This is a genomic window from Lysinibacillus sp. FSL K6-1151, assembly GCF_038630755.1.
Lineage (GTDB): Bacteria > Bacillota > Bacilli > Bacillales_A > Planococcaceae > Lysinibacillus > Lysinibacillus fusiformis_D.
In genome coordinates, this window is record NZ_CP152040.1 from 2,945,903 (window position 1) to 3,061,245 (window position 115,343).

The window sequence follows — 115,343 nt, forward strand, 5'->3', positions numbered from 1 at the left end:
AACTATTTCTGCTCATTCATCAGCAGAAATAGATATAAAAACTGTTATGTCATCTTTTTCATGACAAAAATATTATCTGGAAGGTTACAAGCGTTATGTATAGCAAGCGTTTTATTCGACACTCCTCTATGTTCGAAGCAAAAAAACCATTCCTACTCGTGGTTCAAGAGAGAATGATCTTTTGAAAATTTATTAAATATTCGAAGCATTTAGTAATTGACTTGTTCGTTGTATTGAACAGTCTTATTATCACTTTGCAAACCTACCACTTTTCATGTATTTTCGAAAGAAGGTTTACTTAAATCAATGTGAAATTTTCACAAATATAAAACAGCCTTTATCTTGTCCTGAACTGAACCCCGAATAGTGGACACTTTAAAAAAAGTGGACCTTATTCGGGGTTTTTCTATTTTCAACGTTTGAAAACCCCGTTATACTAACCATACCATTTATGAACGGGAGAACATCATGAGTAAAATAATTTTTAACGAACACCAACGCAGACAAATTGAAGCGAATCCAAATGTCGCCTCAGTATCCGACCGCTCAATTCAATATACAGCCGACTTTAAATTAAAAGCTGTCCAGGCAAATTTACAAGGAAAAGGTCCAGTCCAAATCTTCAGAGAAGCGGGATTTGACTTAGAGCTGATAGGAATTAAGAAAGCTAAAAGCGCAATTAGCCGTTGGAAGAAAACATATCAAACACATGGTAAGGAAGGTTTTTTAGAGGAACGTCGTGGAAAAGAGAGTACTGGTCGTCCACGCCTTGAAAACTTATCCGCAGAAAAGAAACTTGAGAAAGCGGAAGCGCGTATTCAACTGTTAGAGGCAGAGCTTCATCTGCTAAAAAAGCTCGACGAAATGGAAAGGCAGGCGAAAAAGAATCGTTTTTAACACCGAAAGAGAAATACCAAGCCATCAATGAAACAATTCGTTTCTATCAATTAAAAAAGATGACTCGTCACCTTTGTCAGGTAGCGAATGTCAGTCCAAGCGGCTATTATAAGTGGCTTCAAAATAAGGAGAAACACGCTTTACGTGAAGAAGCTGATTATCAAGATTACATCTTATTAAAATCAATTTATGATCAAGCGAAAGGCAAAATGGGTTATCGTGGATTTTATATGGCACTGGTAGATGTGCTGGACACACCGATGAACCATAAAAAGATTCTTCGTCTGATGCGTAAGTTCAATTTATATGCGAAAGTACGTCGTGCGAATCCGTATCGTCTGTTAGAAAAAGCAACAGAGGCGCATCGCCGTATACCGAACCATTTAAACCGAGCATTTAAGCAAGAAGAGCCAGGAAAAGTATTCTTAACAGATATTACGTATCTGCAATATAGAGGTGGTCAAAGGGCGTATTTATTATGCGTGAAAGATGTCGCAACACGAGAAATTGTAGCATACGAATTATCTACTACGTTAAAGATGTCCCTTGTCTATAAGACGCTTGAAAAGTTAAAAACACATCTAGAGGGCAATCTTCATCCAGAAGCGCTGATTCACTCGGACCAAGGTATTCATTATACACACCCAGAATATCAGCAGCGTGTAAAAGAAATGGGACTTTTTCAATCAATGTCCCGCAGAGGAAATTGTCTTGATAATGCGCCAATGGAATCGTTTTTCGGTCATTTCAAAGATGAAGTAGACTATAAACAAGCAGAAAGTTTGGCAGAATTACACACAATAGTGATGGACTATATGAACCATTATAATCACACACGAAAGCAATGGACATTAAAAAAGATGGCTCCGGCAACTTACCGAAGCCATCTCATTGCGGCTTAACCTAAAACTACATCCCTTTTTATTAAACTTTCTACCAAATAGGGTTCAGTTCACTAGTGTTGCTATTGACTCTTTTTATTTTATAAATTTGCTACTTTCAAATAATTTATTTTTAATAAAATAAATTCCATAGGTATATAATCAAAAAGTCACACATTTTCATTTCCAAAATACAATTTAATGCTTATCTCCAAAATCGTATTATCTAAGAGCTTTATACTCTCACAGTACCATATAAAACAAAATCTCTCATTTTATATTATCTACTGAAATATTAAGCTGTTAGGTTTTTAATATGTACTGCATATATATCCCCTCAATTATTATTTTCAAATTCCTTCATTTTATCAATTTTAATTCTGTCCCCTTCATCTTGTGGTATATTATTCAGATATTTACTTTCCCAATATTCCAACCTATCGGAAGGGCCAAAACTTGATTCTTTCCATTTAGTATAATCATATTCAATTTTTAACTTTCCTTCAGATGTAAGTTTCATGGTAATTGAAAACCAAGGATCTTGTCCATTATCTAAAAATACATTCTTCAAACTATTTGTTGTTTCTAATAATTTCCTCATTAAACCATTATATATCTGTAAATTGATATTGTACTTTTTTAAAATATCTCGGCAATAAACATAATATTCCTTATTTGTTGGTTTGTAAAAAAAGAAAACTCCTCCTTCTCCATTTTCCACCTCACCATTAAAATAAAATTCTTCCCAGTCTTCTGGTATTAATTCATTTATTGTTTCTGCTATTTTTCTATATAATACATTCATCTGTTCTTCCATTTTACTAACCTCCCGGTTGATTTAGTATTGTTCTAGTAACTTCTCTTTTATTTCCTATTTGGTAAGTTACTTCAAAAGAATCTGGTCGCATTGAATTCCCCGAGTATGTCGGATTAATTTGAACAGTAACTTTTTTCGGAGGTGTTTCTTTCAATGCATTTGCCCATTCTGTCTCCATATTGAACCATTCACCACCAGAACGGTTAATCTGGCTATTTTGTGGAACTAGGTTATCGATATCCTTTGGCCCTTTAAACTGTGCTCCTATTAAGTGTCCACCGTCGTCATCAGGTAATCGATCTTTTCCTCCCACTGTTCTCTGTGCGTATGCATTTCGTTCAGCTGTACCTAGTACAAGCGTTCCTTCACAATCGGTAATACGTCCATTGCTATCTGTACGATAAGTATAACCTTCTGGTGTTTTGTATTCTACATTTGGTTTTAAAACTTTTTTTCTACCATTCTTCGTGAAATGTTCACCGTAATTCACCGCTTTGGGAGAAGGCGTAGGTTGGGAATTAGACGGCTTCGGACTTGGAGTTGTTGTGTTTCTTCCTACTGTTCCTGTATCCTCCACGCGTCTAATGTCTCCACCTGCTCCTGCTAACTCCCACTGTTGTGGTGGTCGCAGCATCTGACGCAGTTGCTGTTTGACTTCGGCTACTTTGGTTTGTATCTGGGTTTTCACGTTCGCTACTTGCTTTTTGGCTTTTTCTACCACACGTCCTACTGGACCTTTCAGCACGTTTTGAACACCTTGACTGATACCCTTAACTACCCCGGCACCTTTTTTTACAAATTTTCCGCCTGTCGCCGCCCAGCCCACAATCGGAATCATCGCGCCAAAGGAGAGGGCTGCATTGACCTTATCACCTCTGGCCAGATAAATAAGACCATTCACGCCATCCGCTACTTCGCCGACACCTGGGATTAACCCTATTAAATCTAATCCTACTTGTAGCGTATCTAACAGATTTTTAGGTTTTACAGCATTTTTCACTACTTTGGTCGTCGCTTGAGCGGCTTTTTTTACAGCCGGTAGTACTTTTTCTTTGACTACCTGCTTCGTCTGTTTGACAGCGGCCTTTACCTGTTGCTTGGCCTTTGTCACAGTCGCCTTTGTTTTCTGTACCACCTTTTTCGTAGTCAAGACCGCTTTTTTAATGGCCTTCTTCGCCCGTTTGACCAATTTACTCTTGGATAAACTATTTTTCAGCTTCCGGGCCTTGGTAAAGAATTTCCCCCACTTCTTCTTTTTCTTCCTGCGCTTTTTCTTTTTCTTCTTTTTATTGGACTTTCGTTGTTTCTTCTTTGTCGAGCCCTTCTTTTTGGAAGATTTCTTGGAGCTTTTTCCTTTCGATCCTCCGCTCTTTCCTTTTTTCTTTCCACCTGGAGAGCCTACTTTTGGAATCATCCCCAGTAAGCTTCCCGCTAGTCCTAATAGACCCATTAGGGATCATCCCCATCATGTCTAGGGCGGAATCGAGGTCTGCTTCCTCTTGCGCAGAGACGGATACAGGGGCTTTAATTGAGCCATCCATCGTCACTACCTGTCCCTGGATATCGGTATTGCCATCAAATACAAGACTGCTGGAGCCGCAAGTAAAACGCATGAAGTCCGTTGCACTGAGGGCAATTTTCTTGCCAGGAAAGGTGAATGTGTCATTGGCTTTGATGAGTAATGGTGGCTTACTATGTACCGTGATACCACTGTCCTGCTGTAGTGGGATATACTGTCTATTATATATTATGATTTTGACCCAAGAATCTTATTATTTTAACCATAAAAAAACCTTGAAAGGTGTTAGCCAATCAAGGTTTGTTTGGTAATCAAAATAAATCTCTCTTGATACAAAATATCATTATTTGTTTCTTCGAAAGAAATAATGAGTTTAAATTAAATATTTTTTCGCATCAACTTTTAGTTTCAAAAACTTTGATACCCTAAATTTAATCCATGTGTTCCTCAGTAATCTGTATACTTCTCTTTAAATTTAAGTTTGGGTATCTTCCATCTAATCAATATAGTAATTCAGTATACTTTTTAGTTTGCAAATTAGATGCCACTTTTTCAAAAACCTCACTTAAAAATGAAAGTTCTATTTTTATACAAACCTGCAAAAAATTCAGAGTCAAATTTTCATCTCCGCTTAATAATATAATTAACTCTTCCCATCTTTGTTCAATTCTTGGATCATTATCATCTAGTAATGCTCGTGCACCTAAGATTGCTCTGACTTTGTCTTCAAACATTCTTTATACCTCCCTTTATAATTGAGGAGGGATTTAACATTATACATGAACTCACTATTACCATTAGTTCAATTATTCATGTTATTAACTATTCTTATCACAATTTCTTTGTCCCACTCATCAAGATTAGTCATTAATTCTTCATATTTCAATTTCGATTCAGGTGTATTTATAGTCCCAAGTGCCGCAATGCTATAATGGCCTATTGTATCAATACCGAAAAGTTTATTTACTTTCGGGTCTCTAAATTCACTAATCTCTACTAACCTCGATATAATTTTCTCATTACATAATTTTCTACTGACAATCTGATCTATAGCACTAACCAATACTTGATTATGATGAATATCCAAACATTTAATAATCTCTAGGTCGTTTAGTTTTCCCTCTCTAATTTCCCTTGATAAACTTAAAGGTTTCATTTCTCATTGCCTCCCTTTATTCATTTATAGGACCAAATGCATCTATCAAATACTGTCTTTCTTCCCTATAGTTGTTCCACAGTTGTTCAGCAAGAGCCTTGTTACCAATCCTTTCAGCCTCTTTGATTTCAACCATATACGCTCTTAGCTCCATAATAATTCTATTCTTGAACTCATAAGTAACTTCCAATTTTGGATACCCTTTTGACATATCATCTAAAAAATGTTGATACTCATGTCTCAAAGCACTTATTGATGCATTTTCATAAATATTTAATTGCCCCGGACCATTTCCTTTTGGTGCATACGCCATGATATCACGATCTAATATTCTTACTTCTACCCCCGCTTCCTTTGTTTTCTTAATAATACTTTCCCATTCTTCAGGATGTGAGAGACGTCCTGGACCATATATATCTCTAAATGGGTCAGCATCATTTTTCCCTAACATATGATCTGGTAACCTACTATTACCCGTACCCTTACTACTACTCGAACTGGTAGTAGACTTAACACTTGTTACTCCAGTCGAAGTCTTCCCTACTTTTGTTAGTGTTCCAACACCTTTTGTCCCAACGACAGCTGTAGCTGTATTTAGGGTTACTTTTGTTCCCCAGTATGCTCGTGAATAGTTATTACCATGAATAACATCTTTTTCAATAGAGTCTTCTATTGAACCAGCTATTGTTTTCACAGCTAGCAGTGGATCTGAAGCAAAATTTTTCAAACTGTTCAAACTGTCTGTTGTTTCTTTCACTACGCCTATCGGATCAGTTACTAATTTTTTTACATCATTGTAGGTGTTTTTAGCAACATCTACGGTTGCATCAAACTTTCCTTTAGATTTTTGGGTTTGTTGGAGGCCCATGTTAAACCCTGTCCGTAAGAATTTTTCTTTTTTAGACATATCCTTACTTATATTGAGTGGCTCCATTTTATCTAAAGACTTATAGACTTTGACAGCTTCTTTTGCGGCAGTTTTTACTTCCTTTACCGCTTGCTTTGTCTGGTTATAAACGGCTTTCGTTTTGTTTACTACTTGTTTATAGGTTTTCTTACCCGCTAGTACAGCACTTTTTACTACTTTCTTAAATTGCTTCGCTATTTTACTTTTACTTACTTTATTATAGAGCTTCCGGGCCTTGGTAAAGAATTTCCCCCACTTTTTCTTCTTTTTACTCGATTTCTTTTGTTTCTTCTTTGTCGAGCCCTTCTTTTTGGAGGATTTCTTGGAGCTTTTTCCTTTCGATCCTCCGCTCTTTCCTTTTTTCTTTCCACCTGGAGAGCCTACTTTTGGAATCATCCCCAGTAAGCTTCCCGCTAGTCCTAATAGACCCATTAGGCATCACCCCCACCAACAGGGATCATCCCCATCATGTCTAGGGCTGACTCAAGGTCTGCTTCTTCCTGCGAAGCGACTGATACAGGGGCTTTGATGGACCCTTCCATCGTGACAACCTGTCCCTGGATATCCGTATTGCCATCAAACACAAGACTACTGGAGCCACATGTGAAACGCATCGATTCAGCTGCACTCATAGATACACGTTTTCCAGCAAAGGTGATTGTGCCATTCGCTTTGACTAGTAGGGATGGCTTACTATGCACGGTGATACCGCTAAACTGACTATCCGCTATTTACCTAAAACTACTATCTATCCATTATAAATCTTTTTTTCACTTTATATTTCTTCACTCCAACATATAATTGTATGCCTGTACTTGTATAAAAATTAACACTTAGTACACTAATTAAATAATCGTAATCTTTTCAATTTACGTATTTAAACATGAAAAAGCACTTGTCGCCTGTTATAGACAATCAAGTGCTTTAAGTTTATAAATTTTCTAAGTTTATTAATATATTTGAAAGTTTTATAAGTTATTTTTATATCGACAGTATGACATCTTTTATACTACTTGGCAAGTGTAACGTTTAAACCCTTTAGCTTGTTTAATCTCGTGTGTTTGTTGCTTATGCCATCCATAAGGGGTCCTTGTAAATAAATTTCATCTCGCCTATTCTCGCTCTTATTGCTTAATTGTTAAAATAGCACTCCTTGATGGTCTAGCCTTCATGAGTTATTAATTCAAATTCAAGGATATCTTTAACTGTATACAATTAAAAAACTATTATTTCCTTGTTTATCACCACGAGCTTTGTCATTCTCGTTAGTTTGTTAGTTATTCCATATTTATACTACCCTTTCCATTAAAAGGTCTCGCCCAAATTTCGTTCTTTTCTCGCTATCCCTGTTCTTATTGCTCAATAAATCTTCCAGATTAAACTTGATATGTTATTTTAACTCATTAGTCTGCTTATCAAGTAATAGACAGGAGATTTTTTTCGCTCCAACAAAGTAATATTTTTCACTATCGAAACCCTCAGCAATGAACTTAAAAATATAATTACCTTTATCCACTTCAAATTTATCTGTTAAATTCTCTATTTCTTCCTCAGTAGCTAATCTAATTACGGGATATGATGTATCTGTTTTCCAGCCAAAAGGCAGAGAAACAAAGTGGACTTGCTCAAAATTAATCTCAATATTAACCTTCTTTGTGGTATTATCCAACCGGCCTATAATTGTTAAATCCCATCCATTTGATAAAGCAACATCAAAATCCATCCATAGCTCTTGAGAAGCATATTCATTGATTCGCGTTATTACTTGAAGTACTTCATTTTCATTCATAAAAAATCTTTGTTCACTCAATATTATCACTTCCTTATCTATTTAACTGAATATGCGTATCTCTTGCAGCCTCTTCATTAAATAAAGGGTTCGGCCGCCCATCTTTATGCGTTTCCTTTAATGTACTTTCATGGTGCCATTTCCTATTAGAATCCATATATTCTGTTCCGTTACCAGGCTTCTGTCTCCCCACTCTATAAATACTTCCCGATTTTCCATACTGAGTTTCAGCTTCGTGAGCTCTTATCTCGTATTTATAATCACCATCAACCCACTTTTCTTTGAATCTTCCCGGTAATTCATCTAGCCCTTGTCGCTTCATTACTTCATCTAAGAAATCTTCAGGGTTAGTTGTTTTAGTCAAATCGACTTTACCCGTACCCTATGTTGTAATCTTAAAATCCGCTAATAAAAAAACAACCTATCTAAAAGCCGATTAAACTACTTCTTTCTCTTTTACTTCGGGTAATTCGTAGGCTGTTTTATACTTCATCATGCCGTAAATAATGTTCACAAGCCTTCTCATAATGCAAACCAACGCTTGTCCTTTTGTCTTGCCTTCTTTAAGTTTACGTTGATAGTAAGCATGAAACACTGGGTTCCTAGGCAGTTTACTTCCTTTCGCTACTTGTACTTGTTGGACTGCTAGGTTATAAAATAAAGCGTGTAGTGCCCGATTTCCCTGTTTACTTTTATGTTCCTTGCCTTTCCCACCAGAGCCAAAGTAGACTGGTGCAATGCCCGCAAATCGTGCTAATTTGTTGGCATTTGGAAAACGTCTTACGTCACCAATCTCCGCAATTAAAGCAGATGCTGTTACAAGTTCAATGCCTGGCATGGATTCTAATTGAAAGTCTAGTAAGCCCATTAACGTTTTTAATTCTCTTTCCACCTTGCCCATTTCCTGCTTTCCAAATAAAATGTGGCGCACGATACTTTCTACCAAAAAATTTCGTGTTTCTTGATGCTCTTTTGTTGTGTTCCCGTCCTCCTTTACTAGCTTCAATATTTCATTTGCTTTTTTCACCGAACAAGTATTGTTGCTTACTTCTAATAAAAAAGTAGTCAACTGTTTTATACTCACACCTTCTAAACAAGATGGAGACGGGTATCGTTCCCAAAATGCCAATGCTGTTTTTCCATCTACTTCTGAAAAAAACTTTTTATAGCTTGGATAGTGGTGACTTAATTGAATATGTAGTTGGTTCTTTAAAGCACTTTGTGCCTTTACTAATGCATTTCTTCTACTGACCAGCTGTTGTATCGACCAATATAAATCATGTGGTTTAGCGTCTGGTAACTGCTCTAGTTTGTTCACCAAAATTCTGGCTACACATTCTGCATCCCAGCTATCACTTTTTTGTGTGGTCATGTGACTTTTGCGTTCGGCATATGAAAGAGCTGGGTTCACTTCTTTTACAATTTGTTCATGGTCTGCTAAATATTTAGCTAACGCTCTCCCATAACCCCCAACATCTTCTAAACCAAAAATGGGTGTCAAACCATCGTCCATATGTTTATAAATATCCCGTAAAAACGTTGAAAAAGCAGACGGTTTATTTTCAAACTTTATTTCATCTAGTTTCTCTTGCCAACAATTAATAATCACCGCCACATGGTGTTGCTTATGTAAGTCTACTCCCACATAAAAATGTTTCTGTCGTTCGTGCATTAACTTATCCTCCTATTCAATGGAATGAAAATGCCGGCAACCTTAGTTCGAGCGTTCACCAACTGGTGCGCATTGGTACGAAAGCCTATCCATTTTCACCGTTATATGAGGTTATATAAGTAAATGAGCCCCTTTTTTAAGTAACTTTTTAAATTATAGCCTCATGTTTGCCATTTGCTTGTATTTGTCCATATGTATAAATTCCCCGATAAAAGCTCTCACGATCTAAAATGCGCTTCACTTGCACTTTTGTAAATCGTTTCCCTTTCTCTGTTCGATGGCCTTCCATGTTGAGCTGTTCTGCCAATTTAGATAGTGACCAATGTTTAAAAAAATGTCTTAATTCAAATAGCCTCCGTACAACGATTGCTTTCTCCGTATCCACTTCTAATACTTTTCGCCCTTTCTGTACTGTATAACCAAACATGACACCGCCACCTGCATAGCCACCTTGTTCAGCTTTTTTCTTTCTGCCCCTACTTAGTTTCAATGCAATCTCTAATCGTTGATATTGGTCTAATAGCTCCAACATCCCATTCACTAAAAAATCATTTGGTTCATGTGTGTATATGCTGTAATTTGGCTGCTCAATCGCTTTCACATCTGCGTTATATTTTTCAACTCTCTTTGTATCAATACTTTTGCCATATCAGAGCGCCACAAACGAGACGTATTTAATACAATTACTTGGCTCACTTGGTGATATTCTATATCTGCCAATAGCTCTTGCAAGCCTTCTCGCTCAATAGTTAATCCATCTTCATCAACTGTCGCTCCACTGAGTCCTCTATCTTCGTATATGTGTAGCAGTTGTAGCTTATTTTCGTCACAATACCTTTCAATTTCTTCTACTTGATATGCTAAACTATATCCTTCACGTACTTGCCCTTCTGTTGAAACTCGTACATAACCAACTACTTTTTCTTTCATAATGCCCCTCCCGTTACAGCAATTAAAGTCCCTGTAACGCTTACCCGTTTTTTGCGGATAACTTGTGTGTAACGTCTATCCGTTACAACATACTGTACGACCTTACCCAAATTATGCACAACCCTTTATTTTACAGTCGTTTTTTCTCTAGTAGGGTCGTACACTATAAGTAACCGTTACAATCCAAAAAAGAGGTGGTGTTTTTATTATGTCTTCTACTATTCGTTTACGTCTCAATGAAATTTTAATTGAAAAACAAATGAGCCGTCGGCAACTTGCCAAGCAAACCTCATTGCGTCCTAATACCGTCAATGATTTATGTACACAACCCATACAACGTCTGCATATAAGTACCCTTTCAGCTTTGTGTGACACATTACATGTCTCTATCCAAGATCTACTTGTATTGGAGATGAACAATTAACTCACTCGAAGTACAGTTGAACTTGGTTCCTCTATTAATCTTTTCCATTCCCCCCTTACTAATTCGTCGAAGTCCAATCGATACTGATTCGTAAGGGTCTCTTTTATTTCTCTCCGTATATACTGCGTATACATATCTCTTCCATCTCGCATGCTAGCTACCCGTTCTCGATGCTTGTTTTTAAGTATTTGCCAATCTATCACTACAGCCGCAAAATAATGTTCATTCTGTTTTGGTGGATGTTTCATGAGGTCTTTAAGCATTACTTGCCCATTTACCTTGTACACCACTTCTATTCGGCTTAATTCATGTGCTAAATAAATTCCTTTATTCCTTGCTAGTTCTAGCCGTTTATCATAAATCCTACAGAAACCATTCCGTTTACGTTGGTCGCTTCTACCAAAATACCGTGTTGTATCAAAGTGTGTCATATTCCTCCGTGCATCTGTCGGTATCACCACTATATTTTCTAAACCAGTTTGTATATCATACGCTACATCACAGCTCACAAATTCTACTCGGCTTGCCCGCTTCCCTATCATCTCTAGTATTTCTCTGAAATGTGAGTAATGCTCTGGCCTTGTTTCAATCCTTAGGGTATGTAAGTGACCTTCTGTTTCTCTAAAGTTTTTAAAATATAGATGAATGTATACATCGTCACTTTTCCGCATGTGCAGTTCATAGCTATATGTTCCACTATAAATCTTCATTTTCACTTTATATTTCTGCACTCCCACCATATAAACACGTAAAAATGCCGAATGTGGTACATCCTTATAATCTATAACAAACTTATCTATCGAAACCTCTATTTCCATTGCCTGTTCTTCCCCTTGTATGCTAGTACTTGTATAAAATTTAACACTTAGTACACTAATTAAATAATCGTAATCTTTTTAATTTACGTATTTAAACATGAAAAAGCACTTGTCGCCTGTTATAGACAATCAAGTGCTTTAAGTTTATAAATTTTCTAAGTTTATTAATATATTTGCAAGTTTTATAAGTTATTTTAGTATTGACAGTATGACATCTTTTATACTACTTGGCAAGTGTAACGTTTAAACCCTTTAGCTTGTTTAATCTCGTGTGTTTCGCGATTATAACATCCATAAGTAATCCTTTTAAGTAAAATGTCATCTCGCCTATTCTCGCTCTTATTACATTAGCGCTACAATAGCACTTCTTGATGGCTCTGCCTTCATGAAGTCTCGATTCTCAAACAATTATTGTTCATTGGGTCCATTCTTTAATCTTTATTTCATTGTTCCTTCTTCTTCTCGATGGTGACAATATAGCCAAGTCAAGGTCTTATACTTTATCAATAAAAATTCTAGTACATACAATTTCCACATTTAATGGTGGCATTAAAATATTAGTGTAATCAGATGCTTACTATGTAATTCTACTCCGCTTCCCTGATTCAGCTTAGGAAAACGGTTGCCTCCTCCCTATCGCTTGTGATATTTTTTGCCATGTTTTATTTTCCCCTTTGATTTCTTTATGCAAAAAAAGTTTATTCCTAACTCATAGTTCAAGTTGGAATAAACCTTTTGAAAGTTTATGAAGCGTAGTTGTGAATAGAGTTTGCTTATAGCTTAGTGCATTCCTTAAATTCTACTCATTGTTCAAACTTTTATTTTGTAACCATTTCCATACTTCTTTACCGAGAAAAAGATTATAAATTATTATTTTTCCGCATTAGAACCTCTATATTCAATTTCAATAATTGCTTCTTTAGCAGTTTCTTTTATTTCTTCGCTCGAATGATTTAAAAACGACTCTAGGATAGTAACATATTTTTGTTTTCCTGAAAAACCTAGGAACGTCAAAACATATGTTAAATGTTCTTCATTAAAAGTTGATAGATATGGCAATAACAGATCCAATGAAATTTCAGAAGCAATGTCTTGATAAACTATACCGTTATGAATTGTATGAAGAATACTTTCTTTCAGTGCATTATCCTTTTCCAATGCAATATACGATAGTAGTAAATTAATACCTTCTATTATCTCAGGACTATCAAAACATCCGTATTCTAAAATATCTCCTATATCTTCAATATTTTTTTCTTTCTCAACTTTATCATCAAATAATAATATACTTTTTATTTTTTCAACTAATTTCATGTTCCTTCCTCTTCTCTCTTTTTTAATCAGGAGATTTTATAGGGATATGAGTTCGATTAGCAAGATCCTCATTATAAAAAGGACTATCAGATTTTGAAATTCCAGGAGGCTGGTATTCACCCGTTACAGGATCTAAGTATTTTTTTCCTTCTTGAACTCTTACAATCCAACCTTTAGCAGCATTACTTCCTGGTGGTGCTGAAGGATCAGGACCATGAACTCGCACCCTCATAGTTTTCCCATCTTGGGTCCATTTGTACTCAAAACCTTCAGTCACCTTCCCCTCTACAGGCTTCAATTCTCTTCTACTAGCATCACTTGGAATTCTAGAAATAATTTCATCAATAGAAGTCCCTTCCAAATTTCTGAAATCTCCAACCTTACTCGTACCCTTATCAAGCTTTTTCACATACTCGCCTAGTTGATCGATTTCTTTTTGGGTTGTCTGTGCATCCTTTGCCTTTTTGCTATTATTGGCAAGACCATAGGTTTCTTCTATTACCTTTTCCATATTTTTTATGGATTCTAATGCCTCTTCTCCCTTTTTTACTTTCCTTACAGGGTTAATTAATGAGAGTCCTGCTTCAAAATTTTCTTTTATTGGCGCATTTGCATCAGACAATTTGAGATAATCCTCAATAAACAGGGCGTATGACATTTTGGAGCCTAGCACGACATAAGGGGCTAAGCCGTCTGGAGTGGCAGTTGATTCTGCACTTAAAACCTTGCGTTTATCAATAAGCGTTGTGATTGGTTCACCATCACTGCCGATGACTCTCGTTTTTCTGTGCTCATCTAATAGAGCTTTTAGTTCGGCTTCACTTGTTATCCTGTTTTTATCCACTGACGAAGCTTTTGCTTTTGCACTTGAATTATTCGTTGGTTTTTTCGTTGCTGGCGTCGGTAGTACCTTTTCCTTGACTACCTGCTTCGTCTGTTGGACAGCGGTCTTCACCTGTTGCTTGGCTTTCGTTACAGCCGCCTTTGTTTTCTGTACCACCTTTTTCGTGGTCAGGACCGCTTTTTTAATGGCCTTCTTCGCCCATTTGACCAATTTACTCTTGGATAGACTATTTTTCAGCTTCCGGGCCTTGGTAAAGAATTTACCCCACTTCTTCTTTTTCTTCCTGCGTTTTTTCTTTTTCTTCTTTTTATTGGACTTTCGTTGTTTCTTCTTTGTCGAGCCCTTCTTTTTGGAGGATTTCTTGGAGCTTTTTCCTTTTGATCCTCCGCTCTTTCCTTTTTTCTTGCCACCTGGAGAGCCTACTTTTGGAATCATCCCCAGTAAGCTTCCCGCTAGTCCTAATAGACCCATTAGGCATCACCCCCACCAACAGGGATCATCCCCATCATGTCTAGGGCTGACTCAAGGTCTGCTTCTTCCTGCGAAGCGACTGATACAGGGGCTTTGATGGACCCTTCCATCGTGACAACCTGTCCCTGGATATCCGTATTGCCATCAAACACAAGACTACTGGAGCCGCATGTGAAACGCATCGATTCAGCTGCACTCATGGACACACGTTTTCCAGCAAAGGTGATTGTGCCATTCGCTTTGACTAGTAGGGATGGCTTACTATGCACGGTAATGCCGCTGTCCTGATGGAGCTGAAGAAAAACGGCTCCCTCCTGGGCGGTGAATGTCACGGACTGTGGGTCTAGCTTCATTTCCTTCCCTTTTGGCGTACCCCAGTATGACGTTTTCGGATCAGCCGTTTTTGGGTTGGCATCGCCGCCTTTTCGTACACTGTGGCGAACAATCGCTGCTTCCTCTCGATGTGTTGGGAAGACAAGGTGGACACTGTCCCCCACCTCTGGCGGACTGTAAAATCCGCTATGGCCTTCTGCTGTATAAGGCGTAGCCAGTGGGAACCAGGTAGCTTCTTCCTTCTTTTGCACCTCATCAATGGTAAGATGTACTCTTACTTGATCTTTTTTGACCTCTAAAACCTTACCTTCAATTGCTGTGCCAGGCAGGAACGGAATACTTCGTCTGTCTTGACGTATGCCTTTTTCAAACAACAAATGATATTCATAAGTAAGGATACCTTGCTTCATCTGGGCGATGGACTTGGCTACTACAAGCTTCTTACCTTGGAGCTGAACACGGTCACCGAGCTTCAATATTTTTCTAGAATCTATCACATAGGCGACTGTATCTCGTTCCTCCATTGGCCGCTCGATGTCATTATGCTTACTATGTAAAAACTTAGAGCGATCCTTTAAGATCGTATAATTTGCCGCCGACAGCTTTTCCATTCGCCCTTCAGGTAGTCCAAACCAAAACTTTGGTTTATCAGCATCCACTGCTGCAACTAACACGGTACGAAAATGGGAAGCCATACGTTGTAAAAATTGCCAATCCGTCTCCTTATATTGTAATATAAATTGCTTGAGAGGAGTAGCCTTCAACACAGTATCAATAACATCTGCACCAGAATAATCTTCTAGTACCTTTTTTAACATAGCCTGATAAGTCATCTGATTATGTTGGAAGGAGCGATATTTTTGTTTACAATCCATGGTGAATGTAGATGAAACAGCCTCTAGTTCAATTTGATATACTCCCCTTTCCATTCGAACAGCCATTTCTGTTACCTGTCCTTTAAAAAGTGCATGCAGTCGTTGTCCTTTACGTTTTTGATAGAGCTCTATCTTATCTGTTGTACTGGCAAGCTGCATACAACTATCTTTCTTTTCAGCAGGGATAAATCCTGTTATGGATAACCTTGCATGATCATTCACTGTTTGGGTCAACGTGAGATTATGCAACGTCTGGATTTCATAGGGGGATACGAGTTCAAGCTCGCCGTATCCGATTACTTCCTCGTATGTGTTCACATGAATTCCCTTCTTTCCTCAAGGGACAATGGCTTATTCTTGCCCATCATCTTCTACTTTTATCGTTCCACAATACATACACATATTAATCGATTGACTACTTAACGCTGGGTGATTTTCAATTAATTGATCATCCTTCCCATTAATCCAGGGCATCGTGATGACAGGTGTACAGGGCATTGGCTTTAAGACACCGTTATTGGCGGCTGTGGCAGCTGCAACGATAGGATTAGCTAATGTTTGACATAAGCCAAATGGTTGAATATTGATATTAGGCTTATAATCCATCGTATTCATTTGGGCTTTATTTTTCGTATATACGCCATGACTAACGGGCATTTTTAAGATACTCGTTTGATCTCCCTGCGAGCAGGATAATTTAGCACCAGCTACAACATAGCTGCGTTGATCGCCGCCCTTTGTCTGCATTTCTTCTGACATAGAAAAACCATCCTTTCCATACATAAGATTTGTGCGATATGTTTAGATAAACAGAGTCAGCTACAAGCATGTAAAATCGACGCCTTATTTGAAAATCCTCATTTTCTTTTGCACTTCTTGACCTTTTTCAAATAGCTCTATCTAAAAAATCCTTTTCTCACTATGTTCACCTTTATCTGACCCATAATCTACCACTAATAATGTCATGAATAAGTCCCCGCCGATTCTATTTATTTAATAGGAAGTATCTCATGCCATCTTCCGGAGGTTTGTACCTTGTGTAATCGTATCCCCTGAAAGGCTCTGCGAAGAATGCTCTCTGCTAATTCAATATTGATCACGATATAATTTTCTTTAATGCCCTCTATTTGAAAGCAGGAATAAGGGGCCGCCATTGCTTCGTCTATAATAAGCTTCTTCAACGTTCCATCTAGATGAAATTCTGACTGGGATGAAAGACAAGGAACTTTTGGTGGAATCACTAGCCAGTACAACGTTTGCATTGATTTAGGCATATCCGTGAGCACGACAGCTTTAAATAACATATTTGGCACATATTTTTCCACTAACTGTTTAACAGCATCCGAAAAGAGCGCTATTGGCTTTTCTATAAAATCGATATACAGCATATCGTTCTTTTCCAGTACTGGAAATTGGCGTTCTAGTCCCTCTAATTCTTCCATTCTATCCAATGTTAATAACTCTTTTTTAATCACTTGAGCTATACCAACTGGTTCAACAGCATTTGAAATTCGCTCATCCTGAGATAAAATAAAATAGTTCATCTTTGAGTCTCCTTTTCACACATCTACTTCCAAATAATACTTGCTGTTTGAAATGGGTCTAGCTTTAAATATTCCTTTGCCTCAATAGAGAAAATAGTCTTTTCTAGATTGGCTCCTGCAAAATTCGTATTTTTTACATTTGCTCCAATAAAGCAGGCTCCTCGTAAATTTGCTAGCTCAAAATTAGCACCTTCTAAATTCGCATTTTTAAAGCTGACTGGCAAATAACCGGGTACTTCCCACTTTTGAGGATCTAGAAGGCCACACGCTCCTTGAACCTGTTGGAAATTTGCATCCTGCAATTGACTATTACTAAAATCTGCCTCATGGATTGAACTAAAACTCAAATCAGTACCAATCAGCCGACTTTCCCGAAAATTAGCACCAATCAGCAGACAATCACGCAGACGACAGTTTGTTAAATTCGTTTTCTGGAAAAAGGCATAGCGAATATCTAAATCACTATAATTGCCATCAGCTAAATTCAAATGGCTAAATACCTCATATGGATATTCACCCTCTACTTTTTCTTCTAGCCATGCTTTTATCTCTTCACTATCCTTCGATGCGAAATCCTCGCTATACACTACCTCATTTATATCCATAAACTCACCTACACGTATTTCAACAGCCACATCCCGCTCCAAAGCTAAATATTCTGGACATCTTATAATGTCAGGTAGCGCATATCTAGCAAGGCTCAAGACATATTGATGAAAATGGTGGGCATCCTGAAGCTTTATACGCTCCATATCTGCTTGGGTAATAGCACCCATGAAAGTTTTACTATATAAACTTAATTCTTGGATATACTGCTCTAAAAAATGGTGAGCCCAGCCAGCATCATACGTAGTTAAAAGTGGATGAAGATCAAAAAACCATTCCTCATCCGTAGCTTCTACTAAATAATGGGGATTCTTCTCCAATAGCTCTGTTCGTAGCATCGAAAATGTGATGTGTGCAATCGGTCCTTTTTGTTGTAGCGATTGCTGTTCTCCTAGTTGCTGACATATTTTTTGAAAAGACGTCTTAAAATCCTCGGCAAGCTTATCCTTGGAGGCTTGGAAAAAATCCTCAAGCATCAAGAGATATTTTAACCTTCTTTTTTCTACTTCTACTTCATAAAAATGCTGTAAAACTCCCTGTGTCTGCATATAAGACTCCTTCCTTTTCTTTCGAGAGAAACATGCTAATTTGCCTTTACTTCTTTCCCAAAAATTTGCACACTACCATTCATTGCGATTTTACTTTCTTTGCATTGTAAAGAAATTTCTTCTTCTGCAGACAAAAGGATTTTCTTACTGGCGTTAACAGTAATATCTGCCTCTGAGATGAGTTTAATCTCTTTTTTACTAAATATTTCAATACCATTTGCTTCATTTAATCGAATAAAAATATCGCCATCTTGTGCGGTAATAACAATTTCAGTTGGGCTCATTTTAATTTCTTTACCAAAGGCTGTACGATAATATTTCGTTGAAGGATCATCGAGCTTGTTAGTTGCCGATGTATCTAAATTTTTTCTTATAGAGCTACTAGATATTCCTTCTTCCTCACGATGTGAAGGGAAATAAACGTGAACAAAGTCATTAATTTCAGGCATACAATACCATCCACTATGTCCCTCAGCTGTATAGCCTGTAGCATAAAGAAACCAATGCGCCTTTCCTTTATCCTGCTTATCATCAATAGCTAAATGCACCTTAATATGATCTTTTGCGACTTCTAACACTTTTCCTTCAAGTGACAATCCTGAGATTGCATTGTTAAATATTTCACTTTTATTCATGCCATTTTTCGTTGAAAGTGTATAGCAATGTTTCAGCAATCCATCCTTCATGGTTGTAAATGCTTCATAAACAAATAGGGTTTGTTTATGAAATGTGACATGATCTCCTATCTCCAGTACTTTATCGGTTTCAACCTCATAGTAGAGGAAATCATGCTCTCCCATGCCTTCATTACCATTCTCTGTATATACTAGGTAATCTGCTAGTTTTTTTCGGGTCGTATAATGATAATCTTCTAGCTTGCCTTTAGCTCTACCAGTGGGCACACCAAAATAAAACTTTGGCTTATCGAAGGTTACAGCAGGAACTAGCCCAGTATGAAAGCGTGAAGCAAGCCTCTTTAAGAATTGCCAATCCGTTTCAAAATATTGGAGGGTAAATTTCCCTAATTTTCCTCCCTTTGTAGCTTCATCTATAATATCTAGGCCAGGATAAGAGGGTTTCATCAGTTTAAAAAGAGACGAGTAGGTCATTTCCTTATCCTGATAGGAGCGATTTTTCTTTTTAATGTCTAGCTGATAGGTGTTAGAGGCAGCCTCTACCTCAATATAATAAATGCCGCGAACGGAACTTACCTTGACATCTAAAATAACACCTTTAAAAAGTGGAGTAGGTGTACCAAGATGACTAAGCTGATTTACCTCAATGGCAGATCGTACCTCAGTCATTTCTACATATGTATCTCTAGCCTCTTCAGGTACAATACCAGTAAAATGTAATGTAGCATGTTCGTTCATTTTTTTTACAAGGGTAAGATCTTGGATACTAATAAGCTCAAAAGGTTTAATTTGTATATTATGATAGGCTGTCACTACCCCACTCATAGCACTGCACCTCCATTCCTGCTATTTGAAGCAAATTGTAAGGATTCCATCATGGCCCTCGCAATCGGACGCCAAGTTTCAAGGTCATCCTCCATACAATTAAAGGTTCCAATAAGAGCTTGTCCTTCGATAGAGACAAAGAACATTAAATTAAAAATATCGCCATCAATAGCTGGTGTAATGATCTCTAAAAAGCCAACTGACTTTTCGTCAATCGTTAGGACATCCGTGTCTAGCCAATCTGCTGAAGGCTGTGCTTGTTCAAGGATGTCAATCATATTTTCTTGAAAAGCAGCAACTCCCTCCTCCGTTAATCGATGTGGAGTTAAGTTGAAGGCAAGATTAATCGTGGAGGACTCATCTGTATAAATAAGATTAGGTCTACGCTCTGATGGGTACTTTAATGATGCTAATTCAGTAGACATCTCGGAAAATAGATTTGGCATACGAATCGACATTTTGCCATCCAAAAATGATTGCCCCATCACCTCCACCTTTTCATCATCAATTAATATGTAAGCTTGATAGATATTTACTTTTGGTAGTTCTTGTTCCTCCTGCTCAGAGGCTTGCTCTGGCTCCTGCTCTCTTTTTAATGCTGCTTCTTGCTGAGCTAACTCATGTTGCTCCTGCTCTCTCATTTCATTTCTAAGTGCAATAATCTTTTCATCTAAAAATTTCATCCCACTCACCTTCCGTTTCTTAAACGTTGTTCACCAACTGAATTTTAGTTAATCGACTATCATACGCTTTGGTCGGTCTGGACTATGTCCTACTCGACGACCACCGTTCTTTGATTCAGATAATATACGGTACAAATATTTATGAATTTGACTATTGGAAAACGCTTGAAATTCTAACTCTAATCGATTGCAAATATACATTTCAATGACATCCCGCTGTACCCGCTCCTGATTCAAACACTCAAAAGCAAAGGTAATATCATATACATTGGTTGGGCGATTTTTTAATAATTCCTTTGCGTAAAACTGTAAAACTTTAGGGTGGTATGTGCTTTCTTGTATACCTGCATACTGACAGTGCAGATAATTCACTGTATTGTATTCCGTGGCAAAATCTAAAAAATTATTTGGCTCGGATCGCAGCCTTGCTCCAGCCTTTAATTTAAAGCGAGCTATTTCTAATTCGTTTAGGGCAATATCCAGAGACTCATCGAGAAAAATAGTGGCTGTAAAATCCGTGAAATCTAATGTATTCACTGCTTCAGCAAACTTTATTTTTATAACGGTTTCTTGCCCTGTTGCCTCATATGGAACTTCATAGCTATTAGGCAGTAGATAAAGCCTATTATTATGTTTAACGATCCCTTTTGTAATATGGATAATAGTATCTGCAATCGTAATATTGACACCTGCTATAATGCCATTTGAATAATCCTGGAAATATAAATCTAAAAATTCCCTTGGATAATCGCGCAAGTTCTCCAGCATTTCTCTTTTTAAAATTCTGCCTTTTTGAAAATGTGGATATTGATTGGTAAACATCTGTCACTCACCTCTTTTATTTTTTGGCAGATGCCTACTTACTTTAATCCATCAAAGAAATCTAGCTCTGATAAATCTGTTTCAAAGGCAAAGAATTCCTTGTTCCCGATCAATAGCTGCTCCTCTTTCCTAGCCACTGGCACGACATGGAAGCCCCAATGATCCTCTCCTGCAAAGACAAAGAATTTAACCTCGCCATTGACGATTGAATCTGTTTCGTCCTGTGGAATTTTATCAAAATAATTCGATGCAATACTTTCATATAGCACAGGGACAAAATCCTCTTGACGATTAATATAAGTATACTTATGTGCTGCTTGAGGATCGCTTCCAGTTAGGAAAAATTCAACCTCTGTGACGCCCCATGGACGGGAGATAGTTCCATGAATTTGATTCAGTCTCTCTAGACTACTAATCAGAAGCTTTTCCTGACGATTATGAGTAAATGCACTAACCGTATACGGTACAATAGGTGCAGCATTTGTTACTTCCGTTTCGATCATGCCAATTTTTTTCGCATTTAAGTAGCGCAATGCGCCTCTTAAACAAGCGAGCTTTAATTCTGGCACTTTTCCAACGTTTTCAGCCTTTTGTCTAAATTCAATGCTACGACCTGGTACAAATTCCTTTAAAGCCTCTCGAAAAGCGTCAATTCTACAGGATTGTCCTGTCAGCTTAATAATGGAATATTCCCCAAGCATGCCACTTTCATAAAAACCTTCTAAAAACTCTCGTACAATATCATAAATATCCGCCTTGATTAGGTGGTTAATTTCTTTAATATTGAAATAAACGTTTGGATAGTCATAAACATCTTTAAATTGGTGGTTTTCTAATAGGGATAAACACCAGCGATCTACCGTTGTGATATTCAAATCACTATCTTGCTGTATATCGCTTTCTGAGTAAAAGCGACTCCTAAGAATACCGGTTTTTCGGAAAAATTCTTTCTTCATTTCCTCGGCCATTTCCCATAAGAAATAATGATTATTACGAACCCTTAAATACTCATCACGCGTATGATTTTCATATTCTTTAAAACGTGTAGGGATAATAGACTCAGCATCCTCAAATGCCTTTTCAAATTGCTTGTAAACCGCCTCGACGCCATAATCATCCACATACCGATAAATATCCTTCCCTGGAATATCAATTAACGCATCGATGTCATAGGCATTTTTCCCACGACTATAATAATTCGCAAAGACAATTTTCATAAATTGAAAAATTCGATACGTAATATTATTACCACCAAAATTGGTATCCCCATTTTCATAGGTTGTATGAATATCAATTTTGTAGGAAATATGTCCGTCCTCTATTCGAAACTTACAGGATGAGAGGTCTGTTGTTCCCCCTCCACAATCAATTACTAGAGCCTTGTATTCCTTGCCATCCATAAAGCTCTGATTCTCTATTTGATTGGCTATCGTATTATAGAGCACTGCCATTCCTTCATCGAGAGCATGCTCAATTTCAATTTGATATTCAGGTAAAATGGCATGAAACATATCTAAAAATTGAGTTTTCAGCTTAACAGGGCTTGAAATATGCAAATGTTTAAAGCGACATTTAAATTGATGCTCAGCCATTTGAATGATATAGAGTAAAAATTCTCTTAGGATTTGACTGCGTGGGATAACCGCTGTATTCCCATTCGCATCCATTATTTCCTCCAATTTTGCATAATTACTAACCCAACGTTTGATGCCCTGAAATTTAGTCGCTAATGATGTATAGCTATTTTTTTTCATAACCTTCAAGGCTTCATAGCCGAAATGATAGTTTATGTGATCAGCGTTTGAGCAATCTGCAACCGCAACCACTGTAGGTACAACTTCAATCCATTCATTTTGGTGTAGTGGGTCTGGGAATTGTACAAAATTGATGCTATTGAGTGTAATTCTCTTATTTAAAAGATCATGGCTACAAGGTGATGAGACATAATCGCTATCCAAAAATACACCAGCTGTTGTATTAGTTGTGCCAAAATCAATGGCAAGAATGGCATTGGTTGTCTCTAATTGTTTCATCTCTAAATCTGGTATTGGCACTTTGTAGTAATGTAGATTTGTTGGTGGGAGTGGCGTCTCCTGATAATATGTTTTATAAATGTACTCTGAGTCTTGCTTTCGCAAAAAAATAAAGCTATAGTTCTTATTCTTTGTCTCGCGTATTCCTAGCGCTTGATCTGCCACTAAGTAATAGCAATTCGCTTTTTCATCGTCTTTTACGATATTTAGAATGCCACATAACTCAAAATGCTCATTTACTAGTAGCACATTGGATTCTACAAGAAAGCCACCTGTTTCAATGAGGTATTGATCTGGCTTATCTATTTTCATGCCTTTATAGAGATTCATTTTGGCAGGTATTTTAATATCACCATTATCTGAAAGTGGTGTTTTTAAATACTTTTGCAGTGCCTCCTCGACTCTTTCAAAGCCCCCATCTTGATTTTCTTTAATCAATAGATGTTCTTCAGCTCCACGGTATCTTAAAATCTTCTCGATTAATTCGTCCCTAGTTAGCGTATTAATTAAACCTGTTATGAGCTTTTCTTTATAACAAATATTTCTAAGCTGAAAAGTGGTCATCTCCATCAACTCTACACGTGTATAGGTCATATATTTCTTTTCTGTATAACGCTTATTCGCATAAAGCTTATATGAATATTTAGTCGTCAATTTATACCCCTCCCCACTTTTTAATAAAGAGCTATTCGATCTAGCATCATCGTCTCTTCTACGTCAATGATGCCAAAATGGTATTGCCAGTAAACCTCCATCTGAAAGCCAATAGGTAAAAAGATTTCTTGGATTAGCTGAACTTTATTGATATTTTCTATTGTCTTTTTTTGATGAATGTAAAGCAGTAATTCATCATTTTCCTCTGATTTCACATAAATAAAACAATTTCTAAATATATTTTTCAGCGTGTCCTTTATCAGATATAATGCTTCTCCTGTTTGATAGAGTCTGAGCATATTAAGCGCAATAATCTCTTGCTCTTTCTTTGAAAAAGATTTGATTTTATCGCGAACCAGTTTTCCAAATACATTTGCTTCAATGTCTCTCAGCATAAAGCGAATATAATATTCCTTTTTATTCAAGCCTTGCATTCGATCAATTTCAGCTAAAAAATGCAATGTAATATCTAATAAAGCGTCTCTAAATGCTTCATCAGTCGTATGATCAGGATGAAAGAGATCTTTAAAAATATCGAAGTACCGATAATAGGGGTTTACTTCCACATGTTGCTCTATTGCCTGTGAATTTAATAGTTGTGGACTAAGCTCCATATAAGGTGAATAGATTTTGGCAAGATGAAAGTAAATATCCTTTGTTAAAAAGCCCTCTTCTTCAGCTTGTATAAGTAAATCCCAAATATAGTTCATAACCATTTACCTACACATTTATATTCAGTGAAATGCCTTTGGACTTCAGCAAGGAGAAAGCTTAAGACATCATTCGTCATAAAATCTCGCTCTTGTTTTGATAGGAATTGTAATAGCATCGTCTTTTTATGACTGGCATCTTCTGTTGCGTCTTTTAAAAATGGATGCACGAAGTGACGATTCTCTAAATGCCCTTCCAAAATATCTATTCTCAAAAGTTCAAGATTGTCTGCTGCCTGAAAGGAGTTTATCAGTCTAATTATTTCTCCTTTTGTTGAAACATTGACATTATATTTACTAGAAAGCTTGTGCATAAAGTGTTCATTTCGCCGATTCGAGACTAGTTCATAAGTCAATTTACCTACTTGTTCTTTTTCTACTTTAGCAACTTTAAGTAGCTGCCATACTCCTGATTGATCCTGAGGTGAAACAATGGTTAATTCGCTATCTGAACGTTTTATATATCTAATATTGTCTTCTTCCGCATCAATGAGATAACCATGTTGAGTACCTGTTTTTCGTAACGATAAGACATGCTCATAATTTATTCGATCAATGGCCGGAAATGGAAAACCGCTATTCTTAACCTCGTGACGCTGAACATTCCAAAGCGGAACCATATTCCATCGTTTTTGTTGCTCATATTCCTCTAAATCAATCGTAACCTCGAAAATTTCTACATCCTCATTTAATGGTGGACAGCCTATCAGTATGACATCAATGAACTTACTCACAAAAGGATGATTGATTGTTTTCCAAGGTAGGCCATTTCTTTGGAAGATTGAATAAAGGTCTTTAATTTTTTGCAAATAGCGATTATTTTTGGTAAGACTCAGCTTTATTTCGACCAATCCCTGCGATGTAGCAAGATGACCATTGAAAATTCGTTGCTGTGCAAGTAAATGCTGTATTTCGATAGAATCACACTCTAAAAATAATGTCTTGAGTATGGCAGGTTCATTATTTTTAATGGATTCAAGAAGCTTCTCTATGTCTATTTTTGTCTCTTCCAAATCTGTTGGACATATCGGAAACAAACAATCATGAATGGGGTCGACATCTTCTCGGGCACTAAGCGTTGTGTAAATGTCATATCTATTCTCGTAATCATCGATTTCATTAAAAATACGTTCTTCAAGCTTTTTGTTCATATCTTCTTGATAATCAATTAGATTTACAAAAACGCCACTTACAATATCCTTTAGTAATTGACGTTGCTCTAGATTTTCTATTTTTCGTAAACGTTCAAACATGAGCTCTTTTAACAATTTACTTTCCTTCTTTCATGACTCAGGATTTGAATGCTAACTGGCATCAGTTACTTCATCTACTGGAGGTTCTGCTTCATTAGGAAGTGCATTATCTGCTGGTTGAACCTGTGGAACAGGGTTTAATTTATCATTCGCATTCATAATCTTTCTCTCTAATCCAAGAACTTTTGCCAGTAATTCTGTTTCTTGATAAATCTCCTGCGCAAGCGTATAGGACTCTATCGCTTGAACATATTCCTGACGGGCATAGCTCTGATCCCCACTTTTTTCTAACCCTTCTGCCTTTAATTCTTTTTGAGCCTTCTTCAATTCATTTATTTTTTCTTGTGTATCTTCAATTTTTGTTTTAATTTGTGTCTCTCCAGTAAATGAAATGGCGAGTGCTTTTTTTCTAGCTTTCTCATAAATGGCTAAAGCCCCACTGTAGTCCTCTGCCTCAAAACGAAAATCTGCATCTTTTATAGCATCAACAATCTCCACAACGGAATCCATGTTGGCAATTCTTTGCTCTACTTCTTCCTTACCAAATCCATTAATGAGTTTGCCCTCTTTTTTAGCTTTTTCATAATGTTCTAATGCCTCTGTAAATTTTCCAGTTTCCGCTGATTTATCACCATTGATAATTAGTTGTGTCACTCTTAATTTTCTAGCTAGTAAATTTCTATGTATAGGATCTTTTAATTTTTTTGCTGCATTTCTTCCCTCACTATATGCAAGTAAAGCTTCATCATAATTTCCGTCTTGAAAGTAAACATTTCCACTCTTTTCATGGTCCTTCATCTCGACTGTTAACTCTGCTAATTTTTTTGCTTGTTTTACTTGATAAAAAATCGTGCCGCCACCTACAACCAAGGCTAAAACTAATGCAGCAGCAATCATTTTTATATACTTCATCTTGTTTTTGTTCGTTTCTTGATACACCTTGTTCACAAATATCGCAGCAACCGTATAATTTTCTACAACTTTTCTTTGCCTACTCAACAATATTTCTTCCAACAAATCTGTATATTGTTCAGAATCTTTGACACCTTCCAAAGCGTCAGCCATCTCAATCTCACTGACATCTCCCCAAAAGCCAGCTGTACAAAGTAATAGGACATCACCATCAGTAAGCTTCATTTTTTTAGACACAAAGGGTTGAAATTTGTTTGGTTTACCTAGATAATTCAACAAATTCCCTCTTTCTTCATGCTGGCTAATATCTAATGAACGGTTCTGACTGTTTACTATTTCCTGTGCTAAACTTTGGTCTGTACTTTTGTAGGTTAATGTACCGTTGCGGAAGTGATACAGTCGCGAATTCCCCGCTACTCCAACAATCATTTTTGAGTAGTCGGAAACAACTATGACAATACTAGCCTTTAATCTTACTCGTAAGCTTTGCGCTTGTAGTATATTTTGTGCATGTCTAAGGTATTTATTGATAGCTCTCCTTGACATAGCTGGCTTTTCCATAAATTTTTCCAATATAGCCTTTACGGCAAGCTCTGCACTACTAATTTCCTGATCTGCATCCAAGCCCTTGACAGCTACCCAACAAGCTACATCGTCAAGTTCTGTATAGGCAAAATAGTCTTTATTTTGCAGAAAGGACCCTGCTTCAGATAAAAAGCCCGTTTTAAAGTCGCAATTTTCCTTTCTCATACGTCTCCTCCTTCTCTATTCCCTATTCATCGTCACCAAGTTTTTTCTAAAATCACGATGGTAGCATTATCTTGATTTTTTAAGCGTTTTTGTTCAACGGCTTTTATCATGCTTTGTGCTAAATCATAGGGTGGAGCTTGCTGAGAGAGAATTTTTTCCATTTCAACCTCCGTTAAAGCATCATAGATTCCATCACTAAAAAGACATACCTTGTCCCCTCTATTTAGCTGAATCGGATTCTTTCCTGTATCCAAATTTTTAAAGCCTGCATATCCTAAATAATTGATTAATCTCTTTTTTAGAGGATTTTCCTGAACCTCAAGTTGCGAAATTTCACCTGAAATATATCTTTCGGTTAAAACTGACTCAAAAATATGTTTTTGGTTAATCTTTAGAAATTCACCATTTCTAAAGATCGTGAGAACACTATCCCCTACTGCCCCCCAATGAAGATAGCCTTCACTATCAATAACGGCCGTGACTAATGTTGTTCCTCCATTGGAGCCATTTAAGTTTTCCACAATCATATGATTGCTTGCTATAGCAGCTTCCTTAAAAAAGTTTTGTAGATTATTTAAGCTACTAAGCTTTTTAAATTCTTCTATGAAGGTTGTCACTGCGATCGTGCTAGCCATCCGCCCATTGGCTAAGCCGCTAATTCCATCTGCAAGCACCGCGATTGTGCCATATGTCGTTTCGGCAGTTGAGAAATAATCATCCTGCTCATCACGTCTTCCGATTGTTTGACCATTTCCAATATAAATTTTCCCTTTATCCATTTTTTGAGCAAGTATACTTCTTATTAGCAGTAACAAGATAAGGACAATGATAAAGATTAAGGTAATTATGTACGGCAATAACTTTTGGTCCATATGTCATCATTCCTCACTTTGATTGTTTTCCCATTCAAAGTGAACACCACAAAGTGGAATAAATAAAAATATACTTCTCCCTAGCTGTATCACATCATAGGCTGCTAATTCCGTTGGTGTATAAACGGCCTCATTATTTAGATAGGCTAATCCTGATGCATCTCCTGGCAGTAAGTAAAAATTACGTTTTTTAGGATCATACACAATGACTGCATGATTTCGCTTAGAGATGGAATTGTCCCCTGCAATGCGGATATGCATATCTTCTGCTCTACCTATAAAATTCTTTTCAGATAAGATACGATAATCTCTACCCATTTGCGGCCCTTCAATACAAACTAACCATCCTGTTACAGGATCTATCCCATCCATTTCTCCTAAGTAAGGCAATGTTTTATCATCTGCTTCAATGACAGGTGAGGAAGGACTATTTTGTCTTTGCTCCTGTTCCACCATCACGTTACAGTAAGGACAAATATTGCGATGTCTCCTTGAACTAAACATATGACCATTTGTACATCTAATCAAACTCATTTTGATATCCCCCATCTTTGTTACGAATTTTTTTCTCTATTTAACCAAAATTCGCGTATTCGCTATGTATATTGTGTCTCCATTACCTAATGGGTAAGGAATCTCATGTTTTAATCTATTTTTTACCCGCTTATTCGCTTTTTTTAAGCCAACACCATTAACCGAATCTATATCCTCTAAATACCAAATTCCAGCTACACAATTTAGTACAGCATGCTCATAATTCACAAGAGATTCATACTCTGTTCCACTTAAATCAATATCCGCCTTGTGTTCAGCTGAACTTTTTCCAATAAGCAATGAAATTTGATCGCCAAGTTCCCATTCATCTATTTCTACTCCACGTTCATTAAGAAGAACAAGCTTTGAAATGTCCTTCTTAGCCATCACTTGAGTGATTGCCTTTGCTTCGTATTTAAGCGATACATATATAATGGCGAGTATGACTATTACCGTCCCAATAACGAATTTCAAAAGGACATCCTGATTCATTACAAAAACATATAAAATGAAAAAGAAGGCGATTGTGACAATAATGATATCGATAATTTTTATAAACATTTTTTTTCGTGTATTTCCACTGTAAGCTTCAGCTGAAAATGGCTCATACATATAATCACACTCCTCTCTTTTTGCCATAGCTTATTTATTAAAAAAACGTTCAAATAAATCCGTTGTATCCAATGGATTTTTCTTCGTTTTTTTATGAAGCGTTGAGGACATCTCCTTTGTTTTAGGATTGAAGCCAAAGAAATGTTCAAAGTTTTTTTCAATATTATTCATATTAAAATCTGGCTTTTTCTCTGTAGACTGATGTCCGTTTGAATGCTTTTCATTTTGTTGTTCATTTTGCCAGCTGGTACCTTTGCCATCGAGACGGGCATCGTAAGTCTCTTTCAGCGCTGGATCTTTAAGCACCTTATATGCCTCTTGAACCTCTAAAAAAATTTTCTCTGACTCTTGATTTCCACCACTCACATCAGGGTGATGCTTTTTGGAAAGCTTTCGATAAGCTAATTTTATTTGCTCTTGTGTTGCATTTCGGTCTATACCCAATGTTTCATAATGCGTTTTCATGTTTTCAACCCCAATTTAGGATTATTAAAAATAATCTAAGGAACTATAAAAGTTCCTTAGATATAGTAGTGTTTTATCGTGCTGCAATCTTAGACAGCGTAGCCGCCTTCGATTTTTGCCAATTCTGTTTTGTCTTTCTTTTGCTTAATAAATAAGAAGAACTCACCAATACCTTCAGTGTCACCATATCTTTCTGTATAGTCCACAACGAAAGCATTTGGGAAATGAATTTTTCTTACTACTTGATCAGCTGAGATCACTTCAAGTGTCACTTTGCGGTAGCAATCAGCTTTTTCAGCTGGTACTAATGACCATAATCCTAATTTCATCGTATCATCAGAATTATCACCATCAGTGGCAGTTAAAATTTTACCTTTTACTTTTAAAGTTGCCCCAACATCTGTAGAGCGCGCGTTAGAATCATTCGGTGTATCTGTCTCGTATTCGACAGTCATGATGCTTTCTAACCCTAATTCAATTGCTTCTGATCCTTCTACTTTTAATACAAAACCCATTTTTAGTACCTCCTAAATTTTGTTGAATCGTAACTTCTGACTGTTCTAATGAAATAAATTTAAGTACAGCTATTCATTTCACAGTGCCATGTTTCATACCGACACGATGAAATATGTAATATTTTTCATTTTAGCAATTAGTCGTTCGATTCATATTTATGTTAAAAGATTTATGAATGATAAATCTTAAACACCCTACTTAAATAATTGAAAATGGTGATAAATAAATTGTTAGGCTTTAACAGCACTTGTCCCTTTAGTAATCGTGACCTCAAGATTTTTAACATTACCGTTAAATACAAGATCGATCTGACATAAGCTTGTTTTCTCATCAATGATGTAGCCAATATCATCTCCGTCATGAATGATAGAGTTTACATGACCTTTATCATTCAGCCACTTACTTTTTTGACTACTTGGATTATTACTAAAGAAGCGAACGATATTCTCGTGCTTAAAGTCACCAGATTGGAATCGAAGTATTCTTTCAATATACGTACTAACTTGCGTTTTATAGATTGAATCGAATCCATCTTCTTCCATTGCTAGACTTCTTGCTTTATAAACAGTAATACGTCTAATATCTTTATCCTGTAGTTGGGCATTTTCGGAAGAGAATACAAAACCGAAGCTTCTGCTGTTAATAGCGTCTTTAATATTATTCGTAAAACCTGAAATTTCCTTCGCCATCGTAGTTACAGCTCTAAGTGAGTTGTCTCCGGCTTCAATATCAAATCGAACTCCAGGGTAATTACGTTTTACATTTTTAAATGATTCCTTTAAATACTCTGGGCATTGGTAGGCGGAAACGATACCTGCTGCTACATAGCTAGCACCTACATAAACGCCTTCTATCCAAAGCTTTAAAATATCTTCCTTTTCTTTCGATAGACGAGCTCCATTTTCGGTAGTATGCATTCTCGTATCAATAACTACGCCTGATTTATCTTTTGGAATAATCGTAAAGTTTGGTAGGCATGGTATCGCGAACTCACTAAATTCTTTTCTGACAAGAACCGAGCATTTATCGATCAGGCGATCAATCCCAGCAGTTGCGATGCCGTTGAAGGTAGTTTCTTCTTCAGCCATAAAGTTAAAGAAAATTTGAACCTTGTAATCTTTTACCGTATCTAAGAGGATTGATAAAGATTCCATTGTGTTACCCTCTTGCTTTGTAACCTTTTCATTCCCTTTGAATCTTGATCGGCTAACTTTCATTTTTCCAGAAGATTCTAATTCTAGAGCAGGTACAATGCCATACCATACAGTATCTGTAAAATCATTTTTAGCGTTAACCGTATTTAAATACGTGCGTAATCTTGGTAGATTATTACTTTTCACAAGCATATCAAGCTTCGTGTTTGTCACTAATAATGACGGCTGCATACCTTTATTTTTCGTAGCATATTGATCGAAGTACATTTTGACACCTAATAGCTTTTCGACTAAAGGCTTGACTGTTTTTACAAATTCATCCTTTGCATCCTTATAGAACTCCAGGTATGTATTGTAATTTTGAACTTCTGTTTCAACATCAAATTCGGCTTTTATAGCTGGTAGAGGTGAGAACGTTCTCACAACTAAATCTTTTACATAGGAAGACGGAGATTCTGTAATAGCCTCATAGTCTTCTTCGAAAACTGTACTCAAGCCGTAATTACTATTTTCTTCAATGACCATCAGTTCTGAACTATTCGTTTGAGGTGCCTCAATAATTTTCAATTCACCATTATCACCAATAGTAAGCGTACCTATTTGTAATTTTTCGGACTCATCCTCATCTTGACTAGCACCTAATAATAATCTTGTTTTAATATCTTCAATTGCTAAAGGCAGCATCGCCATTACATTGTTGTAGTTTCTACTAGCTACTTCAAACATAAGATTTAGCTTGTCACCAGTATCTAATTTTTTCGGATCTCCCTCATCCAGCTTGTCATACTCACTGTATAGGTAATGAATTTCCTTACGAACTTGGCGAATATCATCCATGACTTTTTTAGGAGAAATCATGTCTAGTAAATTTTCAAATTTAAAATCTACATTCGTGATGCCCTGACTTCTTTTTGTATCAATGAGCGTAAATAGCATCTTTAAAAAATCGTTATTTTGGTCGATTGCTATTTCAGATATACAATCATCTTGAATTCCTTCAGGCTTTTTCAAGGTATACATAACCTTTTGATTTGCCGCGTTATAAAATGAATACACAGTAGGTGAAAACTTATCTAAAAATTCGTCGAAGCTTTTTACAAGAAGATGTTGACTAATTTCTTTGATCTTTTCATCACTTAGACTGTCGATTCCTTTTACATCGCCAACAAGCGTAATTAAATCCAATTTCTCTGGGTTTATTTCTTCAAAGAGCATTGTTCTGTTCGTTTGACTAATAATCTCCATTCATTTGGCTGTATATTACTACAGCCATCCCTCCTTTAGATAACGAATTTCGAGTAAGCATAAACATTAGTGCGTAAAAAATACAGAATTAGAATTGTATAACTACTTGAATCGAGCATCTTAAAAGAACATTTAGACACTTAAATTAAGTCGATATATACATTTAAGATAAAATTTTACAATAAAAACAATAATGTACTAAGCTATGTACGAGAAGCTCTAATTCAACTTTATGCATTTTTTATACAAAATTCACTAATGGTTTTATGTATCACAAAAGTAACTATACAATACCTAAAATCAATGTCAATATTTTCTATAGAATATATTGTAAGCAAAAACATTTTAAGGACAGTTTATTAAAAATATTACATGGTAATAATTATGATATTTTTTAGGGAAATAGTGGATAAATCCTATTTTTTTATAAAAAAAACAACTAAAGGTCCGATTGCTATTAGGCCCTAAGTTGTTCTTTTGAATATCATACTTTTAAGACTAAAATGAGTAAAAAGTATTAAAAATATAGTAATTTTGGTCTTTTAGAATTAATTTATTTAAAATAGTTCTTTATACATTTGAATTTTCTTTCCAAAATAATCATGTATTTAATAAAAGAAAGGGAAGAACATCTTTTTTTATGCTGCACTTGCAAGCCCCATAAAATAGTCAATGACATAGGAATGCTCACTTTTCTATTATATTTTCTCACATTTGTAAGTTTATCCTCGATTACTCTTTGTGAAACATCTAGTGGGACTTCGTTTGTTAATGCGAAGTATAAAGTTGCCATCAAACTATAAATATCTGTATAAATGCCTTGCTCTCCTTTAACGGAATACTGCTCAATAGGTGAGTATCCTGGTGTAGTAAATATTGGATATTTTTCCACCGTTTTATAATAAATTGCTGAACCGAAATCTAATAAGCAAGGTTTCCCTTGTGCATCAATTATAATATTATTCGGCTTTATATCCCGATGAATAATGCCTTTACTATGTAAATACGAGATGGCATCAATTAAGGGAAGGAATACTTCTTCATATAGATGATGCCTTTCGTGAATAGCATATTTATGTATATATTGGTCCAGTAATATCCCTTCATAATAATCTGTAATCATATATATAGAACCATTTTCAATAAAATGATGTCTATACTTAACAATATTTTGATGGTTCAATTGTTGGATCATGAATGCTTCACTTAGAAATCTTTCCTTTAATTCCTGAAATTTTTCCTTTGTTGAGGGTACACGATTGATTACTGATTTGTTATCCAAATCTCGTAACGCTATTTCCATTGGGAAAAATTCCTTAATGATTAGTTGCTCTCCAGTATTTATATGTTCAGACATATACACAAAGGATAATTTACTAGTGGCAAGAACTTGCGTTATTTTATATGTATTATGTAATAGACTGTTTATTGGTAAGCTCAATTCAAATATTGCTGCCTGCATTTTAATCTCCCTTCAAAAATCGAATATACAAATTAATGTAATTATATCAATTACTATATTTTTATGTATAGTTTGTACTAGCCTAAAGTGCGCAAACAAAAAACCGTTCAATATGAAGTGAACGGTTTTTTGTGGATTATGCTTTTTGATAGCGCAGTACTGGTGTACGAGCAGCGCGTGTTTCATCAAGACGGGATACGACAGTTGTATGTGGTGCTTCTTGCACGATAGATGGGTTTTCTTCTGCTTCTTTCGCAATTTGAATCATCACATCACAGAATGCATCTAATGTTTCTTTTGATTCTGTTTCTGTTGGCTCGATCATTAATGCCTCTTCCACGTTTAATGGGAAGTAGGTTGTTGGTGGATGGTAGCCAAAGTCTAACAGACGTTTTGCAATATCTAATGTGCGAACGCCCAATTTCTTTTGACGACGACCTGATAAGACAAATTCATGTTTGCAGTGACGGTTATATGGTAAATCAAAGAATGGCTCTAAACGACGCATCATATAGTTTGCGTTTAATACAGCGTATTCTGTAACAGCTTTTAAGCCATCTGGACCCATTGTACGAATGTACGTATAAGCACGAACATTGATACCAAAGTTACCATAGTAAGGTTTTACACGTCCAATTGATTGTGGACGATCGTAGTCGAAGTGGTATGTGCCTTCTTCTGTTCTCACTAGTACTGGTTTTGGTAGGAATGGAATTAAATCTGCTTTTACGCCTACTGGACCAGAACCTGGACCACCGCCACCATGTGGGCCTGTAAATGTTTTATGCAAGTTTAAATGCACGCAGTCAAAGCCCATATCGCCAGGACGTGCTTTACTCATAACGGCATTTAAGTTCGCGCCATCATAGTAAACTTTCCCGCCTACAGAGTGAATAAGCTCCGCCATTTCAATAATGTTTTCTTCAAATAGACCGAGTGTATTCGGGTTTGTTAGCATTAATGCAGCTGTATCAGCACCAACGACTTTACGAAGGTCTTCGATATCAACTAAGCCATTTTCATCGGATTTCACAGTGATTGTTTCAAAGCCTGCTACTGTTGCTGAGGCTGGATTTGTACCGTGAGCTGAGTCAGGAACAATAACTTTGTTACGGTGACCTTCACCATTTGCCTCATGGAATGCGCGAATCATCATTAATGCTGTCCATTCACCATGGGCACCTGCTGCTGGTTGTAATGTTACTTCATCCATTCCTGTAATTTCTACTAAAGAAGTTTGTAAATCATAGAGAAGCTCCATCGCACCTTGTACTGTCGATTCATCCTGTAATGGGTGAACATTCGCGAAGCCTGAAAGACGTGCAACTGCTTCATTAATTTTTGGATTATATTTCATCGTACAAGAGCCGAGTGGATAGAAGCCAGAGTCTACCCCATGGTTTCTACGAGAAAGTGCTGTGTAATGACGCATAATATCAAGCTCAGACACTTCAGGTAACTCTGCAGCTTCCGTACGAACTAAGCTTGCAGGCAGTAAATCTGCTAGGTCTACTTCAGGTACATCAAGTGCTTCTAAGCTATAGCCAACGCGACCTTCTTTTGAAATTTCAAAAATGAGTGATTGATTTTCGTTATGCATTAAGAGCCCCCATTTCTGCAACAAGTGCATCAATTTCTTCTTTTGTGCGTAATTCAGTTACTGCAATAAGCACATGATTTTTCAGAGAGTCATAATTTTGCCCTAGAGGATATCCACCGATTATACCCTTTTCGATTAAGCCTTTATTGATTTCCTTCACACATTTATTCGTTTTCACAACGATCTCGTTAAAGTGTGCACCTTGGAATGCTACTGTAAAGCCAGCTGCTTCAAAGGCATTTTTTGCATAACGTGTTTTGGCAATATTTTGCGTAGCCATTTCACGAATACCTTGTTTACCTAAAGCTGTCATCGCTACAGATGCAGCAAGTGCTAAAAGTGCTTGGTTCGAACAAATATTAGATGTTGCTTTATCACGACGGATATGTTGTTCACGTGCTTGTAATGTTAATACATAACCACGGCGCCCTTCACCATCCACTGTTTCACCAACAAGACGACCTGGCACTTTACGCATTAATTTCGTTGTCACTGCAAAGAAACCACAGTGTGGCCCACCAAATGCTTCAGAGATACCGAATACTTGCGCATCCCCTACACAAATATCAGCACCTAGCTTACCAGGAGGCGTTAAAATGCCTAATGAAAGTGGGTTAGAAGAAACAACAAATAAGCTTTTCGCTTCATGTGCAATATCACTAATAACTTGAATATCCTCCACTTGACCGAAGAAGTTTGGATATTGAGCAATAACAGCTGCTGTGTTGTCATCGATTAACTCTTTTAATGCTTCGACATCTGTCACACCATCTTTTTGTGGGATTGTCACGATTTCAATGGATTGACCATAGGCATATGTAGCAACAACATCGCGATATTCTGGGTGCACTGCTTCAGACACTAATATTTTCTTACGACGCGTATGACCTGCTGCTAGCATACCTGCTTCTGCTAATGCTGTACCACCGTCATACATAGAAGAGTTTGCAAGATCCATGCCAGTTAGCTCGGCAATCATCGTTTGGAATTCAAAGATTGCTTGTAGCTCACCTTGTGAAATCTCTGGTTGATAAGGTGTGTACGCTGTATAGAACTCTGAACGAGAAATGACATGGTCCACGATTACTGGTTTATAGTGATTGTAAACACCTGCACCTAAAAACGATACATTAGCATTTGTGTCCTTATTTTTTGCAGAGAGTGCTATTAATTCTTTTAATAAAGCAGATTCTGATTTTGCTTCCTTAATATCATAAAGGCCTTTAAAACGGACTTTCTCAGGAATATCCCCGAATAATTCATCAACTGAGGATACACCGATTACGTCTAACATTTCTTTTTGATCTTGCTCCGTCATTGGTAAATAACGATGTTTCATAAATGTAGGTCCCTCTTTTCAACTATTATTTTGAACGCTTGTAAAACGGTGTTTCTACTGTTATTACCTTTAAGTGTTTCCCACGAATTTCGATTTCTAGCTCAGTTCCGATTGTTGCGAATTGACTGTCAATTAAAGCGTGACCAACATTACGTTTAGATGAAGGAAGCTGTGTACCCGTTGTCACTTCACCGATTTCCTTACCGTCCTTGAACACTTTGTAGCCATGACGTGGAATGCCTTTATCAATCATTTCAATGCCTACCAATTTGCGTGTAAGACCATTTTCCTTCTGCGCTACTAATGCTTCATGACCAATGAAGTCTTCTTTATTTAATTTCACAGCAAAGCCAATCCCAGCCTCAAGTGGAGAAATTGTTGCCGATAGCTCTTGACCGTATAATGGTAGCCCTGCTTCAAAACGTAGTGTATCGCGGCATCCTAAACCTGCCGGTACTACGCCTTTATCATGACCAGCATCTAAAATTTTACCCCATAGTGCTTTAATATCTTCTGGAGCACCGTAAAGTTCAAAGCCATCTTCTCCTGTATAGCCACTACGAGAAACTAATACTTGATGACCCGCAACTTCAACGCCCTCTTGGAAGCGGAAAAATTTAATGGCACGAACATCAGTCGAAGTAAGGGATTGAAGAACTTCCTCTGCTAATGGTCCTTGAAGAGCAATTTGTGCATAAGCATCGGACTGGTTATCAATCGTCACATCATATTGATGTTGATTTTCCATCATCCAATCATAGTCTTTTTCAATATTGGCTGCATTGACACATAATAAATAGTGATTACCAGCTAATTTATACGTTAATAAATCGTCAACAACGCCTCCATCTTCATAACACATGGCTGTGTATTGCGCTTGGCCATTAACAATTTTAGATACATCATTTGATAAAAGATTTTGTAAAAAACCTAATGCATCGGGACCTGTTACTAAAATTTCTCCCATATGTGATACATCAAATAAGCCTGCACGATGACGCACTGCATCATGTTCTTCTTTAATGGAAGTAAATTGAACAGGTAGTTCCCAGCCACCGAAGTCTACTGTTTTTGCACCGTATTTCGCGTATTCTTCAAATAGAGGTGTACGTTTTAATTCATTCGTCATTCTTTTTTGCCCCCTTATTGTTCGTTACATTTTTACTGGTAGTAGTTCGTCTGCTTTTGTATTAATACAGTCAGTGCGTATCGTTTCCAATCTTTAAAGCACCTGTGGACATAAAAAAAGACAGACGAACCCCTTTTCGGGATTCTCTGTCCTTGCACCTGAAAGTTACACCAGACTGGCTCGCAAGTTTTCACACTGCCAATCAGCCGGCTTTCCCCTTTGGTGGCTGTTATTGTTATACTACAGCTCTCTCCAGAGTTGCGTCTTGTACGAGTCCTTTTACCTGAGAGATTCATAGCCATTTACTACTTGCTCCTTCGGTGGCGTCTACACGCGCTCTCCCCGCACAATCATCCGCCCAAGATAGTTCTTGGTACTATTTAGTAGTCAATGAACATTTAGTTACTTATTTGTCTATATCCTAACATTAAATGCATTGAAAAGGCAATCATTTTTTAAAAGATAATAAAACACGAACATAATTTATCAATAATACAATCATCGTTCGTTTTTTAATCTTTTCACTTGAAATACTAAATACTCTAGAATATGACGGATAGTTCTACCTTCTGTCAATACTTGGATATGTCCTACCTCACGGTAAAACTTCCTTCTGTAATGATACAGGCTTTCTAGCTCTTCCTTTGTAGAGCTCTGGACAATGGGTCTGTTTGGATCATGCTGTATTCGTTTATAAATATCTTCAAAAGACGCATCTAAAAAAAACACTAATCCACTACGTCTCATAATTTTTCGATTCTCAGCATTAATGGCAACGCCACCACCTGTAGAAATAATACAAGCCTCATCTCTGAAATTTTTCAAAAATTCTGTTTCTATTTCTCGAAAATGGGCCTCTCCGTATTTTTCAAAAATCTGTGGAATTGTCATTCCCTGCTGGCGCACAATCTCACGATCCATATCATAATATGGCATCTTTAATAAATAACTTAAACGTCTTCCTAACGCACTTTTCCCACTGCCCATAAAGCCAACTAAATATATTTTTCGCAATTCGGATCACCTTCTTATAACTACGATTCTACACTGTCTGACAAAATTTGTCCTAATAAATTTATCGTAGTTTGAACATTTAATTTTTCTAGCCCATCATATGTTCGAAACTGCATTTCATAAGACATACAATACGCAAGAACAAAAGTAGTTACAAAAAATAATAATGCAATTGCGATCAAAAAAATAGCCCCTCTGTCATTTTTCAATAATTGGCACATAGAAGCTTCGCTCCTTTTGAATACCGCTAGTCATTTCAACAGCTACCGTCAGCATGTTTTCTGTATAATTAAATTGGCATTTATTAATTCCGATTAGCATGGGAACATGTCCACCATTTATTTGCTCACGAATAATATTAGGATAGCAATCAATATGATGGATTGTATTTGCAGTTTGAAAGCTCACTCTTTTTCGATCTTCCCGAATAGCAAACGCAGAGACATTCTGTAGAGAATGATTTACATCATAAACAAATAGCTCCCACTTTGTTTGTTCATCTGTTAGCATGGTTGATTTCATTTCAGCAAACCACAGCATAATAAGAACAAAAAGATGAGATACAAGCACAAAAACAACCAATTGAAATATGGCTTCTATTAATGTATAGCCTTTGTCATTCACGGACTTCACCTGTATCTTGTATACATTTTTGGCGCAGTTCACGCATGTTTTGAAAACGGACACAAATTTGTTGTCCATCAAATTCCCAATGATACTCTACTTGTTCAATGGTCCTAGAGCCTTCTGTTTGCTGTACTGCCTGATATTGCTTTAAACCTTCATAGGCAGTTTCAGCTGCGATGAGTTCTAGTTTTTTATTTGTAAGATTCGTCTTCATCGTATAGGTAAGCGGTATTAACGACATACACAATATTGTTAAAATCCCCATAGCTAAAATGGTTTCTACAAAAGAATAGCCTGACTCATTCAACTCTAGCTCTCCCTCGTCCTAATGTAATAACGACTTTTTTCTTTCCTTGAGGGGTTTTAAAGGCAATGGTTCCAGCTGACATAACATTTCCTTTAGTATTATAACTAAGTGTATGAATAGAACTTTCTGCGTTCAAAAACTCGACTCCTTTTGGAAAAGGACGTTCATATAAAATGGTATAAAAATCTTTTTGAATAACATAACGATTACTGGGACTTATTATTTTCATTGCTATATATTGCCGTTCATTCATGCTATAGGTTTGAATATACTGAATATCTAGTTGCATTTGCGTAAAAAATCGTTCCAATTCCTTTGCTTCTGCTATTTTGAATGAAAATTTACTAACAATCGCTGTTAAACTCATAACAAGAAACAAAACAATCAGTATTTCAAGAATTGTAAAACCACCATTTTTATTATGTTCATCAGCTATTTGACCCTGTTTCCAAATCTGCATTGGCTAGTCGTACCTCTCCCTCATTCGTGATGACTATTTCGGCTTTATTTGGGCAGGTCGTTTCATGTTCTTTTAAATAGCCTTTCATCACTAGATCATCTAATGTTGGATAGGTCATAAAATCTACTCGATAGGCCTCGACCTGCCCTTGTACCATAGATATATAAGCCTTACAGCCCTTCTCATCAATGGTAGCAAAATGCTTCGTAACATTTGGAATCGTAATTAAAATAAGGATTGAAATGATTAATAAAACAATTAGCATCTCGATTAAAGTGAACCCTGCTTGTTCGTTGATACGTTTCATCTTTTCCCTCCTAAACTAATTCAATCATGTGATAGATGGGTAATAATAAACTGACATAGGCAGCTACTATACAGACTGCTATGAGGATAAAGAAGGTTGGTTGTACAAATGCTAATACTTTTTGCAGAAGTTGTTCCTGTTTTTCCAGTAATAACTCGCTATACAACACTAATTCTTTTCCTAAATAGCCGCTTTGCTCACCGTGCTCTACAAAAACAGGAAAATCCTTTTGAAAAACAGCTAGTCTCATTACGGCAAGTGTTAGTGACTCTCCAAAAATAACCCTTTCTTTTATGCGCTGCGAAAGAATTTGCAGAAAAGGTTGAAGTTGTTGCTCTTCTAAAAGTTGGAGGCTGGCTTGTAATGAAAATCCACTTTGCAGTAAGCTTCCTAAATAAGCAGCAAACTGTCTTGTTAATATCAGTCGCATATAGCGTTGAATAAAAGGAATCTTGAATAGGATGGTGAGTTGATGTGCAGTAGGCTGTCGATTGAGATAGAGACGAACAATAAATAAACTGCCTGTTGCGATGAAAATGGTGAGGATAACTACATCAGGAACATGTAATAACGTAGTGGACAACGTAATACTTGTTTCTGTTTCTGCGGTTCGGCCGGCTACCAGTCTTTCGATGTTTGGTAAAAAGATGGTACGAAACACCAAAAATAATAACAGCAAAAATACGATCAGCGTGACAGGATAGATCAGCAGCTTTATGAGCTTTTTCTTGGTCATTTCACTTACCTTTATTTGCTTAGCTACACCTTGTAAAGCTTCTATCATATGACCATTGTTTTCTGCTACCTTGATGGCCATTAAATAATGCTTGCTCAGCTGTAAAGTTTCAAGTATCCCTGCAACCCCTTCCCCTTGCTTCAGTTTTTCATCAATTTGCTGCTGCATATCTTCATGCGCCTTTATATGATGAGGCAATAGCATTGAAATGGCCTGAGGAAATAAATATCCTTCTTGCATTAACACACATAATCGATTAAAAAATTGTGCCTGCTCCCTTACTCGCCATTTTGTCGCCCTACTATAATAAAGCAAAATATTATGGATATATGTTTGTAGGTGCATAAAAGCTCTCCACTAATTCTTTTTGTCCCATTAATGTTAATTCATAAGGGAGTTCATAGTTGACCTTTTCTTTAATCGCAGAAATGGCTCTTGTTAAATGAACATCCTGTAAAATTTCATATACCGCACGGCGCTCATCTTGTACTGCTGAAGTCTGAACAAGTATTTGTGCCACAATACCGATAATCGTTTGATGAAGCTCCTCTATCGACACATCTAAGTCCATTAAACGATACAGGCAACGAATGGTATCTTTTGCATGAATGGTTGAGACAACTAAGTGTCCTGTTAAGGCAGCTTGGATAGCAATTTTTGCTGTCTCTTTATCTCGAATTTCACCAATCATGATAACATCAGGAGAGTGACGTAAAATGGCCTTTAGTCCCATAGCATATGTAACGCCCGCTCGCTCGTTCACTTGAATTTGAAGTAAATTTGCTTGGCTATTTTCTACAGGATCTTCTAAAGAAATCACATGCCGATTTAATTCTGTGGAACAATAATGGATTAAGGAATAGAGTGATGTAGATTTGCCAGAGCCTGTTGCGCCTGTAAAAAACAGAAGACCTTGACGATGTTGCACAAGCTCCATTAAATTGTGTGCTGCACTTTTGGAATAGCTTAATGACGTTAGTGGGAATGTATGATTTTGGAGAAGTAAACGGATAATTAGGCTTTCTTTTAAAAAGACGGAAGGCAGTGTGGATACTCGAAAGGCGTATGGATTGTGTTCCATTGCTTTTTGAAAGGAGCCGCTTTGAGGTTTTCGTCGTTCACTGATATCTAATGCCGCAAGAAATTTATAGTAGGAAATCATTCTTTCTGCAAGTTCATTTGGGAGCTCACCAGCTTGGAGTAGCTTATCATATTTTCGAAAATAAACCTGATATCTTTTATTACCTGGAACGAGTAATAAATCGGATGCACCAAAATGATAGGCCTTTAGTAAAAGTTGCTCACATTTTTGTTCAACAACTGTTTCAAAATTCTGCATATATGCACCTCACTTCTAGTTCATTCGAATATGACCGCTCTATTCGTTATTTCCTAGTATAAAGAGGAAAATGCCACGAGAAAAGCCCTTTTCTGAAAATAAAAATTTGTTGCACATTTTCCTGTCAATCATGTTTTTTGCTATAAAAATGTGGATAAAGTGCAGTTTCCCACTAAAAAAGAAGTTAAATGCATGAAAAAATTAATATTTATGCCGAAATGAACTGTACCTTTTTCAATAATACAATATAATAGAATGAACATGATTATTTTCCTAACACTTGGTAGGCGAACATAATTTTTTAAAAAAATTTAAAGAGGTGAAGCGCATGATCCATCCATTGAAAATTACTAGTACATTAGCCGATGAAACAAGGTACTCTATTTATGAGTACATATTGCAAGAGAAAAAAACAGTCACAGTACAACATATTGCTGATCAATTCGGCATCCATCCAAACGTTGCTCGGCTTCATTTAACAAAGCTTTCAGAAATCAATATTATTTCTGCGGACTATGTCAAAACAGGCAAAGGTGGTAGACCTGGACGTGTTTATAAAGCTTCAGAGAAAGGCGTATCTCTAACATTTCCAAGACGCGATGAAGATCGTTTATTAAAATGGACGATCCAATTAATTGAAGACATTGGACCATCTGCCTTAACGAAGTGCCAAGAAATTAGCTACCAAGACGGATACCAGCAAATGAAAAATTATATCAGCGCTGAATTAACATTAAATAATTCTCTATCCTTCGATGAAAAGCTTCAGCTGTTAACGGACAATGCCGCTTTAATTGGCTATATTCCACAAATTCAACAAACCGAACATGGCAAAAAAGTGACCTTCTCCATCTTCAATTGTCCTTTCCAGGAGCAACTTACTTCGCATTCTGATATTGTTTGTTCATTACATGAATCCTATTTAAAAGGTCAATTAGATGCATTGTTTACGAACAATGAATTTGTGCAAATTGAAAGTATGATACATAATTGCGATTTATGTAAATATGAAATAAACGTGACAGAAATCGAAAGCTAGATTAAAAATCCATTTGTTTGTCACAAAGACGGAGAAGTTCCAGTTTACAGACACCTTTCATATCATTTATAATGAGTAAGAGATTATTGTGTCGTGGGCAAAAGGAGGGGAAATCTTCATGGATAATATGTATAAAGTTATGGCATTCTGGACAGGTATTTTTGCCGTTATGTTCTACCTTGGTGGTATGAACGAGGTATCGCTATTATTCTTAGGTAATACAGGTTTATTCTTATTATTAGGCTTCTTAAACCTTTCAGAACGTATGTACATGTACATTTTCGGAGCATATTTAACTGTATTCTTCGCTGGCTTCACGTACTATACAACATTCATTCACGTACCTGGTGGCGGTCATTAATACAAAAAAAATCGCGTATCTCACAATGCTGAGATACGCTTTTTTATGCGCTTTGGTTATTCCTTTTTAAAATCCATTTAAGAAAGGATTTGTCTCCATTTCTGCGCCTACTGTTGTATAATTTCCGTGTCCAGGATAAATAATAGTATCCTCGGGTAATGTCAACAATTTGTGATGAATGGATGCTAATAATACTTTTGTTGAGCCACCTACTAAATCTGTACGTCCCACACCTTGTTCAAATAACGTATCTCCAACAATGGCAAAACCGTCATTATCAAAAACATAAGAAATACTACCAGGTGAATGTCCAGGCGTAAAAACAGCTTGGAAAGCAAAATTACTGATCTCAAATAGCTGTTCTTCTTTAATAATTGTGTCTTGCGCTGGTGCTGCTACCCTATAATCTGGTAATGCAGCATATTTACTAGAGCCATTCTTCGTTGGATCTCCTAGCCAGCTAACTTCCTTTTCATGAATCCATACAGGAATATCAAACACTTCGCGTACAGCATCTACAGCCCCTATATGATCAAAATGGGCATGTGTTAAAAAGATAGCAAGTGGTTTTAAGCCATTGCTACGAATTGTTTTAATAAGACGCTCTGCTTCCTCACCTGGATCAAATATAATACATTCTTTTTCTTTATTCGATACGATATAGCAATTCGTTTGAACAGGTCCAAGAGAATAACTTCGTACGTTCATCATAGTGATCACCTCAACTTTCTATTATACAGGCTTTGCCACAATTTGACGATAAATGTTCATAGTTTACGCTATTTTAGTTCTCGACAAAAACAAACAGAACGTTTACAATTAAGGAGGAATATTGTTTGCGACATTCATTTTCTGATGTCGAAAGGAGTGTCTATTTTTAATGAACTTATTAATGGTTATTTTTGGTCTAGTAGCGATTTTAGCTGTAGTTGGTACATTCCAAGCAATAAAAGAAAAGAACCTATTAAGCGTTGTTTTCAACTTATTAAGTGCCGCTGTATTCGGATGGTTCGTCATCATGACGATTGTTCACAGTGGGTATCCACCACAATTACACTAAAATTCAGACAAAAAGGAGCAGTCTCCCTGGAGATTGCTCTTTTTTTGTATTTATTATTTATTTAATTTAAGAAATCGTTTCTTACCAATTTGAATGACATCATCATTCATTAGTACAAGTGATAAATCATCCATCACTATTTTTTCTCCATTCAAGGATACTCCATTTTGCTTGATTAACCGCAGAAATTCACTCTTACTATGAATATAATCCATTGCCACTAGTTGTGGGATAATATCCACTATTCTTTCCTTATCAATTTCTAGGAGCAGTATAGGAATATTTTTTGGTATTTCCTTTCTTTGAAATGCAGCTTGGAAATAGGATTTAGCTTCCTCCATTGCTGTAGTCCCATGGTATAAGGCCGTTATAATTTCTGCTAACTGTAATTTTACATCACGGGGATTCTCTCCCATTTGCAGTCTATCTTGAATGGTTTGCACTTGTAGTGGATGCTCATCTGTTGCTAGTTCAAAATATTTGATGAGTAAGGCATCTGGTACTTCCATTACCTTTTTAAACATGACCTCTGGCGCTTCACTGACACCAATATAATTGCCAAGGCTCTTACTCATTTTTTCAATGCCATCTAAACCTTCGAGTAATGGCATAAAAATGGCAATTTGTTTTTCTAACCGCCGTTGCTTTTGTAAGGTGCGGCCCATTAAAATATTGAATGTTTGATCTGTTCCCCCTAATTCAATATCGGCCTGTAGCTCTACCGAATCATATGCTTGCATAAGCGGGTAGAAAAATTCGTGGATGCCAATTGGTATTTGCTGACGGTACCGTTTTTGAAAGTCCTCACGTTCTAACAGTCGAGCAACGGATGTCGTGGCTGCCAGCTGAATGACTTCTTCAAATGACAGCTTTGCTAACCATTCACTATTGAAACGAATAGTTGTCTTGTTCATATCTATCACTTTAAAAATTTGCTCACAGTATGTTTTAGCGTTTTGCTTGACCATGTCATCACTTAACGCGACACGGCCTTTTGCTTTACCCGTTGGATCACCAATACGCCCTGTAAAATCACCGATAACAATGACCGCCTGATGCCCTAAATCCTGCATTTGCTTTATTTTCCGTAGAACGACTGCATGCCCTAAATGAATATCCGGCGCGGACGGATCAAGCCCTAACTTAATGATTAAAGGCTTCTGCTCCTTATAGGATCGCTCTAATTTTTCGAGTAATTCCTGCTCATCAACGATTTGATGAGCCCCCTTCTTAATTATCGCTAATTGCTCTTTTGGTGTTAAAAACATATGAAACATCTCCTTGTAATATTAAATATTAATATTGCAAGCTCTATAAGAGTTCACTAATCAACTACGCCTCAGCGTAAGAGGACGGCCAAATCAAGATAAACACTTGGGCTGTAAAGGCATAAAAAAAGCCCTTAGGAATAATCCTAAGGACGTTCATGAACGTGTTACCACCTTTTTTCGAGAGCTATTCACACAGCCCTCCTCAATAAGTACAGCCATAGCGATACTTTTGCAATGATTACGGATGCAACCCCGTCGTAGCCTACTAAAATTTCGGTACGCAGCTCCAAGATGTATTCACTTTAATATCCCTTGCGCCTCTCAGCAACCGGCTACTCTCTGTCAGTTCGATTAAAGCTACTCGTTCTTTTCCATGCCTTTCACTCTTATACTCCGAAATGCAAAAACAAATCTTCGTTATGCAGATATTTAAATTTATTATAATTGCTTATAGTAATTTGTCAATCAAAAAAGAAAAGAGAGACCTCAACTTGAGATCTCTCTTTTGTTATTTGACGGAATCCTGTTTTAAATTACCTGTCTTTTCATCATAGAAACGTAGCAGGTCTCCATTTATGATAGCATCGGAATTTTCCAGCTCCATTGTCGCACGATCAGCATATGACTGGCATGGCTCACCATCTATTTCTTCACCAGTTGCTTTGTCATAGCAAGCTTCTCCAGCATAAACATATTTATCTGTTATAAAGCGTCCATCACGGAAGACAACAAAATCCTCATGCTCTGGAGAGAATAAATCTGCACCCATTTGCATGTCTTTTGACGTTTCAACGCCAAGAAGATGTAAGATTGTTGGACGTAAATCCATTTGTCCTGAAATCTCTGTCATTTCTTTACCATCGTCAGATCCTGGGATATGGATGAATAAAGGCACTTCTTGAAGCAATGCATTGTCCATTGGTGTAATTTGTTCTTTTCCTAAATATTGTGCCATCGCTTTATTATGGTTTTCAGAAATACCATAATGGTCTCCATACATTACGATAATAGAGTTATCATAAACACCTTGATCTTTTAACTCTTGGAAGAAGTCTTTTAAAGCTTCATCCATATAACGTACTGTCTGGAAGTAACGATTTAATGTACCTGAATTTGAATCATATTCAGGAATCATAATATCTTCAGGATCCAAAGTGAATGGATAGTGGTTCGTTAACGTAATTAATCTTGAATAGAATGGCTGTGGCATGTCTTTCATTAAAGCAGCAGATTGCTCTAAGAATGGTGTATCTTTCATACCCCAGTTGACAGCTTGCCCTTCTTCAACCGTATATGAATCTATATCGTAGAATTTATTAATTTTTAACGATTGATACATGATATCACGGTTCCAGAATGATTTATTATTCGGGTGCATGACATTTGTAAAGTAGCCATTTTCTCCAAGGCGTTCAGCCATTGAATTATACGTATTTCCACCATGCGTGAAGAATACAGCACCACGACCTAATCCAAACAATGAGTTTTCAACAATAAACTCTGAGTCAGATGTTTTTCCTAAGCCTGTTTGGTGATAGAAGTTACTGAAATAATACGTATCTTTATCTTTTGTTAAAGAGTTTAAGAATGGCGTAATTTCATGACCATTCATATCATTATTGATGACAAAGTTTTGTAAAGACTCCATCGACACAACAATTAAGTTGCGACCTTTATATTTCCCAAACATCTCTGGGTTAACGGCAGCCTGATTAGAACGCACATAGTTGTTTACTTCAACTAATTCACTGCCATCCGCTAATGCACGCTGAGCAGATGATTTAGTTTGAATATAAATATCATACAAATGGTAATTGTACGTACCAATATTTTTTACTAATAATTCGCGGTCAAAACTACGTGTTAATAATTGTGGACGCTCTGTTTCAGCTAATCCTAAGTTTAAAAATGAAATTGCGACTGCTAATACAAAAAATGCACGTCGGAATTCAATATTCACTTTAAATGCTTCTTTCATTTTCGGTAAAAATTTATTCGCTAAGATTAAAATAACGACATCAACGAAATATAATACATCCCATGGCTCAACAATGGCTGCTACTGATGTTCCTAAGTCACTGAAATTACTTGTTTGGAATAATACTGGTAGCGTAATAAAGTCATTGTAGAATCGATAGAACGCTACATTTCCGTATAAAACAATGGATAAAATAACGCTGACCGTAATCAGATAACGATTTCTAGCTTTTGCTGATTTAAAGAATAGTGATAAACCATACGTAAATAGCAAGAAGCTTAATGGATTAATAAACAAAATAAATTGTTGCATTGCATTTTCAATTTTCATCTCAAAGCTTGTGTGGTAAACAATGACCGTTTTGATCCATGTTGCTATAATTGCTAGTATCATAAATGAATGTTTAGGCCACTTTATTGATTTCATTCCTAACATCCTCCCTACTTCCTTACAAAAAAATAATAATTTTTTACATTTTGTTACGGAAACAAAATATATCTTAATCCTTTTTTAACAGATAATCAACACATATCTTTTGGAAATTTTTTTCTCCGCGCTCTTTTTATGCACCAGACATCTATATATACGTTTTGGAATGTAAAAAGTTTCTTAAAAACATAAAAACAGCGGAAATCCACTGTTTTTAAGAATATTACATACTTGTTACATTATTTTCACAATACTCCATTACATTATATTTTAAACATTACTTTTTATTTTCTTCCATACGAAGTTTTGTTGTTTCTTGTCGAATGAGTAACAATGCCATTTGATAGTCTTTTATGTCTAGTACATTTGCTTTATAGAGCTCACGTATTTCATCCTCCATTAACATCAAATCGCCAATGGGATCACGTGTATAAATAAAAGTACCATATGTTTTCAAAAGTTCATAAATATCTAACATTTTATCCATTTTCGCTCGCTCCTCGTTGTGCTAGACAATCAATACGTTCTGTCGGTGTCATAATGATGTCTACTGGGCAATCATGCTCCTCGGCTGGGACACAATCAATGATTTGCTCATCAAAGAGCAGCGACATCAGCTTCCCTTTTTTATAGTTTAATACATAGCGGTCATAATAACCACCGCCATAGCCGATTCGATAGCCATTACGGTCAAAAACAACGCCAGGCACAAGGATGACATCCATGTCATTTGCGTCAACTAACTCACATCTTGCTGGAATAGGCTCACGCAAATGCATATATACAGTTTCAAGCTGGGCAAATGAATCAATAATGTAAAATGACATTTCTCTTGTTTTTGGATGACATTTCGGAACAGCGACCTTTTTACCAAGTCGCCATAATTCTTCAATTAAAAGAATGGTGTCGACTTCTGGCTTATTTGAAATGGTCATGCCAATTATATTTGCTTCTATTATATATGATTCCTGTAGCACCTTTTTTACGATAGCTAATGATTGATATTGATAAGCTTCATCAGTCATTGTCGCAAGAGCTTGTCGCATCTTATTTCGTAATGTTGTTTTATCCATCCAGGCTACCTCCTATATCATCATACTTCGTATCCTTATACCCGAAATGATTTCATAAAATGTAGAAAGCCAAAACCACTTGTGGTTTTGGCTTAATGAGCGATTACTTAGTTTCACGGTGAAGAGTGTATTTCTTCTCGCGAGAGCAATATTTTTTAAGTTCAAGACGCTCTGGATTGTTACGCTTGTTCTTTTTAGAAATGTAGTTACGTTCGCCGCAATCTGTGCAAGCTAAAGTAATGTTTACGCGCATCATTAACCCTCCCACTCTATATCAAGAATTAAAATTTGAGCATGATTTATACGACTAACCTATTATAACATAAACTGAAAAAAAATCTACCTTCATTTCATATTAAGTTTGCATATGGTAAAATATCTTATAATTACATACTACATTGAGGTGAAACTATTGGATTTATCCATCTTACTAATGAGTATCGGCATAATTTTAATCATCCTATCGTTCTTTTTCAAAAATAGCTCGAAAAAAATCGAAAAAGATGTCGAAGAATTATCCATCTCGATCTTCCAAGAAACAAATAATTTAAAGCGTCGCCTAAAAATTGTCGAGGAAGAACTTTTATTAGAGCCTGAATTCCAAGTGAAATCAACATCAGCTCCGAGTCAAAAAGGACAAAACCCTAAAGTTCAACAAGTCATGCAAGCTGTTCAACAGGCTGCACAAGCGTCAAAAATTGCACAAACGACAACCCAAGTCAAACCGATTCATCAAATTATTGTTAGTCAGGTGCTCGAATTAAATAAACAAGGTCTTTCTGTAGCTGATATCAGTATTCGTTCTAATTTAACAGAAGAGCAAGTTCGTCAAGTCATTGCAAATGGAGGTCGATAAGTGATGAACAAGTCCGCCATCCGCGCATTTGGCATTGCCATTTTTCTTGTCGGAGCTTTGCTAGCACTCTCCAGTCGCTTTGATGTAAATATTGGTCTCCCTACTAAAGAAGCTGGCAATCTGCAACAGGTAGAACAACTGCAAGATAAGCTAAACAAGGCCAACCAAGAAATTGCCTCGTTAAAGGGACAATTAAAGCCAGTACATACAACAGAAGAAACGTCTACGACAGATTCTGATGAACAAGCCGTTGAAGAAACAAACGGTGATGTGACAAAGATGACATTGCAATTATACAGTGGAATCACACCCTATATTGTGGCACAAAAGCTTGAAGACGGCGGCATTATTACCAATAGTGTTGAAATGGAGTTACTACTCGCTAACGCAAAATATGCCCGCAGCTTACAAATCGGCTCCTATGAAGTCAATTCTTCCATGTCTTTAGAAGAAATTGCTAAGTTAATTACAGGCAAAAAGCAGTAACCTAAAAAGCTGTCGTCACATTAGACGACAGCTTTTTTGCGGCCATTACGCTATACTATCGAGGAAGGCTTGCATCATGATATTGCCTTCTTTTGTGCCGATTGATTCTGGATGAAACTGCAGACCATAAAGAGGATAATTCTTATGTTGAATGGCCATAATCTCCCCATCATCACCGGCTGTTGCAATTATGTTAAAATCCTTATGCAATGTCCTTGCTTCAATAATTAAAGAATGATAACGCATTACTTCAATATCACCCTTTATTCGCTTAAATAAACCTGTTTGCTCGTATTGTAATGGTGACAGCTTTCCATGCATAATATTTTGGGCCTGCACAATATTGGAGCCAAAAGCCTGCCCAATCGATTGATGGCCAAGGCATATACCTAAAATGGGGAAATTTTGATACAGTTCCTTGATGACAGCTACCGTGATACCTGCTTCAGCAGGTGTTCCTGGTCCAGGAGATAAAATGATGGCTTCAGGCGACATTTCTTGAATTTCTTCTATTGTAATAGCATCATTTCGCACGACTTTAACGTTTTTTCCCAGCACGCTGATTTGTTGAAATAGGTTATAAGTAAAGGAATCATAATTATCGATTAATAAAATCATTTTTTGACCTCCAATAGCGCACGGGCTTTATTGAGCGTTTCCTCGTATTCCGACAATGGGATGGAGTCATAAACAATTCCCGCCCCTGCCTGTACATGGGCTTTTTGATCCTTAATGAGCATTGTCCGAATAGCGAGTGCTAAGTCCATATCACCTGTTGTTGAAATATAGCCCACCGCTCCCGCGTACACGCCCCGCTTCACTGGTTCCAATTCATTAATCAGTTGCATGGCTCGAATTTTAGGTGCTCCTGACACAGTCCCAGCTGGTAGACAAGCACGCAGTACATCCAGAACATGGAGGTCGTCTCGTAATTCTGCCATTACCTCTGACACCATATGCATCACATATTTATACCGTTCAATATTCATGTATTTCATTAGCTTTACAGAACCGACTTTGGCAATGCATCCAAGATCATTGCGACCTAAATCTACTAACATACGATGCTCCGCTATTTCCTTTTCATCTGCTAATAGAGCATTTGCAATTGCTTCATCCTGTTCTGTTGTCGCGCCACGCGGCTTTGTACCAGCTATTGGATTGGTTGTCACCTGACGATTTTTTACCTTTACCAGACTTTCCGGAGATGTTCCTAAAATAACATAGGATCCAAAATCCATATAGAACATATAGGGTGACGGATTCGATGTGCGTAATTGACGATAAAGTGAGAATGGTGAACCTGTGAACGGTGCTGAAAAGCGTTGTGATAATACGATTTGAAAAATATCTCCTCTTAAAATATGCTGCTTAGCACGTTCCACCAAAGAAACAAATCGCTCCTTTGTCATCATTGGTGTAAAATGTAGTTCATCTACCTTCAATGCCTCAAAGGTCGTACCTGCACAAAGCTGTTGCTCTATTGTCGCAATAGCAGCCTCCATCTCCTCTATTGAACGCCCCTCCTGAAATAGATCAATCGAGGCTAGTGTGATTTCCTGTGTTACATGATCAAAAACAATAAAGGTATCATAGAAAAAAACATGCACATCAGGCATGGCTAAATCATCCTGTAAATAGTTTCCGATTTTTTCTGTATAAAAAGCTGTTTCATAGCCAAAGAAACCTATGATCCCACCAAAAAAGGCGAATGGATAGTGCTCCTCATGAAATGGCATAACTTGCTTTAATTGATCGAGCACATTCCCACTAATTGTGTCCTTTTCCATTCCTCTTGAAAAGATGAATTCTTCCTTGTTCCCTTTCAATTCAGCCACTGGATTGATGGCGATAAAGGAATATCGCCCACTTTCCTCATGCTTGGCTGATGATTCGAACAACATTTTATGCTGCCCGCTCAGTGATTGATACACAGAGATAGGGGTCATCATATCCCCCTGTAATACTTTCATGGCATACTTTCTAAGCTCAACTGTCATACTCTTCTCTCCTTCTCTAAGCTCTTCTCTGCTCTTCTACACCTATCTATCGCCTCCTCCTCAGCGTATGTGTGTTCAGATTTTTTCAAGTTACTAACATAGCAGCTCTTCAAAATCTGTGACATCCGATGGAGGGGCTTTCTCTTGCTTCAGCGGGTGTTTGAATCTGCTAAAAAAGTAAAACAAGCATCTATCTCCCCTACACAAGAGGAAAATTTCTGCACCTCACGCTTCACTTTCAGACAAAAACATGACTGAATCAAGATAAAAAAAGGCCTTTCCATCACAAAAGGACGGAAAAGCCGTGGTGCCACCTTCATTGGTCTCCAATCTAGAAGACCCTCTTGAAGCCTTATAACGTAGGCATACGCTAATCCCTACTGTCGTTCAGGATTAGAGCTCCGAAGTCCATTCACCATTCATTTGTACTAGTTTCCACCAACCACTAGCTCTCTATGACAAATTTAAATAGCTACTACTCTTCATCAACGCTGATTTGTAAGTTATATTGTAATGCAAACTATCTCACAATTCAATTTATTTTTTATTTCGTAGACTGTCATCCTCGTAAGGGGTAGCTAACGTAATGGATAACTCCTCCATTATTTGACGAATAGCAAATAAAATATCCTGACGCACTTCTAGCATAACAGCTGTATCATTTGTAGCAATAAAGAAACGAACAAGTACACGATATGAATCATGATGAAATTCATCAATAAAAACATGGATCATCTCTTTCTCCGTTTTGGCATGCAAATAAATTTCCTTATGAATGGCTGTTAAAGCACTACGTAAATGGTCCTCCTCATTTTCGGCTGCTACATAGATAAATTGCTCACATTTCCGTTTTTCTCGTTTTGATAAATTATAAATAGGGCGGTTGACTAAATAGGAATTCGGCACATAGACAAGCCCCTTATCCCCTGTTTGAATTAAGGTACTTCGCAGATTGATATCTTCAATTGTGCCTTCAATTTTTTGATCTTCCGTTGCGATCCAATCTCCTATTTGGAATGGATTATCCAACGCGACAGACATACCACCAAATACATGTGCTAAAGTATCACGAATCCCAAAGGCAATCGCCACACCAGTTAAACCGATCCCTGTTAAAAAGCCATTGAGGTTAAAATCCCAAAACGAAGCAATCGTGAACATAGCAAAAATCATAATGATTACTTTACCGATTCGTAGAAAAAACGGTAATAAGACATTCTGATCCTCTTCACTCGTTAATTCGAATGGTTGTTTCGTATAAAAATTTAATACATCATAAATCCCTTTAAACGCAAAAAACACCAGAATTGACAATACAAAATTTTTCGTTGATTTATGTGTAAATAAAGGAACTTCTATTAAATAAGATAAACTCAGGACAATGACTGTCGTCATAAATGCATAGCCAATTGCTTTACTGAATTGGGCAAGTACATTCGCCTGGAATTTCCGCTGGCGATTTCTTAAAAAAGTCACTACACAATGAATGATTTTTTTTATGATGAAACGTTGAATAAGCCAACCAACTAAACAAATAATGGCGGCAATCAAGACATCCATCCAAGTTGGGACTGTAAATTTAGGTAATAACCAAAGTAATGAATCCATGTATTTCTCCTTTAAAAAACCTATGTATCTCCACCAAAAAGGAGCAAACCTTCAGAAACGGTTAGCCCCTATTTTTTTATTGTATAGCATCATCCGCAAAAAAAGCCTTATTGGCAAACCAAAACTGCTGTTTATTAAAATTATGTTCGTGCATGGCGATCACTGAAAATTCAGCATGGTATTTCCGCTTCATTTCCTCTAGCATCGTTCTTGCTTGTTTAGTTACGAGATGCTGTCCATCAATAGGCGCTCCTTCTGTAAAAATAATGACATCCGCTTCAGCATCGAGTTGATTTTCCTGTAGTAATGCTTTAACAAACTGTAAAACAGGCAATATTGCGGCTTCTCCTTGTGCCTTATATTCGATAAAACTCTTAAAATCAGCTAAATTTAAATGACCATTTTCAAAGCGATAGTGAACATGAATTTGACGATCATATGGAACAATATATAAATCGCGACCTTCACGATGAGCATTCATAAATAACGGTAAAATCATACTTTTACAAAGATCAGAGTAAGCAGCCATCCCCGTCGTTTGTTCTAAACAAATAATCATAGGCCCAGGTTCCTGTTGATATTCATGAAATGGCACATAAAAAATATTACCACTTTTTGTTGTCTGTTGCTTGAGCTTTTGACGTCTCAGCTCTGACCATTTTCGTTCATAATATAGGTATTGCTCATGGCCGTTTGCTAAGCGTTCAGCTTTTTCAATAGCAGGGATATTTTCTCGAATTTCATGCATAATATCTGCCAATTCTAGTGCAAATGCTGCCATATTTCGTAATGGCTCGCTCTTGAAAAAATAGTCGATAAAATAATGTTGTTCTCCTTCACTTAACTCCTCTAAATGTAAGTTTTTATAGAGAAAACGTAAATAGTCTAGTTGTTCGTTTGACATCTGCTGGTCAAATTGCTCAATGAATGTTTCGATTGCATCTTTCACGTAGCAGCACCTCCTAAGCATCACATTTTTCGGATAATGTCTATAGTATAGCCAAAAAAAATTTTTGACAATACAATAGTGCTCGTTATAAAGACGCTAGGGAAAAAGACAATGTTGCTGCTACATAAAATTTTTTTATCCAAATGAAAAGAAGAGCTAAAAGTAGCTCTTCCTCATTAATTATTTAATTCATAATGCTTGCCTTTGACTAAGTAAAATAGATGTTCTGCAATATTTGTCGCATGATCGGCAGAGCGTTCTAGATATCGGCAAATAAATGTGAGATGGGTTATCTGCGAAATATGTGCAGGATTTTCTACACCCGCGCGAAGTAAAAGTGTAATTGTTGCCCCGTATAAATCGTCTACATAATCATCTAATTCTGCGATTTCTTTGGCACGTACCGTATCTTCCTCTGTAAAGGCCTTCATGATACTCTCTAGCATTTCGACTGTTTTATTACACATCGTTTGTAGATTGGTTATCGGAAACACTATTGGTTCTTTGCCAATTCGAATCGCTTCCTTAGCAATATTAACCGCATAGTCGCCCACTCTTTCCATATCTGCTGCTGCTTTTACAAGGACCATAAGGCGACGCAAATCTGTTGCCACTGGTTGTTGCTTAGCAATCATTAAAATCACATGGTCATTAATTTCCTCTTCAAGACGATTAATGACTAAATCATCTTCTAAAATTTTCAAGGCTTTTTCTAAGTCCTGCTCTACTAATGCTTCAAAAGCCGTTTGTAGCGCTAGAATACTGCTGTTGGCAAGGGCAATAAATTGACCCTGTACCTCTTGTAACTCTTGTTCAAAACGCTCACGAACTACCATCTATTGCTCCTCCTTAGCCGAAACGTCCTGAAATATAATCTTCTGTGCGTTGATCCGCTGGTGTTTGGAAAATAATATCTGTTTTATCGTATTCAACAACCTCTCCACTTAGGAAGAATGCTGTGCGATCAGAAATACGAGCCGCTTGCTGCATATTATGTGTCACGATGATGATGGAATAATCTTTTTTCAGCTCTTGCACAAGCTCTTCCACCTTCAACGTAGAAATTGGGTCCAAAGCAGATGTTGGCTCATCCATTAAGATGACATCTGGTTCAATCGCTAAGCAACGTGCAATACAAATACGCTGTTGCTGACCACCCGATAACCCATAGGCATTTTGATTTAAACGATCTTTTACCTCATCCCAAATCGCTGCCCCTCTTAGTGACTTCTCCACAATCTCATCCAAAATCTTTTTATTTTTAATCCCATGGATTCTTGGTCCATAGGCAATATTATCATAGATAGATTTTGGGAATGGGTTCGGCTTTTGGAACACCATCCCTACACGTGTCCTTAATTCCTCTACTGTATAGCTTTTATCTAAAATATTTCGCTCACGATAGACGATTTCACCTGATGTTCGAACGCTTGGTACAAGTTCTACCATTCTATTTAATGTTTTTAGATACGTAGATTTACCACAGCCAGATGGCCCAATAATAGCCGTTACTTCATTTTCATAAATACTTAATTTAATATCTTTTAAACCATGGTGATCACCATACCATAAATTTAAGTTTCGTGTATCGTAGACAATCTTCTTCGCTCTATCATCTGAAGACTTAGTTGCCATTTGATTCAACTTGACAATCGTTTTTTCCTCTTTTAAATCTAGCACCATAAGGTCACCTCATTAATAACGTTTTTGGAATTTATTTCGTATAAAGATAGCAATAGAGTTCATTAATAGCAGAACCGTCATAAGCACTAAAATACCTGCGGCCGCCACATACTGAAAGGCTTCTTGTGGTCGCTTTGCCCAATCATAAATTTGCATCGGTAATGCAGTGAATTGACTTAATAAACTATTCGGTAAAAACTGTAGAATAACTGGAATCCCGATGACAACAAGTGGAGCTGTTTCTCCAATGGCACGAGACATGGCTAAAATACTTCCTGTTAAAATACCCGGAATGGCAGCTGGTAGCACCACGCGTAAAATGGTTTGCCATTTCGTTGCACCCATACCATATGATGCTTCTCTTTGTTCATTTGGTACGGCACGAATAGCCTCCTGTGCAGCTACAATGATAACAGGCAATATTAATAAACTCATCGTAAACCCTGCGGCTAAAATACTTTTGCCTAGCCCCATCATACGGACAAAAATTGTTAATCCAAGTAATCCAAAAACGATGGAAGGTACACCTGCTAGATTCGATATGTTCATTCGAATAAAGTCGTTAATTCTATTTTTCTTAGCATACTCCTCTAAATAAATCGCAGTACCTACACCTAAAATAATAGATACTGGCGCAACAACTGCCATTAACCACAGTGACCCAATTAAGGCAGCTTTAATCCCTGCCTTATCTGCAAATCGTGATGCAAAATTAGTTAAGAAATCGATATTTAAATAACCAATTCCCTGTGACACTATGCGATATAACAAAATAGCTAAAGTCACAAGCGCAAACATAGTTGCTAAGAAAAATAAGGTTTTCCAAACTTTATTAAATGTAATACGCTTGGTCAATCGTTTCATGACGACCGTGTCATCCATATAGCGCATGCTAGTAAACCTCCCTGAAGCGTTTCGAAATATAGTGAGCAAGTAAATTCATGATTAGTGTAAAGATAAATAATGTAAATCCTACTGAATAGATAGAGTAGTAGATTGTTGTACCATAACCTGCATCACCTGTTGAAACTTGTACAATGTACGCCGTCATTGTTTGAATGGAATCCGTTACATTTAAATCAAATTTCGGTGTAGATCCTCCAGCAAGTGAAACAATCATTGTTTCTCCAATTGCCCGGGAAATAGCTAACACGATTGAAGCAATAATTCCCGATAGTGCAGCTGGTAATACTACTTTAATAGCTACCTCAAATTTCGTCGCACCTAGAGCTAAAGCTCCTTCACGCATACTATTTGGTACGGATGACATCGCATCCTCTGATAGAGATGTAATCATAGGTAAAATCATGATACCTACAACAATCCCAGGACTTAATGCATTAAATAATTTGAGTCCAGGTACAATTTCTTGTAAAACAGGTGTGACAAACGTTAATGCAAAGAAACCATAGACGATTGTTGGTACACCTGCTAATACCTCTAAAATCGGTTTCACTGTACGTCGTGTTTTCTCACTTGCATATTCACTTAAATAGATAGCTGAAGCAATTCCAAATGGTACGGCTACTACAACTGCAATAAGTGTCACTTTTAATGTACCTGCGATTAATGGCAAAATTCCAAATAACGGTTCATTTCCTGAAAACGGTAACCACTTTGTCCCAAATAGGAAATCCGTAATCGACACACGTTTAAAGAACTCAAACGTTTCAAAAATAAGGGTGAAAACAATGCCAAACGTTGTTAAAATCGAAATAATAGCGGCAGAAAATAATAGAGCTGGCATTGCTTTTTCCACTATTTTCTTTGTTTTTTGATTGCGAGAATTTGCAATTAATTGCTGCACAGATGATGTCTTATTTTCCTTTTGAGAAACCATTGGGAGCTCCTTTCAAATAAGTGAGGGAAAGAGCATACATCTCTTTCCCTCTATGCATGTCTACTTATTTTAAGCCTTCTAAAGTTTTTAAGCCTTCAGTATATTTTTCTTCTGGTAAACGAACATAGCCAACTGCCTCAGCCATATCGCCTGCATTTTCAAGTGTAAATTGAATGAAGTCATATGCTGCTTCATTATCTTTCATAGCACTATTTTTCACGTAAGTGAATAGTGGGCGTGAAAGTGGTGTATATTCGCCACCCTCTATTGTTTCATTTGTTGGTTCAACACCATTTACTTTGACAATGTTTAATTTATCTTTATTTTCAAGGTAGTAAGCATAGCCGAAGAAACCGATTGCGTTTTTGTCACCAGCTACACCTTGCACTAGCATATTATCATCCTCTGATAATGTTGCTGAGCTTACTAGATCCGCACCATCTAAAATGACTTCATCGAAGTAATCGTATGTGCCTGAATCAGTACCTGGTGAATAGTAAACGATTTTTTCATCTGGCCATGATGGATCAATATCAGACCATTTTTTCTCTTTTCCATCTTCAACCCAAATTTTTTGTAATTGTTCTACTGTTAAATCCTTTGCCCAATCATTTTCTGGGTTCACCACTACAGATAAACCGTCATATGCTAAAGCTAGCTCTGTAAAATCAATACCCGCTTCTTCTAATTTCGATTTCTCTTCATCTTTTATATTACGAGATGCATTTGAAAAGTCTGTTTCACCTGCGATGAATTTTTCAAAACCACCACCAGTACCAGAAACCCCCACTGATACTTTGACATCTGGTTGTGCGCCTGCATACTCTTCAACAACTGCCTCAATGATTGGTGCTACTGTTGATGAGCCATCTCCAGCTACAGATCCTTGTAGCTTTTCATCAGCAGCTTCTTGTCCTGAACTAGCTGGTGCGTTCGTTTCTGCATTGTTTCCATTTTGTGCAGAATCGCTACCACATGCACCTAGCATTAATGCAGAACCCATTACTGCTGTCATCGTTAAGTACTTCCACTTTTTCATCTCATTTGCCTCCGTCGTGAACTGTTTTATAGTTATTTGTCTTACAATCTTTACTATAATGACTGATTGTTGAAGTCGTATAAACGGTTCGTAAAAGAGATGTAAAGGAATGTAATGCTTTGTAAACGATTGTAAAGATGCATTTACAATCGTCACGGTAAATGGTGTCCTGAGAGTAGATGATTCGACACCTAACGAAAAGAGACCACCCCCTCATTCATTTCACTATCTTAAGGCGCGAGGGTCTTCTTCTACTTGCTTCCTATAGGAAAGATGCTATAATAAGCACTTGTGTCAGGAAATATTTTATGTTGATGCAGTGTTGAAGGCCCCCTCCTTAATCGCGGGAGATCAATACTTGTTTTGCTTTTTAGCAGGTGTTCAAACGTCCACTGCATCGAAATAAAGTTTCCGGCGATTGTTACAAATGGCAGGCACGAAAAAATCTAGACGTATTGTTTTTCTGAACAAAAGCGAAGCATCAGCGACAATCACGTTGAGGCTAATGGATGAGGAGAGTTTGACCTTTGTCATGAAACATGCAAAAGTACAAAATGCCGATTATTTTAAAACCTATCTATTACTAGTAATGGAACATCGGGAATATTCACTTCAGGAGGCGATTGATTTTATGATAGCTTCTTATTTCTATCACAATATAGAGCTTTATGGAGTAAAGCCAAGAGAGCAGTTTGAATTGGCTATTCAGCAATTATCTGTGTAAAGCTTACTTTAATAGAAAAAACCGCTAGGCATTCTCATGCCTAGCGGTTTCATAGTGTTGAAAAACAAAACCATCCATAGAATTTATGTGAAAGGTGAAAAAGGATTTCCGTTGCAGGCTACTTGCTTTCCTGTGGGCGAGCGCCGAGCCGCTTCCTCCGTGCAGGGGCTCGCCTGTCTCGCTATTCCCACGGGAGTCAAGTAGCCTTCCACTCCAATCCATAAAATAAAAATGTTCACTTTTTAGCAAAAAAGTGAAGGTATTCACTACTCTTTTATGGTGGGGTGTTGTCACACATCACTTCTCCACATTGAAAATAAGAGGCTATCCTCTCTTATAATATAAATAATGGGCTATTTTGTTCAGGAAAAGACACTTTTGCAGAATGGTTGATTGGAGTGGAGCCAGCGTCACTCCTAGGGGATTTAGCGTCACAGAGGAGACCCTGGAGCGAACGCAGTGAGTGAAGCGGCTCATCAGACGCCCCCTGGAAAGGACGCTGGCGGAACGGAAATCAACCCCTCGCCTTACAAAATTGCTTATTATGCCGTTGACATTACCTTTTTTCAACAACATGAAACCGCTAGGCATTCTCATGCCTAGCGGTTTTCTTATTGTTGCTCATCCTCACCAATTTTCTCTTGTGTAACGGCAGGTAAAATTGGTTGTTTTACATTGCTATCTGTCACTTTTTCAGCTTGATATTTTGCTTTTAATTCAAAATACTTGTCTAAAGCACGTCTAGCAATGACATTATTTTGATAGTAGTGTGGAGCTAAGTTTGTATTAACCCATGGGATAACAACTGCATAGGCAATTTCAGGGTTTTCATATGGTGCAAAACCGACATGTGTTAAGTTAATCGTGTTTGTACCATAGTACTCTCGTAATGGACCATAATAAACTACCTCTGCTGTCCCTGTTTTCCCAGCAGCTGTATATGGAATATCCGCAAATTGAGCTCGTGCTGTACCGTGTTTACCAGTGTATACACGACGCAATCCTTGCTTTACATAATCGATCTCTTCTTTGGAATTATCAATTTGATTCAAAATAGTTGGTCCTACTTCTGTTACTAACTGGCCTAATTGTTTACCATCTTGAGATGGATCACGAACCTCTTTCACGACATGTGGCTGAATACGATAGCCACCATTGGCAACTGTTGAAATATATTGTGCTAATTGCAGAGGTGTATAAGTGTCATACTGACCAATGGCCAAGTCAAGCGTTTTCCCTCCCATCGTTGCACCTGATGGACCACGCACCCCACTAAATTCATTTGGTAAATCAATGCCTGTTTTCACACCTAAACCAAATTGCGCATAATTATTACGCATTCTGGGGAACGTATCGTCCTTTAAGCGTAATGGCATACCATAGCTATAAGGTGTTCCATTAAGCAGCAACGCAATCTTAAACATATAGGAGTTGGAAGAACGTTCTAAAGCCATTAAATCATCCATTGGAATATATCCACTACGGTTAAAAATAGACGTTTTAGGGTCTGTACCAGCTAATACAATAGGCTCATCTCCCATAGAAGTACCCATCGATATAACACCTTGATTGTATCCAGTAAGAACAGTTGCTGCCTTTACAGATGAACCTGCCTCATAAGCTGTTGTAAATGATCCATATGCATAGTCAATGACTTCATTTTTCCCTGTCTCAGGATTTTTTTCTATTTTCTTACCAGTCATGGATAGGACATCCCCTGTATTCGGGTCCATCATGATTAAGAAGGCGCGATCTAATAAATACGAGCCTGGGAGTGCTTTTAGGTTAAGCAGCTCTTCTTCCAAAATTTTCTCTGTTTCCGCCTGTAGCTCACTATCCATTGACAGGATTAAGTCTTTACCTGGTTCACCTTCATAGGTTGTCACCGTATCGACGACCTGCCCTTTTTTATTGGTAATATTTTTGACAACTGTTTTTTGACCTTGTAGTAACTCTTCATATTGAGCTTCGATATAACTTTCCCCTACTCGATCATTTCGTGAATAATCACGGGCTAAATAATAATTCAGCTTCTCTTTTGGTATCCCTTTTGTTGGGACCGTTGTACGACCAAGAATCGATAGAGAAGATAATTTTACGCGTTTCCAATCTGTCGTTGTGTTAACTCCTGGCAGTTCCGTTAAACGCTCGGAGACACGTGCAAATTCTTCTGCCGAGACATCTTCACTTTTTATAATTTGAGGTGATAAATTATAACCAGATGTCATCTCTCTAAAGATTGCTAATACTTCTAAATCTTTCTCTGACAATTGCAAAAGTTCTTCATTCGTAATGCGTTCACGTACTAGTTTATCAATCTCTGCATTGATTTGACTTGTCGTAATATTTTCTTTCGCTCGAATTTCAGCTTCTTCTGCCTTTGTCACTTTTTCATAAGCCGCATCATGATTTTTGATAATCCAAAAATCTTGTTTATCACGCAATGTGACGCGTTTTGTTGGTTGTTCAATTAATTGCGCCAGCTTTTCAGCTATATTTAGCATTTCATCTGTTGTGGTCGTTTGCATTTTCGTATAGGTAATGGCATTTTCAGGGTGATTATCGACTAAAATACGCCCGTAACGATCATACATGCGGCCCCTTGGCACACTTGTATTAACAGGAACTTCCTCTTTACTCTCTAAAAGTCGTACATACTCTTCCCCTTTGACGATTTGCATATAACCCAGTCTAAAAATTAACATTGAAAATACGATAAATATTGCAAAGAAAAGGATATTCATACGAAATGTTAAATTAGAATGATGTTTTGCTTTAACACTCGCCGCGCGATTTTTTCCGGGTGCTTTGCGCATATGTATTCCCCTCCTCATCTTCTGATCATTTCAATACACGATACTTAGTATACCATTCGAAGGTATGACAGAAAAGCACGCACTTACGAAATCTTATGTAAAACATCATTTATTTGACGGCACTTTCTGAGGAAAGGTTGCTTTTTTTTATACTTTCCCTCACGCTTACTTTTCTATCCAATAAAAAAGGCTATGCCTTGGTGATTACTCACCTTTGGCATAGCCGAAGATTCATCATTATTTTGCAGCTTGGAATTTAGCTTCTACTACGTCCCAGTTTACTACATTCCAGAAAGAACCGATGTAATCTGGACGACGGTTTTGGTAGTTTAAGTAATATGCATGTTCCCAAACATCTAAGCCTAGAATTGGAGTTTTACCTTCCATTACTGGAGAGTCTTGGTTAGGAGTAGACGTAACAGCCACTGAGTCACCATCAACGATTAACCAAGCCCAACCAGAACCGAAGCGAGTTGTAGCAGCTTTAGCAAATTCTTCTTTGAAAGCATCGAAAGAACCGAATTTAGCATCGATTGCTTTTGCTACTTCGCCAACTGGTGTATTTGAACCGCCTGGAGCGATAACTTCCCAGAATAATGTATGGTTAGCATGTCCGCCACCGTTGTTGCGTACAGCAGTTTGTTTGTCAGCTGGAAGAGCGTCAAGGTTTGCGATTAAGTCGTTAATGTTCTTTTCTGCAAATTCAGTACCTTCTACTGCTGCGTTTAAGTTTGTTACATAAGTATTGTGATGTTTAGAATGGTGAATTTCCATTGTTTTTGCATCGATATGTGGTTCTAATGCATCATAAGCGTAAGTTAATTGTGGTAATTCGTAAGCCATTGTTAAGTTCCTCCCTAAAATAAGAAATAAATAGTACATCCTTAGATTATCAAAATTGGTCAAACCATTCAATGAAAAATACTTCAAATTGAAGATTTCAGCCTTTTGACTGAAATATCAATACGTTTACTATCTTACCCTTTCATCATAAACACTAAACCTTAAAAGTGAAGCATTAAATCGCGATAAAAAATACAATAATCATCACGATTTGAATGACAGCCTTTGCAATGGTAGATGTTAAAAAGCCTATTAGAGAGCCCACACCACTTTTCACAGCCTCATTAAAGGTACGTTTCTCAACAATAAGTTCTGCAATCACCGCGCCTAAAAATGGACCAATTAATATCCCTGCAACGGGAATAACAAATGGACCAATTAATAAACCGATAGTACTTCCCCACATTCCTGCGTTAGAACCACCAAACTTTTTAATGCCGAACGCATTTGCCACTGTATCGGCACCAAATAATAGCACTACAAATAGGATTTCAATCACCCAGAACCACCAGCTCAGCTCTGCGAATGAGAAAAATACACCATAAAGCAAAAATCCGCCAACTAAAAATAGTACACCCGGAATAATCGGATACACTAAACCAATAAACGAAATAATAAAGCAGGCAATCACTAAGATCCAGCCAATAACTTCCATAAAGTTTCTCTCCTTTTACCGTGCATTGCCTTTCATACGGAATAACAAAGTGAAAAGTTTCATCTCGCTAATGACGAATGCCTAAAATCGAGTCGGCAATGTTTACTGCATGGTCTCCTATACGTTCTAGATTGCTTACAATATCCATATAAACAATTCCCGCTGCTCCACTGCATTCATTAGTGTTCAAGCGAGCGATATGTTTTTGACGGAGTTTATCTTCCATATCATCTATTAAGCTTTCTAGCTCCGTTACCTCCTGAGCTAAACTTAAGCTCGCCGTATCTAAAGCTTCAATGCTTTTCCGTACTGCTTCAATGGCTAAACTAAACATACCAATTAAATCTTGTCGTGCTGATTTACTTAAACTCACTTCATGATGATCTTTGTATTGTAGAAGCTCTAATATATTTTCAAAATGGTCTCCAATCCGTTCAAAATCTCGCACATTTGTTAATAAGGTATGGTGTCTTACTGAGTCTGCTCGAGATAGCGGCTGCTTAGACACCATGACTAAATAATCCGTAATTTCATTGTCGAGATGATTGAGGCCGACCTCTAATTGCAAAACCGTTGGAATATGTTCTGCTTCCCCCGTTTTCATATATAAAAACGTTTCTTCCAGCCCTCGCAATGCATGTTCACCCATTCGTAACACTTCCTCTTTCGCTTGACCAAGGGCAATGGCAGGAGAGGAATCAATAAAGGATGGGTCCAGATGCTTAGTTGTCACATTGATATGACCGTCATTTCCTGGCAGCAACTTCGTAACTAATGTTGCAAGTCCAGCGATAAATGGAAGTTGAATCATCATATTAAATACGTTGAATGAACCATGTGCAAGAGCAATTTGCATGCGAGGCTCTAAATGAAATAACTCACTTACCCACTGGACAAACTGTATAAATGGTGTAAAGAATAGCATGAAAATGATCGTGCCGATGACATTAAAAAGGACATGTGCGGCAGCTGCACGCTTTGCATAAATAGAAGCACCAAGGGAAGCTAATACCGCTGTAATGGTCGTGCCAATATTTTCACCAAACAAAATAGGTAATGCACTATTTAAACCAATTAAATGTTCAGCATATAACCCTTGCAGCACACCAACCGTCGCAGTAGAACTTTGCACCAATAATGTGAATACGGTTCCTAAAAATATGCCTAAAATCGGTTGATTACTTAAATGAAGCGTTAATGATGCAAAGTCTGCCAATTGATGTAGTGCCTGCATACTTGCACTCATTAGCTCTAGCCCTAAAAATAAACCACCAAAGCCAAAAAGAATCTGGCCAATATGTTGATACGTTGCTTTTTTCAAGAAAAACAAACAACCTGCACCGATTGCCAACAAAGGGTAAAAATAGATACCAATATTAATGCCAATAATAAATGCTGTAATGGTTGTACCGATATTTGCCCCCATGATGACGCCAATGGCTTGACGCAATGTTAAAAAACCAGCACTCACTAAACCTACAGTTATGACTGTTGTTGCAGAACTTGACTGAATACAAATCGTTACAAATATACCCACTAAGACACCCATAATCGGGTTTGTAGTAAAGCGATTTAACCATTCACGTAATCGATCATCCGCTGATTTCTGAAGTCCATCACCCATAAATTTAATGGAAAATAAAAATACCCCTAACCCACCTAAAAATTGAAAGAGTATGCTTTGCCAATCTATTGTCAATTGTTTTCGCTCCAATTCCTACATCTCTACTACTCTATTTGTAATCATTAAATGATTACCAACAAAAAGTAAAGAAATCCTTTAACTTCTTTACATAATGTTAACATTTTATCATCTAGTTCCTCTTCATTTATACTTCTTTCATATCCTGTCCTCTTTGAACATGTTAAAATATCGATTGGAGGAGATATAGTATGAAACACTCACAGCTTTTTATCGATAGTCTCATTCATCCTAAAAAACTAGCAGCCTATCGTTTATTACCTATTGGAAAGGTTATTCAATATACTTTTCTACTCATTACCATTGTGTCCGTATTTTCTTTAGGTCGCTTTGCAGCAGGTATGTCTGTTGATACATTTGATATGGATAGTTTAACTGGTTTAACGGAATATATAGAAGGCATTAAATGGCTCTTATATCCATTCACCTTCCTCATGCTTTTTGTTGTGACAACCATGCTCATATTTGCACAAATTGCTCTCTATGCTTTAGCTGGTTTATTTATCTTAAAGGCAATGAAGCGTCGAGGTGAATATCGTCACATCTGGCGAACAGCTACCTTTGCCATCACTTGGGCAACTTTGCTATCAATGCTAGCAGACTATTTACCAATTAACAGTACCATTATCACTGTATTCTCTTTATTGTTAACCATTACTCTATTAATTGTGGCCTTTACAAAATATCCAAAACAACCAATTACAAAATAATGTGCATGAATCCCCTCTCTTCTCAATATAGTGTAGAAAAGGAGGGGATTTTTTGCGCGCATTCATCTTAACAGCCATCATCATTGTGATCGCCTTTGTCGTCAAAGTAGATTTAACCGAAGGATCTATCCCACTGGCAGCTTTATCTACCAAAAATACAGAAAATAGTCTTTGTGAAAAACAGCGTGAGCCAAATTATATTACAGTACAAACGATTGAAGGTGACACTATCCATAGTTTATTTGCCCTACATCCTGCAAAAGTTCCTATGACCTTTCCAGAGCGCTTACAACTTTTTTACAACTTAAACCCACACTTACAATTACAAGCTCTCATTCCAGGTGAAAATATCAAGCTTCCACTGTCGTTTGAGCTTGAAAACAAATGTGGAAAATGAAAAGTTAGCGTTTCTTCCTTGTCCTTATTTTCCTACACTGCTAAAATAAATGACAGTGACGGCTGAAAATAGTGGCCCGAAAAGGAGAGAAAGTTAATGAGTGAAATTTGTCACCGTTCAAATACGCGTCCCGTACGTGTCGGTAACTTAACAATTGGTGGTAGTAATGAATTATTCATTCAAAGTATGTGTACAACCAAAACACATGATGTAGAAGCAACAGTTGCGGAAATTCTTCGTCTTGAGGAAGCGGGCTGTCAGGTTGTTCGTGTTGCTGTACCAGATGAGCGTGCAGCGGATGCGATTGCCGAAATTAAAAAACGTATTCATATTCCATTAGTAGCTGATATTCATTTTGACTATAGATTAGCATTAAAAGCCATTGAAAATGGTATTGATAAAGTACGTATTAACCCAGGTAATATTGGCCGTAAAGAAAAAGTGGAAGCTGTTGTTAATGCTGCCAAAGCGAAAGGTATCCCCATTCGTATTGGTGTTAATGCCGGCTCATTAGAGCGTCATATTTTAGAAAAATACGGCTATCCTACAGCTGATGGTATGGTTGAATCAGCTCTACACCATATTAAAATTTTGGAAGACTTGGACTTCCACGATATTATCGTGTCAATGAAGGCATCTGATGTTAATCTTGCTATTGAAGCTTATGAAAAGGCGGCGAAAGCCTTTAATTACCCGCTTCATTTAGGGATTACAGAATCAGGGACACTGTTTGCTGGTACAGTAAAATCAGCAGCTGGTCTTGGAGCCATCCTTTCAAAAGGCATTGGGAACACATTGCGTATCTCCCTTTCAGCTGACCCTGTAGAAGAAATAAAAGTAGCAAGAGAATTATTAAAATCATTTGGTCTAGCCTCTAATATGGCCACACTTATTTCTTGTCCTACATGTGGGCGCATTGAAATTGATTTAATTTCGATCGCAAATGAAGTGGAAGAATATATTTCAAAATTAAAGGTTCCTTTAAAAGTAGCTGTGTTGGGCTGTGCCGTAAACGGTCCAGGTGAAGCACGAGAAGCGGATATCGGAATTGCTGGTGCTCGTGGTGAAGGCTTACTTTTCATGAAGGGAAAAACAGTTCGTAAAGTACCTGAAGAAACGATGGTGGAAGAACTGAAAAAAGAAATTGATAAATTAGCAGCAGAAATGGAAGAAAAGCAAGCAGCAGAAGCAGCACAAAAAGCGAATGCTTAAGGAGGTGCTAGCATGAAAAAGCCTCGTTTTGGTATTGATATCGATGGGACTGTGACATGTCCAAGTACACTCATTCCACATATTAATAAGCAATACAATGTAAATATTACACTTGATGATGTTTGTGAATATGATTTTTTATCCGCCTTTCCACACCCTGTTGACCGCAGTGCATTTAATACATGGTTTAAGGAAAATGAGCCTTATATGTATGAAGTCTCTGAAGTGGCAAAAGATGCAAAAAATATTCTAACCGCTTGGAAAAATAATTTCGAGCTGTATTATATTTCTGCACGAGGTGAAAATGTAGCAAACATCACTGTCAATTGGTTTAAAACGCAAGCTATACCATACGATCATATCGAACTTCTAGGTAGCCACGATAAACTAGCTGCCGCGAAAAAGCATCATGTAGAAGCTTTCTTTGAGGATAAGCACGATAATGCGGTAATGCTGGCGGAGGAACTAAAAATCCCTGTTGTGTTATTTGACACACCATATAACCGCCTCACTGTTCCTGATAATGTTATACGAGTATATAATTGGCAGGAAGCCAATCAGTTTATTACAGATTATTTCAAATAAAGCAGAGTCGTGTTCAAACTTGGACACGACTCTTTTGTTTAACTTGTCTACTAAATCGAGTGTTACCGTTTTTTCAATTTTTCAGAGCATGCTCAAAAAATTCGGACATCATTATCAAGGCGGCATTGATGATTGCTATACCTCAAGAATTCCTCGTAGCCAACGATCCACAAAGTTTTCAAAGGTAATACCATAATTATCATAAACAGCATGATAGACAAAATAAGTTCCTAATCGATCAAGCATTTCATCATTAATTTTCATCCAAACCGCTCCCTTTCTCTCATCATTTTACTAAATCTTCAGACTTATATACTTTCCAAATGCCGAACAATCAAGTGGAGATCGCATCGTTGCAAAACCGTCACAAACTGCCGCCTTCATGCCCTTTCTTCGTATTTTTCTTTTCGTTAAGATAGTAATAACAACTTACTAGACTGGAGGGACTACTTGTGAAATGGATGACGAAGGTAGCTTGTATAACATGCATCTGTGCTTTACTAACAGGCTGTGGTGATCGATTAGCAGAAATTAGAGATGCTGCTTCAGGCATCAATTCAGCGGCCAATTCCGCAGCTAGTGCAGTTAGTCGAGATGTCCATGCCATGCGCGCTATAGACATTAACTATCAAGATACATCTTTTACAGTTAATGACCTATTTAAAACTATTTTACGTGACATCCGCTGGGATTATGACCTTGAAAAAAATGAGCTACATGTGAGAGGCACTTGGCAGCCCCCACTATTTTCTGACCAGCCCTGGGATGGAGATATGAAAGAAAAGCTAGCGGAAGCGGGCTTTGTCACGGTAACGTGTAAATTCATTGATGATAAAATCGATAGTAAGCACACAAACGTCATACTTACATATAATGAGGAAATTCTCTTACAAGAAAATGGTGAGGAAGCACTCCATCACCTATACGATACCTATTTACTTCCCTAATCTTAGTAACGTTTCTACCAGTTAACAATGGCAGAAACGTTATTTTTTTATTAAAAAAATCTTACAATTTTGAAATATTGACGCCTATCATTTGAATATATTTAGACCATCACGTTATAATCAAAGTATCACGTGATGGTTTGGAGGTGTTTGCATTGGGACAGAGAAATTAAAAATTGGCGAACTTGCAGAAAAAACAGGCATTACTAAACGAACAATCGATTATTATACCAATATTGGTTTGTTGGATGCAGAACGTTCTGCAACAAATTATCGCTTCTATGATCCAATCATGATTGAACGACTTCAATTTATTGAACAACGCAAACAACAGGGACTCTCACTCGTAGCAATCCAACATGAATTGAACATCACACCCTATGAAGAAATCGATGTACAAATGCTTCGTTTAAAAATGCAAGATTTAGAGCATGATGTAGCTTCATTGCTAGAGCAAATGAACAAACAAGATGATAAAAAAATTGAAACCATTAAGAAAAACGTTTCACCCGAAAGTATTGCATTAATGCAATCCTTACTATTACTTATTCATAATTAGGAGGTGACGTTCTGTTTTTACAGAACGACTATTTGGAGACCATTATAAACCTATCGATTTTTACCATTTTATTAGCTTTAACAGGCTTTTTCGTAGCAACAGAATTTGCCATTGTCAAGGTGCGCTCCTCAAGACTCGATCAGCTGGTTGCAGAGGGCAATAAAAAAGCAATTGCTGCTAAGCATGTTGTCCATCATTTAGATGAATACTTATCTGCCTGCCAATTAGGTATTACAGTAACCGCACTTGGTATCGGGATGGTTGGTGAAAAAACCTTTGAATTTATGCTTCACCCACTTTTTGAAATGGTCGGCATTTCTGATAAATATATGACGATCTTTACAATTGGTACAGCCTTCGCTATCGCAACGTTTTTACATGTAGTAGTTGGCGAACTAGCTCCAAAAACGGCAGCTATTCAAAAGGCTGAAGCTATTACACTTCTTTTCGCAAAGCCAATTATGTTTTTCTACAAAATCATGTACCCATTTATTTGGTTTTTGAACGGTTCTGCACGTGTTTTAATTGGACTATTCGGCATGAAGCCCGCTAGTGAACATGAGCTTTCTCATACAGAGGAAGAATTGCGATTATTAATGTCTGAAAGCTTTAAAAGTGGTGAAATCAATAAATCTGAGCTTAAATATGTGAACAATGTCTTTGAATTTGATGAACGTATTGCTCGTGAAATCATGGTTCCCCGAACAGAAATAGTTGGTATTGAACAAAATGAATCGTTTACCCATATCATTCATACCATTGCCGAGGAAAAATATACGCGCTACCCTGTATACGATGGTGACCGCGATAATATTCTAGGCTTTATCAATGCCAAGGAGCTATTTACGCATGGGTTACTTGAACAACTTACAGACGACACATTAGTTTTAGAGGATTTCATTAATCCTGTCATTCGTGTTATTGAAACAATTCCTATTCAGGAATTACTTGTACGCATGCAAAAAGAACGAATCCATATGGCCATTTTAATGGACGAATATGGTGGTACATCTGGACTAGTAACTGTTGAAGACATTTTAGAGGAAATTGTTGGTGAAATTCGGGATGAATTTGACGGTGATGAAATTGCTGATATTCGAAAAATCACAGATCATCACTATATTTTAAATGCCAAAATGCTTGTGGAAGATGTTGAAAATCTATTAAACATTACGCTGGATGCAGAGGAAGTAGAAACATTAGGTGGTTGGTTCTTAACAGTGAATAATGGCATTAAAGCTTCAAGAAATATTGAATTAGACACCTATCTCTTTAGCATCTATGAGCAACAAGGGCATCAAATTCATTATATTGAGGTTCGACCTCTACGAAAAAGTGCACCAGTTATCACAGAAGTACAATCAACATAACAGAATGAAACTGGTATTTATTATTCCATTATTAGCCATTCCACTATATAATGGATAACGTAATAAGATTCTAGTTTCAGGGGGCAATACACATGACATTGTTTAAGCTATATCATTCAGATGGTATTCACATTATTACCGACGTAAAAAAACACAAAACAAATATTGAATTAAAAACGGTTACAGGAGAAATTTTATATATTATCGTTGTAACAGACGAAAATTACACAGTCTATGACGATCGTTTTGCAGGAGCTTCTAAGCAATTAAATTCTGTGGAAGCCTTCGATATTGATGGTAGTTTCCGCAGTTTAGATTTCGATAATATGCGTGCCTTATTTAAGGAGGCTTTTACAAACCTATTACATGAGATTGCCTTATGTGTCAAAAATAAAGAAGAACTGGTGGATATTGATACGCTCCGCCATAAAGTAAGTGCACAGATTAAAGGCATCCATTTCCGTGTAATCTCTGATACGAAAAAATATGAGATTTAATCATCCAACAGACTGTTCCATTATGGGCAGTCTGTTTCATTTTTAATTCCACTATCGAAAGAAAAACACGTATCTTTACTTTCATGTATAATGGAACATAACAATCTGAAAAAAGGGGTGTTAGGATGAATCGTGAACAATTAATCACACTCATTTCAGAAAAACTGAAATTAATCCGTACAGAAAAAGCTTTTACACAGGATCAAATGAGTGATTTATTAGGACTATCTAAGAAAACACTTGTACAAATTGAAAAAGGCCGTATCCTAGCTGGTTGGACAACTACTGTTGCCATTTGCACTTTGTGTCGTGACAGCTCGATTTTACAGCATGAGCTTGGCGGTGATCCATTGGAGGTAGTAGATTTAATCGCGAATAATGGAACATTGCAGCCAAAGGAAAAAACAATGGGTGGATACATATGGTGGAAAAATATTCATGAGCACGATGGTTATAAACTACAGCAAAACGTTATCAGTCAGCATTTCCGCATTTTAGACAATAATAACTTTCGCCTTATTTCAACATTTGATGAACAGATCGTTAAACAAGCTTGGGACGAATTAATGATTTAATCTAATAGGTTAACAGTATAAGTATTCTAACCTGCTTCTGCTGTTAACCTTCAGCCCCTCCCCTCTCGCAAAACCCCCACCCCTGACAAATGAATAAGGAAATAAAATCTCCTTTCATATGATAAAGAAAAATAGTAGGAAGTGAATTATTTCTTCGACCATTCTATGTAAAAGCTGGAAAAGTCGAAATTTGTAGAAGAATTCTCTATACTGAATAGTAATGCTTTACTATTAGAAAGGATGCTCGAAAATGAATCGAATACTAGCAATTAGTGATATACATGGAGAATTAGGGCTGTTAGAAGAATTACTTTTAAAAGCAAACTACGATCCACCGAATGACCAACTTTTTTTACTTGGTGATTACGTAGACAGAGGTCCCGCTTCTAGTGGTGTATTAAATTTGGTTAATGAATTACAAGCAAAGGGTGCACGTGTTTTGCTAGGTAACCACGAGGCAATCATGCTCAATGCCTGTCGTTCTGGCCTTGCTAAGCCATGGAACCATTGGGTCGGACTATGTGGTGGAGAGGCCACACTGGCAAGCTATGGCTACCAGTTGGAAGATTTTGAGGAAGCTATTGAAAACAATACATTGCCTAGCTTTATTCAAACATTACCGAAGCTTGAAGAACATTTACAACTAATTGAAACATTTGAAATATATATTGAGTTAGAGGATGCTATTTTTGTCCACGGGGGCGTTGTTCCTGGTGTCGCTATCGCAGACACTGACCCCATGCGTTTACTGTGGATTCGTGAGGAATTTCATGCAGGTTATAATGGGGATAAAACGGTGATCTTTGGACATACCCCTACGTATAATCTTCACCAAAATCCAACGGACTATCGTGTCTATTTCGGAGAAAATAACATCATAGGCATTGATGGTGGCGCAGTTTTTGGCGGACAGCTACATGCATTAGAGTGGCCAAGTCGCCAAATTATTTCAGTAGCTAATAAAAAACCAACAAGTAACGAATAACTTGTTGGTTTTTATTTTGAAGATTGTTTTTTCAAGCGAGCTCTATAAATCTGGACGCCATGACGTCTAGTCATCATTGATTGAATCAATATAACTTAAAGATAACCCCTACTAATGAGTATACAATGACAGTTGAAAATAGTATTGTCATATGGAAAAGTGAAAAGACAAACATTTTAGTAGCCCATTTCACTTGATCCGTATTACTATGATAGCCGTAAATACTCATCACTAACCAAGCAACACTTAAAATCAATGCCACAAGCATAATTCCAACACTTAACGAGCCAAATAAAAAGCTTGATAGAATCAATAAAACTAAATAAAAATTGGTTTGATAATACGTACGGCGCATTCCTTTGACAACGGGCAGCATAGGTACGCTGGCTGCTTCATAGTCTACACGTTTGCGGATCGCAATGGCATAAAAATGGGGCATTTGCCAAATCACCATGACAAAAAATAAACCAAGTATCGCAGGATGTGTAATATCTGTTGATACCGCAGACCAACCAATTAATGGCGGCACTGCCCCACTAATACTACCAATTTCCGTATTATAAATCGTACGACGTTTTGTCCACATTGTATAAGGGACTACATATAAAAACACACCTAATAGACCAAACGCAGCTGCTAATGGTGAAGCCAGTGCCAACACAGCTACCCCGATGATCAACATCGCAACGGCTAAAGATAGCGTCGTTTTTGCTGACATTTCCCCTGTTACAGTTGGTCGGCTTTGTGTACGAGGCATAATCGCATCAATATCACGATCATAGACATTATTAAATGCCCCTGCTGCTCCAATTACAAGGGCAGAACCGATTGTTGAAAAAATAATTTCTGGTATATTGTCCATTAACGTCATTTTATTTTTGTACATGCCTAGCGTTAAACCAGCCCACATCGGTATTAAATTGGATTTGATAATGCCAGTTTTGACCGTTTGCGCTAAAATAGCAGAGCGTGATGACTTCCCTCGTGATTTTTCGGAGGATTGCGGTTTATGCTCCGTTTTCAGATTTTGTTCCATTCATCTTAATTCCTTTTCTCCATAATTTCTACCCGCTTCCATCGATAGAAAGCGACAAAATTTGCATCTAGCACATCAAATTATTATTTTACCCCTTTTAGATTGGTTCTGTCTCTATGTTCACATAAAGTACATGTTTTCATCTAACCAACCACGCTCATTCACAACATCTTCTATGATACCACCGACTGACATGAATTTGAACCTTCTTGCCTCGATTCTTCTAATCACTATTGGAGAAAAATAATTTGATAAGTGATCTTTTTTCCATAGCAAAAAAAACCGAGACATTTATTTGCCTCGGTTGTCATTTTATTGAAGATCTTCTTGTAATTGCTGTGCTAAAAATGCTACAAGGTCACGAAGATTATCAGGTGTGACACCATGTCCATCTGGATATTGCTTAAAGGTTACCTTTGCACCAAATTGTTCAAAAATCTCCTTACTCTCCATGCCCCATTGAGAAGGAATGACATAATCATAATCACCATGAGAAATAAAAGCATGTAAATGCTCTACTGAGCGGATGGCATATTCCTCCGTTACAAATTTAGGGGTATAGCCACTTAAAGCAACGATTCCTGTCACTAAATTCCCCATGACAAAGGCAAGTGATTGTGCTAATACGGCGCCTTGGCTAAAGCCTAAGACGAATACTTTATGAGGATCGATTTGATATTCATCGATCGCTTCTAATATAAAACGTTGAAGCGCCATTAATACTTTATCAAAAATTGCGCGATCTGGTTGTCCCACCTCTTGAATCGTGAAAAAAGCATAGCCAGGATTCTGTGTAATCGGCCCTCGTAAGCTAAATATATGACATTGCTCTTGAAAATCTTGCACTAATTGTGGTAAGTCCTCTTCATGACTACCCATACCATGCAATAAAAAAATAGCAGGATATTTTTTCGTAGAATCCATTTCAGTTGGTTGTGTATGTTTAAAAGTAAATGGTGTATTCATTCAATTAAATTCCTTTCACGTAAAACTTCGTAACAAAGTTAGCATAATTTTGTTTTATTAATCAAACCATCTGTATGATAAGCAATATACCCATTTACAATACGAATTGTTTCTTCTGGGTCTGCATCAAAAAGTACTTTTGATTGCTCTGGCGTTGATACAAAAACAGTTAATAAATCCATCCGCATTGAATGACCGGCTGAGCTATATGCATAGTCATAAATGATGGCTTCCTCTGTCATGTTTTCCGTCTCATACTGCTTATGGAATAATTCCTTCGCTGCCTCCATTTGCTCTGCTACTTGCTGACGAATTCGCATCTGGTGCATTAATAACTCTTCCTCCAGCGCTGCAGGCTTTAGCCAATTTTTTGCATGAAGCATTTTTAAAAATTGTTGCTCCCAAGCCTGTTCATTCTCAGTAAAAAAGAGCATATTGACCATCAGCATATCCCAAAAGTCCTTAGTGGATGCGGCTGATTGTCGCTGCACGGCAATGGTTTCTTTAAAATGCTCTTCCACCTTCGTTATATTCATATTGCGAACTAAATGATTACATACGTTTTCAATAAATTTATTTGCCACTTCTTGTGCCATAAAAAAATCCGTCCTTTATATCTACAAATCATTTTCTTTCTTATCATACCATGATTGTGGAATATGGCAACGAACCTCTCTCAGCCGAAAAAAGATGCCTCCATTTACAGTTGGAGACATCCTACATAAATTAAGAGAACACATAGCTATCCATAGTATCCATTGTATTTTGAATGGCATCTTTCAATGATCGTTGCTGTTCTCCGCAAGAGGCTAGTGCATCCTCCAAAGCGAGTGCGGCATTCGCCATAAATGGAGCCATTTGTAAATCCTTCGCCAATTGAATAAGGACTAGTGCTTTATTCCATTTCCAACGAGGATTTATAGGATCTAGTTGAATCGCTTGCTCTAAATAACCAAGTGCATCAAAAGGCATCCAACCAAAGCGATGCATTGTCTGCCCCGTAATCCCCCAGTAGACAGCCTTATTTGGGTTTTCCTTTACTGCTTGTTGAAAGCAGTGAACACTCTCATTGTAGTGGTGAGCAAATAAAAACAGCTCCCCTTGTGTAAAAAAGGATTGAGCCCTATCGGATGGTGTGCCTGTTTTCGCAGCTTCCTCTAATTGCTGAATACGCTTGGCAAATGCCTCTTCCTCTTCTATTGCACGTATTTCCACCACCAAATCCGATTCAGGGTAGCTTTCATCAGCTCTTTCTGCATGCTGTACTTCCCCATGTGCTGTAGGCTTTGGGTAGCGATCAAGATCATATTGTTCGAATAAAGCCATGTATTTTTGTGCCCGTGCTTTTTCTTCTTCGCTTGTCACCTGCTTCGCCAATTCATAGCATTTCATCAGTTCACCGTTATAAAAATAATCATCCATTGACATTGTCGATTCCTCCAGTGTACAACTTTTCAGTATTTTTAGTATACACTACAAAAACCAAAAGAGACTGTATCAAAAGTTATTTTGATACAGTCTCTTAATGTGGAAAAGAAAACCATCCATAATAGCATTTTTGTGAAAGGTAAAAAAGGATTTCTGTTGTAGGCTACTTGCTTTCCTGTGGGCGAGCGCCGAGCCGCTTCCTCTGCTACCGCTCCGTTTAGAGGCTCGCCTGTCTCGCTATCCCACGGGACTCAAGTAGCCTTCCACCCCATAAAATAAAAATGTTAACTTTTTAGCAAAGGTTCAAGTGAAGGCATTCACTACTCTTTTATGGAGGGGTGTTGTCACACATCACTTCTCCACATTGAAAATAAGAGGCTATCCTCTCTTATAATATAAATAATGGTCTATTTTGTTCAGGAAAAGACACTTTTGCAGAAAGGTTGATTGGAGTGGAGCCAGCGTCACTCCTAGGGAATTTAGCGTCATAGAGGAGACCCTGGAGCGAACGCAGTGAGTGAAGCGGCTCATCGGACGCCCCCTGGAAAGGACGCTGGCGGAACGGAAATCAACCTCTTACCTTGTTAAAAAGTCTTGTTCTGCTATTAACATCATCTTTTTCAACAACATGAGACTGTATCAAAAGTTATTTTGATACAGTCTCTACTTCTCTATTTCTTTAACACGACGGTATTTAAAAAAGTACGTAAATCCTCTTCTTTAAGAGCTCCTACAAAGCGATTTACTTCTTTACCACCTTCGAAATGAATAAATGTCGGTGTTGCTTCAATATTATACTTATTCCATAAATCTTCATATTCATAGACATTCAATTGTGCAACATCAACACCTAGCTCATCGGCAACTGGCATTAATACTGGTGTAAATGCTTGGCAGTGAACACAAATTGGACTGAAGAAGTAAGCATTAACCGCTTCACCAGCTTCAATTTTAGCTTCTAGTTCATCTGGTAACATAATGTTTTGATAGTTTTTATCGTCTAATTGATCGATTGTTTCTTGTTTTAGCTTTTTATCGCCGTAAGGGTTGTTTGCGCTTTCTAATTTACTCTTGTTTGAGACATTGGTAAGCACAATAATTGCTGCAAATAATACAACAATCACTGAGCCAATAATTAATAATTTTTTCACTAAAATAGTGACCTCCTTTTTTACACTAAAAGCCTAATTTTAGTGTATTCGCGTTTGATTATAAAGTGTTTTGAAAACCTAGTAAACTAATTTGCCTTTAAATGAAGATATTTCACATTTATAACATAATTTTAAGTATATTTGGGAACATACATAATGAGAGATCATGCAAATTTTGAAATGTGGGGTGATTTAGATGAAAAACTCGTTCCAGCATGTTTTTCAAATTTATACAAAGGATATCCGAAATATTGTTACCAATTGGGTCGTAGCTGTCATTATAGGTGGACTTATTTTCCTGCCTTCTCTTTACGCATGGTTGAATATTTATGCTTCCATGGACCCGTACGCCCACACAGCTAATATGAAGATCGCAATAGTCAATGAAGATAAGGGAACTACTGTTAGAGATGATGCCATCAATGTTGGAAAAGAGGTCATAGAGAATTTACGTACTAATAATAGCTTTACATGGGAGCTAGAGACGGAGAAACAAGCGCTGGCACAATTAAAAAATGGCGAATACTTCGCTGCCATTGTCATCCCCCATGATTTTTCCGAAAAGCTAACTTCCATTCTAACCGATCAACCAACGAAAGCTCATATCGATTATTATGTAAATGAAAAAAAGAATCCTATTGCCCCTAAAATTACAAGTAAAGGTGCAAGTGTCCTTACACAGCAAGTTTCGAATGAATTTGTGTCGACTGTCAACGGCACTCTTTTTTCCATTTTTAATACAATTGGCGTTGAAATGGAGCGTGACATTCCTGATTTTCGCAAATTTGAAAACTATGTCTTTACAATCGAACAGCATTTACCTGATATCAATTCATTTTTGACTCAAGCCTCTACGCAAGGGCAGGATGCAAATCAATTACTGAATCAAGCACTTACACAAATACCTCAAGTAGAACAACTTACAACAGATGGTTTAACGACCATTCAGAAGGGTTTACATTTAGTGAATGAAGCGGATGTTCTGTTTAATGAGCTGTCACCTGTTATCAAACAAGATGTAGCCACTGTCCAAACTATCGCACAACACTTTTCAGATATCATAAATAAGCTCAATAATATCGACTTAGATCCATCCTCCTTTGCTCAAACGAAGGAAGCATTGCAACAGCAATTGACAACCGCCAAAGATAACATCACTAATAGTATTCAAACGCTTGAAGCTTTGCAAAAATTAATTCAAGCTGATGCCTTAACACGACAGCAATTAGAGAAGTCTTTGACAACTATTATCAATTCTTTACAGGAAAATAATGCCGAAGAGAATCAGTCACTCATTGAACAGCTTACAACGATCCGTGAAGCCTTACAGCATCAACCAAGCTTCATTGATTCCACGACAAACGCTCTTAGCGCATTACAACAGTTACATGCTTTACATGACGATGTACTAAATAAACTGGCACAAGTAAAGCCAATTGATAAGGAAGTCGTCAAGCAGGATATTGTCGCTATTCAAAACATGGCACAAAACGCAACGACTAATTTGCAGAAATTTTTATCCTATTATAATGATAGTCTAGAGCCACAAATTCGATCCACCTTAGCTAGTGCTAAACAAACATTAACAAATGCTTCGGCTATGCTGACGGATGTAAAGCAATTCATTCCACAAGCAACAGCTAAATTGTCACAGGCTAAAAATACACTAGGAACGGCTAATAATGCTATTCAAAAAATACAAACGGAATTTCCGACTTTAAGCTCAAAAATTAAGGAATTAGCGACTAAACTGCGGACACTAGAAGAGGAAGCCGATATTGCAGAGATTGTGCAATTACTGAAAAATGACGTCAATGCTGAACGCAATTTCTTTGAGGAACCTATTAAACTGCAGGAGCATCGCTTATTCCCTATTGTAAATTATGGAACAGCTATGACACCGTTTTACACTGTGCTATCTATTTGGGTAGGTTGTTTACTGTTAATTTCATTATTATCTGTGAATCTTCATGGCAATTCATCTTACAGTATTCGTGATATATACTTTGGTCGACTTTTAACATTTGGAACTTTTTCTTTTATCCAAACATTGATTATTACCATCGGCGATACATTTTTAGTAGACGGCTCTATTCAAGCACCCGTTTACTTTATCTTATTTGGTCTTTTCATTAGTCTCGTATTTATAACCGTTGTGTATACACTCGTATCCGTCTTTGGAAATGTAGGGAAAGCATTAGCTATCGTGATGCTTGTGCTACAAATTGCAGGGTCTGGTGGGACATATCCTGTCGAATTATTACCAAGGTTTTTCCAAATAATCAATCCATTTTTACCTTTTACGTATGCTATAGAATTAATGCGTGAAGCTGTAGGAGGGATAATTTGGTCCACAGTTTGGGTGGATCTCCTCTTCTTAGCAGGTTTCTGGTTCATTTTTATCCTGTTCGGCTTTTTCTTAAAGAAATTATTGAGCGAGAAAATGGAACATTTCATGAACAAAACACGTGGATTAGATATATTTCATTGATTTTCAAATAGACTGCCTGTAAATGTTTACGGAAACGATGTTATAATGGAAGTATTGTAAACATGTAGGAGGCGCTATTTTTGAAGAAAACGATTTCTATTTTTGTTGTATTGGCGTTATTATTATTAAGTGCATGTGGTAAAGATAAAAACAGTGTTGAATCGAACCATGAAGCTAATGACGCTTCACATGAAGGACATACACAAGCTTCAGGTGATATACAGGAAGAAACCGCTTCGGCTGATGTCCTGCCATCCTTTTTAGACGATAAACAGGAAAATATTCGTTTAGTCTATCAGCTTGCAGGACAATCGACAGAGGTTCTAGAATGGATGCCATGCTATTGCGGTTGTGGCGAATCAGTAGGCCATAAAAGTAATTTAAACTGCTTTATTCAGGACAAACGAGAAGACGGATCCATCGTCTGGGATGATCATGGAACACGTTGTTTAGTATGCTTAGAGATTGCTGTACAGTCCGCACAAATGCATAAAGAAGGAAAAAGCCTAAAAGAAATTCGTCAGGTCATTGATGATACTTATAAAGAAGGCTATGCAAAGCCAACACCAACTGATATGCCTGCATAAAAAAGCAAAGTCGCACGCGACTTTGCTTTTATTTTTTCAATTGATTTTTCTTCCTTTTGCGAAGAATGATATATAGAATTACTGCGATGACAATAATCAGCCCCACAAATTCCGCAATTAAGACATAGGAGATCTCACCTTTTTTATCTACGTTTATAACGCCGTTATTAGCATGCTGATTCACTGCCACTACAAATTGTCCTTCTTTTGTTTCAATCGCAGCAGCTATCTGTGAATCCGTCTCTTTTAAATGGCTATAAAAGTCTCCCGTTATGGGAGTATCTCCAAATGAATGAATCCATAGTAAAGGCTCATTAACCTGCCAGAAATTTTTTGTTATAAATGCATATTGACCAATAGCCTCAGGTAAAAATCCTTGTTTGATGAACTGCTTAGTTGTATGCGGAATCGTGGTAGCATGTTGTGACAGCCATGTCAGATGCTCCATATCTCCCGTAAAAATAACTGCATGCTTTTGTAACTTTTCCTTTGTGACATTTTTGTCCTTCATCAGTGTGATTTGCGCCATTTTTCCATTCATCATTAATGCTTTATAAAGCGACACCATTTTTGTATCATCCATATTTTCGTTACTAGGGATGACCATTAACGTATTTTCATGAAAGGCATTGGGGAAATCACGTAATGTAAAGGTTGGCTCTGCTGTATCTTTTACAATGGACAATGTGCTGTCACTATCAATATACAGCCAGTATCGCTCATTAGTTGTTTCACACGGATCTTCAAGTTGGAAGCCCGTTACCTCAAATTGAAGATCTGTCATTGATTGCTTGTTAAGCACGTTGGTTTGGATCGGTATGATCGCCTCGTACATATCTGATGTTGTTTGTTCTAATTTTCGTAAATCTACAGCATGTGGCACATTATTAATATAAGCAATCAATTCTAATTTTCGATCCTCGTCCTCTTTACTGCTCGGTATAGTAGCAGATTTTTTTAAGATCAATCGCATCGTCGCTTCTTTATTTGCCTCTAGTTGCGGCAAGGAAACATAATAATGAGGTGTCATTGTGACTTGACTAGATAAAAGTCGGTCCTCAAAGCCAAATTGCTGGAATGGAATCGTTGTGTCGGATGTCTGTTCCACTGTCGGTACATCTTTAATCGCTACTGTATTACCGATTAATTGCTCGAATAGTCTTGCTTCGGTTAAAAATGATAGTCGATCCTGTATCACTTGAGCATTCGAAGAGGTTACCACTAAAAGTTGAACTTTTCGATTAGAGTCTGTATTCAAAAGTTCCTGCATTGTCAGTGTCATTGCATCATCCGTAACACTTATGTTGTTTACTATTTTTTTCAATAGGCTTGTACTAAATTCGGTTTTCGCCCCGACGATAATGATTGGACCTGACGCTTTACTAACAGCATCTTCTCGTTTAATCTGTACATCTATATCACCATGTTCGGATAAAAAAGCAGCAAGCTGATAGCCACTGTTTAATGTGGCTTCAGAGGCCTGCTTCGGTAAAACAACCGTCGTGACATAGCCCTCATAACCTAAAAATGCAGCAGGATAACTTGTTAAGGACCCTGCCTGACTTTCCTCGCTGAATGCTGAAATAGATGATAATATTTCGATGCGTAACCAATTCCCTGCATTGCCTGGAGCGACGCAAATTCCTTCTTTCAGAATGCCATAAAAACTAGCTGTTATTTTATGTGAGCCTTGTAACAGTGCTTCTTTTGGAAGATTGACCGTAACAGTTTGTTTTAATAAATCGGCTCTCAATGGCACTGTTTTAAGTGCTACATCATCCACTTTCACCGTGAAGGAGGACGGTGCTATCAGTAGTTCTGAATGCTGAATTTGAAATGTCACTTGTTGATTATTTGAGGGAACATCCTCAGTTAAATTGTAGTAAAAATCTCTGGACGAAGAAGGCCCCTGTAATTCGATTGGCTGTGCTAATAACGGCTTTTTCTGCTGTTGATTGCCCTCTATTGCAATTATGTTGTCATCCACGGTAATGGTTGCCGCAACTGCATCGTTAGCAAAACATAAAAAACCAATACAAAATAACAATGAATAGAAGAATTTGGTTCTCATTATTCTGCTCCTTTATCTGATTGCTTGGAAAAACGCTCTGTTTTATACCATTGAACTTCCTGCCCTGTAAACATGCGTTTTATTTCTAATAGTAATGACCAAACGACTAGCACGATCCACATTTGCGAATAGGTAAAATACATAAGTATGACATAGAAGAAATTTTTTCGATTCATTTCTGTTTTTTCAATACTTAAAGTAATCATAACTTCGCCTAGGAAAAGTAAAAAGGCTAATACCCATAAAACAAGGGCAATATCGCCAACGGTCAAACCAATATCATAAAATAAATTAATGATAAACAAAGTATTGGATAGTATAACGCCAAAGAAAAATAAGAAATACGTAAAGAAGAAGTAAAATAAATCAAACATAATACTTTTTCTTTTTAAGGTAAAAAATTGACTCAAGAACTTTAGCACTACATATTGATTGCCCCTTGCCCACCTTGTGCGTTGCTTCCACCATACTTTTAATGTTTCTGGCTCTTGCTCCCATGTAATTGCCTTTGGGAAAAAGCGGATGTGGTAGCCTAAATTATAAACACGAATGGTCAGCTCTGTATCTTCTGCTAATGCTTTTACATCCCAACCACCTAATTGCTCTAAAACAGTGCGCCGGATAGCAAAATTAGTGCCAGGTATGGTAGCCACCTTAAACCATTTCCAACGCCCTCCCTGAGCCATCCATTGGAAACATATCGTTTCAATATTAATAAAGCGTGTCAACCACGTTTCCGCTGCGTTGATAACACGAAACTTCCCTACCGTAGCAGCTGCTTTCGGATCATTTATTAATCCCATCACTAAATACCAAACTGCCATCCGTTCAGGAGTATTATCAGCATCATAGACCACTACGATATCGCCTGTTGAATCAGCAAGTGCCGAATTTAACGCAGAGGATTTCCCTTTCCCCTTGTTCGGCTCTACTGTTTCAATCACACGAATAAATGGAAATTTCTTAGCGTATTGCTCTGCAATCGCACCTGTTTCATCAGAGGAATTATCATTAATGACAATCACCTCTAGTTGATCTTTAGGATAATATAAACGAGACATGGCCCTTAGTGTCTGGTCGATCACGAGCGCTTCATTGTGAGCAGGGATAAAGATACTAACAGAAGGAACTTTGTCCATTTTTTTAGCCCATTCATCAATCGGTTTTTCAAATGTACGAAAGTGTAAATAACCACCCTCCATTAAAAACATATGATAAAGTAACATGATCCAAATGAGGAAAAGTGAAATAAAAAATAATGTATTAGCCATTTGTTTTCCTCTCCTCAAATAATCTCTTACGTAATGTGATACGTAAACGTAAGGTACTTATAAAAAATAATGTAACAAATAGGGAAACAATGAAAACGAGCGCCCATAATATTAACTCAAATGGTCGTTCATCAAATGAAATTTTTAATCGTTCTAAGTTCGAAAACGATAAGTGAATAGTTTGTTTACCCTTTTCATCCTGCACAATCGAAACGTTCTCTGATGTTACTTGCTGTTTCGTATGACGGAAATCGAAAAATTCGATTTGTGGATGTTCCCTTAAATAAGCTACAAGATCCTCTACATAGGAAGCATTTAAATAGGCTGGATATTGAATACCAATGATGGAGCTAGGCACTTTTAATAATCGATCTATTTCCTGTTGGACAGGATATAGAGGAAGATTGTCCGTACTGTCAATAGACCCAACCGTCATCGGGTAAATGATGCGATTGTCAATTTTCGATAGATATAATTGTTGATTTCCTTGTTGTATACTCCCTTTAAATAAGGGGCTATCACCATTGATGACTGTAGGATAAATTTTACGAAGTACTAAATAATCAAGACTTCTTTCAGTTGGAATAGTAGTGGATGATGAAAGAATAAATGGATAATTTTCCTTTTGCAATTGTTGCAAATAACTTAATAATTTTTTATTGTCGTGCAAGTGATAGGATTTTTTTTCATGCTCATCCATGAAAATGGGTGTGACTTCAAGAGCAATGGGTATTTTTTTTTCAGAAAATCCCATCACTACCTCTTTTAACTTTTGCACATCTGTTTTCATATTAATATCTGTTAACACAATATAGCCAGGATGTATCTGTGGCTTGGGTAATTGTAAAAGCTCGCCTATAATAGCAGGCCATTGATAGGACCATGTATCTTTATTGATGAATTCTCCAATAAATGACCATTTGTCCTTGCTGATGATAAAAGGATAGGATTGGTTTACTGATAAAGCCCTCTGGATTATTTTTGAATCATCGGTTGGTAGTAAACTGTTCCACCGCACAGGGCTATGTAAACTTTCTTCTCCTATCGCTCTAAGTTCCACTACTGGACCTTCCTGCCATTTGGAAAAGGGTGAAAATTGAAGCGCATTGTCACCTATCAACAGTACGAACCCTTTGAATTGATTCAGTGCAGACAGTGCTTGAGGAGGAAGTTTTGTTGGGTAGGCGTTCATTACAACGACGCGTTTGTATGGTTGCAGCTTTTGTTTGTTGATATCTTCTATCGAAACAACATTTACTGATGTGTAACTCTGCAATATGGCTTGCAATGCGATTACATCCTCATTTGGCTGTTGGTTACTTGTGACATAGATCAAAGCTACGTCCTTATCAGAATCGGCTGCAAAGACCAACTCTTGGTTGATGAAAGTATAAAAACAAAGCATGCCAATGGCGAACCATAAACGATAGTTAGAGCGCACTTGTTTTCATCTCTCTTTCCAGTTCTTCTAATAATTCATCAAATGTTGATTCCTTCAGTGGATGATAGGTAAAAAAGCTTGTTTTATAACGGAGCGTCACCCATTTTTCATTTAACAATTGGTGATTTTTTAAAGCCTGGTCCAATTTGTCATAAATAACTTCCATATGCTCATCCGTCGTATCAATTAGCAGTAAGCCGATATGGTCTTCACGAAATCGAAATTTTTTATCTGTCTGCCTAACAGTTTGTTGAATCCTTTGAGAGAGCTGTTGCCATAAATGTTGGACTTCTTTCGCTCCATAAAGTTGTTGGAACTTGCGATAATTTTCAATCTTCAACACCATAAAAACAAAGGTATGCTTATGTCGATCCGCTCGTCGCATTTCCTCATTGACACTAATATACATACGTGCCTCATTATCAAATCCAGTTTCAACATCAATCGCTACATATTTTCTAACATCTTCTTGCAACTTTTTTAAATAGTTTTCCTGTTCTTTCATTAATTCATGCATCTTACCAGCACAAAGAATGAGTAGCAGCAATATGATGCCATATATGAAAAATATCTGCATAGAGAAGGTAGAATTTAAAAATGTCATGGATCCAGATATTCCTGTATAGAGAAGTGTTGATCCTGTAATAAAAATAAAGACAAGGCTACTGATAAGCCCAAATACCGTCCCTCTCCAAAGGGTGAGAACAAGTAAGAGCATTAAAAACATGTATAGTAATAAGCCTTCAACATCCTGTCGCAATAAAAAATAAGCAGGTATTTGCAAGAGTAAAATAAGAATGGTCCCATATACCAAAATCGCTCTATTTTTAGTCATTGTTGTACGCATTTTCTACCTCCCTTTCTGCTAATAGTGGTAGTAAATTATCAAAACTATGCGTTGACTGCGTTTTTTTATCAACATAGCCTGTTGTAGGGTCTTTCAAAGCTGACATTTTTTCGATGAACTGTTGTGCTAATTGCTGCTCATTTAAGGCAATCATATAACGAGCTGCCATTGCATAAACGGCTGGTGATTCATAGCTAACTGTTGATTCGTTTGTTTGTGCATTGTATCGACCATACAATTTATCGTCTCTTTTTAGAAGGTTTAACAGCCAGTTTTTAAATGCGGCTGTATCTCCATTCATTGAAGCCAGATGATAAGCCGTATACAATTGATCAATCATGTGTAGTTCCTCATCAAACACATAGCTCTTAGAAGGAATATCATAATATTTTGGAAAAAACCCTGCCTCAGTGAGTGGCGCATTTTGCAAAATTGCTAACTGATGCTGAACTTGTTGTTGTGATAACACATCATATTTTTCCATTTCTTTGAAAGCAGAAGGCATAATATAGCTAATTGTTAGTGTCTGGGCTTTATCATGAGTATAAACATCCACATAATCGACAAATAGATTTTGATTCATCCCATATTGAACTAACTGATCTCCCATGTTTTTACCCAATTGTATGTAAGACGAATCATGCCATTTTTCACCTGCTTCCAGTAAAACACGAATGATTCGTAAATCATCAATCAGGGCGTTTACCGTAGCTTTTTTTGAGCCCTCTATTCTCCAGACAATCATATCATTTGTTAAAAAATAGGATTTCATGACATTCACCTGGTCATTGAAACGAGCTTGATCGTCTTTTTCTAATAGGTACGCAAGCCATAACCCTACTGATTCTGATAAAAATAAATCCTTTTGGTTTGTTAAATCTGTGCTTAACAACCCTTTATCATTCAGTAAATCTTGAATAACAAACTGTTCCGTTGGTGAAAGAGGTTCTTTTTGAACAGTCACTTCTTTCACCGTACAACTAATCAAAAAAAGAACAACACTACCTATAAACAGCAACCATTTATTATTTTTACGCATTGTCATCATCCTCATTAATCGTTATTTCCCTATAATGAAATCCCGCCTTTTTATTATAGTATACAATAATTAGAATGGCGAAGCTTTTATAAGAGTAGTGTCCTACGCGTATCTGTTTCCATAAAAAAAGATGTCCGAAAAAGGTCTATAGACCCATCGAACACCTACCATATTTATATAAAATCATTATATTTTTGTACATTATTATTAAAAGCAAAAATTATTATTACAAAGATTGCATGTTCCAGACCAATTGTTTCAATTTTAACTTCCTTTTACTTCACTAACTGTAAAATTGTTTTAAAATGTTCATGGTCTGCACGTTGTAACAGCTCGTATAAAATCATCTCTGTGCTCGTTGGATAAATACCAAGTGCATTCATCTTAGTTAGCCCGATTTCTTTATTTGCCTTTGTTCGAGAAGACACAGCATCTACCACAACTTCCACTTCAAATCCTTGTTCCTTCAATTGTCTCGCCGTTTGGTACACACATATATGTGTTTCGATACCCGTGACAATAAATTGTGAACGTCCGCTTTCCTTCATCGCCTCCACAAATGCCTCTTCCTGGCAAGCACTAAAAGCCATTTTAGCAATGGGTTGCCCTTGTAAATGCTGGGCTATATCCAGTGCTGTTCCACCTAAACGACTTGGATTTTGTTCGAGCCATAAAATAGGTACTTCAAGTGCTTGCATGGCTTGTACCAACTTTGCTACATTGTCAATCATCGCTTCACTGTCATCCACAATTGTCGCTAACTTTCCTTGTACGTCCACAACCACTAAACAAGCTTTCTCTACTGTAAACATTTTGAACACCTCTTTTTCCTATTCTCTCTTATGATTATACAAAATCTTGCTTTACCTGTCGTAAAGTAAGAAGTCCCTTTCTTCAAAAATAGAGAGTACTGCAATCGATTTTGCTTGTTTTGGTGCTTCTTATACATTTTATCTATAATGGTAGAATAATTCCCATATCTTCAAAAACGAACATTGCACGAATTAAATCACAGCAATATGTATAAATCACGAAATATACAACTTATTTATTTGACCAAAACTTCTTTTCATTCGTATTTAACCTTCAAAACAGACTTAAATGTGACCATTTTGTTGCGAGTCTGTCGCTATTCTGCTCAAATATTAAGAATTTTATTTTTTCTCTTGAAAATTGGGGTATAATCCAGTAAAGTTCTGTTATTAACCAAACAAGGAGTGTACCACTTTGACACAACGTGCATACAATTTCAACGCAGGTCCATCTGCACTACCACAAGAAGTATTAGAAAAAGCTCAAGAGCAATTAGTAAACTTCCGTGATTCAGGTATGTCCATTATGGAAATGAGTCACCGTAGTGCTATTTTCGACGAAGTACATAACGAAGCCATTGCTTTATTAAAAAAACTTTATGCCATTCCAGAAAACTATGAGGTGCTATTTTTACAAGGTGGCGCAAGTCTTCAATTTACAATGATTCCTATGAACTTCTTAACAACTGAGCAAAAAGCTAGCTATGTATTATCAGGCTCATGGTCTGAAAAAGCTTTTAAGGAAGCGAAATTGTTTGGTACACCTGTTGAAGCTGCAAGCACAAAAGAAAACCAATACCGCAATATTCCTGCTTTAGCAGACATTCAATTCAATGAAGATGATGCCTATGTACACATCACATCAAATAATACGATCTACGGTACACAATGGAGAAATTATCCTGACACAGGAAATGTTCCATTAATTGCCGATATGTCTAGTGATATTCTGTCAAAACCAGTGGATATTGAAAAATTCGGAATCATCTATGCAGGCGCTCAAAAAAACCTTGGTCCATCAGGGGTAACGGTCGTCATTATTCGCAAAGATCTGCTTGAGAAAGCCAATAAAAATATCCCAACAATGCTGAAATACACAACACACGCTGATAGTAATTCACTGTATAATACACCACCGACATTTGGTATCTATATGCTAGGAGAGGTGTTAAAGTGGGTAGAAGCTAAAGGTGGCGTAGCTGCAATTGAAAAACACAATGAATTAAAGGCCAAAGTGATTTATGATGCCATTGACAATAGTAATGGCTTCTACAAAGGTCATGCGGCTTCAGATAGCCGTTCTTTAATGAACATTACATTCCGTGTTGCAGATGAGGAGCTTGAAAAGCAATTCCTTGCAGAGGCGAAGGCAGCAGGCTTTGTAGGGCTAAACGGGCATCGATCTGTAGGTGGCTGTCGTGCTTCCACTTACAATGCAGTGCCTCTTGAGGCTTGTGAGGCTTTACGAGATTTCATGGTAGCGTTCCAACAAAAACATCAATAGACTTATACTAAACGACGACGAATTACGTTTCTGTAATGACTCGTCGTTTTTTGTTTAAAAAAATCATGCAAATCTATCCCCCTACAAATCATTTGAATTAGATATTTATAGCAATTTTTCAGCTTAGGGCTTTACACAATGCAAAAGATTTTGAGAAAAATATAGATTTTTAAGCTGCCTATCGGACATATCGCCAGCCTCTAGTTATGCACCAAACATAGATTATTAGTGTAAGGGTTACCCTTACGAAACTAGAGGAAGGGAGGTCTAGACGATGGAAGATAAACGATATACGACACAGATGAACTGGCAAGGCTGTAAATGTCCTAAAAAGGTTGAAAAATGCTGTCAACGTAAAGTTGAGAAATGTCCTTGTCAAAAAGAGGAAAAATGTACACCAAGAATGAGCAGCAACTGTAGAAGTTGTATTTGTCAACAATTAAGAAAATTAGAGCTTGCTACTACACTAGATATCTTCTTATCTGGAGGTATTAGCTTCTTAGGTGTGACTTTCATTTCTTTCGATCCACGAACTTGCTGTGCATACTTCCTTGAGCCAGGTGCAGCACCTGCTTCTCCTTTAATTGTAGATTGTAATAAAATTGTTGCGATCCGTAGAGTAGCAGTAGCTTAATAAGTTAAGAGGGTAGCCCTATATAGGTACTACCCTCTTTCTACATAGAAAAAACGCTGTCGTCTTTTAATTTGACAGCGTTTCATGCTTACAATCTGGACATTTGCCATATATTTCGAACTTATGATTTTCAATTTCATAGTCAGGCAATTTTTCTCCTAGCATTTCCATTGGGCAAAGATTCAGCTCTTTGACGTTGCCACAGTCCATACAGATGAAATGATGGTGATGATGGGCAGATTCACAGTGCATACGGAAGTTACGTTCTCCTGATAGCTCCGTTTCTTCTAAAATCCCCAGCTTCACAAAAGTAGCAAGGTTGCGATAAATAGTATCAAAACTCATTCCTGGAAAATCTTTTTTTAAAACGTCCAATAAGTCACGGGCTGTCAGATATTTATCTGTTGCAGCAAACATATCTAATAGTAACTCCCGTTTATCTGTTTTTTTATAGCCATTTTCTTTTAATATTTCCCACGCTCTTGAAACATTCATTGCGCTACCTCCCCCTGCTTTGCAGCCATTTTAAACGCTACTTTCTTTCCTAGGATTACCAGTAACAAAATCAAAATCGAAGTGACAACAATCGTACCACCCGGCGCTAAATCCATATAAAAGGCACTAATTAGACCAATTAAGACAGCCGTTTCTCCAAAGAGGATAGCATAGATGATCGTTTGCTTAAAGCCTTTTGCCAAGCGCATTGCAGCTGCAACAGGTAACGTCATTAATGATGACACAAGTAAAATCCCTACTATGCGCATACTTGCTGCAATGACAAGTGCTGTCACAATCATAAATAAAAGATGAACCCAACGTGCCGGCAGTCCACTAGCTTTTGCATATTCCTCATCGAAAGATAAAACAAATAATTCTTTAAAAAATAAAAACAAAAAGACAATGACAACAGCTGCAATTCCGATTACAACCCATAAGTCTTGGCGTGACACTGCAGATACCGAGCCAAATAAATAGCTCATTAAATCTGTGCTAAAGCCACTAGCCAGTGAGATGAAGATGGCACTTATGCCGATACCACCTGACATAATGATGGGAATGGCCAACTCCTCATAGTGTTTATACAAACGTCTTAGACGCTCAATTAAAATAGAGCCACTAACAGAGGCTAGTATTCCTAGATAAATAGGATTGAGCATGGCTAAGGCTGTTACAGATTGACTGATATATAAGCTCCCCGCAATTCCTGCAAGTGTTACATGTGACAAAGCGTCCGCAATTAAGGATAACCTTCGTACAACAATAAACACACCTAATAATGGAGCAAGAATGCCAATTAATAATCCAGAGAAAAAGGCATTTTGTAAAAATTCATAGTTTAAAATTGCTTCAATCATGGTGCCTACTCCTTCTAATGAATCTTTCTCACGGAATGACCATACCAAGCGTCTAGCGCATCCTGGGAGATATTATCAAAGTCATTTTTATAGCCGTGGAAGTGAATGGTTTGATTTAAACATGCCACATGGCTAATGCGATTCGATACCGTATCGACATCGTGTGTGACAAGAATCATGGTAATTCCTTGTTCCCGATTCAATTTCGCCAGCATATCATAAAATGACTGCACATTCTCATGATCAATGCCGACAGTTGGCTCATCTAAAATGAGTAGTTTTGGATCACTAACTAAAGCTCTTGCAATAAAGACGCGTTGTTGTTGTCCACCAGATAGCTCGCCAATGTTACGATGCATAAAAGCATCCATGCCAACTGCTTTTAAAGCTGCTTGAACTTTCCCTTTAGCATCTCGCCCTGGTCTTTTAAAGAGCCCTATTTTTTTCGTTAATCCACTTTTCACGACCTCTTGCACAGTTGCTGGGAATCCAGAATTAAAGGCATTAGATTTTTGAGAAACATAGCCAATCCATTCACGATGCTTGAAGGTTGCACTTGGTTCACCAAATAATTTTATTTCTCCAGACAAAGGCTTTAATAAACCTAAAATGATTTTTAATAGCGTTGATTTCCCAGAACCATTCGGACCGAGAAGTGCTAAAAAATCACCCTCTTCTACACGAAAAGAGATGTTTTTTAAAACGTGTGTATAGTCATATTGAAATGACACATTTTCAATATCAATAAGTGTTGTTTTCATGCATGATCGCTTCTTTCTAATTCAAAATCATTACGATTTACAAATTGTAAGTATAAAGGAAAGTGCAGTTTTTGTAAAGAAAAGAAGACAGATGCTTTTTCGAATGGGCTGATTGCGCGTGTGTACATGATGTCATGAAAATAAAACGCGATAAAGGAGGATTGACTTTGAGTATTCAATTTTTACAGCAATTGTCACAAAGCACAGATAAGGAAATTGTCGCGATTGCTCGTGAAGAAGGCTTTAACATTACGACTTCGGAAGTCAAAAAACTTCGACCTTATTTGGAGCAATTCTCATTTTCTTGGCTTTTTTTAGGCATTCCAAAGGACATTCTAGTAGAAGTTGAGGCGGTTTTAGGAAGAAAGCGCTCTCGTCAACTCATTGCATTGTTTACAAAGTAAAAAGAAGCCCAAAATCAGTGTACTATACTGATTTCGGGCTTCTTTATCTTGCTCCATATCGGGTATTAGCCTTTTAACGCTTCAATATGCTCAGGCTTAAATGTACCACTTCGTAGCATTTCAATTTCAACTTTATACGGAGCTACCTTAGATTTTGCATCACTATTTAGCGGCACAAATGGTGTTTCTAAAATTTTAGGAACATTCATCAATTGCGGATGGTGCACCACATAGTTTAGGGCATCAAAGCCAATATGACCAAAGCCAATATTTTCGTGACGGTCTTTACCAGCACCTCGCACATTTTTTGAATCATTAATATGCAAGACTTTAATGCGATCCACACCGATAATTTTATCAAATTCGTTTAATACACCATCAAAATCTTCCACAATATTATAGCCAGCATCATGTGTATGACAAGTATCAAAGCAGACAGAAAGACGTTCGTTATGAGTGACGCCATCTATAATTTTCGCAAGCTCTTCAAAGGAGCGTCCACATTCTGTCCCTTTCCCTGCCATTGTTTCTAAAGCAATTTGAACGGGATAGTCTTGTGTTAATACCTCATTTAAGCCTTCAATAATTTTCGCAATCCCAGCGTCAGCACCAGCACCGACGTGAGCACCAGGATGCAAAACAATTTGCGTTGCTTCCAGTGCTGCTGTACGTTCAATTTCAGATTGTAGAAAATCAACCCCAAGGCGGAATGTTTCTGGTTTTTCTGTGTTGCCGATATTAATAATATAAGGTGCGTGCACAACAATATTCGTCATGCCGTGCTCTTTCATATGCAGGAGACCATTCATAATGTTTAAATCCGCAATGGCTTTACGACGCGTATTTTGCGGAGCTCCTGTATAAATCATAAATGTATTAGCACCGTAAGATAGTGCCTCTTTACTAGAGCCAAGCAGCATTTCTTTCCCACTCATCGAAACATGTGAGCCAAGTAACATGTAAAAGCCCCCTTATTTTTTACCTCGTGCTTTTAAGCGACGTTCACGTTTTTTTATTTTTTCCATTTCCCATTTCATATTACGTTTATAGCCAGGTTTAACTTTTTTAGGCTTACGCACTAACGCTTTCGCTTTCACATCGATTTCATTCTCTTGCTTCACTCGATTTTTACGTGCGTGACGTTCTTTTAACTCAGACCATTCGCCATCTTTTACGTCTTTTTGCACAAATGGAATGCCCATTTTTTCGACACGAACTACTGCATCCTCATCAGACGGTTCAAATAAAGTAATGGCTGTTCCTTTATTGCCTGCACGTGCTGTACGTCCAACTCGGTGAATGAAGAATTCCAAGTCCTCTGGAATTTCATAGTTAATAACATGAGAAATTCCTTGAATATCAATACCACGTGCCGCTAAATCAGTAGCAACAATGTATTGATAGTCGAGTTCACGAATTTGCTTCATCATCTTTTTACGATCACGTGGACTTAAATCACCATGAATTTGGCCACAACGGATGCCATGCTCATTTAAATAACCAGCAACATGCTCTGCCGTTTTACGTGTGTTAGTAAAAATAACGGCTAAAAACGGATTGATACCTTCAATGACTTCTAATAAACGTTTGTTACGAGATTTTGAGCGCACTGGCACAAGTACAAAATCGATACCTTCTGCCACTGGTCGTTTATCATTCATATGGATGTGCACTGGAGCTTCCATATATTTCTTTAAAAATGGCTGAAGTTTTTCTGGAATCGTTGCAGAAAAAACATACATTTCAAGCTTTTCTGGCATCTGTGAAGCAAATCCATCAATCTCTTCTATGAAGCCCATATCGAAAGCTAAATCTGCTTCATCGACAACTAACATTGGTGCCGTATGCACAAATAACGCTTGTGCTGAAACAAGATCACGAATACGTCCAGGTGTTCCAACAACAATTTGAGGTTGTGTTTTTAATTTATCAATGGAGCGTTGTTTGTCCGTACCCCCAATAAATAGTTTCGCTTGAATAGCAGTTCCTTCTATTAATTGATTTAAAGCATCAAAAATTTGCTGTGCCAGCTCTCGTGTAGGGGAAGTAATAACGGCCTGTACTTCCTGTTTTTCTGCATCAATACGTTGAACAATTGGAATTAAAAAACTATGTGTTTTCCCTGTTCCCGTATGTGCCTGTCCAATGGCACTCTTCCCTTTTAATAAAAGTGGAATAATTTCTTTTTGAATTGGTGTCGGTTCTGTAAAGCCAAGTTTTGCAATGGCGTCCTGCAAAAATGGCTGAAAATTATAATCAGTATATTTTGACATCATTCGTTCCTCCTAACATCTTTTTCATTGTACCATGATTCGAACTTTAAGGTATATTTACGTCCTATTTCTTACAAGCATAAACATAATTTTAGTGTTTTATAATCACCGTAACAAAGCCCTTATCAAAGGTACTTGAAATACGCAGAATATGCAATCAAAAAAGCGCTGTAACAATGTTCGAAAACGCTAGTAATATGTAATTTTTATGTCAATTTATAGTGAACTAATGATTAGCATATTTCCCACATGTTATGATGGTGCTGTAAGATATTATAGGAGGTTGATAGATTATGAAAGCAGCAAGATGGTATAAAGCAAAAGACATCCGTGTAGAAAACATTGAAGAACCAGTCATCACACCTGGAAAAGTAAAGATTAAAGTACATTGGACAGGCATTTGTGGTAGTGATTTACATGAATACGCAGCTGGGCCAATCTTTATTCCAGTGGAGCAACCTCACTATGTAAGTAAAGATATCGCACCAATTGTTATGGGACATGAATTCTCAGGAGAAGTCGTAGAAATTGGCGATGGTGTAACATCCGTTAAAGTGGGAGATCCTGTCGTTGTTGAACCGATCCTTGCATGTGGTGAATGTGCAGCGTGTAAAAAGGGGAAATACAATATTTGTAAACACCTAGGTTTCCACGGTTTATCAGGCGGTGGCGGAGGATTCTCTGAATATACAATGGTAGATGAAAAAATGGTTCACAAAATGCCAGAAGGTCTTTCTTATGAACAAGGGGCACTTGTAGAGCCAGCAGCAGTTGCCTTACATGCAGTACGTCAAAGTAAATTGAAAGCTGGCGACAAAGCGGCTGTATTTGGAACAGGTCCAATCGGGCTTCTTGTGATCGAAGCATTACGTGCAGCAGGCGCAGCAGAAATATATGCTGTAGAGCTTTCAGCAGAGCGTGCCGCAAAAGCTTTAGAACTTGGTGCAACAGCCGTAATTAACCCTAAAGACGAAGATGCAGTAGCTCGTCTACATGAATTAACAAACGGCGGCGTAGACGTTGCCTTTGAAGTAACAGGTGTTCCAGTGGTATTACAACAAGCCATTGATTCCACAACTTTTGAAGGCGAAACAATCATCGTATCTATTTGGGAGTCTACTGCATCTATTCAACCAAACAATCTTGTTCTATCAGAGCGTTCAGTCAAAGGAATTATCGCGTACCGTGATATTTTCCCAGCAGTAATGGAGCTCATGACACAAGGTTACTTCCCTGCGGACAAGCTTGTCACAAAACGCATTGCACTTGATGAAGTGGTGACAGAGGGTTTCGAGGCATTAATGAAAGAGCGAAATCATATTAAAATCCTTGTAAATTCACAAGCTTAATATAGAGAGACAGGTAGAGAGGCTTCCTCTACCTGTTTTTTAATCTTTAACTTTATCCATTTTCCCCTTAATTTCCAGATTCGCCATAAGGAAGTTCACCTTATTTTCTCCAAATACTCCTAATGTACGTTTTTGTATATTTGCCTCTATAATTTTATTAATTTCTTCCTTTGAAAGCCCACTTGCTTGGGCAATTCGGTCCACTTGTATTTGTGCCGCCTTCACACTAATATGTGGGTCTAATCCTGAACCTGAGGCAGTCATTAAATCAGAAGGTATATCTTGTCGTTGTACGGATGGATTTGCAAGTAAAAACTTCTCGATATCTGCCTCTATCCGTTTCTTCAATTCTGGATTCGTTGATGCATAGTTAAATGTACCAGAGCTAACACCACTGTAGCTCACTTCGCCATTGTCATCTGGTAGCATATCCTCTTTCGTATAAATATTATAGTTAACAGATGAAACACGCCCCCAGAAATATTCTGGAGCAGTAAAATTTTGACCGATTAATTCAGAACCAACCGCTTGACCGTCCATTTCGATTAAACTGCCATTTGCTTGTTGATGAAACACCCCTTGGGCTAAAGCTGTCACGGCAAACGGGTATATTAAACCACATATAATGAACATGGCGATTGTTATAAGTAATGCCTGCTTAGAACTATCAAAAATTTTTCGCATATAGCTTCCTCCCTATAATCCAACTATACGAAATAATGGTCCTACTAGTAGATCAATGATTTTAATGCCAATAAACGGTGCTATTATTCCGCCAACACCGTACACAAGCAAATTTTTATTCAATAATTTCGCGGCACTCATTGGCTTATACTTAACGCCTCTCATGGCGATTGGAATAAGCAATGGAATAATGACCGCATTAAAAATTAAGGCAGAAATAATGGCACTAGTAGGTGAATTGAGATTCATAATATTTAATGCTTTCATCTCAGGTACAGCAACCATTAGCATAGCTGGAATAATAGCAAAATATTTTGCGATATCGTTTGCAATACTAAATGTAGTTAAAGCACCGCGAGTCATTAGCAACTGCTTGCCAATTTCGACAACTTCAATAATTTTAGTTGGATTTGAATCTAAATCAACCATATTCGCAGCTTCCTTTGCTGCATTGGTTCCTGAATTCATGGCAAGCCCTACATTCGCCTGTGCCAGTGCTGGCGCATCATTCGTACCATCACCCGTCATCGCTACAACTTTACCTTGTGCCTGCTCGTCTTTAATCACTTGGATTTTATCTTCTGGCTTACTTTCTGCAATAAAGCTATCTACGCCCGCTTCCTTTGCGATTGCTGCTGCAGTAAGTGGATTATCACCCGTACACATAATCGTTTTAATGCCCATTGCACGAAGTTGTTCAAAGCGTTCCTTCAGTCCAGCCTTGACGACATCCTTTAAATAAATGACCCCTAAAATTTTATCGTTTAACGCTACTAACAGTGGTGTCCCACCAACAGAAGACACTTGTTGAACCAATTGATCCAAATTGCTAGGAATGCTATGACCTGCTTTCATACATTCTTTTTTTATCGTATCAGTGGCTCCCTTTCGAACTTTAGTGCCATCTAGTGTATCTAAACCACTCATTCGTGTCTGTGCGGTAAATGGAATATGCTCACTTGACTTAATCATGTTTTCTTCACTGTCCGTATTTACCCCTAATTGGGTGGCCAATGATAAAATAGATTTCCCCTCTGGTGTATCGTCTGTTAGAGAACTTAGCCATGCAGCTCGAATTAAATCCTTAGTTTCCACCCCTTTTACTGGTAAAAACTCAGCTGCCATGCGATTTCCATACGTGATCGTTCCTGTTTTATCTAGGATTAATGTATCTACATCTCCACATGCCTCTACCGCTCTACCAGACATCGCAATAACATTAAATTGTGTTACTCTATCCATTCCTGCAATTCCGATCGCCGACAATAATCCACCAATTGTTGTCGGAATTAGACAAACTGTCAGGGCAATTAATGTAGCGATAGAAATCGGCACATTTAAATAAGTTGTCATTGGGTAGAGTGACACCACAACTAATAGAAAAATAATCGTTAAACTTACAAGAAGTGTGTTAAGTGCTATTTCATTTGGTGTTTTCTTGCGACTAGCTCCTTCAATAAGCGTTATCATTTTATCTAGAAATGATTCACCAGGCATGGAAGTAATTTCGATTATCAACCAATCACTTGTCACCGTCGTCCCGCCCGTAACTGACGAAAAATCTCCGCCCCGTTCTTTCACTACAGGAGCAGATTCACCTGTAATTGCGGATTCATCTACAGTAGCAATTCCGTCAATGACCTCCCCGTCATTGGGAATGACCTCTCCAGCTTGAACTAACACCATATCTCCTTTTTTTAATTCATGTGCCAGTTTAAAAATTTCAGAACCATCATTTAGCAAAACACGTGCCTGTGTCACTGTCTTTGTTTTTTTTAATGTTTGGACCTGTGCTTTCCCTCTTCCTTCTGCAATCGACTCTGCAAAATTGGCAAATAGAATCGTAACAAATAGAATAATAGCTACAATACCATTATATAATCGTGCATGTTCTCCACTCTCATTACCAAACAAATTTGGAAAAAGAACTAATAGTAACACGAACAAAAATCCTACCTCCACAACAAACATAACAGAATTCTTCAGCATATATATGGGGCTAAATTTCTTAAAAGCATCTATTAATGCTCTTTTTAGTATGACGCCAGTCATAAAACTTTTTCTTGCTGTTTCCATATGTGTCTCTCCTCATTAAGAATAAAGTTGTAAGTGCTCTGTAATTGGACCAAGTGCTAAAGCTGGTAAAAATGTCAGCGCACCAATCATCAAAACGACAGCCACAAGTAAAAAAGTAAAAGTTGTCGTATCCGTTTTTAATGTCCCTACTGAATCGCTATGCCTTACTTTATTAGCAAGTAAAGAAGCGATAGCTAATTGAATAATTATAGTTACATAACGACCAAAGAACATAGCAAAACCTGTTGTTATATTCCAAAAGGTTGAATTATCCGCTAAACCTTCGAAGCCAGAGCCATTGTTGGCAGAGGCAGAGGCAAATTCATATAGAACTTGTGATAATCCATGTGCCCCTGGATTCGTTATTCCAGCTATTCCAGATGGTGTTGCAACCGCAAGTGCTGAAAAGAGCAAAATAATAGCAGGATGAATTAGAATACAAAGAGCAATTAATTTCATTTCTTTTTCTTCGATTTTTTTACCTAAAAACTGTGGAGATCGACCAATCATTAGACAGGCAATGAAAATGGTCAGCAGGACATACATCATCATGTTCATCAGGCCAACTCCTTTGCCTCCGAACACAACATTGAGCATCATATTAAACATAGGTACTAGACCACCAAGTGGCGTTAAAGTATCATGCATATTGTTAATAGACCCTGTAGTAAATGCAGTCGTTACAGTCGTAAATAATGCCGATTGTGCTACCCCAAAGCGTATTTCTTTTCCTTCCATACTCCCAAGCTCCTGTGTAATGCCGAGTTCACTAATGAATGGATTACCAGCCTTCTCTGCAATGTACACAGTCACTAATCCTACGAGGAACAATATACTCATTGCCGTAAAAATAGCTAACCCCTGTTTTCCAAAAATAGTTTTCTCTTTTCTGTAGGCAACCATCAGACTAAAAGCGACGACACATGCCCCTGGTAATAACATCATAGATAACATCTCTACTATATTTGAAAGAACGGTCGGATTTTCAAAAGGTGTGGTTGAATTGGCTCCGTTAAAACCACCACCATTTGTCCCTATATGTTTAATAGATTCAAGAGAAGCAATAGGTCCAAGTGCAATATCTTGCAATTTACCCTCTATTGTTTGTACTGTTTGATTGCCATTGAAGGTTTGGGGTGATCCTTGAGATACTAAAATAAGAGCCACAACAATGGAAAAAGGCATTAAAATACGAGTAATAACACGAACAAAATCGACAAAAAAATTCCCTATCGTATCTGTTTTAGCTACTAATCTACGACAGAAAGCCATACAAGCGGCATAACCTGTAGCTGCTGATGTAAACATCATAAAAGTAATGACTAGCATCTGTGATAGATAGCTGAGTCCAGATTCACCACTATAGTGTTGAAGATTTGTATTCGTTATAAAAGAAATAATTGTGTTAAACGAAAGAGTAGCTTCCATGTTGTCAATATTATTTGGATTTAAAAATAGTAATGCTTGAATGCGTAGTATTATATATCCCACAAACACCATCATGGCATTTGAAATAATTAATGAAAGTACATATTCTTTGCCCGTCATATCAAGTCGTTTAATGCCGCAAACTTTATAAATTGCTGCGTCGACTTTATCTAATAGAGGATCAAGCCAAGTTTTTTGTTGTAATGTTACTCGATATAAATAATGACCCGTTAAAATAACGAGCGGTAGATAGATAATGAGTACGATGGCTATTTGCCACATAGTGTGTCCCCCCAGCCTTTAATAATTTTCTGGATAAAGTAATGCATGCCCTAAATAACCAAATAGAAATACTAGTACTACTCCCATAAAAATCCACAAATTGACTTCCTCCTCGTTACTCTTCTACTAGTTTGTAGCACCATACTGTTAACGCCAAAACACAAGCAAAGCTTATGATTAGTAAGCCCATCATAAAAAAATCCATCAATCGTAACACCTCTTCTCCTTAAGGATGCTCTCATCATACTGACTTTCAAATTAATGTAGTGTTAGGAAATCCTTTTTTCTATTAAGAAAGGATAAAGAAGCAAAATCTTTACACTTTCTTAATGGAAGTTAACGCTATAATACAAATGAGGTGAAAGAGGATGGAAGATAAACGCCCAACTCCAGAGATGTTTCTTGCGAGGCTTCAACAGGAGGAACAAACTAAAGGGAAATTAAAAATCTTTCTCGGCTATGCTGCAGGGGTAGGTAAAACTTATGCCATGTTAGATGCGGCACATCAGGCACAAAAACTCGGTAAAGATGTAGTGGTTGGCTATGTGGAGCCGCATCCTCGTCCAGAAACGTTAGCATTACTAGAAGGACTTGAGCAAATTCCTACAAAGATAATAGCCTACAAGGGAAAAATATTTCAGGAATTGGATATAGATGCCGTATTGCAGCGCCAACCAGAAATTGTCCTGATCGATGAATTGGCCCATTCTAACGTGCCAACGATGCGGCACAAGAAGCGTTTTGGAGATGTTGAAGAACTACTTGCTAAAGGGATACATGTTTTTACAACTGTAAATATTCAGCATATTGAAAGTCTTCATGATTTAGTAGAAGAAATCACTGAGATTAAAGTGCGAGAACGTATTCCTGATTATTTAATTGATCAAGCTGCACAAATAAAAGTGGTCGATATTGAACCAGACGAATTAATTCAACGTCTGCAAGATGGAAAGGTATATGTCAAGCAACAGGCAGAGAAAGCTTTACATTCTTTTTTCCGCAGACAAAATTTAGTATCACTACGGGAAATCGCATTACGACGAACAGCCGATACAATCAACTATCAACAATTAAACAGTAACGAATCTGTCAGAAATTATGTACAAATTGAAGAACACTTACTTGTAGGAATCAGTAGTTCTCCTACAAATGCAAAAGTGATTCGAACTACTGCAAGGCTTGCACAAGCCTTACATGGCAAATTTACCGCTCTCTATGTTCAAAACATGCAGGCACATGAAAGAAATCACGCCGATTCAGAACGCTTACAACAGCACATCAAACTTGTTGAACAGCTTGGCGGTCATGTTGTCATTGTTCAAGAAGATGACGTAGCCGCAGCCCTTGCCAACTATGCTCAAGTTAGTGGTGTCACTAAACTTGTCATCGGTCGAACAAGTATGAGAAAAAAATGGTGGCAGCCAAACACCAAAATTAGTGATCGCCTTAACGAATATGTGCCGAATTTATCTATACACATAGTGCCAGATCAAGAAAATGAACAATTCTACTTTCCTAGTATCAAAAATAAACTGGCATTTGAATGGCTTGATCTATTTAAAATGTTTATCGTATTTAGCGTAATATCCATAGTCGGCTTATATTTGTATTCCATTGATATTAGTGAGCCTAATATTATAACCATTTATATTCTAGGTGTTCTCATTCTTGCTATTTGGTCATCAGGATGGATAATGAGCATTATTAGCTCTATCGTTGCTGTTTTACTTTTTAATTATTTGTTTACAGAGCCACGGTTTTCATTTGATGCGTATCATCGTGACTATCCTATGACTTTTTTTATCATGTTTCTCTCTGGTGTAATTACAAGTAGTTTAACGAAAAAGATCAAGGCGCAAACTACTATAGCCATACGGAAATCTTATCGAATGGAAGTACTCCTTGAAACGAATCGGAGACTGCAACACGCAAAGTCTATCGAAGAAATTATTACGGAAGGTATGACTCAAATTGTCAAATTAGTAGAAAAACCTGTGCAATTTTTTGAAATAGACAATCAGGTAATTGGGAAATCTACTTTTTTCCGAACGGAGAAAATATCTGCAATAGAAAATCAAAAAATAGCTACACTTTTCAATAATCCAAACGAGCATGGCGTCGTGAGCTGGGTGACGAATAATAAGCATGTAGCTGGTGTATCAACAGATATATTTCCTGAAGTGAGTGCTTACTATATACCTGTTATTTCTAATAGTCATGTTAAGGGGGTTATTGGTATTGCACTGTCTAAATTATTGCCTCTACCTGCATTTGAACGCAATATTTTGCACGCCATCATTAATGATTTTTCATTCGCAATGGATAAATGGTATTTACAGAAGCTCAATGAAGAAGTAGCGCGAGAGGCTGAAATGGAGCAGATGCGAGCTAACCTGTTACGGGCCATATCCCATGACCTTCGAACACCGCTTACTGCTATTTCTGGAAATGCGGATATCTTACTGAATAATGCATCATTAATACCTGATAGTGAAAAAAACAAATTATATGAGGATATTTTTAATAATTCAAAATGGCTTGTCCAAATGGTAGAAAACTTACTAGCTGTTTCTAAGCTAGAGGATGGACAATTTGCTTTAGAAATGCAAATGGAATTAGTAGAAGATATTATTCAAGAGGCTCTTTCCCATGTTGTTCACCAAAACAATTCTCATAAAATATCCTATCAAATAGAACCAGAATTTTTATTGAGCCTAATGGATGCTAGATTGATTATACAGGTTTTCGTCAATATCATTGATAATGCATTGACTTACACCCCTCCAGGCAGTGACATTACTATCTCGGTGAAGGAATGTGATGGTTTAGTAAATTTCAGCATTTCGGATAATGGGCCAGGAATTGATGATTCCTTAAAAGGTAGCTTATTTGAGCCGTTTACGACTGGCAAGGTCCAACGCAGTGATAGTAGACGAGGACTGGGGCTAGGCTTAGCACTGTGTCAAACAATTTTAAAGTTACATGGTAGTCACATAACTGTTTCAGATAATAAACCGCAAGGAACAATTTTTAACTTTTCACTGAAAAAGGAGTAAAGAAATTTGATGAATAAACGAATTCTAGTAGTAGAAGATGATGTGGCCATTGCCAATTTAATTAAAATGACATTATCTACCCAGCATTATGAATTCGACATTGCTCAAGATGGGAACAGTGCACTTCAAAAAGCTATTACCATGAAACCAGATGTTTATATTTTAGATTTAGGACTACCGGACATGGATGGTGTAGAGCTTATTACAAAAATTAGAAGTTGGACTCAAACGCCCATTATTGTCGTCAGTGCGCGTGGGGAAGAATATGATAAAATTAACGCTTTGGATGCAGGTGCAGATGATTATGTCACGAAGCCCTTTAGTGTGGAAGAATTATTAGCAAGAATTCGTGTAGCATTGCGCAGAGCAGCCTATGAACATCCACCTGAACAGGAAAGTTCAACATTTACCAATGGTTATCTTCAAATCAATTATGTCAATCAAACAGTATTAGTGAATGGAAAAGAAATACATGTCACACCTATTGAATATAAACTTTTAGTTGTTTTATCCAAGCATGTTGGAAAGGTTCTAACCCATAATTTTATTTTAAAAGAAATCTGGCATAATGCCCTTCAATCAGATATTCCAAGTTTACGAGTTTTTATGGCAACACTTCGAAAAAAAATAGAAGCCGACCCAGCACAGCCTAAACTTATACAGACACATGTGCGAGTCGGCTATCGAATGCTTCGCTATCATGAAGATGAATAAAATAAGAAGATCGAAGCAGAAGGTTTATTTGCACTTCTGCTCTTTCATTGATGAATTCGCCTTAGAAATTATCGCACCCCACCATTAGCCTTTGCATATCATAGCTATAGTCAGGTATGTCATCAATGAAAAACAAGTAGAAAGGAGATCATTATGGTATTTCGACAACCTTATCCATACCCTATGTATCCGGGTGGCATGAGAATGCCCATGCCCATGCCAACACCTTCACAGATGTCGCCACAGTCCTTTTTTCCGCCTGGAGGCTTCCCTGTTCCACCACGAATTCCAGGCGGCTTTCCAATGGCTAATGGAATAGGTTCCTTTGGAGGGCAAATGCCGATGCCACCTGTGCAAGAAGCTTCGAAAGTCGGTTCGTTTTTACAGCAAGCCAACAGTTTATTCAATACGGCTAAAACCTATACCCCTTATATCCAACAAGCCATGCCGATGGTGAAAAATATTCCATCTCTTTTAAAATTGTACAAAGGATTCCAAGGACTTCCTTCCGCTGGAGCTGGCGCTGAAGCAGCAGGTAGTGATAGTAAGGCCGCTACTGGAAGTAGACGATCATCTAGGCAAAGTGCATCATTTACGCCAGCTGAACCACTTCCATCCAAACCACGTATTTTCCAACCACCTATGTAAATGAACGTTTCTTTGTATTCACCGTCCCTGTCCGTTATAATGTAGATAGGTAAGCTTGAAAGGAGTCACAACCATGCAAGTATTGAAAATTAATCCACGTGGCTATTGCTACGGTGTTGTCGATGCGATGGTGATCGCACGTAATGCCGCACTTGATAAAACATTACCAAGACCTATCTACATCTTAGGGATGATTGTGCATAATAAACATGTCACAGACGCGTTTGAAGAGGATGGTATCATCACGTTAGATGGTGAAAACCGCCAAGAAATTATTGAGCAAGTTGAAACAGGTACGGTCATTTTCACAGCACACGGTGTTTCACCAGAAATTCGTGAAATTGCGAAGCGAAAAGGCTTAGTGTCCATTGATGCTACATGTCCTGATGTAACAGTTACTCACGATTTAATTCGCGAAAAATCTGCAGAAGGCTATGATATTATTTACATTGGTAAAAAAGGACATCCCGAGCCAGAGGGTGCCATTGGCGTTGCTCCGGATCATGTCCACTTAGTGCAGTCCTCTATTGATATTGATGCGTTACAATTAACGAACGATAAATTACTTGTCACAAATCAAACGACAATGAGTCAATGGGATGTCGCCCATTTAATGGATAGTTTAAAAGAAAAGTTCCCACATATAGAGGTACACAAAGAGATTTGTTTAGCTACACAGGTTCGTCAAGAAGCTGTTGCTCAGCAAGCAGGAGAAGCGGATTTACTAATTGTTGTAGGTGATCCTAAATCAAATAACTCCAACCGTTTAACACAAGTCTCTGTAGAAATTGCAGGAACACCATCCTATCGAATTGCTGACGTTTCAGAGCTAAAAGTAGAATGGTTAAAAGGCATTAACATTGTAGCTGTCACAGCAGGTGCTTCTACGCCAACACCGATTGTAAAAGAGGTTATTTCCTTCCTTGATCAATTTGATGAAAATGACCCTTCTACACACGAGATTAAGCGTACGGTAACATTAAATAAAATCCTGCCGAAAATTAAAACACCAACACCTGTTGATAAAATTTTGCCTTATTAATTAACAGCTAAAAAATCCTGGTTGCCATGATGACAATCAGGATTTTCTCTATTTACTAAAATAATAGTTGATAGGGCGACCAATGCCTCCATAATGGACATCCATTGTAATTTCCTCTTGCTTCTCTAAATAATCCAAATATCTTCTGGCCGTTACACGGGCAATTCCTATTCCACTTGCTACCTCTTCAGCCGATGCACCATCTACCGATTGTAAAAAGTGCACCACCTTTTCGAGTGTTGTACGATTAAAACCTTTTGGAAGATTTTTCTCTGATTGTAGTGTATGTGATAGCTCTATGTTATTTTTTTCATCACGATAATGAAATAACTGATCCAATTCTCCCTGTGTAAGCTCTCGTTCTATTTGTGTTTGCTTCTTAAAGCGTAAATAATTGTCAAGTGTCCCTTTGACTCGTTCAAATGAAAATGGCTTCATAATATAATCAAAGACACCTAGATGCAGTACCTGTTTCACCGTCTCCATATCATTCGCAGCCGTTACAGTGATGACATCCACTGGTAAATCCAGCTCGCGTATTTTGCGTAAACTCGTAATACCATCTTGCTCGGGCATAAAAATATCCATAAAGACTAAATCAGGCTGATGATGACGAATTTGTGTAATGCCCTCTAAGCCATTAGATGCCTGTCCAATCACTTGAAAATGTTCTACCTTTTCAATAAATTGACGATTTACCTCTCGCACCATTGGATCATCCTCAATTAATAATACTTTGATTTGTGCCACTGTCTGCCCTCCATCCAATTATGAATAATAAAAGGTGATTAAAAAACTTGTCCCTTTGTTGGGTTCACTGATGACTTCAATATCACCCTGTCCTTTTTCAACGATTTCTTTTATTAGGAACAACCCTATTCCACGGTAGTTTTTCTCTTTTGTAGAATAACCATTGTCAAATATGTGCTGTTTGACCTCTTCCGTCATGCCAACACCGTTATCCGTTACTAAAATCGCAAGGACATCCTCATCTTCATCTACTGAAACATGAATCACTTTCTCCTCAACCTGTACATCTTTTAATGCATCAAATGCATTCTCGATTAAATTACCAAATAGAATAACGAAATCATGATGATCCAAATTAGGTGGGAAGGATGTTAATCGACTTTCACGATCAATCTCTAGTCGAATTCCTTGTTCTTTAGCATAAGAAATTTTACTAAGCAATAGCCCAGAAATATTTTCATTTTTTATACGTTCATTTAAAAAATTCGTGATTTCATCATGTTCTTCCTTCACTTGCGTTATATAAGTGAGTGCCTGTTCATGATGACCGAGCTGTAAAAGACCTGCTATCGTATGCAGTTTATTTTTATGCTCATGCGTTTGTACGCGCAGAGCTTGGACAAAAGCTCGAACGCCCGTTAGTTCTTCTGCAAGCTTTTTCACTTCCGTACGGTCTTTAAACATGGCTACTGCCCCGACGGTTTCCCCATTAACCTGTATCGGAATTCGGTTACTCATAATACTATGATTATTAATATATAGCTCACGATTAAATAATGGCTGATCTAGCTCTAAAATTTCTGGAAGTCGTGTATCAGGCAGGACATGAAAGATTTTCTGACCAATTAGTACAGAGGGTTTTTCATGAACACCTAATATATCACAAGCTTTTTCATTAAAAATTGTGATGGTTAAATCATTGTCGATGGCAATGATGCCTTCATGCATGGCATTAAATGTTTCTGTACGCTCCACATACATTTTGGCAATTTCATGAGGCTCTAATCCAAACATTTGCTTCTTCATATGAAGCCCTAAAGTTCGTGCACCCCATACACTAAAGATTAAAGATAATAGAACAGTAATCATCAGCTCTGTTTCCATTGATTGTAGTAATTCCACTACTGTAAGTACACTGAACCCCACTACCGTAACACCGATTTGTTGACCTTCTTGATTCATAATCGGTACAAATGCACGCACCATATCACCATGCTCTCCACGAGCGATCGACGTATAATAATGCTCAGAAAACGCAGCGTTTAAATCACCCGATTGCGATATTCGACCAAGTTCCTGGCTATTGGGGTGAGAATATTTTCGACGTTCCATATCAAGAACAACAATATACTTTGCTCCATTGATATCACGGATTTCTTCTACTACAGGGTTAATATGTTGAATGGCCTCGAGGTGATTTTCGCTAGCAATATACGTTTTTATTTCAGGAAGCTGTGAGACGGTTTTGGCCACTAGTAGTGCTTGATCACTTAGTTTTGTTTTCTGTTCATTCATCACAAACCCTAATAAGAAAGTACCACCAATACTAAAGGAAAGCATCAGAATAAAAAACGTCAGTGACATGATTTTTCTCTGCATCGATAACTTTTGAAATTTCAAGATGGCCGCCTCCCTCCTACTATATTTTAGCGTACTCCATATGTTAGAATAACAAAAACATCAGAAAATACGAATAAATTGGGTGTATTCAATGAAAAAATTTATTATAGGAACGATGATTACTGTCTTTTCTTTAATCGTTACCATTAGTATTCAGCAAGGATTACTCTTTGCCAAGCCACTTCCCTATGATGATGAGCAAAATGGGTTAGACACACAAATAACGATTCATTTGAGTCATGTAGTTGCTGAGAATACGCCTAAAGGACAAGCGGCCAATAAATTTGCTGAGCTAGTAGAAGAAAAAACAAATGGGAAAGTTAAAGTACATGTCTACTCAAATTCTTCTTTATTCAATGATGAAAATGAGTTCCAGGCTTTACAAAAGGGAGACGTAGAAATGATTATTCCTACTTTTTCGAAGATGACCGCTTATGTTCCTAATTGGCAGGTATTGGATTTACCTTATTTATTTAAGACAGATGATGAAGTCAAGGAGGTTCTGACGGGTTCTATAGGTGAACAATTAGTCAACGAACTAGAGCCGTTTCATATTAAGGGACTTGGCTTTTGGTACAATGGTTTTAAGCATTTAACCTCTTCTGATCATCCTATCCATACATTTAAGGATTTACAGGGCTTACGTGTGCGAACGATGCCTAGTAAGACATTGGAAAAGCAATTTGAAGTGGTCAAAGCAACGCCTATGCCCATTTCCTTTAGCGAGGTTTTTACAGATTTAGAGAAGCATGCGATTGACGCGCAGGAAAATACAGCATCGAATATTTACTCAAAAGGTTTTTACAAAGTACAGAAACATATGACCATCACCCAGCATGGTATTTTGGGCTATGCTGTGTTAATGAACGAAACCTTTTGGAATTCCTTGCCTGTAAAAATTCAACACCAATTGTTGGATGCCATGAAAGAAACAACAGATTGGCAATTTGAACAGGCTGCACTGATGAATGAAAAAGATATGCAGAAGCTTAAACAGCAAGATGACTTTGATGTTTATACAATGAGTCCACTAGAAAGACAGCGCTTTAAAGAGCAGCTTGCGCCTGTCTACGATTTTTATAAAGCCCATATTCAAAATGATCGCATCTTAACAGAGATTGAAAAAATCGTTGCGCCTTAATACTTTTGTTCATTAATGAAAGATCCTTACTAACCGTAAGGATTTTTTCTTTTGTATTATAATAGATTAGATAATCTCAAATCTACTATAAAACAGCCTGAAACCCCTGTTATTACTAGCTTTATCTCTCCCCTCCCTAAAAAATGAACAAAATGAACAATACAAACATTACGGTCATAAACACTATTGTCGGAAAATTTCAGCTATGATAACCACATGAAAGCGTTCACACAATATTCATAGATGTTGTAGGGGGAGAACTATTATGCGGATAAATTTTAAAAACTTAACAGTACAAGTGTTGATTGCCATTGTACTAGGGATCATTGTCGGGGCAACATTCCCTGAGTTCGGGGCAAAGCTAAAAATATTAGCGGACATCTTTATTAAACTAATTAAAATGTTAATAGCACCGATTATTTTCTTAACAGTCGTCATCGGTATTGGTAGTATGGGGGATGTCAAAAAGGTTGGGAAAATTGGTGGGAAGGCTTTAATTTATTTTGAAATTGTCTCAACATTTGCACTTGCGATTGGCTTAATTGTTGTCAATATTGTTCAACCAGGAAAAGGCTTTAATACAGATGCTGCCAGCGGTGCTGATGTTTCACAATATACAGATGCGGCGGCTGCAGAACATGGCTTAGGTGCTTTTATCATGCAAATTATCCCTGAAAATGTGGTAGGTGCATTAGCGAATGGTGAATTATTACCTGTCTTATTCTCAGCTGTTTTATTTGGACTAGCTGCAGCAGCGATTGGAGAACCAGCAAAACCTGTTATTAAATTTTTTGAACAAGTAGCAGATATTTTCTTTAAAATTGTTAACATGGTAATGAAAATTTCTCCTATTGGTGCGTTCGGTGCCATGAGTTATACAATCGGAAACTTCGGACTTAAATCACTTGGAAATTTAGGATTTTTAATGTTATCCGTCTATACTACAATGTTTATTTTTATTGTTGTGATTATCGGATTAATTACACGCTACTTCGGCTTTAGTATTTTTAAATTTATTAAATACATTAAAGATGAAATTTTTATCGTTATTGGGACATCTTCATCTGAATCTGCACTACCTTCCATGATGCGTAAACTTGAAAACTATGGTTGTTCTAAGCAAGTAGTAGGGCTCGTTATCCCAACTGGTTACTCGTTTAATTTAGATGGCACTTCCATTTATTTATCAATGGCTGCTATCTTTATTGCACAGGCATATGGGGTGGATTTAGATGTTTGGCATCAAATTACGTTACTAGCCATCTTAATGCTTACCTCTAAAGGAGCAGCTGGTGTAACAGGCTCTGGCTTTATTACACTTGCCGCAACATTGGCAGCCTTTCCTATGATTCCAGTAGAAGGAATTGCCCTATTAATTGGCGTAGATCGCTTTATGTCAGAGGCACGTGCAGTGACAAATCTAATTGGAAACGGCGTGGCAACAGTGGTCGTGTCAAAAATGGAAAAAGAATTTGATACGGAGCAAGAAAAACGTGCTCTTGCAGGACATACTTCAATGCCATAACAACAAAAAGGCTACTGAAAGCGAAATATTCGCCATTTCAGCAGCCTCTTTGTTTGGAAATAAAGTGATTATGTTACATTGCTCGGCTTGTTCTTTAGTAAGTAAATTTTCTTGAAACCTCCTCGACTGCTTACTCGTATAGATAATGACTGGAGGTTTCTTTATGGCAACATTTACACTTACCTACCCAAAAGCTTTTAAAAGCTTTACGGATATCCCAATCGTGAATGAACACAACGAAACAATATGTATGCTTCAAAAAGTAGATCGTTCCTCTACTGGTAAAATACTGAATGCCGTCCTGCTAGTAGCGGCTCAGCAAACATTACCGTATCGTTATGAAACGCGAACTACGTCAGGAGCACCACTTTTTCAAGTACAATCTACTCTATTAGCAAAAGGGGTCAGCCATCAAATTAGGATGCCTGATGGTAGCTCGATACCGATTCAGCGAAAAACAGTCCAATTATTAGAATCCTCTTATGCATTCAAAATGGACGATTTACATTTTCGATTTGAAAAGGATTTTACCTCTACAGCTTATTTATATTGCAATGATGAAAAGATTGCCAGTGCAAATCCTATTGAAAACGAACTAGTACGAACAGGCATACTATTTAAGCTTTTCCAAACAGACGATATGCACTTCGTTGCACTCCTAGCAACCCTTTATCAAGCACTCTTTGCATTCACTACATAGCCATGACAAAGGCATCGAGCGTTATTTCTCGATGCCTTTGTCATGACTTAAGATAGCTAATTTAGTTTTTCCCGCTGTGTATTTAATATGTTAATGACATAGGACTGATTTGGTGATGCATTTGTTTGTAAAATCTTCTTAATGGCTTGTTCCATCCTCATAGCTAACTGTAAATCTTCATGAGTGGCACTCTTTATCGTTGTTTGAATCGTAATGGTTGTTCGATTTTCAATGACTAAATATTCGTATACATCAAAAGTCTCTAAGCCTTTGATTAAATCTTCCATCAACAGGTTAATATCAGCCCCCAGCATTTTGTTGTCATCAAGCAATGAAGTAAACTCCCATCTTTCAAAAACAATCGGATAGTCCTTTAATGCGGAGGTTTTAATCACATTTTTTGCAATGGATTCCATATCTTTTTTGACGGACTGGAAATAGTCTTCTTCGCCTACAACCTGGATCACCAATTCCTTTTCTGCAGTCGTTTTGACATCAATGCCAATATACTTTTCAAGAAGCTTATCCTTCAATCTAGATAGGCTCAACTCTTCATTCGTAATAAGCGGTTGTCCCTCTTTTGTTGTTTCTGATTTATTATCTATTTTTATTTTATCAAACAGGATCAATAGAGATATGATGACGACTAACAATCCTATAACAAGCCC

112 protein-coding genes, 2 pseudogenes, 1 riboswitch and 2 other annotated features (1 of these 117 cut by a window edge) are annotated in these 115,343 nt (G+C 37.3%); of the genes and pseudogenes, 31 read left to right on the forward strand and 83 right to left on the reverse strand.

The window, feature by feature from the left end; genetic code table 11:
* The first annotated feature begins 468 nt into the window (after nucleotides 1-468).
* Nucleotides 469-1,799, forward strand: a protein-coding gene (locus MHI04_RS14185) for an IS3 family transposase (RefSeq protein ID WP_340811550.1) whose coding sequence is annotated in 2 segments (ribosomal slippage) — nucleotides 469-847 and nucleotides 847-1,799 — 1,332 coding nt in all. Because the reading frame shifts where the segments join, the coding sequence is not laid out codon by codon here.
* Between the two features lie 316 nt (nucleotides 1,800-2,115).
* Here the strand turns inward: MHI04_RS14185 and MHI04_RS14190 are convergent.
* The 10 genes and pseudogenes from MHI04_RS14190 to MHI04_RS14235 form a co-directional block, all read right to left on the reverse strand.
* Nucleotides 2,116-2,595: an immunity protein YezG family protein gene (locus tag MHI04_RS14190; RefSeq protein ID WP_340811552.1), complete on the reverse strand. Its 480-nt coding sequence runs from the start codon at nucleotides 2,593-2,595 to the stop codon at nucleotides 2,116-2,118.
* Between the two features lie 4 nt (nucleotides 2,596-2,599).
* Nucleotides 2,600-3,085 (reverse strand): annotated as a pseudogene (locus tag MHI04_RS14195) (DNA/RNA non-specific endonuclease); the annotation flags it as partial.
* Nucleotides 3,086-4,614: 1,529 nt separating this feature from the next.
* A complete protein-coding gene (locus MHI04_RS14200; RefSeq protein WP_244504883.1) occupies nucleotides 4,615-4,848 on the reverse strand; it encodes a hypothetical protein in 234 nt (77 codons plus the stop codon).
* A gap of 68 nt (nucleotides 4,849-4,916) precedes the next feature.
* Nucleotides 4,917-5,270, reverse strand: coding sequence for a hypothetical protein (locus tag MHI04_RS14205; RefSeq protein WP_036150223.1), 354 nt, complete (start codon nucleotides 5,268-5,270; stop codon nucleotides 4,917-4,919).
* 16 nt (nucleotides 5,271-5,286) lie between these two features.
* Nucleotides 5,287-6,609: a hypothetical protein gene (locus tag MHI04_RS14210; RefSeq protein ID WP_340811555.1), complete on the reverse strand. Its 1,323-nt coding sequence runs from the start codon at nucleotides 6,607-6,609 to the stop codon at nucleotides 5,287-5,289.
* Nucleotides 6,609-6,878, reverse strand: a complete 270-nt coding sequence (locus tag MHI04_RS14215; protein ID WP_340811557.1) for a hypothetical protein — start codon at nucleotides 6,876-6,878, stop codon at nucleotides 6,609-6,611. Before MHI04_RS14215 ends, MHI04_RS14210 begins: the two co-directional genes overlap by 1 nt.
* A 689-nt stretch (nucleotides 6,879-7,567) precedes the next feature.
* On the reverse strand, nucleotides 7,568-7,987 hold the full coding sequence (locus tag MHI04_RS14220; RefSeq protein WP_248716456.1) for a hypothetical protein: 420 nt from the start codon (nucleotides 7,985-7,987) through the stop codon (nucleotides 7,568-7,570).
* A 13-nt stretch (nucleotides 7,988-8,000) separates the two neighbouring features.
* Nucleotides 8,001-8,330, reverse strand: a complete 330-nt coding sequence (locus MHI04_RS14225; protein WP_342534956.1) for a hypothetical protein — start codon at nucleotides 8,328-8,330, stop codon at nucleotides 8,001-8,003.
* A 72-nt stretch (nucleotides 8,331-8,402) separates the two neighbouring features.
* A complete protein-coding gene (locus MHI04_RS14230; protein WP_340811640.1) occupies nucleotides 8,403-9,638 on the reverse strand; it encodes an IS110 family transposase in 1,236 nt (411 codons plus the stop codon).
* A 148-nt stretch (nucleotides 9,639-9,786) separates the two neighbouring features.
* A pseudogene (locus MHI04_RS14235) lies at nucleotides 9,787-10,568 on the reverse strand (recombinase family protein).
* A gap of 208 nt (nucleotides 10,569-10,776) precedes the next feature.
* On the opposite strand from MHI04_RS14235, the gene MHI04_RS14240 reads away from it, so the two are divergent.
* Nucleotides 10,777-10,992, forward strand: a complete 216-nt coding sequence (locus MHI04_RS14240; protein WP_340811642.1) for a helix-turn-helix transcriptional regulator — start codon at nucleotides 10,777-10,779, stop codon at nucleotides 10,990-10,992.
* On the opposite strand, the gene MHI04_RS14245 is transcribed toward MHI04_RS14240, so the two are convergent.
* From MHI04_RS14245 to comGA, 31 genes are all read right to left on the reverse strand, one after another.
* Nucleotides 10,989-11,810, reverse strand: a complete 822-nt coding sequence (locus MHI04_RS14245) for a replication initiation protein (protein WP_340811644.1) — start codon at nucleotides 11,808-11,810, stop codon at nucleotides 10,989-10,991. The two genes, MHI04_RS14240 and MHI04_RS14245, sit on opposite strands and share 4 nt — an antisense overlap.
* A gap of 870 nt (nucleotides 11,811-12,680) precedes the next feature.
* The gene (locus MHI04_RS14250) at nucleotides 12,681-13,124 is read right to left on the reverse strand and encodes a hypothetical protein (protein WP_340811646.1); all 444 of its coding nucleotides are present in this window, start codon (nucleotides 13,122-13,124) and stop codon (nucleotides 12,681-12,683) included.
* A 22-nt stretch (nucleotides 13,125-13,146) separates the two neighbouring features.
* The gene (locus MHI04_RS14255; RefSeq protein ID WP_342534957.1) at nucleotides 13,147-14,439 is read right to left on the reverse strand and encodes a polymorphic toxin type 30 domain-containing protein; all 1,293 of its coding nucleotides are present in this window, start codon (nucleotides 14,437-14,439) and stop codon (nucleotides 13,147-13,149) included.
* Nucleotides 14,439-15,965, reverse strand: a complete 1,527-nt coding sequence (locus MHI04_RS14260) for a contractile injection system protein, VgrG/Pvc8 family (protein WP_342534958.1) — start codon at nucleotides 15,963-15,965, stop codon at nucleotides 14,439-14,441. Before MHI04_RS14260 ends, MHI04_RS14255 begins: the two co-directional genes overlap by 1 nt.
* 33 nt (nucleotides 15,966-15,998) lie before the next feature.
* Nucleotides 15,999-16,406, reverse strand: coding sequence for a DUF4280 domain-containing protein (locus MHI04_RS14265; RefSeq protein WP_089934858.1), 408 nt, complete (start codon nucleotides 16,404-16,406; stop codon nucleotides 15,999-16,001).
* A gap of 230 nt (nucleotides 16,407-16,636) precedes the next feature.
* Entirely contained in the window at nucleotides 16,637-17,191 is a 555-nt protein-coding gene (locus MHI04_RS14270; RefSeq protein WP_271910309.1) for a serine protease, read from the reverse strand.
* Nucleotides 17,192-17,214: 23 nt separating this feature from the next.
* Nucleotides 17,215-18,345, reverse strand: a complete 1,131-nt coding sequence (locus MHI04_RS14275) for a pentapeptide repeat-containing protein (protein WP_342534959.1) — start codon at nucleotides 18,343-18,345, stop codon at nucleotides 17,215-17,217.
* 35 nt (nucleotides 18,346-18,380) lie between these two features.
* A complete protein-coding gene (locus tag MHI04_RS14280; protein ID WP_089934855.1) occupies nucleotides 18,381-19,805 on the reverse strand; it encodes a hypothetical protein in 1,425 nt (474 codons plus the stop codon).
* On the reverse strand, nucleotides 19,802-20,488 hold the full coding sequence (locus tag MHI04_RS14285; RefSeq protein ID WP_244504894.1) for a hypothetical protein: 687 nt from the start codon (nucleotides 20,486-20,488) through the stop codon (nucleotides 19,802-19,804). Before MHI04_RS14285 ends, MHI04_RS14280 begins: the two co-directional genes overlap by 4 nt.
* Nucleotides 20,489-20,536: 48 nt before the next feature.
* Nucleotides 20,537-21,310, reverse strand: coding sequence for a DNA and RNA helicase (locus MHI04_RS14290; RefSeq protein WP_342534960.1), 774 nt, complete (start codon nucleotides 21,308-21,310; stop codon nucleotides 20,537-20,539).
* Nucleotides 21,311-21,348: 38 nt separating this feature from the next.
* Nucleotides 21,349-23,937 carry a molecular chaperone gene (locus MHI04_RS14295; RefSeq protein WP_342535775.1) on the reverse strand — a complete coding sequence of 863 codons (2,589 nt, stop codon included), beginning with the start codon at nucleotides 23,935-23,937 and terminating at the stop codon, nucleotides 21,349-21,351.
* An 80-nt stretch (nucleotides 23,938-24,017) separates the two neighbouring features.
* Nucleotides 24,018-24,713 (reverse strand): hypothetical protein, encoded by a 696-nt coding sequence (locus MHI04_RS14300; protein ID WP_036120178.1) that lies wholly within the window; start codon nucleotides 24,711-24,713, stop codon nucleotides 24,018-24,020.
* On the reverse strand, nucleotides 24,704-25,975 hold the full coding sequence (locus MHI04_RS14305) for a normocyte-binding protein (protein ID WP_342534961.1): 1,272 nt from the start codon (nucleotides 25,973-25,975) through the stop codon (nucleotides 24,704-24,706). The genes MHI04_RS14300 and MHI04_RS14305 overlap by 10 nt, the downstream gene beginning before the upstream one ends.
* Nucleotides 25,976-26,011: 36 nt before the next feature.
* A complete protein-coding gene (locus MHI04_RS14310; protein ID WP_342534962.1) occupies nucleotides 26,012-27,622 on the reverse strand; it encodes a serine/threonine protein phosphatase in 1,611 nt (536 codons plus the stop codon).
* A gap of 32 nt (nucleotides 27,623-27,654) precedes the next feature.
* A complete protein-coding gene (locus MHI04_RS14315; RefSeq protein WP_342534963.1) occupies nucleotides 27,655-28,494 on the reverse strand; it encodes a protein phosphatase 2C domain-containing protein in 840 nt (279 codons plus the stop codon).
* 6 nt (nucleotides 28,495-28,500) lie between these two features.
* Complete coding sequence (locus MHI04_RS14320; protein ID WP_036120184.1) at nucleotides 28,501-29,028, reverse strand: FHA domain-containing protein; 528 nt, start codon at nucleotides 29,026-29,028, stop codon at nucleotides 28,501-28,503.
* Nucleotides 29,029-29,064: 36 nt separating this feature from the next.
* Nucleotides 29,065-29,640 carry an FHA domain-containing protein gene (locus MHI04_RS14325; RefSeq protein WP_036120187.1) on the reverse strand — a complete coding sequence of 192 codons (576 nt, stop codon included), beginning with the start codon at nucleotides 29,638-29,640 and terminating at the stop codon, nucleotides 29,065-29,067.
* A 30-nt stretch (nucleotides 29,641-29,670) separates the two neighbouring features.
* A complete protein-coding gene (locus tag MHI04_RS14330) occupies nucleotides 29,671-30,105 on the reverse strand; it encodes a DnaJ domain-containing protein (RefSeq protein ID WP_036120190.1) in 435 nt (144 codons plus the stop codon).
* Nucleotides 30,106-30,194: 89 nt separating this feature from the next.
* Nucleotides 30,195-30,620, reverse strand: coding sequence for a hypothetical protein (locus MHI04_RS14335; protein ID WP_036120193.1), 426 nt, complete (start codon nucleotides 30,618-30,620; stop codon nucleotides 30,195-30,197).
* Between the two features lie 231 nt (nucleotides 30,621-30,851).
* Nucleotides 30,852-33,020, reverse strand: coding sequence for a transcriptional regulator (locus tag MHI04_RS14340; protein ID WP_089934851.1), 2,169 nt, complete (start codon nucleotides 33,018-33,020; stop codon nucleotides 30,852-30,854).
* Between the two features lie 553 nt (nucleotides 33,021-33,573).
* Nucleotides 33,574-34,482, reverse strand: a complete 909-nt coding sequence (locus tag MHI04_RS14345; RefSeq protein WP_342534964.1) for a serine/threonine-protein kinase — start codon at nucleotides 34,480-34,482, stop codon at nucleotides 33,574-33,576.
* Nucleotides 34,483-34,618: 136 nt separating this feature from the next.
* The gene (gene gcvPB / locus MHI04_RS14350) at nucleotides 34,619-36,082 is read right to left on the reverse strand and encodes an aminomethyl-transferring glycine dehydrogenase subunit GcvPB (protein ID WP_089934849.1); all 1,464 of its coding nucleotides are present in this window, start codon (nucleotides 36,080-36,082) and stop codon (nucleotides 34,619-34,621) included.
* Nucleotides 36,075-37,421: an aminomethyl-transferring glycine dehydrogenase subunit GcvPA gene (gene gcvPA / locus MHI04_RS14355; RefSeq protein WP_340809227.1), complete on the reverse strand. Its 1,347-nt coding sequence runs from the start codon at nucleotides 37,419-37,421 to the stop codon at nucleotides 36,075-36,077. Before gcvPA ends, gcvPB begins: the two co-directional genes overlap by 8 nt.
* Nucleotides 37,422-37,446: 25 nt before the next feature.
* Entirely contained in the window at nucleotides 37,447-38,550 is a 1,104-nt protein-coding gene (gene gcvT, locus MHI04_RS14360; protein WP_342534965.1) for a glycine cleavage system aminomethyltransferase GcvT, read from the reverse strand.
* A 261-nt stretch (nucleotides 38,551-38,811) separates the two neighbouring features.
* Nucleotides 38,812-38,904, reverse strand: a riboswitch (glycine riboswitch).
* Between the two features lie 144 nt (nucleotides 38,905-39,048).
* Entirely contained in the window at nucleotides 39,049-39,564 is a 516-nt protein-coding gene (locus MHI04_RS14365) for a shikimate kinase (protein WP_036120210.1), read from the reverse strand.
* Nucleotides 39,565-39,762: 198 nt separating this feature from the next.
* Complete coding sequence (comGF, locus tag MHI04_RS14370; protein WP_330493181.1) at nucleotides 39,763-40,188, reverse strand: competence type IV pilus minor pilin ComGF; 426 nt, start codon at nucleotides 40,186-40,188, stop codon at nucleotides 39,763-39,765.
* Nucleotides 40,181-40,498 carry a type II secretion system protein gene (locus tag MHI04_RS14375; RefSeq protein WP_036120217.1) on the reverse strand — a complete coding sequence of 106 codons (318 nt, stop codon included), beginning with the start codon at nucleotides 40,496-40,498 and terminating at the stop codon, nucleotides 40,181-40,183. Before MHI04_RS14375 ends, comGF begins: the two co-directional genes overlap by 8 nt.
* Entirely contained in the window at nucleotides 40,491-40,958 is a 468-nt protein-coding gene (comGD, locus tag MHI04_RS14380; RefSeq protein WP_051891606.1) for a competence type IV pilus minor pilin ComGD, read from the reverse strand. The genes MHI04_RS14375 and comGD overlap by 8 nt, the downstream gene beginning before the upstream one ends.
* A complete protein-coding gene (gene comGC, locus MHI04_RS14385; protein ID WP_036120220.1) occupies nucleotides 40,927-41,265 on the reverse strand; it encodes a competence type IV pilus major pilin ComGC in 339 nt (112 codons plus the stop codon). The genes comGD and comGC overlap by 32 nt, the downstream gene beginning before the upstream one ends.
* Nucleotides 41,266-41,275: 10 nt before the next feature.
* Nucleotides 41,276-42,346 carry a competence type IV pilus assembly protein ComGB gene (gene comGB / locus MHI04_RS14390; protein WP_342534966.1) on the reverse strand — a complete coding sequence of 357 codons (1,071 nt, stop codon included), beginning with the start codon at nucleotides 42,344-42,346 and terminating at the stop codon, nucleotides 41,276-41,278.
* Nucleotides 42,321-43,340, reverse strand: coding sequence for a competence type IV pilus ATPase ComGA (gene comGA / locus MHI04_RS14395; RefSeq protein WP_036120226.1), 1,020 nt, complete (start codon nucleotides 43,338-43,340; stop codon nucleotides 42,321-42,323). Before comGA ends, comGB begins: the two co-directional genes overlap by 26 nt.
* Before the next feature lie 328 nt (nucleotides 43,341-43,668).
* Between comGA and MHI04_RS14400 the strand changes: the two genes are divergently transcribed.
* Entirely contained in the window at nucleotides 43,669-44,379 is a 711-nt protein-coding gene (locus MHI04_RS14400; protein ID WP_036120229.1) for a helix-turn-helix domain-containing protein, read from the forward strand.
* A gap of 118 nt (nucleotides 44,380-44,497) precedes the next feature.
* Complete coding sequence (locus MHI04_RS14405; RefSeq protein ID WP_004231035.1) at nucleotides 44,498-44,740, forward strand: DUF2626 family protein; 243 nt, start codon at nucleotides 44,498-44,500, stop codon at nucleotides 44,738-44,740.
* A 66-nt stretch (nucleotides 44,741-44,806) separates the two neighbouring features.
* Here the strand turns inward: MHI04_RS14405 and MHI04_RS14410 are convergent, their stop codons facing one another.
* A complete protein-coding gene (locus tag MHI04_RS14410; protein ID WP_058844132.1) occupies nucleotides 44,807-45,451 on the reverse strand; it encodes an MBL fold metallo-hydrolase in 645 nt (214 codons plus the stop codon).
* A 169-nt stretch (nucleotides 45,452-45,620) separates the two neighbouring features.
* Between MHI04_RS14410 and MHI04_RS14415 the strand changes: the two genes are divergently transcribed.
* Complete coding sequence (locus MHI04_RS14415) at nucleotides 45,621-45,800, forward strand: DUF2759 domain-containing protein (RefSeq protein WP_036120238.1); 180 nt, start codon at nucleotides 45,621-45,623, stop codon at nucleotides 45,798-45,800.
* A gap of 53 nt (nucleotides 45,801-45,853) precedes the next feature.
* Here the strand turns inward: MHI04_RS14415 and tyrS are convergent, their stop codons facing one another.
* From tyrS to rpmG, 5 genes are all read right to left on the reverse strand, one after another.
* A complete protein-coding gene (gene tyrS / locus MHI04_RS14420; protein WP_058844131.1) occupies nucleotides 45,854-47,068 on the reverse strand; it encodes a tyrosine--tRNA ligase in 1,215 nt (404 codons plus the stop codon).
* A gap of 145 nt (nucleotides 47,069-47,213) precedes the next feature.
* Nucleotides 47,214-47,454, reverse strand: a binding site (T-box leader).
* A 125-nt stretch (nucleotides 47,455-47,579) separates the two neighbouring features.
* Nucleotides 47,580-49,475: an LTA synthase family protein gene (locus tag MHI04_RS14425; protein WP_271910317.1), complete on the reverse strand. Its 1,896-nt coding sequence runs from the start codon at nucleotides 49,473-49,475 to the stop codon at nucleotides 47,580-47,582.
* A gap of 280 nt (nucleotides 49,476-49,755) precedes the next feature.
* Complete coding sequence (locus tag MHI04_RS14430; protein ID WP_036120247.1) at nucleotides 49,756-49,965, reverse strand: YqgQ family protein; 210 nt, start codon at nucleotides 49,963-49,965, stop codon at nucleotides 49,756-49,758.
* Nucleotides 49,958-50,551 (reverse strand): 5-formyltetrahydrofolate cyclo-ligase, encoded by a 594-nt coding sequence (locus MHI04_RS14435; RefSeq protein WP_340809229.1) that lies wholly within the window; start codon nucleotides 50,549-50,551, stop codon nucleotides 49,958-49,960. The genes MHI04_RS14430 and MHI04_RS14435 overlap by 8 nt, the downstream gene beginning before the upstream one ends.
* 103 nt (nucleotides 50,552-50,654) lie before the next feature.
* Entirely contained in the window at nucleotides 50,655-50,804 is a 150-nt protein-coding gene (gene rpmG / locus MHI04_RS14440; RefSeq protein WP_008408521.1) for a 50S ribosomal protein L33, read from the reverse strand.
* Between the two features lie 150 nt (nucleotides 50,805-50,954).
* On the opposite strand from rpmG, the gene MHI04_RS14445 reads away from it, so the two are divergent.
* Both MHI04_RS14445 and MHI04_RS14450 read left to right on the forward strand, forming a co-directional pair.
* Entirely contained in the window at nucleotides 50,955-51,407 is a 453-nt protein-coding gene (locus MHI04_RS14445; protein ID WP_308221987.1) for a hypothetical protein, read from the forward strand.
* Nucleotides 51,408-51,410: 3 nt separating this feature from the next.
* The gene (locus MHI04_RS14450; RefSeq protein WP_036120279.1) at nucleotides 51,411-51,893 is read left to right on the forward strand and encodes a hypothetical protein; all 483 of its coding nucleotides are present in this window, start codon (nucleotides 51,411-51,413) and stop codon (nucleotides 51,891-51,893) included.
* A gap of 45 nt (nucleotides 51,894-51,938) precedes the next feature.
* Here MHI04_RS14450 and MHI04_RS14455 read toward each other — a convergent pair whose 3' ends face one another.
* The 9 genes from MHI04_RS14455 to MHI04_RS14495 form a co-directional block, all read right to left on the reverse strand.
* Nucleotides 51,939-52,511 (reverse strand): aminodeoxychorismate/anthranilate synthase component II, encoded by a 573-nt coding sequence (locus tag MHI04_RS14455; protein ID WP_036120254.1) that lies wholly within the window; start codon nucleotides 52,509-52,511, stop codon nucleotides 51,939-51,941.
* Complete coding sequence (gene trpE / locus MHI04_RS14460) at nucleotides 52,508-53,893, reverse strand: anthranilate synthase component I (RefSeq protein ID WP_340811674.1); 1,386 nt, start codon at nucleotides 53,891-53,893, stop codon at nucleotides 52,508-52,510. The genes MHI04_RS14455 and trpE overlap by 4 nt, the downstream gene beginning before the upstream one ends.
* A 286-nt stretch (nucleotides 53,894-54,179) precedes the next feature.
* Nucleotides 54,180-54,391 (reverse strand) — a binding site (T-box leader).
* A gap of 39 nt (nucleotides 54,392-54,430) precedes the next feature.
* Nucleotides 54,431-55,501, reverse strand: coding sequence for a mechanosensitive ion channel family protein (locus MHI04_RS14465; protein WP_036120260.1), 1,071 nt, complete (start codon nucleotides 55,499-55,501; stop codon nucleotides 54,431-54,433).
* Nucleotides 55,502-55,577: 76 nt separating this feature from the next.
* Nucleotides 55,578-56,450 (reverse strand): hypothetical protein, encoded by an 873-nt coding sequence (locus MHI04_RS14470; protein WP_058844129.1) that lies wholly within the window; start codon nucleotides 56,448-56,450, stop codon nucleotides 55,578-55,580.
* A 176-nt stretch (nucleotides 56,451-56,626) separates the two neighbouring features.
* On the reverse strand, nucleotides 56,627-57,286 hold the full coding sequence (gene phoU / locus MHI04_RS14475) for a phosphate signaling complex protein PhoU (protein ID WP_036120292.1): 660 nt from the start codon (nucleotides 57,284-57,286) through the stop codon (nucleotides 56,627-56,629).
* Nucleotides 57,287-57,299: 13 nt separating this feature from the next.
* Entirely contained in the window at nucleotides 57,300-58,085 is a 786-nt protein-coding gene (gene pstB, locus MHI04_RS14480; RefSeq protein WP_342535776.1) for a phosphate ABC transporter ATP-binding protein PstB, read from the reverse strand.
* A 60-nt stretch (nucleotides 58,086-58,145) separates the two neighbouring features.
* On the reverse strand, nucleotides 58,146-59,024 hold the full coding sequence (gene pstA / locus MHI04_RS14485) for a phosphate ABC transporter permease PstA (protein ID WP_036120300.1): 879 nt from the start codon (nucleotides 59,022-59,024) through the stop codon (nucleotides 58,146-58,148).
* Nucleotide 59,025: 1 nt separating this feature from the next.
* Nucleotides 59,026-59,973 (reverse strand): phosphate ABC transporter permease subunit PstC, encoded by a 948-nt coding sequence (gene pstC / locus MHI04_RS14490; protein ID WP_036120302.1) that lies wholly within the window; start codon nucleotides 59,971-59,973, stop codon nucleotides 59,026-59,028.
* Nucleotides 59,974-60,037: 64 nt separating this feature from the next.
* Nucleotides 60,038-61,012 carry a PstS family phosphate ABC transporter substrate-binding protein gene (locus MHI04_RS14495; protein WP_036120305.1) on the reverse strand — a complete coding sequence of 325 codons (975 nt, stop codon included), beginning with the start codon at nucleotides 61,010-61,012 and terminating at the stop codon, nucleotides 60,038-60,040.
* A gap of 532 nt (nucleotides 61,013-61,544) precedes the next feature.
* Here MHI04_RS14495 and MHI04_RS14500 point away from each other — a divergent pair.
* The gene (locus MHI04_RS14500; protein WP_058844127.1) at nucleotides 61,545-61,736 is read left to right on the forward strand and encodes a hypothetical protein; all 192 of its coding nucleotides are present in this window, start codon (nucleotides 61,545-61,547) and stop codon (nucleotides 61,734-61,736) included.
* A 611-nt stretch (nucleotides 61,737-62,347) separates the two neighbouring features.
* Here the strand turns inward: MHI04_RS14500 and MHI04_RS14505 are convergent.
* The 4 genes from MHI04_RS14505 to MHI04_RS14520 all read right to left on the reverse strand — a co-directional run bounded on the left by MHI04_RS14505 (nucleotide 62,348) and on the right by MHI04_RS14520 (nucleotide 67,749).
* Nucleotides 62,348-64,552 carry a penicillin-binding protein 2 gene (locus tag MHI04_RS14505; RefSeq protein ID WP_342534967.1) on the reverse strand — a complete coding sequence of 735 codons (2,205 nt, stop codon included), beginning with the start codon at nucleotides 64,550-64,552 and terminating at the stop codon, nucleotides 62,348-62,350.
* A gap of 237 nt (nucleotides 64,553-64,789) precedes the next feature.
* Complete coding sequence (locus MHI04_RS14510) at nucleotides 64,790-65,395, reverse strand: superoxide dismutase (protein ID WP_036120319.1); 606 nt, start codon at nucleotides 65,393-65,395, stop codon at nucleotides 64,790-64,792.
* Nucleotides 65,396-65,570: 175 nt separating this feature from the next.
* Complete coding sequence (locus MHI04_RS14515) at nucleotides 65,571-66,050, reverse strand: DUF456 domain-containing protein (RefSeq protein ID WP_058844800.1); 480 nt, start codon at nucleotides 66,048-66,050, stop codon at nucleotides 65,571-65,573.
* A 67-nt stretch (nucleotides 66,051-66,117) separates the two neighbouring features.
* Nucleotides 66,118-67,749 carry a Na/Pi cotransporter family protein gene (locus tag MHI04_RS14520; protein WP_036120325.1) on the reverse strand — a complete coding sequence of 544 codons (1,632 nt, stop codon included), beginning with the start codon at nucleotides 67,747-67,749 and terminating at the stop codon, nucleotides 66,118-66,120.
* Nucleotides 67,750-67,943: 194 nt separating this feature from the next.
* Here MHI04_RS14520 and MHI04_RS14525 point away from each other — a divergent pair, with 194 nt between their 5' ends.
* The 4 genes from MHI04_RS14525 to MHI04_RS14540 all read left to right on the forward strand — a co-directional run bounded on the left by MHI04_RS14525 (nucleotide 67,944) and on the right by MHI04_RS14540 (nucleotide 70,656).
* Complete coding sequence (locus MHI04_RS14525) at nucleotides 67,944-68,462, forward strand: DUF1189 family protein (protein ID WP_036120327.1); 519 nt, start codon at nucleotides 67,944-67,946, stop codon at nucleotides 68,460-68,462.
* Nucleotides 68,463-68,514: 52 nt separating this feature from the next.
* On the forward strand, nucleotides 68,515-68,859 hold the full coding sequence (locus tag MHI04_RS14530; RefSeq protein WP_036120330.1) for a hypothetical protein: 345 nt from the start codon (nucleotides 68,515-68,517) through the stop codon (nucleotides 68,857-68,859).
* Between the two features lie 105 nt (nucleotides 68,860-68,964).
* Entirely contained in the window at nucleotides 68,965-70,071 is a 1,107-nt protein-coding gene (gene ispG / locus MHI04_RS14535; RefSeq protein WP_170829863.1) for a flavodoxin-dependent (E)-4-hydroxy-3-methylbut-2-enyl-diphosphate synthase, read from the forward strand.
* Between the two features lie 12 nt (nucleotides 70,072-70,083).
* Nucleotides 70,084-70,656 carry a nucleotidase gene (locus MHI04_RS14540; RefSeq protein WP_036120338.1) on the forward strand — a complete coding sequence of 191 codons (573 nt, stop codon included), beginning with the start codon at nucleotides 70,084-70,086 and terminating at the stop codon, nucleotides 70,654-70,656.
* 135 nt (nucleotides 70,657-70,791) lie between these two features.
* Here the strand turns inward: MHI04_RS14540 and MHI04_RS14545 are convergent, their stop codons facing one another.
* Nucleotides 70,792-70,920, reverse strand: a complete 129-nt coding sequence (locus tag MHI04_RS14545; protein ID WP_255358828.1) for a hypothetical protein — start codon at nucleotides 70,918-70,920, stop codon at nucleotides 70,792-70,794.
* 197 nt (nucleotides 70,921-71,117) lie between these two features.
* Here MHI04_RS14545 and MHI04_RS14550 point away from each other — a divergent pair, with 197 nt between their 5' ends.
* From MHI04_RS14550 to MHI04_RS14575, 6 genes are all read left to right on the forward strand, one after another.
* A complete protein-coding gene (locus MHI04_RS14550; RefSeq protein WP_230593778.1) occupies nucleotides 71,118-71,603 on the forward strand; it encodes a hypothetical protein in 486 nt (161 codons plus the stop codon).
* Between the two features lie 175 nt (nucleotides 71,604-71,778).
* On the forward strand, nucleotides 71,779-72,162 hold the full coding sequence (locus tag MHI04_RS14555) for a MerR family transcriptional regulator (protein ID WP_080717047.1): 384 nt from the start codon (nucleotides 71,779-71,781) through the stop codon (nucleotides 72,160-72,162).
* Nucleotides 72,163-72,194: 32 nt separating this feature from the next.
* On the forward strand, nucleotides 72,195-73,532 hold the full coding sequence (locus MHI04_RS14560) for a hemolysin family protein (protein WP_036120348.1): 1,338 nt from the start codon (nucleotides 72,195-72,197) through the stop codon (nucleotides 73,530-73,532).
* A 92-nt stretch (nucleotides 73,533-73,624) separates the two neighbouring features.
* Nucleotides 73,625-74,029 (forward strand): hypothetical protein, encoded by a 405-nt coding sequence (locus MHI04_RS14565; RefSeq protein ID WP_036120352.1) that lies wholly within the window; start codon nucleotides 73,625-73,627, stop codon nucleotides 74,027-74,029.
* 125 nt (nucleotides 74,030-74,154) lie between these two features.
* Entirely contained in the window at nucleotides 74,155-74,604 is a 450-nt protein-coding gene (locus MHI04_RS14570) for a helix-turn-helix domain-containing protein (protein ID WP_036120355.1), read from the forward strand.
* Between the two features lie 250 nt (nucleotides 74,605-74,854).
* A complete protein-coding gene (locus MHI04_RS14575; protein WP_036120358.1) occupies nucleotides 74,855-75,589 on the forward strand; it encodes a metallophosphoesterase in 735 nt (244 codons plus the stop codon).
* 85 nt (nucleotides 75,590-75,674) lie between these two features.
* Here the strand turns inward: MHI04_RS14575 and cyoE are convergent, their stop codons facing one another.
* From cyoE to MHI04_RS14600, 5 genes are all read right to left on the reverse strand, one after another.
* Nucleotides 75,675-76,625 (reverse strand): heme o synthase, encoded by a 951-nt coding sequence (gene cyoE, locus MHI04_RS14580; RefSeq protein ID WP_036120361.1) that lies wholly within the window; start codon nucleotides 76,623-76,625, stop codon nucleotides 75,675-75,677.
* Between the two features lie 312 nt (nucleotides 76,626-76,937).
* Nucleotides 76,938-77,591 carry an alpha/beta fold hydrolase gene (locus MHI04_RS14585; RefSeq protein ID WP_058844801.1) on the reverse strand — a complete coding sequence of 218 codons (654 nt, stop codon included), beginning with the start codon at nucleotides 77,589-77,591 and terminating at the stop codon, nucleotides 76,938-76,940.
* A 38-nt stretch (nucleotides 77,592-77,629) separates the two neighbouring features.
* Nucleotides 77,630-78,187, reverse strand: coding sequence for a hypothetical protein (locus MHI04_RS14590; protein WP_058844802.1), 558 nt, complete (start codon nucleotides 78,185-78,187; stop codon nucleotides 77,630-77,632).
* 130 nt (nucleotides 78,188-78,317) lie between these two features.
* Nucleotides 78,318-79,019, reverse strand: a complete 702-nt coding sequence (locus MHI04_RS14595; RefSeq protein WP_058844803.1) for an O-linked GlcNAc transferase — start codon at nucleotides 79,017-79,019, stop codon at nucleotides 78,318-78,320.
* A 671-nt stretch (nucleotides 79,020-79,690) separates the two neighbouring features.
* Nucleotides 79,691-80,170, reverse strand: coding sequence for a thioredoxin family protein (locus MHI04_RS14600; protein WP_036120381.1), 480 nt, complete (start codon nucleotides 80,168-80,170; stop codon nucleotides 79,691-79,693).
* Between the two features lie 196 nt (nucleotides 80,171-80,366).
* Between MHI04_RS14600 and MHI04_RS14605 the strand changes: the two genes are divergently transcribed.
* The gene (locus MHI04_RS14605) at nucleotides 80,367-82,661 is read left to right on the forward strand and encodes a YhgE/Pip domain-containing protein (RefSeq protein WP_342534968.1); all 2,295 of its coding nucleotides are present in this window, start codon (nucleotides 80,367-80,369) and stop codon (nucleotides 82,659-82,661) included.
* 80 nt (nucleotides 82,662-82,741) lie between these two features.
* On the forward strand, nucleotides 82,742-83,248 hold the full coding sequence (locus tag MHI04_RS14610; protein ID WP_036120389.1) for a PCYCGC motif-containing (lipo)protein: 507 nt from the start codon (nucleotides 82,742-82,744) through the stop codon (nucleotides 83,246-83,248).
* A gap of 28 nt (nucleotides 83,249-83,276) precedes the next feature.
* Here the strand turns inward: MHI04_RS14610 and MHI04_RS14615 are convergent, their stop codons facing one another.
* The 6 genes from MHI04_RS14615 to MHI04_RS14640 form a co-directional block, all read right to left on the reverse strand.
* Nucleotides 83,277-85,319 carry a cellulose biosynthesis cyclic di-GMP-binding regulatory protein BcsB gene (locus MHI04_RS14615; RefSeq protein WP_342534969.1) on the reverse strand — a complete coding sequence of 681 codons (2,043 nt, stop codon included), beginning with the start codon at nucleotides 85,317-85,319 and terminating at the stop codon, nucleotides 83,277-83,279.
* Nucleotides 85,319-86,590: a glycosyltransferase family 2 protein gene (locus tag MHI04_RS14620; protein ID WP_058844123.1), complete on the reverse strand. Its 1,272-nt coding sequence runs from the start codon at nucleotides 86,588-86,590 to the stop codon at nucleotides 85,319-85,321. Before MHI04_RS14620 ends, MHI04_RS14615 begins: the two co-directional genes overlap by 1 nt.
* Entirely contained in the window at nucleotides 86,583-88,031 is a 1,449-nt protein-coding gene (locus tag MHI04_RS14625) for a DUF2334 domain-containing protein (RefSeq protein WP_342534970.1), read from the reverse strand. Before MHI04_RS14625 ends, MHI04_RS14620 begins: the two co-directional genes overlap by 8 nt.
* Nucleotides 88,021-88,878: a diguanylate cyclase gene (locus MHI04_RS14630; RefSeq protein WP_271910335.1), complete on the reverse strand. Its 858-nt coding sequence runs from the start codon at nucleotides 88,876-88,878 to the stop codon at nucleotides 88,021-88,023. The genes MHI04_RS14625 and MHI04_RS14630 overlap by 11 nt, the downstream gene beginning before the upstream one ends.
* A complete protein-coding gene (locus tag MHI04_RS14635; protein ID WP_271910336.1) occupies nucleotides 88,859-89,917 on the reverse strand; it encodes a hypothetical protein in 1,059 nt (352 codons plus the stop codon). The genes MHI04_RS14630 and MHI04_RS14635 overlap by 20 nt, the downstream gene beginning before the upstream one ends.
* Before the next feature lie 275 nt (nucleotides 89,918-90,192).
* The gene (locus tag MHI04_RS14640; protein WP_036120402.1) at nucleotides 90,193-90,729 is read right to left on the reverse strand and encodes a hydrolase; all 537 of its coding nucleotides are present in this window, start codon (nucleotides 90,727-90,729) and stop codon (nucleotides 90,193-90,195) included.
* Between the two features lie 415 nt (nucleotides 90,730-91,144).
* Between MHI04_RS14640 and serC the strand changes: the two genes are divergently transcribed.
* Both serC and MHI04_RS14650 read left to right on the forward strand, forming a co-directional pair.
* Nucleotides 91,145-92,233, forward strand: coding sequence for a 3-phosphoserine/phosphohydroxythreonine transaminase (serC, locus tag MHI04_RS14645; protein WP_271910337.1), 1,089 nt, complete (start codon nucleotides 91,145-91,147; stop codon nucleotides 92,231-92,233).
* 274 nt (nucleotides 92,234-92,507) lie between these two features.
* The gene (locus MHI04_RS14650; protein WP_036120408.1) at nucleotides 92,508-92,867 is read left to right on the forward strand and encodes a hypothetical protein; all 360 of its coding nucleotides are present in this window, start codon (nucleotides 92,508-92,510) and stop codon (nucleotides 92,865-92,867) included.
* Between the two features lie 66 nt (nucleotides 92,868-92,933).
* Here the strand turns inward: MHI04_RS14650 and MHI04_RS14655 are convergent, their stop codons facing one another.
* From MHI04_RS14655 to MHI04_RS14665, 3 genes are read right to left on the reverse strand one after another with little or no spacing between them, the layout of a single operon-like run.
* A complete protein-coding gene (locus MHI04_RS14655; RefSeq protein WP_036120410.1) occupies nucleotides 92,934-93,362 on the reverse strand; it encodes a Fur family transcriptional regulator in 429 nt (142 codons plus the stop codon).
* Nucleotides 93,359-94,222 carry a metal ABC transporter permease gene (locus MHI04_RS14660; RefSeq protein WP_036120412.1) on the reverse strand — a complete coding sequence of 288 codons (864 nt, stop codon included), beginning with the start codon at nucleotides 94,220-94,222 and terminating at the stop codon, nucleotides 93,359-93,361. Before MHI04_RS14660 ends, MHI04_RS14655 begins: the two co-directional genes overlap by 4 nt.
* A gap of 14 nt (nucleotides 94,223-94,236) precedes the next feature.
* The gene (locus MHI04_RS14665; protein ID WP_036120413.1) at nucleotides 94,237-94,983 is read right to left on the reverse strand and encodes an ABC transporter ATP-binding protein; all 747 of its coding nucleotides are present in this window, start codon (nucleotides 94,981-94,983) and stop codon (nucleotides 94,237-94,239) included.
* 167 nt (nucleotides 94,984-95,150) lie between these two features.
* Between MHI04_RS14665 and MHI04_RS14670 the strand changes: the two genes are divergently transcribed.
* Nucleotides 95,151-95,387: an endonuclease IV gene (locus MHI04_RS14670; protein WP_036120418.1), complete on the forward strand. Its 237-nt coding sequence runs from the start codon at nucleotides 95,151-95,153 to the stop codon at nucleotides 95,385-95,387.
* A gap of 65 nt (nucleotides 95,388-95,452) precedes the next feature.
* On the opposite strand, the gene MHI04_RS14675 is transcribed toward MHI04_RS14670, so the two are convergent.
* Both MHI04_RS14675 and MHI04_RS14680 read right to left on the reverse strand, forming a co-directional pair.
* Nucleotides 95,453-96,346, reverse strand: coding sequence for a deoxyribonuclease IV (locus tag MHI04_RS14675; protein ID WP_141905082.1), 894 nt, complete (start codon nucleotides 96,344-96,346; stop codon nucleotides 95,453-95,455).
* 12 nt (nucleotides 96,347-96,358) lie between these two features.
* Entirely contained in the window at nucleotides 96,359-97,660 is a 1,302-nt protein-coding gene (locus MHI04_RS14680) for a DEAD/DEAH box helicase (RefSeq protein WP_036120423.1), read from the reverse strand.
* Nucleotides 97,661-97,953: 293 nt separating this feature from the next.
* On the opposite strand from MHI04_RS14680, the gene MHI04_RS14685 reads away from it, so the two are divergent.
* A complete protein-coding gene (locus MHI04_RS14685; RefSeq protein WP_036120426.1) occupies nucleotides 97,954-99,009 on the forward strand; it encodes a 2,3-butanediol dehydrogenase in 1,056 nt (351 codons plus the stop codon).
* 39 nt (nucleotides 99,010-99,048) lie between these two features.
* On the opposite strand, the gene kdpC is transcribed toward MHI04_RS14685, so the two are convergent.
* The 3 genes from kdpC to kdpA are packed head-to-tail and all read right to left on the reverse strand — an operon-like array spanning nucleotide 99,049 to nucleotide 103,479.
* On the reverse strand, nucleotides 99,049-99,693 hold the full coding sequence (gene kdpC, locus MHI04_RS14690) for a K(+)-transporting ATPase subunit C (protein ID WP_058844120.1): 645 nt from the start codon (nucleotides 99,691-99,693) through the stop codon (nucleotides 99,049-99,051).
* 12 nt (nucleotides 99,694-99,705) lie between these two features.
* Entirely contained in the window at nucleotides 99,706-101,769 is a 2,064-nt protein-coding gene (gene kdpB / locus MHI04_RS14695) for a potassium-transporting ATPase subunit KdpB (protein ID WP_342534971.1), read from the reverse strand.
* A 15-nt stretch (nucleotides 101,770-101,784) separates the two neighbouring features.
* Nucleotides 101,785-103,479, reverse strand: coding sequence for a potassium-transporting ATPase subunit KdpA (gene kdpA, locus MHI04_RS14700; RefSeq protein WP_058844118.1), 1,695 nt, complete (start codon nucleotides 103,477-103,479; stop codon nucleotides 101,785-101,787).
* A 368-nt stretch (nucleotides 103,480-103,847) separates the two neighbouring features.
* On the opposite strand from kdpA, the gene MHI04_RS14705 reads away from it, so the two are divergent.
* The 4 genes from MHI04_RS14705 (at nucleotide 103,848) to MHI04_RS14720 (ending at nucleotide 108,939) form a co-directional block, all read left to right on the forward strand.
* Nucleotides 103,848-106,535 (forward strand): sensor histidine kinase KdpD, encoded by a 2,688-nt coding sequence (locus tag MHI04_RS14705; RefSeq protein ID WP_101966493.1) that lies wholly within the window; start codon nucleotides 103,848-103,850, stop codon nucleotides 106,533-106,535.
* A gap of 9 nt (nucleotides 106,536-106,544) precedes the next feature.
* On the forward strand, nucleotides 106,545-107,249 hold the full coding sequence (locus MHI04_RS14710; protein WP_036120442.1) for a response regulator transcription factor: 705 nt from the start codon (nucleotides 106,545-106,547) through the stop codon (nucleotides 107,247-107,249).
* A gap of 153 nt (nucleotides 107,250-107,402) precedes the next feature.
* Entirely contained in the window at nucleotides 107,403-107,897 is a 495-nt protein-coding gene (gene vrrA, locus MHI04_RS14715) for a VrrA/YqfQ family protein (RefSeq protein ID WP_036120445.1), read from the forward strand.
* A gap of 73 nt (nucleotides 107,898-107,970) precedes the next feature.
* The gene (locus MHI04_RS14720) at nucleotides 107,971-108,939 is read left to right on the forward strand and encodes a 4-hydroxy-3-methylbut-2-enyl diphosphate reductase (protein ID WP_036120448.1); all 969 of its coding nucleotides are present in this window, start codon (nucleotides 107,971-107,973) and stop codon (nucleotides 108,937-108,939) included.
* Nucleotides 108,940-108,987: 48 nt separating this feature from the next.
* On the opposite strand, the gene MHI04_RS14725 is transcribed toward MHI04_RS14720, so the two are convergent.
* A complete protein-coding gene (locus MHI04_RS14725) occupies nucleotides 108,988-109,689 on the reverse strand; it encodes a response regulator (protein WP_036120451.1) in 702 nt (233 codons plus the stop codon).
* 18 nt (nucleotides 109,690-109,707) lie between these two features.
* Nucleotides 109,708-111,249 carry a sensor histidine kinase gene (locus tag MHI04_RS14730; protein ID WP_180957793.1) on the reverse strand — a complete coding sequence of 514 codons (1,542 nt, stop codon included), beginning with the start codon at nucleotides 111,247-111,249 and terminating at the stop codon, nucleotides 109,708-109,710.
* Between the two features lie 151 nt (nucleotides 111,250-111,400).
* Here MHI04_RS14730 and MHI04_RS14735 point away from each other — a divergent pair, with 151 nt between their 5' ends.
* The 3 genes from MHI04_RS14735 (at nucleotide 111,401) to MHI04_RS14745 (ending at nucleotide 114,675) form a co-directional block, all read left to right on the forward strand.
* Complete coding sequence (locus tag MHI04_RS14735) at nucleotides 111,401-112,450, forward strand: TRAP transporter substrate-binding protein (protein ID WP_141905087.1); 1,050 nt, start codon at nucleotides 111,401-111,403, stop codon at nucleotides 112,448-112,450.
* A 265-nt stretch (nucleotides 112,451-112,715) separates the two neighbouring features.
* Nucleotides 112,716-113,975: a dicarboxylate/amino acid:cation symporter gene (locus MHI04_RS14740; RefSeq protein WP_036120458.1), complete on the forward strand. Its 1,260-nt coding sequence runs from the start codon at nucleotides 112,716-112,718 to the stop codon at nucleotides 113,973-113,975.
* A 163-nt stretch (nucleotides 113,976-114,138) separates the two neighbouring features.
* Nucleotides 114,139-114,675, forward strand: coding sequence for a hypothetical protein (locus MHI04_RS14745; protein WP_036120461.1), 537 nt, complete (start codon nucleotides 114,139-114,141; stop codon nucleotides 114,673-114,675).
* Nucleotides 114,676-114,731: 56 nt separating this feature from the next.
* Here MHI04_RS14745 and MHI04_RS14750 read toward each other — a convergent pair whose 3' ends face one another.
* Nucleotides 114,732-115,343 carry the 3' portion of a hypothetical protein gene (locus tag MHI04_RS14750; protein WP_036120464.1) on the reverse strand. 15 nt of this gene lie beyond the right edge of the window, so only the last 612 of its 627 coding nucleotides appear in the window; its start codon lies off the right edge, out of view; the stop codon is at nucleotides 114,732-114,734.

Excerpts from the sequence above, each read along its gene's own strand:
- MHI04_RS14190 (WP_340811552.1), bottom strand. The coding sequence starts at position 2,595 with ATGGAAGAACAGATGAATGTATTATATAGAAAAATAGCAGAAACAATA.
- MHI04_RS14200 (WP_244504883.1), bottom strand. The coding sequence starts at position 4,848 with ATGTTTGAAGACAAAGTCAGAGCAATCTTAGGTGCACGAGCATTACTA.
- MHI04_RS14205 (WP_036150223.1), bottom strand. The coding sequence starts at position 5,270 with ATGAAACCTTTAAGTTTATCAAGGGAAATTAGAGAGGGAAAACTAAAC.
- MHI04_RS14210 (WP_340811555.1), bottom strand. The coding sequence starts at position 6,609 with ATGGGTCTATTAGGACTAGCGGGAAGCTTACTGGGGATGATTCCAAAA.
- MHI04_RS14230 (WP_340811640.1), bottom strand. The coding sequence starts at position 9,638 with ATGCACGAACGACAGAAACATTTTTATGTGGGAGTAGACTTACATAAG.
- MHI04_RS14240 (WP_340811642.1), top strand. The coding sequence starts at position 10,777 with ATGTCTTCTACTATTCGTTTACGTCTCAATGAAATTTTAATTGAAAAA.
- MHI04_RS14245 (WP_340811644.1), bottom strand. The coding sequence starts at position 11,810 with ATGGAAATAGAGGTTTCGATAGATAAGTTTGTTATAGATTATAAGGAT.
- MHI04_RS14250 (WP_340811646.1), bottom strand. The coding sequence starts at position 13,124 with ATGAAATTAGTTGAAAAAATAAAAAGTATATTATTATTTGATGATAAA.
- MHI04_RS14255 (WP_342534957.1), bottom strand. The coding sequence starts at position 14,439 with ATGGGTCTATTAGGACTAGCGGGAAGCTTACTGGGGATGATTCCAAAA.
- MHI04_RS14265 (WP_089934858.1), bottom strand. The coding sequence starts at position 16,406 with ATGTCAGAAGAAATGCAGACAAAGGGCGGCGATCAACGCAGCTATGTT.
- MHI04_RS14270 (WP_271910309.1), bottom strand. The coding sequence starts at position 17,191 with ATGAACTATTTTATTTTATCTCAGGATGAGCGAATTTCAAATGCTGTT.
- MHI04_RS14275 (WP_342534959.1), bottom strand. The coding sequence starts at position 18,345 with ATGCAGACACAGGGAGTTTTACAGCATTTTTATGAAGTAGAAGTAGAA.
- MHI04_RS14280 (WP_089934855.1), bottom strand. The coding sequence starts at position 19,805 with ATGAGTGGGGTAGTGACAGCCTATCATAATATACAAATTAAACCTTTT.
- MHI04_RS14285 (WP_244504894.1), bottom strand. The coding sequence starts at position 20,488 with ATGAAATTTTTAGATGAAAAGATTATTGCACTTAGAAATGAAATGAGA.
- MHI04_RS14290 (WP_342534960.1), bottom strand. The coding sequence starts at position 21,310 with ATGTTTACCAATCAATATCCACATTTTCAAAAAGGCAGAATTTTAAAA.
- MHI04_RS14295 (WP_342535775.1), bottom strand. The coding sequence starts at position 23,937 with ATGACCTATACACGTGTAGAGTTGATGGAGATGACCACTTTTCAGCTT.
- MHI04_RS14300 (WP_036120178.1), bottom strand. The coding sequence starts at position 24,713 with ATGGTTATGAACTATATTTGGGATTTACTTATACAAGCTGAAGAAGAG.
- MHI04_RS14310 (WP_342534962.1), bottom strand. The coding sequence starts at position 27,622 with ATGAGAAAGGAAAATTGCGACTTTAAAACGGGCTTTTTATCTGAAGCA.
- MHI04_RS14315 (WP_342534963.1), bottom strand. The coding sequence starts at position 28,494 with ATGGACCAAAAGTTATTGCCGTACATAATTACCTTAATCTTTATCATT.
- MHI04_RS14320 (WP_036120184.1), bottom strand. The coding sequence starts at position 29,028 with ATGAGTTTGATTAGATGTACAAATGGTCATATGTTTAGTTCAAGGAGA.
- MHI04_RS14325 (WP_036120187.1), bottom strand. The coding sequence starts at position 29,640 with ATGTATGAGCCATTTTCAGCTGAAGCTTACAGTGGAAATACACGAAAA.
- MHI04_RS14330 (WP_036120190.1), bottom strand. The coding sequence starts at position 30,105 with ATGAAAACGCATTATGAAACATTGGGTATAGACCGAAATGCAACACAA.
- MHI04_RS14335 (WP_036120193.1), bottom strand. The coding sequence starts at position 30,620 with ATGGGTTTTGTATTAAAAGTAGAAGGATCAGAAGCAATTGAATTAGGG.
- MHI04_RS14340 (WP_089934851.1), bottom strand. The coding sequence starts at position 33,020 with ATGGAGATTATTAGTCAAACGAACAGAACAATGCTCTTTGAAGAAATA.
- MHI04_RS14345 (WP_342534964.1), bottom strand. The coding sequence starts at position 34,482 with ATGCAGGCAGCAATATTTGAATTGAGCTTACCAATAAACAGTCTATTA.
- gcvPB (WP_089934849.1), bottom strand. The coding sequence starts at position 36,082 with ATGCATAACGAAAATCAATCACTCATTTTTGAAATTTCAAAAGAAGGT.
- gcvPA (WP_340809227.1), bottom strand. The coding sequence starts at position 37,421 with ATGAAACATCGTTATTTACCAATGACGGAGCAAGATCAAAAAGAAATG.
- gcvT (WP_342534965.1), bottom strand. The coding sequence starts at position 38,550 with ATGACGAATGAATTAAAACGTACACCTCTATTTGAAGAATACGCGAAA.
- comGD (WP_051891606.1), bottom strand. The coding sequence starts at position 40,958 with ATGCAGATTTGGAAACAGGGTCAAATAGCTGATGAACATAATAAAAAT.
- comGC (WP_036120220.1), bottom strand. The coding sequence starts at position 41,265 with ATGAAACGTATCAACGAACAAGCAGGGTTCACTTTAATCGAGATGCTA.
- comGB (WP_342534966.1), bottom strand. The coding sequence starts at position 42,346 with ATGCACCTACAAACATATATCCATAATATTTTGCTTTATTATAGTAGG.
- comGA (WP_036120226.1), bottom strand. The coding sequence starts at position 43,340 with ATGCAGAATTTTGAAACAGTTGTTGAACAAAAATGTGAGCAACTTTTA.
- MHI04_RS14400 (WP_036120229.1), top strand. The coding sequence starts at position 43,669 with ATGATCCATCCATTGAAAATTACTAGTACATTAGCCGATGAAACAAGG.
- MHI04_RS14405 (WP_004231035.1), top strand. The coding sequence starts at position 44,498 with ATGGATAATATGTATAAAGTTATGGCATTCTGGACAGGTATTTTTGCC.
- MHI04_RS14410 (WP_058844132.1), bottom strand. The coding sequence starts at position 45,451 with ATGATGAACGTACGAAGTTATTCTCTTGGACCTGTTCAAACGAATTGC.
- MHI04_RS14415 (WP_036120238.1), top strand. The coding sequence starts at position 45,621 with ATGAACTTATTAATGGTTATTTTTGGTCTAGTAGCGATTTTAGCTGTA.
- tyrS (WP_058844131.1), bottom strand. The coding sequence starts at position 47,068 with ATGTTTTTAACACCAAAAGAGCAATTAGCGATAATTAAGAAGGGGGCT.
- MHI04_RS14425 (WP_271910317.1), bottom strand. The coding sequence starts at position 49,475 with ATGAAATCAATAAAGTGGCCTAAACATTCATTTATGATACTAGCAATT.
- MHI04_RS14430 (WP_036120247.1), bottom strand. The coding sequence starts at position 49,965 with ATGGATAAAATGTTAGATATTTATGAACTTTTGAAAACATATGGTACT.
- MHI04_RS14435 (WP_340809229.1), bottom strand. The coding sequence starts at position 50,551 with ATGGATAAAACAACATTACGAAATAAGATGCGACAAGCTCTTGCGACA.
- rpmG (WP_008408521.1), bottom strand. The coding sequence starts at position 50,804 with ATGCGCGTAAACATTACTTTAGCTTGCACAGATTGCGGCGAACGTAAC.
- MHI04_RS14450 (WP_036120279.1), top strand. The coding sequence starts at position 51,411 with ATGAACAAGTCCGCCATCCGCGCATTTGGCATTGCCATTTTTCTTGTC.
- MHI04_RS14455 (WP_036120254.1), bottom strand. The coding sequence starts at position 52,511 with ATGATTTTATTAATCGATAATTATGATTCCTTTACTTATAACCTATTT.
- trpE (WP_340811674.1), bottom strand. The coding sequence starts at position 53,893 with ATGACAGTTGAGCTTAGAAAGTATGCCATGAAAGTATTACAGGGGGAT.
- MHI04_RS14465 (WP_036120260.1), bottom strand. The coding sequence starts at position 55,501 with ATGGATTCATTACTTTGGTTATTACCTAAATTTACAGTCCCAACTTGG.
- phoU (WP_036120292.1), bottom strand. The coding sequence starts at position 57,286 with ATGGTAGTTCGTGAGCGTTTTGAACAAGAGTTACAAGAGGTACAGGGT.
- pstB (WP_342535776.1), bottom strand. The coding sequence starts at position 58,085 with ATGGCAACTAAGTCTTCAGATGATAGAGCGAAGAAGATTGTCTACGAT.
- pstA (WP_036120300.1), bottom strand. The coding sequence starts at position 59,024 with ATGCGCTATATGGATGACACGGTCGTCATGAAACGATTGACCAAGCGT.
- pstC (WP_036120302.1), bottom strand. The coding sequence starts at position 59,973 with ATGGTTTCTCAAAAGGAAAATAAGACATCATCTGTGCAGCAATTAATT.
- MHI04_RS14495 (WP_036120305.1), bottom strand. The coding sequence starts at position 61,012 with ATGAAAAAGTGGAAGTACTTAACGATGACAGCAGTAATGGGTTCTGCA.
- MHI04_RS14500 (WP_058844127.1), top strand. The coding sequence starts at position 61,545 with ATGAAACATGCAAAAGTACAAAATGCCGATTATTTTAAAACCTATCTA.
- MHI04_RS14505 (WP_342534967.1), bottom strand. The coding sequence starts at position 64,552 with ATGCGCAAAGCACCCGGAAAAAATCGCGCGGCGAGTGTTAAAGCAAAA.
- MHI04_RS14510 (WP_036120319.1), bottom strand. The coding sequence starts at position 65,395 with ATGGCTTACGAATTACCACAATTAACTTACGCTTATGATGCATTAGAA.
- MHI04_RS14515 (WP_058844800.1), bottom strand. The coding sequence starts at position 66,050 with ATGGAAGTTATTGGCTGGATCTTAGTGATTGCCTGCTTTATTATTTCG.
- MHI04_RS14525 (WP_036120327.1), top strand. The coding sequence starts at position 67,944 with ATGAAACACTCACAGCTTTTTATCGATAGTCTCATTCATCCTAAAAAA.
- MHI04_RS14540 (WP_036120338.1), top strand. The coding sequence starts at position 70,084 with ATGAAAAAGCCTCGTTTTGGTATTGATATCGATGGGACTGTGACATGT.
- MHI04_RS14545 (WP_255358828.1), bottom strand. The coding sequence starts at position 70,920 with ATGAAAATTAATGATGAAATGCTTGATCGATTAGGAACTTATTTTGTC.
- MHI04_RS14550 (WP_230593778.1), top strand. The coding sequence starts at position 71,118 with ATGACGAAGGTAGCTTGTATAACATGCATCTGTGCTTTACTAACAGGC.
- MHI04_RS14565 (WP_036120352.1), top strand. The coding sequence starts at position 73,625 with ATGACATTGTTTAAGCTATATCATTCAGATGGTATTCACATTATTACC.
- MHI04_RS14570 (WP_036120355.1), top strand. The coding sequence starts at position 74,155 with ATGAATCGTGAACAATTAATCACACTCATTTCAGAAAAACTGAAATTA.
- MHI04_RS14575 (WP_036120358.1), top strand. The coding sequence starts at position 74,855 with ATGAATCGAATACTAGCAATTAGTGATATACATGGAGAATTAGGGCTG.
- cyoE (WP_036120361.1), bottom strand. The coding sequence starts at position 76,625 with ATGGAACAAAATCTGAAAACGGAGCATAAACCGCAATCCTCCGAAAAA.
- MHI04_RS14585 (WP_058844801.1), bottom strand. The coding sequence starts at position 77,591 with ATGAATACACCATTTACTTTTAAACATACACAACCAACTGAAATGGAT.
- MHI04_RS14590 (WP_058844802.1), bottom strand. The coding sequence starts at position 78,187 with ATGGCACAAGAAGTGGCAAATAAATTTATTGAAAACGTATGTAATCAT.
- MHI04_RS14595 (WP_058844803.1), bottom strand. The coding sequence starts at position 79,019 with ATGTCAATGGATGATTATTTTTATAACGGTGAACTGATGAAATGCTAT.
- MHI04_RS14605 (WP_342534968.1), top strand. The coding sequence starts at position 80,367 with ATGAAAAACTCGTTCCAGCATGTTTTTCAAATTTATACAAAGGATATC.
- MHI04_RS14615 (WP_342534969.1), bottom strand. The coding sequence starts at position 85,319 with ATGAGAACCAAATTCTTCTATTCATTGTTATTTTGTATTGGTTTTTTA.
- MHI04_RS14620 (WP_058844123.1), bottom strand. The coding sequence starts at position 86,590 with ATGGCTAATACATTATTTTTTATTTCACTTTTCCTCATTTGGATCATG.
- MHI04_RS14630 (WP_271910335.1), bottom strand. The coding sequence starts at position 88,878 with ATGCGTACAACAATGACTAAAAATAGAGCGATTTTGGTATATGGGACC.
- MHI04_RS14635 (WP_271910336.1), bottom strand. The coding sequence starts at position 89,917 with ATGCGTAAAAATAATAAATGGTTGCTGTTTATAGGTAGTGTTGTTCTT.
- MHI04_RS14640 (WP_036120402.1), bottom strand. The coding sequence starts at position 90,729 with ATGTTTACAGTAGAGAAAGCTTGTTTAGTGGTTGTGGACGTACAAGGA.
- MHI04_RS14650 (WP_036120408.1), top strand. The coding sequence starts at position 92,508 with ATGGAAGATAAACGATATACGACACAGATGAACTGGCAAGGCTGTAAA.
- MHI04_RS14655 (WP_036120410.1), bottom strand. The coding sequence starts at position 93,362 with ATGAATGTTTCAAGAGCGTGGGAAATATTAAAAGAAAATGGCTATAAA.
- MHI04_RS14660 (WP_036120412.1), bottom strand. The coding sequence starts at position 94,222 with ATGATTGAAGCAATTTTAAACTATGAATTTTTACAAAATGCCTTTTTC.
- MHI04_RS14665 (WP_036120413.1), bottom strand. The coding sequence starts at position 94,983 with ATGAAAACAACACTTATTGATATTGAAAATGTGTCATTTCAATATGAC.
- MHI04_RS14675 (WP_141905082.1), bottom strand. The coding sequence starts at position 96,346 with ATGTTACTTGGCTCACATGTTTCGATGAGTGGGAAAGAAATGCTGCTT.
- MHI04_RS14680 (WP_036120423.1), bottom strand. The coding sequence starts at position 97,660 with ATGTCAAAATATACTGATTATAATTTTCAGCCATTTTTGCAGGACGCC.
- MHI04_RS14685 (WP_036120426.1), top strand. The coding sequence starts at position 97,954 with ATGAAAGCAGCAAGATGGTATAAAGCAAAAGACATCCGTGTAGAAAAC.
- kdpC (WP_058844120.1), bottom strand. The coding sequence starts at position 99,693 with ATGCGAAAAATTTTTGATAGTTCTAAGCAGGCATTACTTATAACAATC.
- kdpB (WP_342534971.1), bottom strand. The coding sequence starts at position 101,769 with ATGGAAACAGCAAGAAAAAGTTTTATGACTGGCGTCATACTAAAAAGA.
- kdpA (WP_058844118.1), bottom strand. The coding sequence starts at position 103,479 with ATGTGGCAAATAGCCATCGTACTCATTATCTATCTACCGCTCGTTATT.
- MHI04_RS14705 (WP_101966493.1), top strand. The coding sequence starts at position 103,848 with ATGGAAGATAAACGCCCAACTCCAGAGATGTTTCTTGCGAGGCTTCAA.
- MHI04_RS14710 (WP_036120442.1), top strand. The coding sequence starts at position 106,545 with ATGAATAAACGAATTCTAGTAGTAGAAGATGATGTGGCCATTGCCAAT.
- vrrA (WP_036120445.1), top strand. The coding sequence starts at position 107,403 with ATGGTATTTCGACAACCTTATCCATACCCTATGTATCCGGGTGGCATG.
- MHI04_RS14720 (WP_036120448.1), top strand. The coding sequence starts at position 107,971 with ATGCAAGTATTGAAAATTAATCCACGTGGCTATTGCTACGGTGTTGTC.
- MHI04_RS14730 (WP_180957793.1), bottom strand. The coding sequence starts at position 111,249 with ATGCTTTCCTTTAGTATTGGTGGTACTTTCTTATTAGGGTTTGTGATG.
- MHI04_RS14735 (WP_141905087.1), top strand. The coding sequence starts at position 111,401 with ATGAAAAAATTTATTATAGGAACGATGATTACTGTCTTTTCTTTAATC.
- MHI04_RS14740 (WP_036120458.1), top strand. The coding sequence starts at position 112,716 with ATGCGGATAAATTTTAAAAACTTAACAGTACAAGTGTTGATTGCCATT.
- MHI04_RS14745 (WP_036120461.1), top strand. The coding sequence starts at position 114,139 with ATGGCAACATTTACACTTACCTACCCAAAAGCTTTTAAAAGCTTTACG.